The 99903-nt window shown below is 45.7% G+C and carries 93 protein-coding genes and 1 tRNA gene; 38 read left to right on the forward strand and 56 right to left on the reverse strand.

Annotation, left to right across the window (positions count from 1 at the left end):
* Positions 1–215 precede the first annotated feature (215 nt).
* On the reverse strand, positions 216–575 hold the full coding sequence (locus L1076_RS04510) for a DUF3316 domain-containing protein (protein WP_038868241.1): 360 nt from the start codon (positions 573–575) through the stop codon (positions 216–218).
* A 472-nt stretch (positions 576–1047) separates the two neighbouring features.
* Here L1076_RS04510 and L1076_RS04515 point away from each other — a divergent pair, with 472 nt between their 5' ends.
* On the forward strand, positions 1048–1953 hold the full coding sequence (locus L1076_RS04515; RefSeq protein WP_042599931.1) for a VirK/YbjX family protein: 906 nt from the start codon (positions 1048–1050) through the stop codon (positions 1951–1953).
* 36 nt (positions 1954–1989) lie between these two features.
* Positions 1990–2541, forward strand: coding sequence for an outer membrane beta-barrel protein (locus L1076_RS04520; RefSeq protein WP_237303233.1), 552 nt, complete (start codon positions 1990–1992; stop codon positions 2539–2541).
* Positions 2542–2608: 67 nt separating this feature from the next.
* Here L1076_RS04520 and L1076_RS04525 read toward each other — a convergent pair whose 3' ends face one another.
* The 5 genes from L1076_RS04525 to L1076_RS04545 form a co-directional block, all read right to left on the reverse strand.
* On the reverse strand, positions 2609–3514 hold the full coding sequence (locus L1076_RS04525) for an EamA family transporter (RefSeq protein ID WP_045409532.1): 906 nt from the start codon (positions 3512–3514) through the stop codon (positions 2609–2611).
* Between the two features lie 66 nt (positions 3515–3580).
* On the reverse strand, positions 3581–4285 hold the full coding sequence (phnR, locus tag L1076_RS04530) for a phosphonate utilization transcriptional regulator PhnR (RefSeq protein WP_005442366.1): 705 nt from the start codon (positions 4283–4285) through the stop codon (positions 3581–3583).
* 9 nt (positions 4286–4294) lie between these two features.
* Positions 4295–6019, reverse strand: a complete 1725-nt coding sequence (locus L1076_RS04535) for a putative 2-aminoethylphosphonate ABC transporter permease subunit (protein ID WP_237303234.1) — start codon at positions 6017–6019, stop codon at positions 4295–4297.
* An 8-nt stretch (positions 6020–6027) separates the two neighbouring features.
* Complete coding sequence (locus tag L1076_RS04540; protein ID WP_237303235.1) at positions 6028–7134, reverse strand: putative 2-aminoethylphosphonate ABC transporter ATP-binding protein; 1107 nt, start codon at positions 7132–7134, stop codon at positions 6028–6030.
* 1834 nt (positions 7135–8968) lie between these two features.
* Positions 8969–9979: a putative 2-aminoethylphosphonate ABC transporter substrate-binding protein gene (locus tag L1076_RS04545; RefSeq protein WP_005384363.1), complete on the reverse strand. Its 1011-nt coding sequence runs from the start codon at positions 9977–9979 to the stop codon at positions 8969–8971.
* 266 nt (positions 9980–10245) lie between these two features.
* Between L1076_RS04545 and phnW the strand changes: the two genes are divergently transcribed.
* The 3 genes from phnW (at position 10246) to phnX (ending at position 13685) form a co-directional block, all read left to right on the forward strand.
* The gene (phnW, locus tag L1076_RS04550) at positions 10246–11349 is read left to right on the forward strand and encodes a 2-aminoethylphosphonate--pyruvate transaminase (protein WP_130546470.1); all 1104 of its coding nucleotides are present in this window, start codon (positions 10246–10248) and stop codon (positions 11347–11349) included.
* Positions 11350–11375: 26 nt separating this feature from the next.
* The gene (locus L1076_RS04555; RefSeq protein ID WP_237303236.1) at positions 11376–12755 is read left to right on the forward strand and encodes an aspartate aminotransferase family protein; all 1380 of its coding nucleotides are present in this window, start codon (positions 11376–11378) and stop codon (positions 12753–12755) included.
* 90 nt (positions 12756–12845) lie between these two features.
* Positions 12846–13685: a phosphonoacetaldehyde hydrolase gene (gene phnX, locus L1076_RS04560; RefSeq protein WP_237303237.1), complete on the forward strand. Its 840-nt coding sequence runs from the start codon at positions 12846–12848 to the stop codon at positions 13683–13685.
* A gap of 62 nt (positions 13686–13747) precedes the next feature.
* Here the strand turns inward: phnX and L1076_RS04565 are convergent, their stop codons facing one another.
* Complete coding sequence (locus L1076_RS04565; RefSeq protein WP_237303238.1) at positions 13748–14110, reverse strand: ATPase; 363 nt, start codon at positions 14108–14110, stop codon at positions 13748–13750.
* 9 nt (positions 14111–14119) lie between these two features.
* A complete protein-coding gene (locus L1076_RS04570) occupies positions 14120–16495 on the reverse strand; it encodes a S8 family serine peptidase (protein ID WP_237303239.1) in 2376 nt (791 codons plus the stop codon).
* Positions 16496–16928: 433 nt separating this feature from the next.
* On the opposite strand from L1076_RS04570, the gene L1076_RS04575 reads away from it, so the two are divergent.
* Both L1076_RS04575 and L1076_RS04580 read left to right on the forward strand, forming a co-directional pair.
* A complete protein-coding gene (locus L1076_RS04575; RefSeq protein WP_102848055.1) occupies positions 16929–18188 on the forward strand; it encodes an SGNH/GDSL hydrolase family protein in 1260 nt (419 codons plus the stop codon).
* A gap of 127 nt (positions 18189–18315) precedes the next feature.
* Positions 18316–19167 carry a DUF3626 domain-containing protein gene (locus L1076_RS04580; protein ID WP_343231841.1) on the forward strand — a complete coding sequence of 284 codons (852 nt, stop codon included), beginning with the start codon at positions 18316–18318 and terminating at the stop codon, positions 19165–19167.
* Here the strand turns inward: L1076_RS04580 and L1076_RS04585 are convergent.
* Complete coding sequence (locus tag L1076_RS04585; RefSeq protein ID WP_039976025.1) at positions 19164–19667, reverse strand: hypothetical protein; 504 nt, start codon at positions 19665–19667, stop codon at positions 19164–19166. The genes L1076_RS04580 and L1076_RS04585 overlap by 4 nt on opposite strands.
* A gap of 182 nt (positions 19668–19849) precedes the next feature.
* On the opposite strand from L1076_RS04585, the gene L1076_RS04590 reads away from it, so the two are divergent.
* From L1076_RS04590 to L1076_RS04600, 3 genes are read left to right on the forward strand one after another with little or no spacing between them, the layout of a single operon-like run.
* Positions 19850–20188: a hypothetical protein gene (locus tag L1076_RS04590; RefSeq protein ID WP_237303241.1), complete on the forward strand. Its 339-nt coding sequence runs from the start codon at positions 19850–19852 to the stop codon at positions 20186–20188.
* Between the two features lie 18 nt (positions 20189–20206).
* Positions 20207–20527, forward strand: coding sequence for a DUF4377 domain-containing protein (locus L1076_RS04595; RefSeq protein WP_045409502.1), 321 nt, complete (start codon positions 20207–20209; stop codon positions 20525–20527).
* Between the two features lie 35 nt (positions 20528–20562).
* Entirely contained in the window at positions 20563–20985 is a 423-nt protein-coding gene (locus tag L1076_RS04600) for a hypothetical protein (protein ID WP_237303242.1), read from the forward strand.
* 137 nt (positions 20986–21122) lie between these two features.
* On the opposite strand, the gene L1076_RS04605 is transcribed toward L1076_RS04600, so the two are convergent.
* Positions 21123–21662, reverse strand: a complete 540-nt coding sequence (locus tag L1076_RS04605) for an NUDIX hydrolase (RefSeq protein ID WP_005442329.1) — start codon at positions 21660–21662, stop codon at positions 21123–21125.
* Positions 21663–21921: 259 nt separating this feature from the next.
* Here L1076_RS04605 and L1076_RS04610 point away from each other — a divergent pair, with 259 nt between their 5' ends.
* Positions 21922–22413, forward strand: coding sequence for a hypothetical protein (locus L1076_RS04610; protein WP_039976029.1), 492 nt, complete (start codon positions 21922–21924; stop codon positions 22411–22413).
* A gap of 90 nt (positions 22414–22503) precedes the next feature.
* Here the strand turns inward: L1076_RS04610 and yjjG are convergent, their stop codons facing one another.
* A complete protein-coding gene (gene yjjG, locus L1076_RS04615; RefSeq protein ID WP_005438169.1) occupies positions 22504–23178 on the reverse strand; it encodes a pyrimidine 5'-nucleotidase in 675 nt (224 codons plus the stop codon).
* 137 nt (positions 23179–23315) lie between these two features.
* Between yjjG and L1076_RS04620 the strand changes: the two genes are divergently transcribed.
* Positions 23316–24224: a LysR family transcriptional regulator gene (locus L1076_RS04620; protein ID WP_042599946.1), complete on the forward strand. Its 909-nt coding sequence runs from the start codon at positions 23316–23318 to the stop codon at positions 24222–24224.
* 131 nt (positions 24225–24355) lie between these two features.
* Positions 24356–24538 carry a hypothetical protein gene (locus tag L1076_RS04625; RefSeq protein WP_005445428.1) on the forward strand — a complete coding sequence of 61 codons (183 nt, stop codon included), beginning with the start codon at positions 24356–24358 and terminating at the stop codon, positions 24536–24538.
* Between the two features lie 61 nt (positions 24539–24599).
* Here L1076_RS04625 and L1076_RS04630 read toward each other — a convergent pair whose 3' ends face one another.
* From L1076_RS04630 to L1076_RS04640, 3 genes are all read right to left on the reverse strand, one after another.
* Positions 24600–24839, reverse strand: coding sequence for a hypothetical protein (locus L1076_RS04630; protein ID WP_237303243.1), 240 nt, complete (start codon positions 24837–24839; stop codon positions 24600–24602).
* Between the two features lie 149 nt (positions 24840–24988).
* Positions 24989–25543 carry a sugar O-acetyltransferase gene (locus L1076_RS04635; protein ID WP_063345038.1) on the reverse strand — a complete coding sequence of 185 codons (555 nt, stop codon included), beginning with the start codon at positions 25541–25543 and terminating at the stop codon, positions 24989–24991.
* A gap of 111 nt (positions 25544–25654) precedes the next feature.
* On the reverse strand, positions 25655–26053 hold the full coding sequence (locus L1076_RS04640) for an OsmC family protein (RefSeq protein WP_005530136.1): 399 nt from the start codon (positions 26051–26053) through the stop codon (positions 25655–25657).
* A gap of 185 nt (positions 26054–26238) precedes the next feature.
* Between L1076_RS04640 and msrB the strand changes: the two genes are divergently transcribed.
* Both msrB and L1076_RS04650 read left to right on the forward strand, forming a co-directional pair.
* A complete protein-coding gene (msrB, locus tag L1076_RS04645) occupies positions 26239–27381 on the forward strand; it encodes a peptide-methionine (R)-S-oxide reductase MsrB (protein ID WP_237303244.1) in 1143 nt (380 codons plus the stop codon).
* Between the two features lie 37 nt (positions 27382–27418).
* The gene (locus L1076_RS04650; RefSeq protein ID WP_005374142.1) at positions 27419–27565 is read left to right on the forward strand and encodes a DUF2256 domain-containing protein; all 147 of its coding nucleotides are present in this window, start codon (positions 27419–27421) and stop codon (positions 27563–27565) included.
* Between the two features lie 32 nt (positions 27566–27597).
* Here L1076_RS04650 and L1076_RS04655 read toward each other — a convergent pair whose 3' ends face one another.
* Genes L1076_RS04655 through L1076_RS04665 form a run of 3 tightly spaced genes read right to left on the reverse strand, consistent with a single transcriptional unit; the run spans position 27598 to position 31201 of the window.
* Positions 27598–28305, reverse strand: a complete 708-nt coding sequence (locus L1076_RS04655; protein WP_237303245.1) for an SDR family oxidoreductase — start codon at positions 28303–28305, stop codon at positions 27598–27600.
* Positions 28305–29849: a cryptochrome/photolyase family protein gene (locus L1076_RS04660; protein WP_237303246.1), complete on the reverse strand. Its 1545-nt coding sequence runs from the start codon at positions 29847–29849 to the stop codon at positions 28305–28307. The genes L1076_RS04655 and L1076_RS04660 overlap by 1 nt, the downstream gene beginning before the upstream one ends.
* On the reverse strand, positions 29849–31201 hold the full coding sequence (locus L1076_RS04665; RefSeq protein ID WP_237303247.1) for a DASH family cryptochrome: 1353 nt from the start codon (positions 31199–31201) through the stop codon (positions 29849–29851). The genes L1076_RS04660 and L1076_RS04665 overlap by 1 nt, the downstream gene beginning before the upstream one ends.
* Before the next feature lie 298 nt (positions 31202–31499).
* Between L1076_RS04665 and L1076_RS04670 the strand changes: the two genes are divergently transcribed.
* Entirely contained in the window at positions 31500–32513 is a 1014-nt protein-coding gene (locus L1076_RS04670; protein ID WP_038868575.1) for a GGDEF domain-containing protein, read from the forward strand.
* 103 nt (positions 32514–32616) lie between these two features.
* Here L1076_RS04670 and L1076_RS04675 read toward each other — a convergent pair whose 3' ends face one another.
* Positions 32617–33195, reverse strand: a complete 579-nt coding sequence (locus L1076_RS04675; RefSeq protein ID WP_038868558.1) for a malate synthase — start codon at positions 33193–33195, stop codon at positions 32617–32619.
* A 174-nt stretch (positions 33196–33369) separates the two neighbouring features.
* Between L1076_RS04675 and L1076_RS04680 the strand changes: the two genes are divergently transcribed.
* Entirely contained in the window at positions 33370–34926 is a 1557-nt protein-coding gene (locus L1076_RS04680; protein WP_080774276.1) for a DUF3612 domain-containing protein, read from the forward strand.
* A gap of 372 nt (positions 34927–35298) precedes the next feature.
* On the opposite strand, the gene L1076_RS04685 is transcribed toward L1076_RS04680, so the two are convergent.
* The gene (locus L1076_RS04685; RefSeq protein ID WP_237303248.1) at positions 35299–36657 is read right to left on the reverse strand and encodes a diguanylate cyclase; all 1359 of its coding nucleotides are present in this window, start codon (positions 36655–36657) and stop codon (positions 35299–35301) included.
* 140 nt (positions 36658–36797) lie between these two features.
* Here L1076_RS04685 and L1076_RS04690 point away from each other — a divergent pair, with 140 nt between their 5' ends.
* Both L1076_RS04690 and L1076_RS04695 read left to right on the forward strand, forming a co-directional pair.
* Complete coding sequence (locus tag L1076_RS04690) at positions 36798–37406, forward strand: alpha-ketoglutarate-dependent dioxygenase AlkB (protein WP_038875271.1); 609 nt, start codon at positions 36798–36800, stop codon at positions 37404–37406.
* 69 nt (positions 37407–37475) lie between these two features.
* The gene (locus tag L1076_RS04695; RefSeq protein WP_045409487.1) at positions 37476–38561 is read left to right on the forward strand and encodes a DUF3541 domain-containing protein; all 1086 of its coding nucleotides are present in this window, start codon (positions 37476–37478) and stop codon (positions 38559–38561) included.
* Between the two features lie 24 nt (positions 38562–38585).
* On the opposite strand, the gene L1076_RS04700 is transcribed toward L1076_RS04695, so the two are convergent.
* The 3 genes from L1076_RS04700 to L1076_RS04710 form a co-directional block, all read right to left on the reverse strand.
* Positions 38586–39383, reverse strand: coding sequence for a helix-turn-helix transcriptional regulator (locus L1076_RS04700; RefSeq protein ID WP_054755062.1), 798 nt, complete (start codon positions 39381–39383; stop codon positions 38586–38588).
* 110 nt (positions 39384–39493) lie between these two features.
* Positions 39494–40768, reverse strand: a complete 1275-nt coding sequence (locus L1076_RS04705) for a sugar phosphate nucleotidyltransferase (RefSeq protein ID WP_054755061.1) — start codon at positions 40766–40768, stop codon at positions 39494–39496.
* Positions 40769–40975: 207 nt separating this feature from the next.
* On the reverse strand, positions 40976–42184 hold the full coding sequence (locus L1076_RS04710) for a NupC/NupG family nucleoside CNT transporter (protein WP_038875278.1): 1209 nt from the start codon (positions 42182–42184) through the stop codon (positions 40976–40978).
* Positions 42185–42745: 561 nt separating this feature from the next.
* On the opposite strand from L1076_RS04710, the gene L1076_RS04715 reads away from it, so the two are divergent.
* Positions 42746–42829 (forward strand) — tRNA-Leu (locus tag L1076_RS04715).
* 30 nt (positions 42830–42859) lie between these two features.
* Positions 42860–43471, forward strand: coding sequence for a DUF2913 family protein (locus L1076_RS04720; protein WP_038868549.1), 612 nt, complete (start codon positions 42860–42862; stop codon positions 43469–43471).
* A gap of 99 nt (positions 43472–43570) precedes the next feature.
* On the opposite strand, the gene L1076_RS04725 is transcribed toward L1076_RS04720, so the two are convergent.
* Both L1076_RS04725 and L1076_RS04730 read right to left on the reverse strand, forming a co-directional pair.
* Positions 43571–44971: a tryptophanase gene (locus tag L1076_RS04725; protein WP_039976044.1), complete on the reverse strand. Its 1401-nt coding sequence runs from the start codon at positions 44969–44971 to the stop codon at positions 43571–43573.
* A 294-nt stretch (positions 44972–45265) separates the two neighbouring features.
* Positions 45266–46510, reverse strand: coding sequence for an NADH:ubiquinone reductase (Na(+)-transporting) subunit B (locus L1076_RS04730; RefSeq protein WP_237303249.1), 1245 nt, complete (start codon positions 46508–46510; stop codon positions 45266–45268).
* A gap of 170 nt (positions 46511–46680) precedes the next feature.
* Here L1076_RS04730 and L1076_RS04735 point away from each other — a divergent pair, with 170 nt between their 5' ends.
* Positions 46681–47088, forward strand: a complete 408-nt coding sequence (locus L1076_RS04735) for a cystatin (protein ID WP_032802191.1) — start codon at positions 46681–46683, stop codon at positions 47086–47088.
* A 32-nt stretch (positions 47089–47120) separates the two neighbouring features.
* Here L1076_RS04735 and L1076_RS04740 read toward each other — a convergent pair whose 3' ends face one another.
* The 5 genes from L1076_RS04740 to L1076_RS04760 form a co-directional block, all read right to left on the reverse strand.
* The gene (locus L1076_RS04740) at positions 47121–47465 is read right to left on the reverse strand and encodes a hypothetical protein (RefSeq protein ID WP_237303250.1); all 345 of its coding nucleotides are present in this window, start codon (positions 47463–47465) and stop codon (positions 47121–47123) included.
* 127 nt (positions 47466–47592) lie between these two features.
* Positions 47593–48288 carry a hypothetical protein gene (locus tag L1076_RS04745; RefSeq protein ID WP_050568801.1) on the reverse strand — a complete coding sequence of 232 codons (696 nt, stop codon included), beginning with the start codon at positions 48286–48288 and terminating at the stop codon, positions 47593–47595.
* Positions 48289–48591: 303 nt separating this feature from the next.
* Entirely contained in the window at positions 48592–49824 is a 1233-nt protein-coding gene (lhgO, locus tag L1076_RS04750) for an L-2-hydroxyglutarate oxidase (RefSeq protein WP_237303251.1), read from the reverse strand.
* An 8-nt stretch (positions 49825–49832) separates the two neighbouring features.
* Positions 49833–51956, reverse strand: coding sequence for a TRAP transporter permease (locus tag L1076_RS04755; RefSeq protein ID WP_237303252.1), 2124 nt, complete (start codon positions 51954–51956; stop codon positions 49833–49835).
* A gap of 88 nt (positions 51957–52044) precedes the next feature.
* Entirely contained in the window at positions 52045–53055 is a 1011-nt protein-coding gene (locus L1076_RS04760; RefSeq protein WP_005374185.1) for a TAXI family TRAP transporter solute-binding subunit, read from the reverse strand.
* 836 nt (positions 53056–53891) lie between these two features.
* Between L1076_RS04760 and brnQ the strand changes: the two genes are divergently transcribed.
* The gene (gene brnQ, locus L1076_RS04765; protein WP_237303253.1) at positions 53892–55202 is read left to right on the forward strand and encodes a branched-chain amino acid transport system II carrier protein; all 1311 of its coding nucleotides are present in this window, start codon (positions 53892–53894) and stop codon (positions 55200–55202) included.
* Positions 55203–55266: 64 nt separating this feature from the next.
* Here brnQ and L1076_RS04770 read toward each other — a convergent pair whose 3' ends face one another.
* Entirely contained in the window at positions 55267–56616 is a 1350-nt protein-coding gene (locus tag L1076_RS04770; protein WP_171370689.1) for a sigma-54 dependent transcriptional regulator, read from the reverse strand.
* 178 nt (positions 56617–56794) lie between these two features.
* Here L1076_RS04770 and L1076_RS04775 point away from each other — a divergent pair, with 178 nt between their 5' ends.
* Both L1076_RS04775 and L1076_RS04780 read left to right on the forward strand, forming a co-directional pair.
* Entirely contained in the window at positions 56795–58855 is a 2061-nt protein-coding gene (locus L1076_RS04775) for an ATP-binding protein (protein ID WP_237303254.1), read from the forward strand.
* A 147-nt stretch (positions 58856–59002) separates the two neighbouring features.
* A complete protein-coding gene (locus L1076_RS04780) occupies positions 59003–60394 on the forward strand; it encodes a family 1 glycosylhydrolase (protein WP_237303255.1) in 1392 nt (463 codons plus the stop codon).
* 106 nt (positions 60395–60500) lie between these two features.
* Here L1076_RS04780 and L1076_RS04785 read toward each other — a convergent pair whose 3' ends face one another.
* Positions 60501–62537: a PhoX family phosphatase gene (locus L1076_RS04785; protein WP_237303256.1), complete on the reverse strand. Its 2037-nt coding sequence runs from the start codon at positions 62535–62537 to the stop codon at positions 60501–60503.
* 219 nt (positions 62538–62756) lie between these two features.
* On the opposite strand from L1076_RS04785, the gene L1076_RS04790 reads away from it, so the two are divergent.
* The gene (locus tag L1076_RS04790) at positions 62757–63095 is read left to right on the forward strand and encodes a YggL family protein (RefSeq protein WP_005438242.1); all 339 of its coding nucleotides are present in this window, start codon (positions 62757–62759) and stop codon (positions 63093–63095) included.
* Positions 63096–63786: 691 nt separating this feature from the next.
* Here the strand turns inward: L1076_RS04790 and L1076_RS04795 are convergent.
* On the reverse strand, positions 63787–64653 hold the full coding sequence (locus L1076_RS04795) for a helix-turn-helix domain-containing protein (RefSeq protein ID WP_038896564.1): 867 nt from the start codon (positions 64651–64653) through the stop codon (positions 63787–63789).
* Positions 64654–64823: 170 nt separating this feature from the next.
* On the opposite strand from L1076_RS04795, the gene L1076_RS04800 reads away from it, so the two are divergent.
* Together L1076_RS04800 and L1076_RS04805 are read left to right on the forward strand one after the other, a co-directional pair.
* The gene (locus tag L1076_RS04800) at positions 64824–65069 is read left to right on the forward strand and encodes a hypothetical protein (protein WP_186176261.1); all 246 of its coding nucleotides are present in this window, start codon (positions 64824–64826) and stop codon (positions 65067–65069) included.
* A 527-nt stretch (positions 65070–65596) separates the two neighbouring features.
* Positions 65597–66496, forward strand: coding sequence for a LysR family transcriptional regulator (locus tag L1076_RS04805; protein ID WP_104037577.1), 900 nt, complete (start codon positions 65597–65599; stop codon positions 66494–66496).
* Here L1076_RS04805 and L1076_RS04810 read toward each other — a convergent pair.
* Positions 66464–66808 carry a DUF5329 family protein gene (locus tag L1076_RS04810; RefSeq protein WP_104037578.1) on the reverse strand — a complete coding sequence of 115 codons (345 nt, stop codon included), beginning with the start codon at positions 66806–66808 and terminating at the stop codon, positions 66464–66466. The genes L1076_RS04805 and L1076_RS04810 overlap by 33 nt on opposite strands.
* Positions 66809–66918: 110 nt before the next feature.
* Positions 66919–67932, reverse strand: coding sequence for an MBL fold metallo-hydrolase (locus tag L1076_RS04815; protein ID WP_237303279.1), 1014 nt, complete (start codon positions 67930–67932; stop codon positions 66919–66921).
* A 155-nt stretch (positions 67933–68087) separates the two neighbouring features.
* Between L1076_RS04815 and L1076_RS04820 the strand changes: the two genes are divergently transcribed.
* From L1076_RS04820 to L1076_RS04830, 3 genes are all read left to right on the forward strand, one after another.
* Positions 68088–68702: a TetR/AcrR family transcriptional regulator gene (locus L1076_RS04820; RefSeq protein ID WP_039976063.1), complete on the forward strand. Its 615-nt coding sequence runs from the start codon at positions 68088–68090 to the stop codon at positions 68700–68702.
* Positions 68703–69025: 323 nt separating this feature from the next.
* Positions 69026–69931, forward strand: coding sequence for a 30S ribosomal protein S6--L-glutamate ligase (gene rimK, locus L1076_RS04825; RefSeq protein ID WP_005438260.1), 906 nt, complete (start codon positions 69026–69028; stop codon positions 69929–69931).
* 61 nt (positions 69932–69992) lie between these two features.
* On the forward strand, positions 69993–70421 hold the full coding sequence (locus L1076_RS04830; protein WP_005432588.1) for a RimK/LysX family protein: 429 nt from the start codon (positions 69993–69995) through the stop codon (positions 70419–70421).
* A 59-nt stretch (positions 70422–70480) separates the two neighbouring features.
* Here L1076_RS04830 and L1076_RS04835 read toward each other — a convergent pair whose 3' ends face one another.
* On the reverse strand, positions 70481–71230 hold the full coding sequence (locus L1076_RS04835; protein ID WP_045409576.1) for an MBL fold metallo-hydrolase: 750 nt from the start codon (positions 71228–71230) through the stop codon (positions 70481–70483).
* 324 nt (positions 71231–71554) lie between these two features.
* Here L1076_RS04835 and speA point away from each other — a divergent pair, with 324 nt between their 5' ends.
* From speA to L1076_RS04855, 4 genes are all read left to right on the forward strand, one after another.
* Complete coding sequence (gene speA, locus L1076_RS04840) at positions 71555–73477, forward strand: arginine decarboxylase (RefSeq protein WP_156148378.1); 1923 nt, start codon at positions 71555–71557, stop codon at positions 73475–73477.
* A gap of 1 nt (position 73478) precedes the next feature.
* Positions 73479–74399 (forward strand): agmatinase, encoded by a 921-nt coding sequence (gene speB / locus L1076_RS04845; protein ID WP_045409451.1) that lies wholly within the window; start codon positions 73479–73481, stop codon positions 74397–74399.
* A 263-nt stretch (positions 74400–74662) separates the two neighbouring features.
* Positions 74663–75868, forward strand: a complete 1206-nt coding sequence (gene emrD, locus L1076_RS04850) for a multidrug efflux MFS transporter EmrD (protein ID WP_045409448.1) — start codon at positions 74663–74665, stop codon at positions 75866–75868.
* A gap of 266 nt (positions 75869–76134) precedes the next feature.
* On the forward strand, positions 76135–78300 hold the full coding sequence (locus L1076_RS04855; protein WP_237303257.1) for a S9 family peptidase: 2166 nt from the start codon (positions 76135–76137) through the stop codon (positions 78298–78300).
* A gap of 179 nt (positions 78301–78479) precedes the next feature.
* Here L1076_RS04855 and L1076_RS04860 read toward each other — a convergent pair whose 3' ends face one another.
* The 20 genes from L1076_RS04860 to L1076_RS04955 form a co-directional block, all read right to left on the reverse strand.
* Positions 78480–79475, reverse strand: a complete 996-nt coding sequence (locus tag L1076_RS04860; RefSeq protein WP_039976070.1) for a porin — start codon at positions 79473–79475, stop codon at positions 78480–78482.
* A 216-nt stretch (positions 79476–79691) separates the two neighbouring features.
* A complete protein-coding gene (locus L1076_RS04865) occupies positions 79692–80561 on the reverse strand; it encodes a zinc ABC transporter substrate-binding protein (RefSeq protein ID WP_042606124.1) in 870 nt (289 codons plus the stop codon).
* 16 nt (positions 80562–80577) lie between these two features.
* Positions 80578–81453 carry a metal ABC transporter permease gene (locus tag L1076_RS04870; RefSeq protein WP_005432612.1) on the reverse strand — a complete coding sequence of 292 codons (876 nt, stop codon included), beginning with the start codon at positions 81451–81453 and terminating at the stop codon, positions 80578–80580.
* Positions 81453–82187 carry a metal ABC transporter ATP-binding protein gene (locus tag L1076_RS04875; RefSeq protein ID WP_104034125.1) on the reverse strand — a complete coding sequence of 245 codons (735 nt, stop codon included), beginning with the start codon at positions 82185–82187 and terminating at the stop codon, positions 81453–81455. Before L1076_RS04875 ends, L1076_RS04870 begins: the two co-directional genes overlap by 1 nt.
* Entirely contained in the window at positions 82187–83113 is a 927-nt protein-coding gene (locus L1076_RS04880) for a zinc ABC transporter substrate-binding protein (protein WP_237303258.1), read from the reverse strand. Before L1076_RS04880 ends, L1076_RS04875 begins: the two co-directional genes overlap by 1 nt.
* Positions 83114–83136: 23 nt before the next feature.
* A complete protein-coding gene (locus L1076_RS04885; protein ID WP_237303259.1) occupies positions 83137–83691 on the reverse strand; it encodes a hypothetical protein in 555 nt (184 codons plus the stop codon).
* Positions 83688–84008 carry a hypothetical protein gene (locus L1076_RS04890; RefSeq protein ID WP_005438283.1) on the reverse strand — a complete coding sequence of 107 codons (321 nt, stop codon included), beginning with the start codon at positions 84006–84008 and terminating at the stop codon, positions 83688–83690. The genes L1076_RS04885 and L1076_RS04890 overlap by 4 nt, the downstream gene beginning before the upstream one ends.
* A 44-nt stretch (positions 84009–84052) precedes the next feature.
* Complete coding sequence (locus L1076_RS04895) at positions 84053–84883, reverse strand: DUF4198 domain-containing protein (RefSeq protein ID WP_054755052.1); 831 nt, start codon at positions 84881–84883, stop codon at positions 84053–84055.
* 16 nt (positions 84884–84899) lie between these two features.
* Positions 84900–85439: a DUF2271 domain-containing protein gene (locus L1076_RS04900; protein WP_038868515.1), complete on the reverse strand. Its 540-nt coding sequence runs from the start codon at positions 85437–85439 to the stop codon at positions 84900–84902.
* Positions 85440–85462: 23 nt separating this feature from the next.
* Positions 85463–86092, reverse strand: a complete 630-nt coding sequence (locus tag L1076_RS04905; protein WP_237303260.1) for a PepSY-associated TM helix domain-containing protein — start codon at positions 86090–86092, stop codon at positions 85463–85465.
* Positions 86093–86229: 137 nt separating this feature from the next.
* Positions 86230–87087 carry a CPBP family intramembrane glutamic endopeptidase gene (locus L1076_RS04910; RefSeq protein ID WP_237303261.1) on the reverse strand — a complete coding sequence of 286 codons (858 nt, stop codon included), beginning with the start codon at positions 87085–87087 and terminating at the stop codon, positions 86230–86232.
* A 172-nt stretch (positions 87088–87259) separates the two neighbouring features.
* Complete coding sequence (locus L1076_RS04915) at positions 87260–88432, reverse strand: hypothetical protein (protein WP_237303262.1); 1173 nt, start codon at positions 88430–88432, stop codon at positions 87260–87262.
* Positions 88429–89049: an energy transducer TonB gene (locus tag L1076_RS04920; protein ID WP_005438297.1), complete on the reverse strand. Its 621-nt coding sequence runs from the start codon at positions 89047–89049 to the stop codon at positions 88429–88431. Before L1076_RS04920 ends, L1076_RS04915 begins: the two co-directional genes overlap by 4 nt.
* Entirely contained in the window at positions 89049–89453 is a 405-nt protein-coding gene (locus L1076_RS04925) for a biopolymer transporter ExbD (RefSeq protein ID WP_005438299.1), read from the reverse strand. The genes L1076_RS04920 and L1076_RS04925 overlap by 1 nt, the downstream gene beginning before the upstream one ends.
* A complete protein-coding gene (locus tag L1076_RS04930) occupies positions 89450–90004 on the reverse strand; it encodes a MotA/TolQ/ExbB proton channel family protein (RefSeq protein ID WP_038896582.1) in 555 nt (184 codons plus the stop codon). The genes L1076_RS04925 and L1076_RS04930 overlap by 4 nt, the downstream gene beginning before the upstream one ends.
* Entirely contained in the window at positions 90004–91371 is a 1368-nt protein-coding gene (locus L1076_RS04935; protein WP_237303263.1) for a MotA/TolQ/ExbB proton channel family protein, read from the reverse strand. Before L1076_RS04935 ends, L1076_RS04930 begins: the two co-directional genes overlap by 1 nt.
* Positions 91372–92139 carry a DUF3450 domain-containing protein gene (locus L1076_RS04940; protein ID WP_038868508.1) on the reverse strand — a complete coding sequence of 256 codons (768 nt, stop codon included), beginning with the start codon at positions 92137–92139 and terminating at the stop codon, positions 91372–91374.
* A 75-nt stretch (positions 92140–92214) separates the two neighbouring features.
* Positions 92215–94305, reverse strand: coding sequence for a TonB-dependent siderophore receptor (locus L1076_RS04945; protein ID WP_237303280.1), 2091 nt, complete (start codon positions 94303–94305; stop codon positions 92215–92217).
* Positions 94306–94511: 206 nt separating this feature from the next.
* Positions 94512–95885, reverse strand: a complete 1374-nt coding sequence (locus tag L1076_RS04950) for a sensor histidine kinase (RefSeq protein ID WP_042606136.1) — start codon at positions 95883–95885, stop codon at positions 94512–94514.
* Positions 95885–96550 (reverse strand): response regulator transcription factor, encoded by a 666-nt coding sequence (locus L1076_RS04955; RefSeq protein WP_038868505.1) that lies wholly within the window; start codon positions 96548–96550, stop codon positions 95885–95887. The genes L1076_RS04950 and L1076_RS04955 overlap by 1 nt, the downstream gene beginning before the upstream one ends.
* Before the next feature lie 286 nt (positions 96551–96836).
* On the opposite strand from L1076_RS04955, the gene L1076_RS04960 reads away from it, so the two are divergent.
* Positions 96837–97544 carry a glycerophosphodiester phosphodiesterase family protein gene (locus L1076_RS04960; RefSeq protein WP_237303264.1) on the forward strand — a complete coding sequence of 236 codons (708 nt, stop codon included), beginning with the start codon at positions 96837–96839 and terminating at the stop codon, positions 97542–97544.
* Between the two features lie 29 nt (positions 97545–97573).
* Here L1076_RS04960 and L1076_RS04965 read toward each other — a convergent pair whose 3' ends face one another.
* Complete coding sequence (locus L1076_RS04965) at positions 97574–98056, reverse strand: L,D-transpeptidase family protein (protein ID WP_038868568.1); 483 nt, start codon at positions 98054–98056, stop codon at positions 97574–97576.
* Between the two features lie 176 nt (positions 98057–98232).
* On the opposite strand from L1076_RS04965, the gene L1076_RS04970 reads away from it, so the two are divergent.
* Both L1076_RS04970 and L1076_RS04975 read left to right on the forward strand, forming a co-directional pair.
* Positions 98233–99228 (forward strand): 2-hydroxyacid dehydrogenase, encoded by a 996-nt coding sequence (locus L1076_RS04970; RefSeq protein ID WP_237303265.1) that lies wholly within the window; start codon positions 98233–98235, stop codon positions 99226–99228.
* Between the two features lie 85 nt (positions 99229–99313).
* The gene (locus tag L1076_RS04975) at positions 99314–99670 is read left to right on the forward strand and encodes a YibL family ribosome-associated protein (protein ID WP_039976094.1); all 357 of its coding nucleotides are present in this window, start codon (positions 99314–99316) and stop codon (positions 99668–99670) included.
* The last annotated feature ends 233 nt before the right edge of the window (positions 99671–99903 follow it).

Here is a 99903-nt window from a genome sequence, read left to right on the forward strand (position 1 = left end):
GCCACTTTACAAACGATCCAAATCATCAACGAGCTAGAAAAACTGACGCTGAGCGTTAGAAAATATTAAACCTAAATTAGTTATTTATTTCATTCACCATAATTATGTATATTTAAATAATAAAAAAGGGGAGCAAAACTCCCCAAATTCAATAAGAATAAATATATGGCAACGATAATATTGAAAACAAAATATTTTGCTAGCGAGTAGATGTATTAACGATTACCTGGCTCACGCATGCGGTATTCATATTTCACATTCAATATTGGTTGATAGGCAATCTGACCGTTATCTTGAAGAAACTCATCAACGGTAACTTTTGCATTAGTAATGGAAAACGACTGACGGTCTACCATATCAAATGCACTCTTAAACTCATCTCGTAGCTCTTTAGAAGACTTGCTTTGGTAGTTTTTAATCATTTCAAAGCCCATGTCGTAGGCAGCTTGCTTACTATCCACAACATTACCTTGGATCGTTTTGCTGTTATTCGTCCATTGGTAACCACCAGCGAATGCCGCGACAGGAGTGGCAGTTAATACGATAAGACTGACTAGAGAGATTAAACGTTTCATAATATGCTCCTTACTTACCTTTTAAAATATCGAGTTCCAAATACTCGATGAATGTAGGTTACGTATAGAGACCTTTAGCTCGTCAAATTAATTTCAAAAAACATTCAATTATTTTTCAAGTTATTTTTAATTAAACGTAAGGCATAAAACTGCCATTTATTATTCATAATAAAAATATCTTAAAAAGCAGTCACTAAATAGTTATAAAGAAACCTTTATGGCTACTTTGCCACTCAGCCATGACACTCCCTTACCAAGCCATACAATACCTCTTGCCCCTTTTCTCTTAGAATCCTGCAAAAACGAACACCGTTCAAAACGATCGTAATGGCACTGCGTCTGACACCAGAACACCACCTTTTGATGCCTCGGCGTCCTCTTTATCTTTTGGTGTTTTTCGACCATGACCAACAAGGCACTGCACAGATAACGAACTTAGGCTCGCCGAAAAGCCAGTCTGGAGTGAAATGACATGAATAAATCTATCCTTCATCACAGCAAAACCATTTACTCAGACGAGTACGCTGAGATCTATCACCCTATTTGGACATACCGCGCTAAGTTTATCGCGCGTGCACTGTTCTATCGCAAGTCATTCAACTATCTGGCGGACAATATTGAGGCGTCACTTCTAGAGATGCTTTGTTCTCGTACGCATCGTTTCTTAGAAAAGCCGTTTCGTCCTTACATCATCAAAAATAGCCCAGCAATCGATCGCTCTGAACTTGTGGTTGATCACTACAATACGGTGTCGAAGCTGCTCTCTTCAGAGCTGATTGAACAAATCTATACCGATGCTAAAGGCCAAACTCTGATGACATTTGAGATTGATGAGATCCTCTATACGGTTCGACTTGTTTATGAAGCTCGCTACCAAAAAGAAGGTGAGATGAGCTTGGTATTACATAGCGAAGAAGACGGAAACTTTTACACTATCTCTTTTACGCTCGGGCACGAGAATGGCGCTCGTTGCATCATGATTGGCGGCTTACAAGGTCCACGCAGTAATGAAACCAGCAGCGCAAAAATCAAAAAGCTAACACGTAAACTTTACGGTCAACGTCCAAAAAGCCTGATGGTGAGTTTACTGACTATTCTGGCGCAAATCTGGGGTGTAGAAACAATTTTGGCGGTCAAAACCGACTCCCACACTTACGCCGCGCGACGCTACAGCAAAGGACGAATCAAAACCGACTATGACGCACTCTGGCAAGAGTTGGGCGGGATAGAGTTCGACCGGAACTTCTACTCCCTTGCGGTGAATGCCCCAAGACGTGATATCGAAGATATGTCTCGCTCAAAACGCTCGATGTATCGTCGTCGTTATGAATGGCTAGACAACACCAAAGCCACATTCGAACAAGTACTAAGAAACTAAAAGGCTAAAAAGCCAAAGAACTAAGGAGAAAGTCACATGCGTTATTCACTCGTGACGGCTTTGGTGTTGTCGACTTTTTCTTTGTCAGTGCACGCAACAACCAATAAACACATTGTTGGTACAAATTTAGGTTACGGCGTTGTCAATTACGATGCTCCAACAAGCGAAGAGTCCGGCGATATGTTCCTCGGTGAGGTTTACTACCGATACATGCTAACGCAAAACATTGGTATCGAAGCGGGTTTTAAAGGCGCTTTTGACGGTATCGGCTCGATACTTGTCAGCCCAATTTCTGAGGTTACGGATACCAGCTTTTCTGGGCCTAGGCTAAGTGGCTATGCGAGCTATCCACTTGGGGCAGGGTTTGAGTTGTACGGCAAAGCTGGCGTCACCGCCTACACACTAGAGTACACCTATAAAGTAAACGGGCAGAGTCGAAATATCGAAGAGTCGAGCATCGGCGGAGAAGCCGCGGCTGGTATTGGCTGGAGTTACAAACACCTTGGTTTAAATGCGGAATACGCGTATTCCAAAAACCGCGATTTTGATTCTGGCGGCGTGATGTTTGGCGCTCAAGTTCGCTTCTAACACCATCCAAATAAACAAAAAGGCAGCGATGGCCTGAGTCGCTGCCTTTTTCTTTCATCAATATGAGTCAGTTCGTCAGCGCAAGAATGATCCCCGCCACGATAGAAGTAACCCCAAGCCCTCGGGTGAGATACCATTTCTCAGACAGAAACCAAATCCCCATAAACAATCCAAACACGATGCTGATTTGCCTTAGTGCCACCACCAAACTCACGTTGTCTGTCATGGTCATCGCAAACAGCACCAAGCCGTAGGTGGATGCCATCATTACCCCTGCCATGCTGGCGGTTTTGCGGATCTGCCACGCGGTCTTAATCTCATCTGGCTTGCCCGTAACCAAGCACCACACAAGGGTTGGAATACCTATCGCCCAAAACTGTACACCCAAGTAAAAGATCGCACTGTACTGATCATTCAAGATCTCTGATGCTTGTCCTGTGAGTAAACTCAGCGCTTCTTTGTCGACCACCGAGTAACCCGTTGTGCCTATTGCGGCAATCAATGCCCAGAACACACCAACATTCAGATAAGAACCCAATGTCATCTGACGAAAATTCGTCAGTGGTACCAGCATACAACCAAGGGTAATCAACAAGAATCCAAACCACTGCTGACTAGATAATTCATGCCCCAGAGCCACACTGATTGCGCCGACCATCATCACAGGCAGTGCCCGAGCAATCGGATAAACCACACCCACGTCTGCGTGCTTATAAGCGACAATCAAACCGACTAGATAGACCATTTGTGAAATGCCGCTAATGAACAGCAATCCCCAAAATTCACTCGGTAATGATGTCCAGCCAATGGTCGCCAAATACCAAATCAAATAAGGGGTAAGAATGGCACATGCAGAAAAGCTGGACGCCATAGTAAACGCGAGTCCAGAGCCTGAGTTGCTTTTGCCAAGGATATTCCAACCCGCATGGAGAACAGCAGAAAAAACGACGAGACCAATCGCCAACAAATCCATTTCAATGTTCCTGTTTGAATAAAATAAAGGCCCCGAGATGGAGCCTTAGATGATGAGAAAATCCACTTAGCGATTGAGTTCCGCCAGAGATTCAATGCTGATGGCATCGTGTCGCCAATACTCGATATCGCAATCAATCAACTCACCGTGCTGGTTATAGTTGATGCGCTCCACCACCATCGCGGGAGTGCCAGCTGTCGCGCGCAGTGCCTGAGCCATTTCCCCCAACAAAGTGCTGGTTGAAATGCGGTAGCGAATCTTTTGATACGTCACGCCATAATGATCGCGGTAAATGTCCGTCAGTGAATTTGATAAATCGTAGTCCAACAGGTTCGGAAACAGCTCTGGGCGAATGTAGTTTGTTACGAACACCACAGGTCTATCTTCAAGGTATCGCACACGGTCAACTCGATACACATCCGAGAAAGGCTGCAAGTCCAGCAAACGCGCCGCTTGTTTGTTTGCCAACGTCCCTTTTGCTGCAACCAACTCCGTTTTTGGCACACGATTTTGCGCTTTCGCCATGTTCGGGAAGTTTAGCGTTTGGGTTGGGTCGTAACGCAATGGCTCAGGTGAGATAAACCAACCTCGGCGATCTTCGCGATAGATTCGACCTTCCGCTTCTAGCAGTGATAAAGCTTCACGCAGAGTGACGCGTGTAGTATCGAACGACTCCGCCAACTTACGCTCTGCTGGCAGTTTTTGACGCGGCGATAGCATGCCCGCTTCAATCTGTTCAACAATCGAATCTTTAATTTTTACGTATTGCACGAAGTGTCCTTATCTTTTGCGCCAAGCTTGTGTGCGATTTTCTAACAATTTACCCAAAGTCATCTGAACAATCTTCGCAATTGCGGCAGCAATCATGATCATCACAGCCATCGCTGCTGCAGCGCCAGTTTGACCTGCATCGTCCATATTCAGAATTGAGACCGAAGCCGGAATCGTATCAGTTGAGTAAAGGAATACTACCGCAGAAGTGGTGGTCAATGCATTAACAAACAAGTAAGTCGCAATGTCCAAAATCGCAGGTAAACACACAGGTAATGTCACTTTAAAGAACAACTTGTATTGAGGAAGCTTCACCGATGCTGCTGTGGCTTCAATCTCCGATGGCAACTGCTTTAGCGCTGTCAGGGCGGTCATGTGACCCACTGTGTAGTAATGCACTACCGTGTTAATCACCAAGAACGCCATGGTGCCATAAAGCACATTCAGAGGATTGTTCGCATCGTTGAAGTAAAAGATGTAACCCAAGCCAAGCACCATACCCGGTACCGCCATTGGCACCACGCTAAGCATTTGCATCACCTGACGAATTGGACCAAACGCACGCCCTTTCTCAATGCAGTAAGCACCGACAAAGATGATGGCTGTACCAATAACTGCCGTCCAACCAGCCAGTGTTAGTGAGTTGAAGAATGGGCTCCAACCGTAAGTGCTCATTTCGGCAAAGTTGTAGTTATTTAGCGTCAGCGCTTTGTTCCAAGGCCAGAATGTAACTAACGAGCCATACACCGCCATACCCAAAACCGCCAACACTGCGATAGAAATGATGCTGCAGTAAACCAAACAAATGCTGTCGCGCGCTTTGTTGGGTTCTGGCTGATAAGGCACTGAACGTGTGTCGAATAAGCTCTTTTGTTTTTTCTGTACCCAGCGGTCTGCACCGAACGCCATTACCGCAGGGAATAACAACATAATGCTGGTTACCGCACCCATGGCAAAGTTTTGCTGTCCCACCACTTGCTTGAAGATGTCAGTCGCCAGAACGTTATAGCTGCCACCAATCACTTTCGGCACACCAAAGTCCGTGATAACCAGTGTAAAGACGACGATAAGCGTACTGATCAAACCGTATTTCGCCGCAGGTAGCGTCACCATAAAGAAGGTTTTGATGGGCGATGTTTTAAGTGCGCGGGCAGCTTCATACAAACGGGCATCTGAAGTGCGCAGCGAAGTAGTCAAAATCATCAATGCATGAGGGAAGGTCCAGAAAATCAAACCCATCGAGATACCAATCACGCCGTAAATCGAGTTTCCTAACAGCATCTCTCTGGCAATGCCTTGATTACCGAAAAGGAAGATCAAACTGATCGCTGGTAACAGCGAAGGCGCAAGAATTGGCGCAGTGCCTAGGATTTGGAACAAACCTTTAAACGGCATGCATGAACGAGTCAGCGCGTAGGCATAACCGAACGCAAGCACACCCACTACCGAGGTCACAATCACGCCCAAAGTGAAGGTGTTTCCCACCGACACCCACAAGCTTGAAGAAGAAAAGTACGTCGCAAAGTTGGCCAAACCAACGAATTCGCCATTGGCATTTTGCACACTCTTGGTCAACATTGCCCAAAGCGGCATTAAGATGAACAGCACCATCATGGTCGACAAACCAGCGAGCAAACCGAACAACACAAGGTTGTCGCGGCTAACACGTCCGAGTAAGGATTTTGCTTTGTCTTGTGTAGTCAGGCTATTCATCGTCATTGTCTTCGCATCCATGTTTACACCTACGCCGCTAGCGCTTTATCAACCGAGGGCACGGCGTAACCATGCAGCCCTTCTTCAGCAAACTGGATGTAACGTACATCGCCCGCTTTGATATTGAGTTTTTGAACCGTTTCCACGGGCACATCCACGACGATGGTTTTCGTCGAGCTGTCGTTTTGCAATACGCAATCAATGCGGAAAAACGCCCCCAAAAACTCGGTAGCCGTCACTCGCACAGGTAAAGAATTGGTGTAGTTTTCAACGAACTTGATGCTTTCAGGACGCACCGCAAGGTCGAAGCGGTCACCACGTTGGATCTTACGATTAGTCAAGCTTGGCGCTGGCATCAAGGTTTCTGCAATGCGTACTTGGGAGTCCGTTGCGGCTGAGGTTTCAATAAAGTTCATGCTGCCGACAAACTCAGCGACAAAGCGCGTTGCTGGTTGTTGGTAGATTTCTTGAGGTGTGCCAACTTGCTCAATCACGCCATGGTTCATCACCACAATACGATCCGCCATCGATAATGCTTCGTCCTGATCGTGCGTAACCATGATGGTGGTGATGCCCAGCTTACGTTGCAGCTTGCAAATCTCATCACGTAAGTGAACACGTACTTTTGCATCCAGCGCTGACAGCGGCTCATCAAGTAGCAGTAGACCCGGAGATAGCGCCAATGCACGAGCCAAAGCAACACGCTGCTGCTGACCACCAGAAAGTTGGTTAGGGAATTTCTCGCCAGAGGTTGGAAGACCAATGGTTTCTAACCAATGATCTACTTTCTCTAGCGCTTCTTTGGTCGACATACCTTGGTTCTTCAAACCCACCGCAATGTTCTCTTGCACAGTTAGGTTCGGAAACAGCGCGTAAGATTGGAACACGATGCCGAAATCGCGCTTCTCTGGTGGTAGGAATGTGGTCTCTTGACCGTTTTGAAAGATTGCACCAGACGTTGGCAAGTCTAAACCTGCAATGGCACGTAGCAGAGTGGTTTTACCGCAGCCAGAAGGACCAAGAAAACAAACAAACTCGCCCTTCTCAATCGCTAGCGAGATTTTCTTTAATGCAGTGAACTGTCCGAATTGCTTCACTACATTTTCGATATTTAGGTAATGTTGGTTAGTTGACATAACACACGCTCCAAATGGTATATACCAACTTTAATTTTGGAGTGTTACGTTCCAATGACAAATTTATAGCCAGAAGATGACAAATAGATGAAGGGAGATGAGGTTTGTTTCTGCGCTTGCAACCCCCTCCAACTCCCCCTTTTATCAGCATGGTTTGCCAAGCATTTGAATGTGGTTATCAAGGGGGAGAGCTGTTCTTTGCTGTGGTGAGCTCTGTGCTTTCCCGACGTCATTCTGAAGGAGCCTAGGCCAGTATTCAGAATCTACTTGAAGCGCGTTGGATGTTGCATTTTGAATTAAATTATCCGCCAATGCGAACCAGTCCCTCCCCCTTTTCTCGACATGCTTTGCCAAGCATTTGAATGTCATTATCCAGGGGGAGAGCTGTTCTTTGCTGTGGTGAGCTCTGTGCTTTCCCGACGTCATTCTGAAGGAGTCTAGGCCAGTATTCAGAATCTACTTGAAGCGCGTTGGATGTTGCATTTTGAATTAAATTATCCACCAATGCAGAACCAGTCCCTCCCCTTTACCAGCATAACGGTTGTAGTCCCCCGCAGTTAAAGCCAAGGGGAGGTTAGGTGGGGTTGTTTTACGTTGAGTTAGGTGCTTGCAACCCCCTCCAACTCCCCCTTTTCTTGACATGATTTGCCAAGCATTTGAATTCGGTTATCAAGGGGGAAAGCTGTTCTTTGTAACGGTGAGCTCCGTGCTTTCCCAACATCATTCTGAAGGAGCCTGGGCGAGTATTCAGAATCTACTTGAAGCGCGTTGGATGTTGCATTGTGAATTAAATTATCCGCGAATGCAGAACCAGTCCCTCCCCTTTACCAGCATGATTGCTGTAGTCCCCCGAAGTAAAAACCAAAGGGAGGTTAGATGGGGTTGGTGGCTTAACGCTAGGTTCGGTGCCTACACCCCCCTCCAACTCCCCCTTCTCTCGACATGGTTTGCCAAGCATTTGAATGTGATTATCAAGGGGGAGAGCTGTTCTTTACTACGGTAAGCTCAGCGCTTTTCCGACGTCATTCTGAAGGAGCCTAGGCGAGTATTCAGAATCTAATTGAAGCGCGCTAGATATTGCATTGTGAATTAAATTATCTGTGAATGTAGAACCAGTCCCTCCCCTTTACTAGCATGACTGCTGTGGTCCCCCGAAGTTAAAGCCAAGGGGAGGTTAGGTGGGGTTGGTGGTTTAATGCTAGGTTCGGTGCCTACAACCCCCTCCAACTCCCCCTTTTCTCGGCATGGTTTGCCAAGCATTTGAATGCGGTTATCAAGGGGGAGAGCTGCTCTTTGTAGCGGTAAGCTCAGTGCTTTCCCAACGTCATTCTGAAGGAGCCTAGGCGAGTATTCAGAATCTACTCGAAGCGCGTTGGATGTTGCATTGTGAATTAAATTATCCGCGAATACAGAACCAGTCCCTCCCCTTTACCAGCATGACTGTTGTAGTCCCGCGAAGTTAAAGCCAAGGGGAGGTTAGGTGGGGTTGGTGGTTTAATGCTAGGTTCGGTGCTTCCAACCCCCTCCAACTCCCCCTTTTCTTGACACGGTTTGCCAAGCATTTGAGTGTAGTTATCAAGGGGGAGGGTTTTCTTTTTCGTGGTGAGCTTAGTGCCCCCCGTTATACAGACTTTGATGCTTTCCCTATCACAAGCAACAAGTACAGTTAGTCCCTCCCCTTTACCAGCGTGACTGTTGCAGTCCCTCGAAGTTAAAGTCAAGGGGAGGTTAGGTGGGGTTGCTGCTTTAAGGCTTTTGACTTTCGCCTCTTACAAAAACAAAAAATCCACCTCAACCGAGGTGGATTTCAGCATTCAACTCAAAGCAAATTCAATTAAGACTTTGGCTCTGATTTCGCGTCAAACTTCTCAGACCAAGCCGCTAGAATCTCTGCACGCTTGCTGCCCATTTGCGCGAAGTCCATCTTCGCCATGTTCTCTTGAACGTTCGGGAAGTTAGATACTGTCGCTTTCACTTCTTTATGTGCAACCACTGGGTACATTTCTACGTAAAGCTCGTTTGCCGCTTTAGAGATGGACCAGTCGACAACGCGCTTCGCTGCATCAGACTCTTTTACTAGACCAACGGCTTCTGATTCCCAGCCGATGCCTTTAGGTGTGATAACCGCGAGTGGTGCACCTTGTGTTTTCAGCTTCGCGCCGCGGCTTGCCATCGAGATACCGATAGCCACTTCACCCATGCCCGCTTGAACACATGGCTTAGAACCCGAGTGCGTGTAGTGTGCAATGTTCTTGTCTAAGTCACGCATGTAGTTCCATGCCTGATCTTCACCCATGTTTTGTAGCCAAGCAGAAACCTGCATGTAGCCAGTGCCTGAAGAAGCTGGGTTCGGCATTGCAATGTGACCTTTGTAAACCGGCTTTGTTAGGTCTTCCCAGGAAGTTGGTTTAGGCAGGTTAAGTTGTTTCGCTACCGCTTCGTTGAAACAAACTGCGTTAAAGAACGCATCGTTACCAAACCAAGCTTGGTTTGATTGAGGGTCGTTTAGGTTCGCGTGCAGCTCTTCCAAACCTTTTGGTGTGTAAGGCTTAAGAAGACCTTCATCTTTAAGCAGTGCCATTGACGAGCCAGCAAGACCCCAAACCACTTCCGCTTGAGGGTTGTTCTTTTCTGCCAGCAATTTCGCCGTCATGATACCGGTTGAATCGCGAACCCACTTAATCTTGATATCTGGGTTATCTTTCTCAAACGCAGACTTGTATTTCGCAAGAATGTCAGTTTCGAAAGCGGTGTAAACCGTGACTTCCTGTGCTGCCATTGCATTCGTAGCTAGCAGAGAGACAAGTGCAGCCAGCGATCCTTTCATCAAACGGTTTTTCATCATTTTCTCCAGTTAATTTGGCCAAGTTTTCATTTGGTCTGTACCAGTTGACGATATACACCCTACTGAGCCTTTGTGACGAATTCATGACCATTAAATGGCAGTTTTACGAAAATTTGCGCTGAATAATCGTTCAATTGATCCGTCATTTTCTGGATATTAAAGTTTTATGAAATTGGAGATTCGTCTATTTACTGCCCTTTTCTTCCTCGCTAGAGTGAACTTGAAATTTGGTGTAGACCAATTAGCCTATTCTGATGGAAATCGAGATGAAAAACGAATACCTACTACTGACTCCAGGTCCTCTATCTACTTCTGAAACAGTACGTGAAGCCATGCTAAAAGACTGGTGTACTTGGGATGATGAATACAACAAAGACATTGTAGAAGTGATCCGCACTAAGCTTGTAAAACTGGCGACGGAGCAAAACGGCTACACCAGCGTACTAATGCAAGGTAGCGGTACCGCATCAGTAGAAGCGACGATTGGCAGCGCCATTGGCAAAGATGGAAAATTGTTGGTTGTCGACAACGGTGCTTACGGTGCGCGTATCGCTCAGATCGCTGATTACCTAAATATTCCATGCCATGTAGTTTCCCCTGGCGAAACATCACAGCCACACTTGAACGAGGTGGAAACTGCATTGGCATCGGATCCTGCGATCACACACGTGGCGATTGTTCATTGCGAGACAACCACTGGCATGCTCAACCCAATTGAGGCGTTTGCTTCTGCGGCAAAAGCACACGGTAAAGTAGTGATTCTCGATGCCATGTCGAGCTTTGGTGGCATTCCTATCGATATTGCTGAGCTAGGCATCGATTTTATGATCAGCTCTGCAAACAAATGTATTCAAGGCGTTCCGGGCTTTGGCTTTGTGATTGCAAAACAAACTGAGCTTGAAAAGTGCCAAGGTCAGGCACGTTCTTTAAGCCTTGATCTGTACGACCAATGGCAGTGCATGGAAGTGAACCACGGCAAATGGCGTTTCACGTCTCCAACGCACACGGTTCGCGCTTTCTACCAAGCCTTGTTAGAACTGGAACAAGAGGGCGGCATTGAAGCGCGTCATCACCGTTACCAAACTAACCAGAAAACACTGGTTGCAGGAATGCGTTCTCTGGGGTTTGAGCCACTACTGAGTGATGACCTTCATTCGCCAATCATCACTTCTTTCTACTCTCCGACGCACAGTGATTACCAGTTCAAAGCGTTCTACACACGTTTGAAAGAGCAGGGCTTCGTGATCTATCCGGGTAAGGTATCGAATGCAGATTGCTTCCGTATCGGCAACATTGGCGAAGTTTACCCAGCAGATATCGAGCGCTTAATCGGTGCGATTGAAAAAGCAATGTACTGGCAAGTTGCGTAAAGCAGCCTTCTGATTGAGAGCGCATTATGACTCAGAATATCAAACCGACTCATTTCCGCAGCGAAGGTGATGTCAACACGACACCAGCGCGCCAAGCTTGGAATGCATCGATGGACGATGAACGCACGCAAGCCTTGTTGAAGCGTGATTCGCAGGTCTTTCTTCATCAAGCCATGTCGACGCCTTGCTTAGATACCTTGGAAGCAGCAGAAGGCATCTATATCCAAGATGCTACCGGCAAAAAGTACATGGACTTTCATGGCAATAACGTCCACCAGCTAGGCTATGGTCATCCACATGTGATTAAACGTGTGCAAGAGCAAATTGCCAAACTGCCGTTTTCGCCACGTCGTTTTACCAACGAGACCGCGATTGAATGTGCTGAAAAGCTCACCCAAATCTGTGGCGGTGAATTGAACCGCGTGTTGTTTGCTCCGGGTGGCACATCTGCGGTTGGCATGGCGCTTAAACTAGCACGCCACATCACAGGCAACTACAAGGTGGTGTCTCTGTGGGATTCCTTCCACGGCGCATCGTTGGATGCCATCTCAGTGGGCGGCGAAGCGTGTTTCCGCCAAGGTATGGGACCATTAATGGCAGGTGTTGAACGCATTCCACCAGCCGTATCTTACCGTGGTGCTTTCCCAGTTGCGGACAGCAGCGATGTGCATTACGCCGATTACCTCGAATACGTGATTGAGAAAGAAGGCGGCGTGGGCGCGTTTATCGCAGAAGCGGTTCGCAACACAGATGTTCAAGTGCCAAGTAAAGCCTACTGGAAACGCATCCGCGAAATCTGTGACAAACACAATGTCATGCTGATCATCGACGACATCCCTAACGGCATGGGTCGCAGCGGTGAATGGTTTACCTACCAAGCCTACGACATCGAGCCAGATATGCTCTGTATCGGTAAAGGCTTGGGCGGAGGCTTAGTGCCTATCGCAGCCATGGTAACTAAAGACAAATACAACACTGCCGAGCAAATCTCCATGGGTCATTACACTCATGAGAAAAGCCCTATCGGTTGTGCTGCAGCACTAGCAACCATGGAAGCTATTGAGCAAGACGGCTTGCTAGATAGAGCCAAAGCCGACAGCCAGTTCATGCGTGAAAAGCTGCTAGAGATGAAAGCCAAGTACCCTGTAATTGGTGATGTACGTGGCATCGGCATGTTGTGGGGCATTGAACTGGTCACTGACCACGAAAGCAAAGCACGCGCGTATGACGAAGCGGAAGCTGTGCTGTACCAATGCCTCAACAACGGCTTGAGCTTCAAGGTATCGCAAGGTAACGTGATTCAGCTCAGCCCACCGCTGATTATCACTCGCGAACAACTGACAGAAGCGTTGGCAATTTTCGAAGAAGCCATCGCCAAAGTGTGCAAAGACTTTAACTACTTTTAGGGTCAATAGACCTCAACAAAAACCAATTTATTCAGAGCGCGGTTCCAACGTGTAGGCAAGCGCTCTAGCAAGCAAGAAAAAGGATTGAACATGAGCAACTCACCAATTCAAGCAGTGATCTTTGACTGGGCTGGCACTATCGTCGATTTCGGCTCTTTTGCACCGACTAGTATCTTTGTGGAAGCGTTCAAACAAGGCTTTGATTTCGATATCGATCTTGAGGAAGCGCGCGAGCCAATGGGACTTGGTAAGTGGGATCACATCCAAGCTGTGGGTCGCATCCCTGCGGTTGATAAGCGTTGGAATGAGAAGTTTGGTCGCTCAATGACCAGCGAAGACATCGACACTATCTACGCAGCATTCATGCCTCTGCAAAAAGCAAAAGTGGCAGACCATGCAGACCCAATCCTTAATGCGATTGAAGTTGTGAACGGCCTGAAAGACAAAGGCATCAAGATCGGTTCTTGTTCTGGTTACCCTCGCGAAGTGATGGACGTATTGATTCCAGTGGCGGCGGATTACGGCTACAAACCGGATTACGTAGTAGCAACGGATGACCTGCCTCAAGGTGGTCGCCCAGCACCATTTATGGCACTGAAGAACGTGATTGAACTGAATGTAACGGACGTTAATGCGTGTATCAAAGTGGATGACGCAGCACCGGGCATCGATGAAGGTCACAACGCCGGTATGTGGACCGTTGGTTTGCTGCTTTCTGGTAACGAAGCGGGTCTAACGTTTGAAGAATACCAAGCTGCGGACGAAGCAACACTTAATGCCGCTCGTGAAAAAGCGCGTGCAAAATTGCTAAAGAGCTCGCCGCATTACCTCATCGACACCATTGCTGACTTCCCAGAAGTGGTGGCAGATATCGAACGTCGCCTAGCAGCAGGTGAGCGTCCGAAATCTTCATCTTCCACCAATAAGTGAAAACAAACGCCCCTCACGTAAGGGGCGTTTTTCTTTTTGGCACTATCTTAAGCAAGTTTGGCTTATTGATGCGTACTTCCGTTAGATAGCAGCTTTCTTGTCGGCTCTTGCTCGGTGTATTCGACCGCATCGTGATCCGCGAGCTTCTCGACTTCCGCCTGTTCACCCACCACAACCAACACGTGTTGTTTCACCAGAGCGTCGACGACTTCAATGTTGTGCTGACGAAGAAGCGCTCTCACTTCGCTCTCCTTTCCTTCATGATACTTAACAAAGTAACGTGCAGGTTGCTGCTCGGCTTGATCTTGGCGTTCATCCACGAGAGGAAATCCTTGATTGTTTGCCAAGCTGCTTGAGCTCAGTCCGATTGCCAATAGTGCGGTAGCGCCTACCGCAGACAGTGAAAGTAAGGTCAACTTCTTCATAGTCACTCCTTATTGAAAGGTCAGAGTCCAACTGTTGATGGTGCCCGTGTCTCTTCTGGCATTGTCCACCGCTTTAAGTTCCCATGTGCCTTGTGATTCAAAACCAGAGAAATCCGCTTGGAAACTGGTTTTAATGTCGTTCGCACTGCCGCCCGCGTTGTCGTGCAGTACCACTTGACCACCATCTGGCGACGTTAATGTGACATAAAGATCACCAATGTAGGTGTGAGTGATATCCAAGTCGATAGTCACTGAACCTGCATCGCCAGAGCGAGCCACATCTAATGAGCTTACAACGCCAGACGCTTTGTTATCAGGAATCGCTACCGCATCCGAGTTGGTGTAGCTAGAAGGTGTAGAGCCGCCACCAGATGAATCACCCGAACCGTTATGCGTCGCGACAAGAGAAACACCAGAGTACGCGCTGTAGCCGTAAACCAATACTTCATATTGTCCTGCGCCAGATACGTTCAAGCTACAGCTTTCACCATTACCGCTCGCCCATGAACGACAGTCGTAAGTGCTGCTGCTTGGTGTGCCATTAAAGCGTACATAAAGGTCAGCATCACCAGAGCCGCCACTCATGTTGAATGTCGCTTGCGTTGCGTCTGCAGGGACGTCAAACACAAATACTTTGCTTGATTTACTGCCGCCAGAAAGCTGTGTTTTCGCCACACCATTTTCTAGAACATTGTCGCTACCAGAGCCGCCGCCATCAGGACCGTTACAGCCTGCATCTAGGTATTGCTTCGCCGCATCGGCATTCACCAGACCGTGACCAGTACGGTTATCACGACCCGTTACGTCGATGTCCGTAGCTGTCTTGATCAGTGCGTTACGTACTTGCTCTGCGGTACAGGTTGGATGGTAGCTCCAAACCAAACCCGCAACACCCGTTACATGCGGCGTCGCCATCGAAGTACCGTTGTAGTACTCGTAGTCTTCACCCTTGGTGGTCGATACAGTGATGTCTTGACCAACATAGCCCAACAGCTCCTGACCAAAAGCGCGATCAACTGTTACTGACACAATACGCGCCGCGTTGTTTTGATCGACAAGGAAAGGATTCTGCAAACCCGGAAGCTCAGAGTTACTGTACACAATCGCCGCACTTGCGCCTGCGTTGTAACACGCTTGAACTGCATCGATTTCTGGGTAGTTGCCTGATGATTGGTTGCCCACACGCTCAGTCAAACAGATCTTGCCCGACATATCGCCACAGCTGAAGCTGCTACCAGATACGTCACAGCTTGCTAGTGTCGCCGTGATAGAGCCGGCTACTGGATCAGGACCGTAACTGCCACCCGATTGGATCAAGCGGTTGTGAGGAACGATGCCACGATCGAACTGGCTAACACCGTTCAAGCGAATGTCTGAAAGCTTACCCTCGCCCACGGTCACCGTAGACAGAATCGCGACACCCGGACCTGCAATTTCAACTTGGTCTGTCGCTTGAGAGAACGCCGCGTGATCACGCTTATCATCCACCGCCGCAACGGACATAACTGAGTCGTAAGACGCTGGGTAGCTGTGCGCAGTATTACCATCGTTACCCGCAGCAGCAATCAGCAGCACGCCTTGGTCGTAAATGGTTTGCAACGCGTTTTTCTCCGTCACACTCGATTGGCTACCACCAAGACTCATGTTGACCACGTTCGCGCCGTTGTCAGCACAAGTTTGTACCGCTTTCACCAAGCTAGATGAGTAACCCCAACCCGCTTCATTGAACACCTTAACGATATGCAAATTCACATTTTGGTTTGGCATAACGCCTTTGATGCCTTCCGTGTTGGCAATCGCAGCAATCGTACCCGCTACGTGTGTACCGTGGGCGTTGTTATTTCCCGGAACACTCCAAGAGCCTGTACCGCTATCGTTTGTACCCGACACTCGGTTGCCACTCAGATCGTTGTGCGCCAAATCGTAACCCGAGTCGATGATACACACGGTGCGATTACCTGCATTTGAGTCATCCAGAAGCTGAGCGTTAACCGCCTCGTAGCCCCATGGGATAGTCTCACTTAACAGATAACGCGGTGGGTCAATCTCCACGTATTCCACATCACTGCGGTTGCGCAGTTGCCCCAGTTCCGAGTCTTCCATCTCCACACTGTAGATTGCGCGGTTTCCTAGCTTTTCCACTTTACGCGCTTTGAGCTGATCTAAAACCGACTCTTGCGCGATGCGTGGCCCCCAGAATGAGTTTCCACCTAATGCTGAAGGACTGGACGTATCTTCTTTAAATTTGACGATGTATTTAGTCGGCAAGTTAGATTCGTCGAACCCCGTCAGAGGAGCCGCATGCGCTGACATCGAAAATGTCAGTGCCACTGCAACGGCAGACAATGAAAACAAGCCATTTAATTTAGTTGTTGTGTGATGCATTTGCTCTATTCCTTTTTGAGCTGTTTTTATTCACTTTATGCTCATGAAAAGTCATTAAAACCTCATTAACATGAGTTATTCAGCTATAGATTATTTGTTAAAAAATCCAAACAATTCATTTTATGAATACATAATTGTTAATAAAAGATCATTTAATAAACAGAAATAGTGAACATTCAAAATCAACCAATTTACTTATAAAGCAATTACTTATTAACAAGAAAAGTGCATGTTAAATTAATGTTAGTGAGTAATTATTCTAGATTTTATAAAATTATTCTATTTACCAAATCTATTGAAATACGATTGCGGTACCAAAATTGACAATTTGAATAATTAGATATTTGACTGAATAGCGTATTTACCCAGAATGAGGAGAGTTGATGAGATAACTTCTCATCTAAATCATGACGATAATCATTATAGAGAGTGAATCATGAACAAAACCATTACGTTACTTAGTGCATTATTACTACCACTCAATCTTGCTCACGCTGCTGAATCAACACTGTCTCCGGAGATGATCAGTGCTTCACAAGTAAGAAGCACACAAGACAAGCAAACTTACACATACGTTCGCTGCTGGTATCGAACTAGTTATTCACACGATGATCCAGCAACTGATTGGGAATGGGCAGAAAACCCAGATGGCAGCTACTTCACTATTAACGGTTATTGGTGGAACGCACTCTCATTCAAAAACATGTTCTATACCGATACGCCACAAAATGTTATCAAACAACGTTGTGAAGAAACGCTCGATCTAGCGAATGAAAACGCCGATATCACTTTCTTTGCCGCTGATAATCGTTGGTCATACAATCATTCGATCTGGAGTAACGATCCTGTAATGCAGCCAGATCAGATCAACAAAGTGGTCGCGTTGGGCGATAGCTTATCGGACACGGGCAACATCTTTAACGCATCACAATGGCGCTTCCCGAATCCAAATAGCTGGTTCTTAGGGCATTTCTCTAACGGGTTTGTATGGACAGAGTACATTGCTCAAGCCAAGAACCTACCGCTCTACAACTGGGCTGTAGGTGGCGCTGCGGGTGAAAACCAATACATCGCTCTGACAGGAGTGGGTGAACAAGTTTCCTCTTACTTAGCGTATGCGAAACTGGCAAAAAACTATAAACCAGCCAATACCTTATTTACCCTTGAATTCGGTTTGAATGATTTTATGAACTATAACCGCAGCGTTCCAGAGGTAAAATCAGACTACGCTGAAGCTTTGATCAAGCTGACGGATGCAGGCGCAGAAAACTTTCTCCTGATGACGCTACCCGATGCCACGTATGCGCCTCAGTTTAAGTATTCCACTCAAGAAGAGATCGCAACTATTCGAGCAAAAATTCTTGAGATGAACGAATTTATCAAAGCACAAGCTGATTACTACTCAGCGCAAGGTTTAAACATCACATTGCACGATACTCATGCACTGTTTGAAGGCCTAACAGCAAACCCTGAGCAACATGGGTTTGTAAATGCAAGCCAAGCCTGCCAAGACATCAATCGCTCATCGGCAGCAGACTACTTGTACAAACATTCGCTACGTTCTGAGTGTGCCTCTTCGGGCTCAGACAAGTTTGTATTCTGGGATGTGACTCACCCAACCACGGCCACGCATCACTACGTAGCAGAGAAGATGTTAGAAAGCAGTGATCAGCTATCAAACCACCCTTTCTAAGCGGTCTATTAGAACCTCTCAAATGTTGAGAGGTTCTGTCCTCTAAATGTCTCTTTACATTCATAGTCTGAGATTGAATTAGCAGGCTGAACTCGGTAAGTTGAAAGAAAAACCAGAGGTCAATGTCGTGCTCGATCATCCATTTACTCAACGCGCTCTTAATGTGATTCGCTCAAAATCCGCAGGAGTACCGCAGTCACATCCTTTCGCAGTGACCATCAACTTTCATCCCGATCGAACCACTTCTAAGGGCGAACCGCTGCTTAAAGCAATAGCCCAAGATGGCAAGCTCAAATCCCAATTTGAAACAGGTACAAGCAATGGCGGACTGACGGCTTACGAAGGTGGGGAGCGTTGGCGTTGGGAGCAACGCGTGTTTGATAGTGTTTACGACAATAGCCAACCAAATCAACGCCCAAAGTATGGCGCGTTAAACTTCTCAGGTTCAGAAGTTGGCGCTTCACCAAGATTTGGTTCGAGCTACTTCTTATTGATACCAGAGATCAGCAAACGAGCAACATTCTGTTATCCAGATAGCTTCTTCGAGCCAGAGCACTTTGCCACCATTGAACGCATTCAACCCTTGTTGGATGAGTTAAACGCACAAGCGCCAGACAGGTTGGACGCCTATATCGAAACTCAAATCCACGGCGATTTGCGCTTAGAGGAAGATATTCAAGTCTTGGTGCTCGATCCTTCATTTAAAGGCACTGAGGTAGAAGGTTACGCTCGTGAGTTACCAGTTGAAATTCGTTGGCACAGTGGTTTTTGTGTCTCAATAGAAGACATCAATCTTTATCCAGATTATCGAGGACAAGCCATTTTAGACATCGCAAATCAGGTTGCAGAAAATGGCATGCTAACGCCACGCATTATTGGTGAAGCAGTAAAAGCAAAAGCGTTTGACGAGCAAGATTTGAAAAAAGTCTGGCACTACTTAGCGCGATTTGGGTTTGATTATCGACAGACTGGGGATTAAAAGCCACCAGCCCATTTGTCGAAATCATCGATCACATTCAGCTCTTGTTGAGTACGAGGACGCGGATAATACGGCAGAGCAAGTAACTTCTCTGATGGCATTAACAGCCAATCTGGTGACATTTTCATACGCACCAACTCTTGCTCATCATCACGACGAACAAACATGTAATAGCCGTCTGCATGGGTATTGGCGTAACTGGCGATTTGCACAATCTCGCCGCTTGGCAGTTTTATTTTGCGTCCCAAAGGATACAAACGATGCAGCGCAAAACTTACATGCGCATCTTCAAGATATCCCTTTTTAAAACGCGATAAACCAATCGCAGTGGATGTCGTGCGATGAGACCACCCAGCTAGCTTCAGCCCTTTGAGAGAGTCTTTGAATGGTTGTCCTTTTGGCTCGCCTTCGTTGGAGATAAATTGCACCGTTAACGCGTCAGCTTGCTCATCTAAAATTTGCAAAAATTGCTCGCCCGTTTTATCTGCCAATAATTTCACGTTACTGCTCCGCCAAGATATGTGAATGGAATACTATAAAGACCTTAACGCAAAGTTCAAGGTCATCTTTTTAATCGTTTTTGCTTGTGATTTACACCCTCTAAAACAAGAATACAAAGCGACAGATTTTATAAATCATGTCAATGTATTGCTTCATAAAACAATGATAACTAGGGATCAGTTTGCTTAGATTATTACAAATAGTCGTACTGATAAATGCGGTCGCGGCAGTGATCGTACTTGGACTTTCTCACTTTGTGCCTCAATTTCAATCGACCCAATTGAGTGACTTTTTGTTTTTTGTCCTCGTCGTCATCTGGGTATTAGCAAAACTGACTTGGGAGGGCGGTATGTATTCTCGTCATTCGCTCCTCGATGATGAATTCACGGATAAAGTGCACTCAATGGTCGACCGTCAGCATTTCGAGACAGACACAAGCAAAAACTATCAGCTTGGGTTTATCTTTTTTATCGCGGGTTTACCATCACTTTTCGTCAATCTTGCTATGATGACTTGGTAACCCTTTAAGGAGCAAAGAATGAATCTAAAACGCTATGTTGTGTTGCCTATGATGGCTGCAGCGCTATTTGGCTGTGCTCAACACGAATCCGATGACACCGCAAAAATCATGACCGTTAATGTAGGTTCAGAACTGGTGGATTGTGTGGGCGTCGGGCCAATGAAATGCATGGTGGTCGATGGTAACTACTTCTATGATCAAATCGACGGTTTTGAATTTGAATCAGGTTCCGAGTACACGTTAAAAATCAAACGCACTCAGCGATTTACCCCAGAGAATGCACCAGCCGATGCGAGCTTGTATCGATATGAGCTGATTGAAGTGTTAGAGAAGCGATAGCCATAACATTCACCACCCATAGAAAAGGAAGTTTTATGTTTGGAAGTTGGAAACGAAACCGCCAAATTCGCGAGGTCGCAAAGGACATCACGCCAAAATTAGCACTCAAGTATGGTGAGAAAGCAGATTACTCGAAGGAAGAGATCGATTGGGCGCTGAAAGAAAATGGTAAGACAGATGATGCCTTTGCCCTGATCGCATACGGCATGTTGATTAGCCAAGCCGCTTACGTGCCGATGGGCCTAAGCCAAGAGCTAGGGGAACATGCTGAATTTCAATCAGAAGTCTCACTTGCTTTGTTTGACCAAGCGACGGATCTGGTGAGCGTCGGTGCCTTACTGACTTACGCAGAAATTCAAGACAGCCACAAACAACAGCCCGCTACCGATTCGGATGATTTCGATGCAGATGGAGGAGACTTTGGAGGAGACGGCGGTGGGGATGGTGGCGGTGAGTAGCATCACGCCAGCATCTGTGGCGATAATCATCTGAGGCAACAAAAAGCGGCGCTAAGTCATCTCAATATTAACCACCAAAAGGCTCATTGCGAGCCTTTTAGTTAACCACCTTAGGTAACTTAAAAGCTTTGTTTTGCTTACACCAAGCCTTTCAATTTCGCCAAACCATAAGCCGCGATAGTCACGCAGTCTTTGATTTCACCATCTATCATCATTTGCTCGAACGCTTCGACTGAGAAAGAGCGTGTGATCAAGTCTTCTTCTTCACTGTCTAGCTGATTGCCTACTTCAGACAACTCACTCGCGAAATACACATGGCAAGTCTGGTTTAAGAACCCATAGGCGATGAACTGCGCACCAACGTACTCCATCTTATTGGCTTGCATACCCGTCTCTTCTCGAAGCTCACCTTTTGCTAGCTCAAGATGATCCGCATCTGGATTGGATTCCCAAGCACCTTGTGGGATTTCCCAACAACGTTGCCCTACGGTGTAACGAAACTGCTGTACTAAGTGAATCACACCCTTATCGATCGCCAGAATCGCTGCACAGTCTGGCTTGTCGACCACACCGTAGATGCCCTCTGCTCCACTAGGGCGTTGGATTTTATCTTCACGTACCGTCATCCATTTGTTTTGATACACCACTTTGCTGTCGAGCTGCTTGATGTCTGCCATGAGAGTCCTTACTGCTTGATTCTTCGAAATTAGTTATTGGATTAGAAGCCATTCTAACGCTGTTTGCGTGTCAGTTTGTAGACGGTTTTCAAAATCAACGCGCTTATTGGTATTCAATATATCCAATCAAAACAATCATTCATCGCAATGATTAGGATGGCGCGAAATGGCAAGTTTTCAATTCGAGGAACTCATATAGTTAACCCATCGACGCAAGGCATGGCTTTGCAAACTTGTTCATTATTGATTGAGGGTTCTTATGAGCGCATCGGATAAAGTCTACGGTTTCAACACTCCACAACGTCTGTTTGTTGGTTATACCTTGGCGGTATTGGTAGACCTTACGGTACTGAACTTCTATGACGAATATTGGGATTTCGTAACCATTGATTCATTTACGATTTCTTTCGCCGCGGCATTGCTGCTTCAGTTGCTCTTGAAGCTGTCTATCAAAGCGGAACACAAAATCGCAGAGTACTTTAAATCGAAGCCGGGTACGGCACCTAAGATTTACCGTGGTATCTCGACTTACGTTATCTTGGTCGGTTCGAAGTTCGTGATGCTAGAAGCCATTAACATTCTGTTCGGTGACAAGGTTGACTTTAGTGGTCCTTGGAACGGTGTCGTCGCCTTCTTTGCGGTGGTGTTTACCATCCTGATTTCAGAAGTCATCGTCGGTAAGATTTACTTCAAACTTGGTGAGAAAGAACAACAAGCACAACGTGAATTGGCGGAAACTAACGCTAGCTAATATGCAAAATCGATGAATACAAAACAGCATCGATAGAAACAAAAAGCGCTGAGAAATCAGCGCTTTTTTCGTTTGCTTGTTCACTTAAGCTTAAGCGACGAGGATGCTCTTAAGCTCGTTCAATGATTCCACCGTATAGCTTGGTGCAATACGCTCATCCACACTCGCACCTGTGGTGTTCAACCAACACGTTTCAATGCCAAAGTTGTTACCGCCCAAGATATCGGAATGCAGGTTGTCACCCACCATCAAGACGCGCGTCTTACATGGGTTGCCCATTTGCGTCATCGCGTATTCAAAGATACCCAGATCCGGCTTAGCAATACCAACTTGCTCAGAAATCACCACGTGCTCGAAGTAATCGCTCATACCTGTACGCTCTAGGCGAATCGCTTGCAGTTCAGTAAAACCATTGGTGATGATGCCCATCTTCGCTTTACCTTGCAGCGCTTCCATCAACTCTTTCGCACCCGGCAACAAAGTACAGATGTCTGCCATTGCTTCTAGGAATGCGCTGTTGAGATCCGCTGTAGTGGTGTTGAGCTTTTCCGCCCATTCAGTAAAGCGTTTGTGCTTGAGCTCATCTGCCGTCACTTTGCCATCTTGGTAATCTACCCAAAGTGGCTTGTTGACTGTTTGGTAGTGGGCAAAATCTTGCTCGGTGAAATCTACGCCTTTGCGAGAAAACATCAGCTGTAAACCTTTGAAGGCATCAAAGTGAAACAAGGTTTCGTCAGCGTCAAACAAGATCCAATCGTATTTCATTTTCTTCTTTCCAATATCCAGGTCGTTTTCTGCCGCATAGTCTAATTGTTTTCTTCTTGAAGATAATCTCTATAATCGGAAAATGATTGTATCGTTTTTCTCAACAATAGATAACCCCAATAACCTAGGAGCACGCCGTGAATGCCATTGCGTCACTGCCAGTATTTGTCGCTGTCGTCGAATGCGGCAGCTTTTCCCTTGCCGCCAAGCAGTTAAACCTCACCAAATCGGCGATCAGTAAACGCATCAATCAACTCGAAGATGACCTCGGTATTCGCTTGCTTAATCGCACCACAAGAAAGCTCAGCCTAACCGAAGCTGGACGTCGATACTTCGAGTACGCTTCACAGGCAGTCAACTTAGCTCAACAAGGTGTCGATGCCGTTTCTGAGCTGCAAGGCTCCCCCCAAGGTCGGCTCAAAATCACCGCACCGATGTCTTTTGGCGTTTTACACGTTGCACCACTTATCAGCGAATTTCTTGCACGTTACCCGAAAATTGAGGTCGACTTACAGCTAGAAGACGCCATGGTGGATTTAGTTGAACAAGGTTTTGACCTCGGAATTCGTATTGGCGAACTTGCGACTTCTAACCTTATAGCTAAGCGTCTTGCTCCATGTAAAAGCGTGCTGTGCGCCTCTCCAGAATACTTAGAAGAGTTTGGCGTACCAACCAAACCAAGCGATTTGGTGACACACAACTGTTTGCGTTATTCGTATTTCCGAGGCGGGGTCGAGTGGATGTTTATCAACAGCGGTAACGAATATAAGGTGCTGCCGAAGGGCAACTTTGTGGTCAACAACAGCGAAGCAATTCGCCAATTGCTATTAAGAGGCTCTGGCATCGCCCAATTACCGACTTTCATCGCCGCGAAAGACTTTGCAGCCGGCAACTTAAAACCGCTAATGGAAGAGTTCTCCCTTCCTGAGCATGCCATCTATGCAGTGTTTCCAGAACGCAAACACATGCCATTGAAAGTACGTGTGTTTATTGACTTCATCAGCGAAAAGCTCGGCACCGATACACCGTACTGGGATCGCTATTGATAGGTTCTAATGCTCCATCACATTTGATGCAATAACATTTGGTTAATCTAATGTTTCATTTTTAACAGGTGCGCAACCAGTATTGGAGCGCTAACTTAAGTAGCACGTCAACCACACCGGAGTGTGAAGCTATGAAAGTACTGATTCAATACACCCAAGCGGGTAAATATCGTGACCAAGCGTGGGAATCGCTGACGCTAAAAGCAAAAGGCGAGATTCAAGCCGTAACGCCCTCTTACGCAGCTCAGCTTATCGAGCAAAACAAAGCGACGCTTGTAATGACAGAAGACGAGCAAGTGATCTTCCATTCTTAAAAAACATCGATAAAAATGAGCTCTACACCCGAGCTCATTTTTTTGATTAGTAGGAGATTTACTATGCGCAATCTTGAATGATTTTATTTCCGCAGTTTTCGCAGATCAGATGACGAGAGAAGTCATCCATAGAAGCAAGGAAAGCACCAAATACTGTGCTTTTTAGAAAGCCAGAAATGAACTCCTTCTTACTGCGATTCTTATCTCCCTCAAAAGCACTTTTCTTTCTGACCAACACCACGACATGATGCGTTTCCACACCACACGAAGGACACATAATAACTTCCGTCTTATTTGACATATCAACCCCTAAGCTTCAAACGGGTGAATTCATTCTCGTTAAAAACGTCATAGCTTTCGATATAAGCACTTGAGATTTATAAATTAATGAAACCGATATGTAAACAAGCGCTTATTGATTATGGGAATAAGCGCCGTGAGTATGTGTGATTACTCGTCCTCGTTTAAGCGACGAATCAATTTGGCAGGCGTACCGCCATATAGACAATCTGGTGGAACATCGCTGTTTACCACTGAGTTAGCGGCAATGACTGAGCGAGCACCAATGGTTACCCCTTGGTTGATCACCGAGTTGCCACCAATCCAAACACTATCTTCAATGGTGATTGGTTTACAAAACGTTTCCCACTTAAGTCGGCTACGGTAATCCAACGAATGTGATGCCGTGTAAAGTTGCACACTAGGGCCGATAAGTACGTGGCTACCAATGGTGATTTTGGCCCCATCAAGCATGACGACATTCATATTGATGAAGGTCTCTTCACCGATTTCAATCGTCTTACCAAACTCACAATGGAATGGAGCTCGGATCATACTCATCCCAACTTTACCAAACAGATCCTTTTGCAAAGCATCACGTTGAGATTCATCGGTATTGTTATTGAAGGCCTTCAACGCATGAGTTGCGTGAGTACGGATCGCTTCGATCTCTTCGTCTGTACCGTTAAACACTTGGCCAGACATCATTTTTTCTAATTCGGTCACTGGATCATTCCTACAACTTTTGACCACGATAGATTAGCGTAAAAGAGGAATAAAAAAAGAGAAAAGCACGGGCTTTTCTCTTTCCTATTTTGTCGTTGTATCACGTCGGGGTTATACGATTTCCCAGCTGTGAGTCATCTCAACGCCTTCGCCCAACATCAGACATACTGAGCAGTATTTTTCTAATGAGTCCGCCGCTACTTTAGCTACGATTTCTGGGTCCAGTGCTTCACCAGAGACTTCAAAGTGAATGTTCACCTGAGTGAAGATACGTGGAGCCGTTTCACGGCGTTCCGTGGTGAGTTTCGCGTTGACAGAAGCCACTTTCTGACCTGCTGTTTTTAGACCATCAACAACGTCCACAGAGCTACAACCACCAGCAGCCATCAATACCATTTCCATTGGGCTTGGTGCCGTTGCACCGCCATTGCCATCCATCACGACTGAGTGACCAGATTGAGATTGACCGAGGAATTTAAAGTCTTCGACCCATTTTACTTCTGCTTGCATGGTTTCCCTCATTATTGCTTTTGCCTCATCGGAAACCTTCTACCAATGAGCGCTTGTTTCGTGCCGTTACTGTAGCCCTGTTGTGAGAAAGGGCAAAGAATTTTTCGTAATCACTGCAATTTTTTCGCTCTTACTTCTGTCTTCTTACGTAACATTCATTGAGAAAAATGACGTTTGAGGAAGTTATGAAGAAAGTATCTAAGCTATTGGTGGGATTCTCATTCACACTCCCTGTACTGTTCATCTTGCTAAGTAAAACAGGTACGGCTGATACCATGGATAAGATGAACGCATCTGGTAAAACTGACATCGCAACACTTGCAGGTGGCTGCTTCTGGTGTACGGAATCAGATTTAGAACGATTGCCCGGCGTGTTAGACGTTGTCTCTGGTTACTCAGGTGGTGATTTAGAAAACCCAACTTATCGACAAGTCTCTTCTGGTAAATCAGGCCATATTGAAGTGATTGAGGTGAAGTACGATCCTGCTGTCGTGAACTACGAACAAGTGCTGGACTACTTCTTCCGCCATATCGACCCGACTGACGACAAAGGCTCATTCGTCGACCGTGGTCCTCAATATCGCCCGGCGATCTTCTATCATAATGCGGAGCAAAAGCAGATAGCTGAGCAGTTTATTATGGAAATCGACAAGGCGATGATCTATCCAAAACCGTTGAAAACAGAACTGATCGAGTTTGAAAAGTTCTACCCTGCGGAGTCGTACCATCAGGATTACTACAAGAAGAGTAGCCTGAAGTACAAATACTACCGCTACGCATCAGGTCGCGATAAGTACCTCGACGAAGTGTTTGGTGAAGATCGTAAAGACAACCCAAAAACACTGCGTGAACTTATCAACGAAAAAGAGTTGGTGACGAAAGTGAAGGTATACGAGAAACCTTCAGACAAAGAAATCAAAGCTAAATTGACTGAGCTTCAATACTACGTGACACAAGAAGAAGGTACAGAGCGCCCTTTCAACAACAAGTATTGGGACAACAAAGAAGCAGGAATTTACGTTGATATCGTCACTGGTGAGCCATTGTTCTCGTCAACGGATAAGTACAAATCGGGTACAGGTTGGCCAAGCTTTACCAGACCAATTAACCCAGGCTACATCGTAGAGAAAACCGACTTTAAACTGGTTTATCCACGCACAGAGATCCGCAGTAAGTTTGGTGATTCGCATATTGGCCATGTATTTAAAGATGGTCCTAAGCCAACAGGATTACGTTATTGCATGAACTCAGCCGCAATGGAGTTTGTACCAGCGAACAAGATGGCGAGTTTAGGCTACGGCGATTATCTGTACCTATTTGATAAGTAGCTAGTTTTAACCAAATTAGGAGTGAACATTCAGCGCAATGAAAGGTTTTAAATCCAACCTTCCCATGAAAGTCTGTCCGGTCTGTCAGCGCCCATTTTCTTGGAGAAAAAAGTGGGCGCGAAATTGGGAGGAAATCGTTTATTGTTCTGAGCGTTGCCGAAGAAATAAATCAACGAAAACGTAGGTCACTCCGACCCTCTTTGGATTCGCGTTCTCTTACCAAGGCAATAACGTGCCATCATAAACCCAAAATGCCCCGCTATCTTGCGGGGTCGCTTTTTCTATCAAGCCTAATAAATCCTTTGCGACTCGCTCTGGTGTAAACAGCTTTCCCTCTGGCACATTGGTTTGAAAAGGTGCCGACAAAGCAGTATCCGTAGTACCTGGATGAAGTGACAGCACCGTGCCATGTTTGACCATTCTTTGCCATTCGATCGACATGGTTTTGAGGAACATGTTTAATGCGGCTTTCGATGCACGATAGCTGTACCAACCACCGAGCTGGTTATCGCTAATGCTGCCAACTTTGGCCGAAATGGTCGCAAATTTAGGTGCAGTACTGCGTTTTAGTTTGGGCGTGAAGTATTTCGCCAACAGCAAACTTGGCAAAGTATTAACCGTGATGGTTTGCTGAAAAAAGTCTGCGTCGAGCGAATTAAGATTCTTCTCAGGGCCTTTCTCTTGGGTGTGCAACATACCAACGCAGTTCACCAACCAATCGACGTGTTCAATCTGCTCGCTGAACGCTTTTACCTGCTCGTCTTGCGATACATCCACTTGATACCAAATTACATTTGGGTGTTGCCAATCTGGTTGCAGCTTACGATAAGTGGCATGCACACGAGCTTGAGGGAACCGAACTGCGGCTTCTTGTACCATCGCCAAACCAATGCCACCGTTGCCACCAACAATCAGGATGTCCATCACAAGCTCTCCAAGTTTTTCATATAATGCTCTGCGGTTTGTAATATCGCATTCCGCTTTTCTTCTTCCATATTGTCCCAAGAACGAAAAATCATCCCGATTCGTGGATTGGTTGCGAGACGCTTGTCGTGCTTGTTCATAAAGCGCCAATACAAGCTGTTAAACGGACACGATCTTTCCCCGCACCTCGCCTTATTGTCGTAATGGCAGCCCTTACAGTAATCGCTCATTTTGTTGATGTAAGAACCACTCGCCGCGTAAGGTTTGGTGCCAACAATGCCGCCATCCGCAAACAATGCCATGCCGCGTGTGTTAGGCATTTCGACCCATTCAATCGCATCAACATAGATACCGAGATACCACTCATCCACTTGGTCTGGGTCGATTTCGGTTAGCAAACAAAAATTGCCAGTGACCATCAAGCGTTGGATGTGGTGTGCGTAGGCGTAATCGAGGGACTGACCAATCGCATTGCGCATACAGGCCATTTTGGTTTCACCATTCCAAAAGAAGTCTGGCAGTTTTCTTTCTGCACCCAACTCGTTCTTTTTCTGGTAGTGAGGCATATTCGCCCAGTAGACGCCTCGGATGTATTCTCGCCATCCCAATATTTGGCGAATAAACCCTTCGACTTGAGAAATGTCGATATCTGCGTTGGAGTGAAATGCCTTGAGTGAAGCATCAATGACTTCTCTCGGGTGCAGCAATTTGCTGTTAAGCGAGAATGAAATACGGCTGTGATACAAGCTCCACTTAGCATCGTGCTGGCCTGTCATGGCGTCTTGAAAACGGCCGAACAACGGTAGACAGACTTGGCAGAAATGCGCGAGTAAAGACAAGCTTTGCGCGCGATTAATCGGCCACAACAAGTCCCCTTCGAGATTTCCGATGGTTTTGATGTCATGTTCTGCCAACCGCTCAAGAATGCCGCGGACGTCGGTACTGAACATCAAAGGTTGTGGCAGTTGTTCAATGTCTTTGGCTTTGAGCTTATTACGGTTGTTGGCATCGTAATTCCATTTTCCGCCGACGGGTTTTCCGTCTTGCATTAAGATGTCGAAGCGCTTTCGCATCCGGCGGTAGAAGTGCTCCATCATAATGTGTTTGCCTTGAGGAAACTGTGATTCTATTTCTTCAAACGGCAACAAAAAGTGTTCCGAATCGACACAACGCGTCACAACCCCATCAAGCTTTAGTTTGGCTAACTGCTCTAGTAAACGGTATTCATCGGGGCGCTGATATTCAAACTTGCTTGCACCAACCTCGCTCACGTAGTGTTGCAAGACTTGCTCAAGATCGTCGAAGGATTGTGTGTCATCCAACGTGAGGTGCAAAACTTGATGCCCCTCGCTCTGACGCTCTTTCGCAAACTGTTCCATTGCAGAAAAGAACGCACAAACTTTCTGAATATGGTGCGTGACGTAAGTATTCTCTTGCTTGAGCTCCGCAATCAGGTAAAGCACTTGCTCATCCGGTTGCTGAAACCAAGAGTGCTCACTGTTGAGTTGATCGCCCAAGATCAATCGTACGGTTTCAAATTGCATTACGGTTTCTCCGATGACGAAGCTTTGTCACTGCTGCCCATCACAATCGGCCAATCGACCATGTCTACACTATCCAAATGCGCGCCAGCGCAACGACCTTGCCACCTATCGATGAACTCCATGTGCGGATCGTACATTTCGGTTTGCTTTTCGAGGTTGAATTGTCGTGAACCACTCGGATCCGCACCGACACCCGCTAGGTATTGCCAATTTCCCCAGTTTGATGCCACATCGTAATCGACCAGTTGTGACTCAAAGTACGCCGCGCCATAACGCCAATCAAGGCCAAGCTCATGCACTAAACAGCTGGCGACTAACTGTCTACCACGATTCGACATATAACCGGTTTCATTAAGCTGATGCATACACGCGTTCACGATAGGAAATGGCGTTTCACCTTTCTTCCATTGTTGAAAACGGTGCGCGTAAAAGCTGGTGAGTGGTGCTTGATTTTGGATGCCACCGAATCGGAAGAGCTGCCGCTTGTATCGACGGGCATACCAATAAAAGTATTCACGCCAAAGCAGTTCGAAGTAAATCCAATAGGTTGAATCATTTGCGCCATTCGCGGCTTCATAACGTTTCAACATGGCATAAATGGTTTTCGGAGAAAGACACCCATGAGCTAACCAAGGAGAGAACTTGGTGGAGTAATCCATGCCATCTAAACCGTTACGCGTTTGTTTATATTCGCTTGCTAGTGTTGAAGCAAAATACTGACGACAATGTTCAAGCCCTGCTCGCTCACCGCCGGTAAACAGGCTTGGCTGGACATCGCGGGTCAAACTCAACGTCGGCAGTGCGAGTTCGTCTGGCAGCGTAGGCAACGTTGTTACTGCTTCTACAGGTTCAGCTAGAGCGAGTTTCTCAACCTTTTTTCGGAACTTGGTGAAGGTGTCTGGAAGCGCCTCAAGCTCAAACGGTAAATCTTCGACACAGAACAAGCTGCGATCTTCACATTGGACAACAGCCAAATGCGGCGCTTGTGCTTGAATCTTATCGACCACATCTTGCTCATCTGATCCAGAGACCGCATCTACAAAGAGATGGGTCACATCAAGCTTGTCAGTAACATATTTGATTGCTTGGTACGGAGGTAAGTCAACGACCTGTAGACGTTGATTAAGTGCATTCAACGACAAGCTGAGGCAATGCAGTGACTCGTCCAAAAACTGTTGTTTGGCGGACCCAAATTCCGGAGTTTGTGCGTATTGCTTTAGGTAGGACGACATTTTTGGATAGCAGTATATACAAATGAGCTCTTCGACCTCAGCAGAGGTTCGGAGCAGGAGCGGATTGTCATGCAATCTCAAATCGTTGGTAAACCAATACAATCCTATAGTCTTGTTCAAGTGACGCTCCTTACTACTCTATTCTGTTATGTGCATGCCAAGTTTTACGCATCACCATTGGTCACGATCATCGCATCATTTAGATTGCTGAAATCTTCATCAAACAAACTTCTTTAGTAAACAAAATGTTATGGATAAATTTATAAGTTATGAAAGATTAAGTAAGAATTCATGAAACCGTTTGATTATTCGCTCAAGTTTTTTAAAAAAACCGTACAAAAATGACAAAAATTAAAGCGATATTGTTTTATATCCGTTACCCTTAGCCCAATTGCATTTTGCTTGTAACACCGCAGAAATGACCGACGAATTTAAAAAATCGACCGCTAATTTAAAAAAAGCGGTGCCCTTAATGATCAAAAACCACGTAGCGGCAACACCAGCCAACTACGCGCTTTGGTATACCTACGTAGATAAGACCATTCCAGAGTTGAACCAAGAAATGGATATGGTTCTGGAAAATTACGACGTATGCCCTCCTGCTATGCACAAACTGCTCTACAACAACTATGTAGCAAGCAAAGCAGAGACCAGCATAGAAGATCTTAAAACCAACGTAGAAGTGCTGTTGGGTGAGGTCTCCAGCTCTATGACAGACACCATCACTGATACGTCCTCCTTTTCTGACATGGTCGACAAAAGCTTTAATAAGCTAGAGAAAGTCGAAGACAGCAGCCTCAGCATTGAAGAAGTCATGAATGTTGTACGACAGCTTGTTGTTGAGTCTCGTGAAATTCGCCATTCAACCAAGTTTCTCAACAGCCAACTGACCAATGCGAGCGAAGAAATTTCTCGTCTCAAAAATCAGCTTGCTGAAGTACAGAAAGACGCCTTATTTGACGGCCTCTCCAAGCTGTATAATCGTCGTGCCTTCGATAACGACCTACGTATGCTGATTGACAGCAAACAGGCAATGACACTGATTATGCTTGATATCGACCATTTCAAAGCATTTAACGACAATTATGGTCACTTATTCGGTGATACGGTGATCAAAGCGATTGCGCGTCGCTTACAACAAAGCTGTCGAGATGGCATCAGTGCCTACCGTTTTGGTGGCGAAGAGTTTGCGGTGATTGTGCCAAACAAATCATTGAGAATCTCTCGTCAATACGCGGATACGTTGAGACGAATGATTGAGAAGCTGCGTGTCCGCGACAAACGCTCAGGTAGCCAAGTGCACAGTATTACTGCCTCGTTTGGAGTTGCGGAATTTGAAATCGGCGACACGCCAGAAAGCTTGGTCAACAAAGCCGACAAACAACTTTATGAAGCAAAGCAACTCGGCCGCAACCGTGTCATGCCGCTGTAAGACTGATTTCCCGGTAAATAAAACACTCAAACAAAACCCCAAGCACGTGCTTGGGGTTTTGCTTTCTTGGGCTGGATCGTTATTTTTTTCGCTTCTTAAAGCATCAGTCAATGCTGTAGCAGTAACTTAAGAAGTAATCTTCACCGTTTTTCGCGGTAAATTCTTTATCTTCACTGCACGCCATTGGTTTGCCTTTTTTGTCGCCTTTGATCAAGCTGATCCAATGACGCATGGCTGTTGGTGCATTGCCGGTTAGTTCAGGGCTAAAGGTGGTGCGTGTCTCCAATTGGATATCGTCGATGTCCATCAACTCAACACAACCTGTGCCTTTGTGACAACCAAACAGCACTTCAGCGTGGCTTCCAGATTCGTCTTTAAACAGAATCGATTTCGGATCTTCTTTCTCACCAGTGTACGCTACGAAGTGCTTTGGACTTTTAAGGCCACTGTGCGTACCGTCTTTGAAGTAAGCCATTACATGTCGGTAGTCGATAACGTAACTGGATACATCTTGGTGTGATCCATTCTCTAGTGGAAACATTCGGTCTAGTAGTTGCTTCGCCTTAATTTGCTTTTCGCTTTGCTGCTCAGCACTTACCGCCTCGACGGCAAATACGGCTTCAGCGATAATTGGTCGTTGTTGTTCTTGGATGTCTTTTTTATCGAAGTTCAGCATATTCATCGTCGTTTCCTCTCACTTAAACACTCTTCCTAGAGTAAAAACTTAAAACCTCTGTTTAAGTTTCAGGCAAATTTGTGAAGTTGATGGTTAATTTCCTTGCCTGCTCAGTATGTAGACTAGCGAAATATTGACTACAATTTCACAACAAAAATTTTACAATGTGAATTTTACAAAATGTCTGTGTCAAAAAGTCTTATCCGCCAATCTCATTTCTTGGGTACGAAAATTCGCAACCTAAGGAAAAACAACCATTTAACGATGGAGGATTTGTCTGCGCGTTGTGTAAGGATAAATCCAGAGTACGCGCCTTCCGTTTCTTACCTATCGATGATCGAACGTGGAAAACGCGTACCGAGCATCGATATGTTGGAAGTGATCGCCGAAGTTTTCCAAAAAGAACCCGCTTGGTTTTTGGACGATGAGCCAGAGCTCGAAGCCATCACGCCCAATAAAGGCAACCGTGGCGGCATTAACGGGATGGCGCTCGAACCCAGCTTCTTGTTCTCTAACGATATCCTGCAAATCGCGATACCAGAGATGCTCTCCCAAACGGGGATCACAGGGCGTCAGTTTGCTCATCTTTTGATTCGTGCTCACCAAGAAAATCATCAAAACCACTTTCCAGACTTAGAAAGAGCGGCAGAAGAAGTCGGCTTAAAACGTTTGAATCTATCGGTTGAAGACTTAATCGACATTGCCAAAAGCTTGGGATTGGACATTCGTTGGATTGATCGCGCCCCTCAAGATGTGGTTGATGAACTGGGGGTCAGCGCCAAACAACTCGTGACTTCTTTTATGGAAGCCCCTGGCACGATTTACCTGAATAAACGAATGCGTGATTACCCCACTCGCTTAAAGTACGACTTGGCTGTGTATATTGGTCACAGGGTGCTACACAGCAGTGATGGTATGAGCAATGTGCTCTCTATTGGTCACCAGAACAATTGGGAACAGACAGACAGCCCGGTGTCGAACTCAGAGCTAAACTCTCAAGATATCCTCCAGGCATGGCGCGATTTTGAGTCGAGTTTCTTTGCCGGTGCATTACTCTGTCCAAAAGTGCCATTTCGCCAATTACTCGATCGCTCAGGTTATGAAATCGATGTTCACAAAAAAGCGGGCGTCTCCCCTTCTGTCGCAATGCGCCGCATGACGGTGGTATCGCCGTACCCACATTGGCATTACTTTGATGCTTATGGACCAGGTAAGCTCAAAGCGGTTTATCGTGGTAATGGTATTCCACTCCCTTGGGGGAACATGCGCAAAGTGAATGACCCTTGTCAACACTGGGCAGTCTTCCGTCGTCTGTCACAGCCGCTAGATACCAGCTCAGCACAGATCTCGATTCTCAATGTTGGTAATGAACCACGCATCTACTGTTGTGAATCAGTCAATGTATTTGATCCAGCAGGAAACAATCGCGTGCTTTGTGCTGGCATAGACCTCAACCCGGCTATTTCTGCACAGGGTGGGGATGCGATTGCAATTGCAGAAGAGCTAAAATCGCTGTGTGTCTCTTCAGGGGGCAGCACGGTGATTCCACAGCACATCAAAAAGGATCTGACGACGATAGCTAAGATCCTCAATATCAATTGGATTGAACGAGGAATTCAAACTCAAGCAAGATTGATTTGTTCAAGAGGCGCGGTATGTCCAAGACAACCGAGTTGCTATAACAAGTGTGGTGATTCAGGAGATACTGGAGACGAGGTGCAAGTTCTTGACCTATAGAAAGAAAAAACGCCAATCACAATAAAGGTGATTGGCGGTATATACTTGTGAACAATGTGTATTCACTAACAACGTCAGTTGGCTAGGTGACCCTCGGCTTAATAAGGGTCAATCTGTATAAAGCACGATGCGTGCCAACTTTTAAAACACCATTTTTTCTTCGATCTTGATGCATATTGATGATTTATTGAGCACACATTTTGCAAATCGCATTTGCAAAATGCAAAGAACTGCAAAATATGCTACAGATCGCATTGCTACTAATCCCTTTATCAGCAATAGGCTCGTTGATGAGTACACCCCTTTAAAATGAAAATCAGTCAAAAGCGGGAAGACACTGACTGCGCTTAAAGCACTATCAACGTTTAAGTATTAACCGCCATAATGCTTTTGCTGATACATCCGCTCATCTGCAATTTTCATCATTTGTTCTGGCGATGTCATGACAGGATCAAACATCGCGTAACCCATGCTAGTGCGCAGATAAATCAGTTCTCCGTCATAGATAACTGGTGTGGAGCACAATGCCGTTCTTAACTTTTTCAAAAGTGTTTGGATATTTTCTTCTGTTTTCGGGTTATGGACCACTACCAAAAACTCGTCCCCGCCCATACGTGCGACAATATCAGAGCGACGCAAGCTGCTTTTGATTCGCTCTGCACAGGCAACAAGTACTTTGTCTCCAGCATCATGTCCATGAGTGTCATTGATGTGCTTGAAATGATCTAAATCGATGTTCACAAGAGCGAAGCAATAACGTTTTTTATAACGCTTTGCGATTTCAAACTGATGCTTGTACGACTGCATAAAGTAACGTCGATTTGGCAACTGAGTCAGCTCGTCATGCAGCGCACGGCTATCTGCCACAATGTACAAGCGATAAATCACTATCAATGCGATGCTCATCGCTAGTACAATGGGATAACCGACGAGTCGTGCAATATGAAGTCGGTGCCAAGACACTTGTTTTTCCAACTCTCCGTTGGCATAGACCGTAATACTCCAACCGCCATAAGGGAAATGCACTTGCTCTTTGGCATACACTTGGCCGTTTTCGCTTGTTTGACCAAAGAAAACATCGCCAAGTTCGCCACCACTATCATAGCCACGAATCGTCATGTAATAACGATATGAAAACTCGATAACCCCCGTATCTCTCAGCAAACCGTCAAAGTCGATGACGGTACTGATCACGCCCCAATAATCATTGTTTATCGGTGGATCACGAAAGACAGGGACACGCACAATCAACCCTTTCCCACCTTGCACTAGCTCGATAGGGCCAGCGATAAAGATTTCTTCAATTTCCTTAGCTTTTTGAACTTGTACCCATTGTTCTGGCACAGTCCGATAATCCAAGCCAACCACGGCTTCATTCCCTTTTAAGGGAAAGATATGGCTGACCACGTCGTTTTCTGCCATGCCAATCACTGTGATGTGCTTGCTTTTGTTTAGGATTCGATTGGCTGCAAGATTAAGCTTGCGCTCCTCATCTTTAGGCAGCAAAGTAATGAGTGTGGCAAGGGTGCTGGCTTTATAGATATCAGCCATAAGTTCCGCTTCCAAATTGGAACGGAGAATAGAAAGTTGTTCTTTGGCCTCAACTTGAACTCGCTCTTGGTAGAGGCTTTGCTGGTTCCGATGTAACAGCTCAATTACCCCAATACACAAGGCAAAAAAAGTGAGAAAGAACAATGCAAAATAGCCCTGCTTTCTGGGTGAATAGCGCATTTGTTCCTCACTATCTCGTCCTGACTACAACGAGACTTATTCATTATTGTTAAAATGCTTATTTACCTTAAGAATAACCAATAGCTATCGTAAAGGTAATAAATATCGACCATTTTTATAAATGAGAAAGGTAAAGTGAGATGCAAGTACAAGGTGATTTATTTAAAAGCTCATTTTGGCAAGAAGTAGCACAGGGCAGAATTTACTATGACCCTAACTTTCTCAGTAACTTAGAAGCTGATCGTTATTTCTCTAACCTTCGCTCTACTCTCCCATGGCAACAAGAGCGCATCACCATGTTCGGCCGCTCAGTACTGCAACCTCGGTTACAAGCTTGGCATGGCGATGTTGCCTATACATATTCAGGGTTAACCATGTCGCCACACCCTTGGACACCGGATCTCAATGAGCTAAAAGCGCGCTGTGAAGCCATTGCCAAAGTTCAATTCAACTCGGTCTTAGCAAACCTATATCGTCATGGACAGGACTCCATGGGATGGCACCAAGATAATGAGCCAGAGCTTGGAAGAAATCCGGTTATCGCTTCTGTAAACCTTGGCGAAACTCGACGCTTTTTACTGCGGAATTTACATTGTAAAACTCAGCTAGAGTATGAACTTAGCCATGGTGCTTTGTTAATTATGGCAGGAGAACTGCAGCATCATTGGAAACACGCGGTGCCCAAAACGGCAAAACCGAAAGGTGAACGTATCAACCTGACCTTCCGCCATATCGTGACCAACTATTGACTGAGGCATTACATAGCAAAGAAGCATTGATGCTAGGTTTAAATTCTGGGCTTTTTGTGGAATGTAATTATGCGTATCAAACCTCTCAACTTAGCTATCTTGCTCTCTTGTTCGTTGGTCTTTAACGTTCAAGCCGATCAGGACTCACCCGTGTTGAGCTACCCTCAATCTGCACAGTTAATAAAAGATACGTTTGAGTCGCAGCTTTATTCCCTACCAGCATTTAAAGAAGGCCACTTTGGGTTGCGCATGTACCGCCAAACTCTAGATGATAAATACCTTCCTGCGGTGTGGACAGACATGGCTCAAGTCGCCAGCCGTTTGAATCACTTTGCCAGTGATGTGAATACGCCAGAACAAATCATATTGTATTCAGAAGAACGCCTTGCCAATTACCATGACCAAGAAGACGAACGAGGCCAGCGCCGCTATACCGTGACCAAGCATCAACCTGAGTATTTTTATCTAGGGGTCGATTTGCTGGGTGCAATGGCAAGAGCTGACGAATACGGCCTTAAACACAAACACGATAAGACCTTAAGAAGCGTCATTCGACGTTATGATTTCACCAAATACGCGACCGATCCTGAAATGATCGAGGCATGGGCAGCGCAACTGGCCAATCAAGTTTATTGGCTACGCCAACTGGGTGAGCAAGATGTCGTCAATGACTTCACCAAAGCGTTTAAAAGCACCTATCCAGATTCACAGGATAAGAAGTTGTCACCGCAGCAATACAGCAACAAAATCTACGGCATGACACACATTATTTTTGGTGATTCTCAGTACTATCAAAAACAGGTCAATGAATCTGACCATCAATGGATATACGATTACTTCCGCGACAATATCGATACGATTATCTTACGCTCTAAAGAAGATGTGATTGCCGAGGTGGGTATTACGTTTCTTCTTGCGGGGCTAGAGAATGACCCAGTCGTCGAGAAAACACGTCAAGCGATTCAAGGCTCAATCAATCTCGAACAAGGCATGATCCCATCGGTCGATGGCGACTTCGACTTAAAATATGGAGAGCATAGAAACGTCTTGGCTATCATGTTATTGGACTGGAAGGGTGTTCACCAAGCTCCGACGGTTGCCAATCAGCCATTCGCTTTTCAATCGTTACCCTACGGGCTGGTTCCGAAATCGTAATATGGTGCTATTTAAACAATAAGGTTAGACCTTCTGCTTTTTCTGTACTTGTTCATAACGGACTAAACGAAAATCTTGATAGCCTTCCATCACACTGAGAATCATCGGGTTATCAAAAAACTGTTCACTGGTTCCCGCATAAAAGGTGACGCTGCGGCTATAACAGCACTTTTCTAGGAAGCAGTCACTCATAAACTGCTTGAGGCTGCGGTCTCGAATCGGAAAATACACCATCAAACCTCGGCTGATCTCCGCGATATGATTAAGTAATGCGGTTCGAATGGTTTTAGTGAGAAAGACCACACTGATAAGATAAATCGCCCCTTGCTTTAGCTCATACAATACATGACCAACCAACATATTCTTATAGTAAAAACAAAACACTTTAGGCTGGGTCAAACATAAGGCATCAAACGTATCTGTGACTGCATTGCCATTTTGCCTGAAATGAGAATCGAAGATCAGCTGTTTATCGTCCTCGTCCAGCTTATCAAAAGCAACATGACTACGATGCGTGATTTCATAGTCATACACCGTATTCAGATTTTGGAAATTCACAGGATGTTGCAGTGCTTTTTTGACACTTTTTAGCTCTTGTTCATCATAGTGATAAGGCTGCTGAAAGAAATGAGCAATCCCGAGGCGGCGCAATAGAGTGGGTTCAATCTTCCCCCTTTCCCACTGGCTCAATGTAGCTTGGTTTAAACTAGAAAAAACACGATGAGCGGAGGAGAGGAGTTCGGCCAACCCATCCTGCGAGTAGTTTGATTTTTTTCGGTAATGCTTCAATGCATTTGCAAAATGAAGACGATCGAACTTCATCCTCTCTCCTAGCCAACTGGGCTCAATATCAATGTGTTATAAATCTTTTAATTAAAATAGATAAGATTTCAGTATTTCGTAAAATGAAAACACAATAAACCTTACCGGACTTAAATCGTATTCGCTGTAACGTCTTCAGGGTAATTGTCATGCAGTGACGTCAGTGGTTGTTCAAAACCGACTCGACTGCCTTTGGGAATCACGACCAATCCCCCCTCCGTTACGAAAAACCGCTCACTGTCTTTCTCAAGTTTCTCACCAATGACTGTCCCTGGAGCGATATGGACATCCTCTTCAATAATGGCACGTGTAATGCGGCTGTTTGCTCCAATCTTACAGCGCGCCATCAGTACCGCCTCATGCAACATGCTGTTTCTACCTAAATCACAATCAACCCCAATCACAGAGCGGATAGAGCACGCCCCTTCAATTCGGCAGCCTGAAGCGATATAGCTGTCTTTAATGCGAACTTTAATGCCTCCCGCATCATTACATAAGCTCGATCGCTGCGAGACGATTTCTTTACTAAGCAATGGCTCTGAACTTTTCTTTTGCGTATCATTTTGCTCAACCAACATCGCCATTTGCACCGACCAATAGTCATCAACACTATTCAAACCATGCCAATACAAAGGGGCTTGGTCTGAATCAACGGTTCCCAAATCGAATAGTGCCACTTTGACCTTCTGAACCAGTTTACCAATCACATCACAAGTTAAATCATGTCGTCCGTCTAAGTTTTTTGCATTGGTGAACAAGCCTTTGACTAAGGTCGCACGCTTAAGTACATAGTTCTCGGTAAGCACAAGAGAGATGCCTGGCTTATTTGGTATCTCTGCAGGTTGCTGTGGCTGGTGCTGAATGCTTGTTACTTGGTTTTGCTCATCCAGTTCCACAACATGATAAGCAGACGCTCGCTCGGTAGGAACTTGAGCTACAACAAGCGTTAACTCAGACGCTTGGATTCTGTGGTATTGCAGCAATGAAGAAAGGTAGCGCCGATGAATTTGTTCTCCACCAACTAACAGTACATGCTCATCAGTCGGACGGTTAATGGCCTCTAGGTTTTGCAGCAAAGCATCGGTCCAATTGTACTGCAACGCAGGCAAAAACTTATTATGGGGGTATGCCGGCTCAAGAATGTCGATGTTCGCTTCGTACTTGCTCCATGCACGCTTAATGTGTTCATTTAAAGCAGGGCAATGGAATCGACTTAAGACAAGATTACGCTTGATGCCAGATTGAATTAGATTGCTCAACGCAAAGTCAATCAAACGATGGGCACCCGCGAATGGGGTAATAGATTTACAGCACGTTCCTGAGAGCGGCTCTAACCCACCATTCTCCTTATCGGCTAACACGATCGATACTACTTTTGACGTCATGTTTTACTTCCTTGTCTTATTTATAGTTTAGAAAGTAAACGTAAACCGTACGGCAGTACTATTCAATATTGGGGGCAATGTGCTCAAAAAATAATATTACAGAGCAATGTTCTCTTAAATATTTAAGCAATCTCTCATTCAAGCGTTTTATAAACAAAAACCCGCTATGGAAGCGGGTTTTGATTTATTTTTATGTGCGGGCATCCCTTAAAGAGAAATAAAGATACCGGCTAAACAAGCGCTCATTAGGTTTGCTAGGGTACCTGCTGCTACCGCTTTCAGTCCCATATTTGCTACGTCTTTACGACGCTCTGGTGCCATCACACCAATTGAACCAAGTTGAATCGCAATCGAACCGATGTTGGCAAAGCCACACAAAGCAAAAGTAATGATAATTTGCGTGTGCTCAGTCAGTGTCGCTTTATGTTGTACGAAGTCGATAAATGCGACGAATTCGTTCATTACGATTTTCTGACCGATATAAGAGCCCGCTGCAAGTACTTCGTGGCCCGGAACGCCAATCAACCATGCTAGAGGTGCAAATAGGTAACCGAAAATAGCCTGCAGCGTGATGCCAGCAAAACCGAACATTTCACCTAAGTTTTCTAAACCCGTGTTTACCATCGCAATCACACTCACGAAGGCAATAAGCATCGTACCGACCGCAACGGCAACTTTCATACCGCCCATCGCACCGCTTGCTAGCGCATCGATTACGTTGCTTTCTTCTGATTTATCCAGCTCGATGTTGTTGTAATCACTTGGGGTTTGACGCTCAGGCACGATGATTTTTGCCATCAACAAGCTACCTGGTGCTGCCATGAAGCTTGCTGCGATTAGGTATTTCAACTCTACACCAAGACCTGCGTAACCACCCAAAACACTACCTGCGACTGACGCCATACCACCAGCCATTACCGCAAACAGCTCAGAGCGGGTCATGTTTTGTAGAAATGGACGGATAAGAAGTGGTGATTCGCCTTGGGATAGGAAGATGTTACCTGTTGCAACCAATGATTCTGCTTTGCTGGTACCCAAAAACTTTTGGATAGCACCGCCAATAAATTGAATCACTTTTTGCATGATACCCAAGTAGTAAAGGGCTGAGATAAGAGCGCTGAAGAAAATGATGATAGGAAGAACGCGGACAGCAAAGATAAAACCAGTAGAAGCAAGGTCACCAAAGAGGAATTTGATCCCTTCATCAGCAAAACTTAAAAGACCCGCAACGCCACTACTCAAACTGGCCAACGCGGCTTGCCCCCAAGGGAAGTAAAGCACTAGAGCAGCAAAACCCATTTGGAGCAACAAAGCACGAGATACGGTTTTCCAATTGATTGAAGAACGGCTCTCTGACAGTAGGAACGCACAACCTAGTAGTGCAACAATACCAAATAAACTAAATAGAACACTCATGAACCAGACCTACTGAACGTTGAAAAAGAAAGAAACACCAAAGGAATTGGCAAAAGAAAGGGACAACGTGTCGAGTGACAAGGCACCCGTAGATCTAACATGGCGACAGAACGGATAGTTCGACATCTTATTTTTACCTTATACAAGCAATTGAACTTAGCTGGTCCGGTCCGTGGGGTCATTCACTGCTGGAGAGTATTCGACTCATCCCGCTCCATGTGACGGCTTGTATGGGTAAGGGTCCTGAACAACGAACCCTAATTCCCGCTTAAACGGGTCGCAAGTATAGCCATCAAAACGAGAGTTTCATCACATTTATTTACGCAAACGTTCAAGCGTTCATTTTTTGCGCAAGAATGCCAATTTGTGTTCATACTTGTAGTGAAAATAGGGGTATTAAGAGGGGAACGCATGGTGAAACGGCCAAAAACGGACAATAAATGTTCAATCGAACACCAAAGTCCAAAAATGAGTAATTTTGCTCTCGCCAATCTATGGATTTTGGATATACAATTTGAAACGCTTCTTTCCGAAGCCTCTGTGTATTCAGAGCATCATGATGCCGAGATGGTGAAATTGGTAGACACGCTAGCATGAGGTGCTAGTGCCTTAGGTGTGAGGGTTCGAGTCCCTCTCTCGGCACCATTATTCTTCCTATAAGAAATTTAGAGTGTAATGCAAAGTTCTAAGCAGGCAAGACAATCCGCTGATGCTAACCAACTTCTAAGCGAGCTTGCAGTGCACGCCCTATTACACCTGCACTTCAAACTCCATGCGTCCTCGCGACCTATTCCCTTAAAAGAACGTAACGACTTACTGCAAAAATGGCTTAAGCCTAAGCTTAAAAGTAACCGCTACAAACTGATTAAAAAGCCGTTAAAGTCTCTGACTCAACAGGCCAAAGGGGAAAATGGCAACCTTGAAGCTTTGCTTGAACGCTGTGTGGGTGCGAATAAACCGAGCAATCCGCAACCTCACCTCGATAGTTACTTGCTACTGATTAACGAAGTAGAGAAAAAACTCGGTACGACCGTACTGCTCTCGCGTCCTGAAGATGTCGATTTATCACACGACCAGCATGGCTGCTTACTGTGTGTCCTCTCTGACAACTTAAACCAACACTTCGATGATAATAACGCCATGATCGCACCTATTTCGATGCTTTTCCGTGGCCCAATGAGTCAACGTTCATTGTTCTTAGGTAGCATTTATGCCAGCAACACCTTCAATTATGAAGTGCAATATCAAGACGAACAATTTGTACGTATCTCACTCGAGTTAGCGTAAGTTTGATTGATATAAACATACTATTGACGTTGTAAGCCAAATTCTAAAAGGCCGCGAATTTCGCGGCCTTTTGCTTATCGAAACATAACGTTTTCTCGATCAATCCAGCTCGCGAAAGCGTGCCGTAAAGTGACGAAGTACCGGAGGCTCATAATCAAAGGTGAGTCCCTTTAACTCATGCGAGCGGTTCTTCAATTCAATAATGGCATCGGCGATATAATCCATATGGTCGTTGGTGTAGACGCGACGCGGGATGGTCAAGCGCATCAATTCGAGTTCTGATGCTTTCTGTTCACCCGTTTCCGGATCTCGACCAAGCAACAGTGAACCAATCTCTACTGCACGAATCCCTGCTTCTAAGTACAAAGCATTACACAACACTTGTGCTGGAAATTGATCCGCGGGTATATGAGGTAGGATTTTCGCTGCATCAACAAACACGGCATGACCACCCGTTGGATATTGAATTGGAATGCCACCCTCGCGTAGACGCTCACCCAAGTATTGCACTTGGCTGATGCGGTAGTGAAGGTAATCCTCATCCGCACCTTCATACAGACCACGAGCCAAGGCTTCCATATCACGGCCAGCCATACCACCGTAAGTCACAAAGCCTTCCATCGGTACACATCGTGTTTGAACCGCTTGGAACAGCTCTTGATGATCGCGAATACAACACATACCACCAATGTTTACCATTGGGTCCTTCTTCGCTGACATAGTGAGCATGTCGCCGTATTGGTACATCTCGCGGATGATTTCAAGAATCGATTTGGTCTCGTAGCCCGCTTCGCGTTGCTTGATAAAGTAAGCGTTCTCACAGTAACGAGCCGAATCAATCACCACTGGAATGTCGTACTTGGTTGCGATTTCGTACACGCTGCGCATGTTTTCCATCGACACAGGCTGACCGCCTGAACTGTTACACGTAACCGTTGTGATGATCGCACAGATGTTGTGAGAACCATGCTCTTCAATCGTTGCCACCAGCTTATTAAGGTCAAAGTTCCCCTTCCAGTCGTATGGCGTGGTAGTGTCGAATGCTTCTTCTGTTACCACGTTAATCGCTTTACCGCCATTGAGCTCAATGTGACCCGCTGTGGTGTCGAAGTGGTAATTTGATATAAACACTGGTGTCTCACCACCGCGAACCTGACGCATACGTTCAATCAAGGCTGGGAATAAAATTTGCTCCGCCCCACGACCTTGGTGCGCCGGCACTGTCAGCTTGTAACCAAAGAAGTGCTCTACCGCATCACACAAGTTGTAGTAGTTGCGGCTACCCGCGTAGGACTCATCACCCATCATGATCCCCGCCCACTGATTGTCACTCATAGCACCAGTGCCAGAGTCGGTCAGCAGGTCGATATAAACATCATCACTACGAAGAAGAAATGGGTTAAAACCCGCTTGCTTGAGGGCAACTTCTCGGTCAGCCAAGGTCGTCATTTTGATTGGCTCAACCATTTTGATACGGAACGGTTCTGGGATACGTTTCATTGTTAATTTCCTTATACGCATGACCCTACGCACTTAAGCGAAGAGTAAAACAAACAGATAAATTGCTTTTCAATGCGAGAGCATTGAGGAAATTAACGACCAGAAATTTTACTAAGAAGAGACAGGCAGAAGTCTAGGTTGTACCAGAACGACAGCACCAAACGGCTATCAAGAATATTCTTGACTCTCATCGTCTTCGTCCTCCTGATAAAAAGAAAAGCCAGAAACCCCATGTCCCTGACCTTTTCAATATAGTGCAGTTTTCAATCAAATTTCAGTGAAGCTCACCTCATTTCACGAAGGTCTTGCCCTTTTCATTCTGCGCTTAATGCTGCTCTCTTTGACCATGTAGTCGAACAATGGAGCAAACAAGTTGGCAAACAAAATCGCTAACATAATGCCTTCTGGGTAGGCGGGGTTGAGTACACGGATAAATATCGTCATCACACCAATCAAGATACCGTAGGCCCACTTGCCACCGTTGGTGAATGCAGCCGATACGGGGTCTGTCGCCATAAAGAAAGTACCAAACGCAACACCACCAATCACAAAGTGCCAGTAAAACGGCATAGAGAACATAGGATTGGTATTAGAGCCAATTGCATTAAGCAGTAGCGACGTCACGGCTAAGCCAACAAAGACACCCGCAACGATCCGCCACGACGCGATCTTCATAAAGATCAGCACCAGACCTGTAAGCGCGATCAGCAGGGTCGAGACTTCCCCCATAGAACCCGGCAAATTACCAACAAAAGCGTCCATCCAAGAAATAGGCTGGCCTGTCATGTTGTTGGTCAAAGCGCTCTGACCACCTTCATACCATTGGCTCAGCGGTGTAGCGCCAGAATAACCATCTGCCGCAACCCAAACAGCGCCGCCAGACATGTTAGCGGGATAAGCAAAGTACAAGAACGCGCGCCCAGCCAATGCGGGATTCAGGAAGTTACGCCCCGTACCGCCGAAGATTTCTTTCGCCACCACGATACCAAAAGTGATACCTAACGCGGCTTGCCACAACGGAATGGTGGGCGGGAGAATTAACGCAAATAGAATGGAGCTAACAAAGAAGCCTTCATTCACCTCGTGCTTGCGGACAATAGCAAACAACACTTCCCAGAAGCCACCAACCACAAACACAGTCGCGTAGACAGGCAGAAAGTAGGTTGCACCGACCAGCATTTTGCTCGCCCAACCTGCTTGGCTGGCCGCCTCTACTGAACCCCAAACCCAGCTTAGACCCCAAGAGGCATCAATGGCTTGCTGCGCTGCCACTTGGTCAAGACCATAGAGCAAAGCGTCGCTGGATTGTTGCCCTATGTTATACATGCCCCAAAACATCGCGGGGAATACAGCTAACCACACCATGATCATGATGCGCTTCAAATCGATGCTGTCTCGAACATGGGTGACGCCGTGGTTCACTTTACCCGGCGTATAAAAAAGGGTTTCAACAGCTTCGAAGAGTGGGTAGAACTTGTGGTATTGGCCTCCCGGTTCAAACTTTGGTGAGACCTTTTCAAAATAATGCTTCAGACTCATAACGTCTCCTCCTCTAAAGAATGTTACGAGCTGCTATCAAAAGCGATCGTTTTTAGCCTGTTTAACTCCCCCCATTACGTATTTATCTGCTGGCACAGAAGACCTTGCTATTATGTAAACAGTGAAAGGCGTGCTTATACTCAATCAATAACAAAACAATGGAGTGGATTATGAAGTTAAGGATGATGTGGACCGCGATGATGTCGTTGGCCGCTTTTTCATTTGCAGGTAACGCATTGGCCGTGGACAAGCAAATGTCTCCTGGTTTGAAGAAAAAAATGCAAGCGATCTGCGGTTCGAAAGGCGGTGTCCCTGGAGGTTGGCAAGTGGCGAAAGTGACACCAGATGCCGAACGCTCGCTCAGCATGATTCTGCATCAAATGAATGCGACAGATAAGTTAAAGCAAATCAATGATGTCAGAACTCAAATCGTCGGCGGTACACACTATGCGATGGAGTTCGAGCTTAAAGATGGAGAAGTCTGGAACGCGATTGTCCTGCACAGTGCTCGCGGCGATTACATGATCGAGAGACACGCCAAAAAAGGCGAACTCTGCCCGAAAGACGGCAACTCCTAATTCCCAGATTCAAATACAATAAAGGCGACAGTTTAGTCGCCTTTGTTCTTTTCTGGTTTAGCGACGGCTTCAAACGCTCGTGTAAACTGATAACTCATAATCTGGGGGCGAATCAAATCACATACTAAGTCAGACACATCATGCTTGGTGAATGGTAAATGTTCCGATAGAACCTCTTTGGACTCTTTATCAACCGTTTGAAAAGATTCAACAATTCTTAGAGGAACGTGAAACTGATGGTCTCTCACGAGAAAGAAATAGTATTGGAGATGTTCGCCATACGTCGCTGCGTTGTTAATTTCGCTACCAATTTTCACCGCTTCAACACGGCTGCCTTCACAATCAAATTTAAGCACATTGGTAATTTCTGCTTCCATAGAGCCTGGCACGTAGACCCTATAATCTGACTCCAACTCGTGACCTGATAACAGATATGCATCATTAAAACTCAAGATTTGAAAACTTAAAGATGGAGTAGGTACCAACAACATCGTCAAAAAAAAACTACCTAAAAATATCTTTGAATGTACCTTTTTTATACAGCCCTGCAAAAATCTCATGTCGTTGTCCATATGAATCTGTATTTTTATTAACTACCGCTGTAATACTATCCGTGACAGTACGAGAGGCTCCTTTGTCAGCTTTCAAATATAACTTGTTATTTAACCAAAAAATCATCGCAGTCCTTACTGCATATTTTGGTTTAGCCACAAGGTTTGGGGAGGAAACAAAACTCACATCTTCATCCCAGATGTTGGCGTGTACTCCTTCTATTGCAGCATAATTCCCCTTACCTGTAAGCTGTATCATTCCTCTACCGCGGTACTTCCAGCCATCACCAGTGCTTTCACTTCCATTCCCTATTCTCATAGCATACGCATTGTTTGCTATTGCTTGTTGATTGGCTTTTTGATTGATTGCGGCGTTTCTTCCATGTTTTTCTGCTAGCTCTGGATTTTTACGATAGGTTTTGAATGTATTTTTTAATCCCTGAACTGAATAATTGAAATTCTCTTCAAGCGTGATATAAGGACCTACCTCTTTTACCAATTGAGCAATGAAGTGCGATATTCGTAATTCGCTATCTAACTTACACTCAACTAGCTTTGATGAAAGTTCTTCGCTTATAACTAGTAAATATTCATCTGAAACTCTCGCTTCATTCTTCCAAACTTTCCTAAGATGTTGCTTCGTAATCATAACTCCTCCAATAAATACAAATTTAAATAGAAAGAGCTAGAAAACATCTTAAAAATGTAAGTTAAACGCTGCCATACGTCACCTTTAAATCGCTTTATACATATAAATTACGTTATCTTGCGATACAATCCACACTCGAAAAATAGCGCACGATATCAACAAACTCCTGTCGCCATGCAGGCTCATGTTTAACGACGTCTACTTTGTGATTGGCTAAGCCAAACTTCCAGCACACCCGACACTAATAACCTAACAAACAAAGTCATTATTTTTCTGGGGTACTTCTAGTTTGGCTTTTTACTGTTAAACCGTCTCGGTTTTCGCTTCTATCTTCTCATTCACCTTATCGCAAATGTACTCCCCAATTGGCATTGCAGATGTCGCAGCAGGTGAGGGGGCGTTGCAAACATGCAGGCTTCTCGCGCTTTCGGCAAACAAGAAGTCATGAACCAAGGTTCCATCGGATAACACTGCTTGCGCGCGAATACCCGCAGGATATGGTTTGAGGTCTTCGACCTTGATGCTAGGGCAATATTTGTTGACCAATTTCAGATAGCTCGGCTTCCACCACGAGTTCTTAAACTCATCCAATCCGGTTTTTAGATGCTTTTGTGTCACCTTCCAAAAGCCGGAGAAACTGAGCATTTGCATGGTATCTTGCAGGCTGAAGTTAACCTTGTCGTACCCTTCTCGCTTCCAGCCTTGCACCGCATTTGGACCAACGGTCACACTGCCATCAATCATGCGAGTCAGGTGGACGCCCAAGAATGGCAAATCAGGGTCTGGAATTGGATAAATAAGATGATTCACCACTTGGTCGTGTTTGCTATCTAAACGGTAGTATTCGCCGCGATAAGGGATTATTTGGAAATCGGTTGGAATAGACATCATCTTAGTCATGCGATCCGCCATCAAGCCGCTGCAAGTGACCAAGAACTTGGCATTGAGCTGCATAGTTTGACCGTCTGAAATGCAGGTCAATTGAACTTCTTCATCCTTCTCTTCGGCAGCCACCACTTTGGTTCTCAGGCTGATTTGACCTCCGAGCTTTTTGAACTCTTCCGCCATTTGCTCAGTGACCAAACGATAATCGACAATACTGGTGGTTTTGACATAAATCGCGCCCAAGCCAGTGATGTTTGGCTCAGCCAGTTTGAGTTGAACTTCATCGAGTAGCTTTACGTCAATTCCGTTGACATGGCAGCGCTCATAGAGGGCATTCATGCGTTCGACTTCTTGCTCGTTGGTCGCAACCAGCAACTTGCCACAGTTCTCCATCGGAATATCGTGCTCGGCACAGAACGAAATGGTTCGCTCTACCCCACGCTTGCAAAAGTCTGCCTTTAAACTGCCCGGCGCGTAGTACACCCCGGCATGAATCACGCCGCTATTGTGTCCGGTTTGGTGCTTGGCAAAACCGGATTCTTTCTCAACCAATAAAATGGATTTGTCTGGGTGACGTTGCTGCAGTTGCCATGCCGTCGACACACCAACGATACCGCCACCAACAATGATGTAGTCATAGACTGATTTCATACGACCTCTTATAAAACCGATAGTTGAGATTGTTGCAATTTGAACTTGCGACCACTGTAAATGAACACCGCGACAAATACCGCACAGCTTGCCACACGAACCAACATTGGGATGTCGTGCCAAACCAGCAATGTACCCACCACTACCAACAAGAGACGCGTCAGAATGTTTAGAGGACCTTCCAAGTAGCCTTCAATAGCACCAATCAATGCATAGGTACCGATGATGGCAAAGAAACCTACAGTGATCACCGATGTCACATCCCAACTCACCAAGCCTGTGTAAGCAATCAACAGCGGTACAAGATACAAACCTTTGGCGATTTTCCACGCCATCAAACCAGTGCGCATTGGCGGTGTTTTAGCGATGGTTGCTGCTGCAAATGCGGTCAAACACACTGGAGGAGTAACGTTACTGTCTTGCGATAACCAGAAGATGATGAGATGAGCAGCCAGCAATGCCAAACCTACCGCTTCCATACCCAGACTTTGCTCTAGTAGGGTTTCCATAAAGTCCGCAGGCACTAAAGCCACCATTTCTTTCGCGGTTTCCAACGCCATTGGTGTATTAAGCAGTTCCAGGTTTTCTGGCGCCGCCAACATAAAGATGGCTTTTGCTTGTTCAGGCAGTTGACCTGACACCATCAATTCAAGCAATTGGTTTTCCGCAATCAACTTGTAAAGCGCAGGGGCAGACAATGTACCCAATACAATATACGCCGCTGTCACGGGTAAACCCATGCCCAATACCAGAGAAGCGAGCGCAATCAGAACGATCATGATGAACAAGTCGCCATTCGCCCAACCGTCGATCATCAATGAGAACGTATTACCAATGCCCGTGGTGCTGATCACGTTGACCACCAAACCTATACCTACCAGCAATACGGCGGTTGTCGCCATGTTTTTCGCACCTTGTGAAAGTGCTTCGATGATCGCTTTTGGTCCCATCTTATGATCTTTCGAAAACCAAGAAGACACCACCACTGAAATGATCGACAAGCCCGCAGCGTAAGTCGGCGTAAAGCCTTGAACCAACAAAGTGACCAATACCGCCAGTGGAATAAGGTTGTGCCATCCGCTGATCACTACTTTTAGTAGAGACTCATCACTGGTCGTGATCTTTTGAACGCCGCTGCGTTTGGCTTCGATACGCACAAAGAACGCCACAGACAAGAAATAAATAAGAGCAGGAATAAAAGAAACCGCGATGATATCAACATAAGGAATTTGCGTGTAAGACGCCATGATGAAAGCACCCGCCCCCATCACTGGTGGCATCAACTGACCACCTGTTGACGCTGCGGCTTCAACGCCCGCAGCAAAGCGCGAAGGGAAACCTGCTTTCTGCATTAAAGGAATACTGATAACACCGGTGGAAACCGTATTTGCCACACTAGAGCCTGATACTGAGCCCATCAAACCGGAGCCAATCACCGCAATAAAACCGGGACCACCGATGATTTTGCCAGCCGCAGCACGTGCCACATTGATAATGTAATCACCGACACCAGAGCGAACAAGAAAAGCACCAAACAGAATGAACATGAATACGAAAGTCCAACTGATGCGCGAGATAGAACCAAACATGCCCTCGGAAGAATAGAAGCTACGGTAGAGCAAAGTTTCCATGCTCAAACCCGGGAAGTGGAAAATACCTGTCGCCCACTTACCCCAAAACACAACGTAACTCAGACACACCACAATCAGCACAGGGATAAACCAGCCCATGGTGCGTCGGATCAGCTCAATAACAATCAAAATTGCCATGATGGCGAAGACCCAATCGCTGGTCACGAACTTAACGCCACGTTCATACAGCGCGTCTTCGGCATAGGGAATATAGAGCAAACACGCGACCGCGCCCATGGCAATTAACACATCGATACCGAGTGCAATCTTACTCTGCTTGAGAGAGATATGAGCCGGATACCAAAGCGCACAAATCACCGCAAAGCCAGCAAAGTGGGTCGCGGAAATCCATAACTCTGGTAACGTCGATAAGGTATTAAACCAAATGTGCAAAGCAGACAACACCACGCCAAACACTGTGATTGTGGTGGTTACCCACGGAAAATCAGTGCGCGTGGGCAGCTCAAACTTCTGCAATTCCTTTTCTATTGAGTCGCTCATCTCATACTCCAAGCTCTGGCGGCTTTTTCCATCTTAGAAATCGGTAGGGATAAAATGCCCCGAGCCAAAACTCGGGGCGAAGTTGGCGTTATTTCGCCATTAAGTCTGATGGGATTTCGATGCCCATTTCTTTGTAGTAACGCGCCGCACCTGGGTGAAGAGGCACTGGCAAGCCAGCAATCGCTTTCTCAATCGCCATTGCTTTTGTTGCTTTGTGGATGCCTTGTAGGAAAGGCAGGTTCTCGTAAATTGCTTTGGTTAGCTGGTAAACGTCTTCTTCCGAGATATCTTCACGAACTGCCAAGAAGTTTGGCTGTGCAATGGTAGTGATAGGCTTATCTAGACCTGGATACGTGTTCGCAGGAATTTCGTACTTCGTCCATAGGTTGTAGTTACCGTTCGCCTCTTTGATTTGCTCGTCAGTAAACGAAAGAATCGAAATGTCTTTACCCAACGCAGCAAAAGCTTGAGTGACCGCACCAACAGGTACACCTGCAGGCGTGTTCATGCCGTCAATGGTGCCGTTTTGAAGTGCGCTCGCACTGCCGCCGTAACCCATGTAAGCAAGATTGAATTTATCAGGATCTACCTTGAGACCTTTCATGATTTGGCGACCAGAATTCTCAGTACCTGAGTTCTTCTTACCGATAGAAAACTTCTTGCCATCTAGGTTGTTCAGGTCAGTCACTGTGCCCGTTTTTGCTAGGTCAGAACGAACAATAAAGTGCTCAACGTTTTGCCACAGCATAGAGACTGAACGCAGCTGTTCTTGACGACCGCTCTTCTCATAAGGACCTTCACCAGACCAAGCCCATGCACCGTAAAGACCTTGTAGAATCGCGAACTGTGCTTCATTTTCGTTCAGCAGTTTGACGTTTTCACCAGAGCCCGCAGAGCTGATTGCAGAAAGGGAGAAGTGGTGCTTTGGTGCCAATTTCACTTTGCTTAACGTCGCCAACGCTACGCCCACAGGGTAGTAAGTACCACCTGTCGATGCCGTTGCAAGAATGTAGCTACGATCTTCTGCCGCAGCGTTAGCAGCAATACCAAAAGAAGTCACAGCGACAGCCAAAGCTTTTACCAGCTTATTCATTTTCATTATTACTCTCCGTGTAGTCGTTTCACGATTGGGGATTTACATCATGTTAAATCTTTATTAACAACGCATTCCCTAGAGCAATTGAAATGCCAACTTTTAACTCTTTGTATTTATTGAACTAAGTGCTGAAAGACATCAAAAATGAGCAAAATCATGCTGATTTGATAGCAAAGTAATGAGCAAGATCTTGCTCATTGAAGAGAAGAAGGTTGCACGCCTAGATCGCAAAAGGTTAATAAAATGTGATCAAGACAAAATAAATGCACGATTCACTAATAAGCAATATTTTGCCGATGCAATTTTGGATTGAACTGCAACTAATGAGCGTCTTAACAATAAGAAGAAAAAGCGCATCATTCTAAACTGCTCACTTTATCAGCGGAGATTTATAGCCTAAACGACTACAAATAGCACAAAAATACAGCAAAAAAAGCCATGTTACAGAAATGAAAAGTCATTTATTCTAATTTTGAATTTAGAAAGCAGTTCGATCCACCAGTTCAGAAACAAACATTGACCGTATCAACTTATTTTCTACTTCGGGGTTGTGCCAATAGCCCTATGTTCGTTAGGGTAACAACACACCAAGGCAAACGTATTCCTTGGTATTTTTTCGTCATTAAGGATCACCCATGTCAGCAACTGCGCAATTACAATTCGCTTTAAAACGCCCATCTGGCGTTGCTGCTGCGATCCTCCTGCTCTCTCTGAAACTGATTCAGAGCTGACAGGCTATATCTAAACTTTCTGTCAGCTTGAGAAGAAGCTGACGGGAACACCACATACTCCTCCCATTCCTTTCAGTTTCTTCCAAGCGAAACATAAGAGGAATAACAATGTTAAGCGCACGCAATATCGCCGCTTTGGGCTTCATGACTTTCGCCATGTACTTAGGCGCGGGTAACCTGATCTTCCCTCCATTTTTGGGTTATCAAGCAGGTGAAAACTTTCTGAGCGGGATGTCTGGCTTCCTCTTAACGGGCGTAGGTCTGCCTGCAATGGCACTAGTGATGGTCGCTATCGTAAACGGTTCAGACAAATTAACCGCAGCCCTACCTAAACCTTTGGCGACCAGTTTTTGGGTAATGGTATTTATTGTGATTGGCCCTGCGTTCGTGATTCCACGTGCAATTACCGTGGCTTACCAATTCAGCTTTGCGCCAATGTTTGGTGATGCCGCTTTGGTGCCTTTCACTATTGCCTTCTGTGCTATCACCATTCTATTTGCCCTATATCCGGGTAAATTGGTCGACAACCTAGGCAAGATCTTAACGCCTGCCTTGATGGCAATCTTGATCATCATGTCTGTGACGGCTTTGGTTTCTCCTGCAGGAGAGCTAACTGCCGCAACGGGACCATACGTATCTGGCGCATTTGCTGAAGGCTTGACCCAAGGCTACATGACGATGGATGCGCTAGGTTCTATCGGTTTTGGTTGGATTATCTTCCGCGCGATTCGCAGCATGGGTGTGGATTGTCCGAAAGCCACCGCAAAATACACGCTAATCGCAGCTTTGATGTACGCGGTTGCCATGGCGTTTGTTTACATCTCATTGGCTTACATTGGCTCAACAAGCTCATACTTGGGTTCTGAGTTCAGCAATGGTGGCGACATTTTAACGGCGTTCACCTTCAGCCACTTCGGCGCATTTGGCTCACTATTACTAGGTGCCGTGATGGTATTAGCGTGTTTGACTACTGCTATCGGCGTAACCACCGCAGGCAGTGAGTTCTACGACAACACTTTCAGCAAAGTGAACTACAAAGGCTGCGTTATCACGACCATGGTATTGGCTGGTTTGATCGCCAACGTAGGTCTAGAGCAACTATTGGCGATCACATTGCCAGCGGTTGTGGCGCTTCACCCAGTCGCGATTGCGTTGATGATCATGGCACCAGTGCGCAACAAGATGTCGCAAATCATGGTGGTCGCGACGGCGTTCACTGCGCTAACGTTTGGTTGTGTTGATGCGCTGCACATCCTAGGTTACATGCCAGAAGCCGCAAACCAATGGTTAGACAGCAACATGCCGCTGTACCACTACTTTGCAAGCTGGATTGTTCCTACTATTGCGATGGTGATTGTGGGTGTAGTCTTTACCCGCAAGGCAAACCAACAACACTCCGAGTTGGTAAACCAAGCCTAGATTGGCAAGTACCTTAACAAATAAGTACCTCAACAAAAAACGGCTTCCTCAGAAGCCGTTTTTTCTATGTGTAGTCAGAGCGATTCAAACCAAACTTCTGCATCTTTTGGTTGAGGGTTCGGCGCGGTAAATCTAGCTCAACCATCACATCCGTAATCCGTCCTTGGTGTCGAACGAGGGAATCATGCAGCACCTTACGCTCAAAATTATGGAGCTGAATCGCCAATGGAACGCCCGCTTGTGTCTCTTCGGTTGTAGAAGATGGTCGACTGGAGAGAATTTCCATCACGGAGACGGTTTCATCCAGTGCAAAACGCATCGCGACATTCCTGAGCTCACGCACGTTACCGGGCCAAGCGTAAGCAAGAATGGCTTTTCTATCGGCTTCACTCAGCGGACGACTCTCAGGGTTACTTTTCAGAGCAAAGTGTTCGAACAAGATCAACGCATCTTCTTCTCGTTCGCGTAGCGGTGGCAAATAGATCTGCGCCACATTGAGTCGATAATACAAATCCTGACGAAACTCATCATGATCATTGAGATCTTCTTTCGCGGCGGCGATCACTCTCAAATCAACTGAGATCTGTTGATTGCCTCCAACGCGCTCAACTGTATGTTCCTGTAATGAACGCAACACTTTCACCTGCATGGACAGCGGCATACTCTCGATTTCATCAAAGAATAAAGTGCCTTTATCCGCGTATTCCAATTTACCAATGCGCTTTTTACCCGCTCCAGTAAATGCCCCAGCTTCGTGCCCAAACAGCTCACTTTCAAACAGGTTCTCGGGAATCGCGCCACAGTTGATTGGCACAAAATGATGGGTTCTACGTTGGCTTTCATTATGCAAACTGGTCGCTACCAACTCTTTACCACAACCTGTCTCACCGTAAATGATCACGTTGGTATCAATGCGCGCTAACTTGGCTACTTGTTCTCTAAGCTGTTGCATCACTCGGCTTCGCCCAATCAACACTTCTTCTAAGCCACTAACGCTAGATAGGTACTCTTGGCGATCTTGAGTAGACGTTTGTGCGCGATAGCTCTCTACCGCTTCGGTCACTCGTTGGGACAAGCGCTCAGGTTGGAAAGGTTTCTCGATAAAATCGAACGCACCGTTTTGTAATGCGCCTACCGCCATATCGACATCACCATGTCCGGTGATCAAGATAACCGGCGTTGGAATATGATTGGCAATCAGACTTTCTAGTATCGACAAGCCGTCGGTGTCCGGCAGACGAACATCACTGACAATCGCATCAAATTCTTGGCTAAGAATAGCCGCTTTGCCCTCTTCGCCTAAACTGAATGCGGTCACATCGAACCCAGCCAGTTGCAGCCATTGACTGGTAGCCTGACGAACAATGTCATCGTCTTCGATAAGTGCAATTTTAGGGATGTCGTCAAAAGCCATGAGTTACTGCCTGCTTTATGGGGTGGGAAAGAAATCGCTCTTTATTAACGGTAGCAAAAACCACTGAGGAGAAAAGGAGCTAGATCTCACTTCTTGCTTACAAGTCTTTAACATCCAACCAGTTAGGCGCACTCTTTAATGACTGTTGGTGAGAACGCACTAGCTGAATGGAGTCAGTATGCAGCGCAAAAGGAATGGCAAAACATGGCTTGTGGTCGCAATTGCGGCAGTGCTGATGTTGTCTTGCTATAGCGCTAGCAGAGAGGTTGCCCGTCAGTGGTTGAGTGTACAAACTCAAACTGAAGCTCAGCAAAAGCTACTCGACTATATCGGTGAAGTTCGTCGCGCACTTAAACGCTTCTACCACCTGCCTTACCTCGTCACCAATAACCCTGAAACCATCGCGTTTGTGAAAGGGAATCTGACATATTACGAACCGTTGCAAACCCAACTGACTCAACTCGATAAAGCTGCCAATACGGAAGGTTGGCTAATCCTGTCTAACTCTGGCGAAGTATTGGTCTCGAGCTTAATCGAAGAGCGCTTTAGCCTGTCTGACCGAAAAGCGATTGTGGAACAAATTCACAATCAAGCCGGTGGTGTTTCCTTGGTGAACAAAACCAAAGGTTCAAGCCCGTTGTATTATCTGGCAGCCCCTATTTACGACGGTTTAGATATCGCGGGCATTGTGGTGGTGCAAATTAACCTAAGCTTGCTGACCGAACAGACCATTACCAGCCAAGACATCATTACGTTGCAGAATCGTCAGCAGCGCTTTTTCCTATCAAGCAGCTCGCTCTATAACGCAGACTGGTTTAACGAACCGAGCAACACCGTTCAGTTGGAAACGCAGCGCTTATACGACAACACCAACATCAGTGTGTGGACGCTCAACCAACAGCGTTATTTTGCGCACACCGTTAAATTGGATGATTTGAATTGGTACGTAAGCTACCTCACCCCTTCTAAGCCGATTCAACAAACCATCAATGTGATTGGTTGGAGCGTAGCTGCGCTGCTCTTATTGGTTGTATTACTCGTCATCATTGGTCTACAACGTCGCCAAAAGCACATCAACCAACAACGAATTCAAGCTCTGCTGGAAGAGTCCCAACGCCGCTTGAAACAGATGATCAATAAGACCCACGTTGGTTTGCTATTGATTGATGAACAAGGGCAACTGTTCGATCTCAACCCAATGGCGAAGCGTTTATTCTGTTTACCAGAAAGCGTCAATCGACACGCTTTTGCTTGGGAGTTATTCGATGCAGGCAATCCCAATTCCACCACACTTAAGTTGCTCAAGGATTTACCTAAACATAAAGAGCTCGCAGAGATCAGCACGGTCGAAACCATTGCCAGACGCAGTGACGGAAGCGTCTTCCCTGTCTTGTTCTCACTGACCAGTTTCCCTTGGCATGGCGAGCAGTATTTCCTTGCTACGATCATCGACATCAGCAAACGAAAAAAAGCCGAGCAATCGCTGCAACAAATCAACCAAGAACTGGCGTTGCGGGTAGAAGAGCGAACTCAAGCGCTAAAAGAAGCACAAAGCCAGTTGATTGAATCAAGCAAAATGGCCGCCTTGGGTCGCATGTCGAGCGCGATTACTCATGAACTTAATCAGCCACTGACGGGCTTACGCACCCTGCTCACAACAAACGAACTGTTAGCAGAACGTGGCGAAACCGAGATGATGAAAGCCAACAATGTGCTGGTGCAAAAACTGATTGATCGTATGGCGAGCATGACGAGCCAATTGAAGACGTTCGCCTACAACAAACCAGAGCGACTCCAACCTCTCTCCCTTACGGCTGCTTTAGAAGAAACCCTGCGAGTGTATCAAACTCAATTAGCCGATATTGATGTGCGAATTCGTATTCCCCATGATTTGCCCCATATTCTGGGTGAAGAACAAAGGCTGCTTCAAGTCCTTGGCAATTTGGTCTCCAATGCTTTGGATGCAATGAAAGAGACAGAAAATCCACAGCTCAACCTCATCGTCAATCAAACTAAAATGCAAGTTGAGTTAGCCGTCAGTGATAATGGCTGCGGCGTGTCAGATGAGATGCTTGAATCCATGTTCGAGCCATTCCAAACCTCAAAGAAAATTGGGGAAGGATTGGGGCTGGGTTTAGCGATTACGGCCAACAATATGCGTGATATGAACGGACAAATTAGCGTGCATAAGAATGAACAAAATGGGCTGACTTTTACTTTATTGTTCAAATCAGCCTAGGTTGATATTGATTACAAAATCATCATTAGAACTAGGCATCCCCGCTGTTTGAGAAAAACACGATCTCGATACAAGAATCCCTCCTTGACCTACACTATTCTCAAGCAAATAAAACGAATAACTTCCGAACGATAAAGAGTGAGAAACATGATTAAGTTTCCTGAACATTTTCTTTGGGGCGGTGCCATTGCTGCAAACCAAGTAGAAGGGTCGTACAACCTTGGGGGTAAAGGGTTATCGACATCAGACATGCTGCCAAACGGTATTTTGAGTCCGCATCAAACTCGTGAAGAGCGTACGCCGGGTATCAAAGACGTGGCGATCGACTTCTACAATCGCTACCCAGAAGACATTGCGCTATTCAAAGAGATGGGCTTTAACTGTCTGCGCCTATCTTTGGCATGGAGCCGCATCTTCCCGAACGGTGACGAGCTAGAACCTAACGAAGAAGGTTTGGCGTTCTACGATAAAATTTTTGACGAACTTGCCGAGCACGACATCCAACCTTTCGTGACCTTATCTCACTACGAAATGCCTTACGCACTGGTCGAGAACTACGGCGGTTGGGGCGATCGTCGCGTCATCGAATTCTTCGAACGTTATGCTCGCACTGTGCTGGAACGCTACAAAGACAAAGTGAAGCTGTGGTTAACGTTCAACGAAATCAACATGTCACTGCACGCACCATTTACTGGTGTTGGTTTGCAAGAAGACGCCAGTGAACAAGAGATTTATCAAGCGATTCACCACCAACTAGTCGCCAACGCAAAAGCGGTAAAACTGTGTCAGCAAATCGTACCAAACGGCAAGATTGGTAACATGCTGCTTGGCGCCATCAACTACCCATACACCTGTAACCCTGATGACGTGCTGGCTGCAATGCATGAAAACAACAAGTGGTTGTTCTTCGGTGATGTACAAACACGTGGTCAGTACCCTGGCTACATGAAGCGTTACTTCCGTGAAAATGGCATTGAAATTCAGATGGAAGCAGACGACTTAGAAGAGATCGCATCGGCAAGTGTCGATTTCATCTCATTCAGCTACTACGCAAGTGGCTGTGCGAGCGCGGATCCGAAACAGAAAGAAGTGGGTAACATTGTCGATAGCGTACCAAACCCATATCTTGAGAAGAGCCAATGGGGCTGGCTGATCGATCCAAAAGGTCTTCGCGTTCTGCTGAACTTCCTTCACGATCGCTACCAAAAGCCACTGTTCGTCGTAGAAAACGGGCTAGGTGCGCGTGATGAAATCGACGAAAACGGTGAGATTCAAGATGATTACCGCATCGCTTACTTGAACGACCATCTTGTACAAGCACATGAAGCAATTTTGGATGGCGTTGAGCTGATGGGCTTCACCAGTTGGGGACCAATCGATTTGGTCGCGAACTCAACCGCTGAAATGAGCAAACGTTACGGTTACATCTACGTTGATCGCCACAACGATGGTCAAGGTACGTTAGAACGTAAACGTAAGAAGAGCTTCTTCTGGTATCAAGATGTGATTCGCACTGCGGGCGGCTCGCTCAAAAACTAAGTTACTTGTCTAGATATAAAGTGCATGTGTATTTAGATAGAAAAAACAAAGCCCTGCAAACGCAGGGCTTTTCTTACTCCCGATTTTCAGTCGTATGACCTATTGGTTAAACACCAATTTCACCACCGTCTTCACGGCGAATAACCACCGTTGCCGCACGTGGACGCAGTGTCATCCCCGCAGGTGTTTCTTCTGCTGCATTGTCGCTGTAAGGCCAGTTACCCGGGTGCTGGATGTTCACAAACAACGATTTGTAATCTGGGCTGATGGTAAAGCCCGTCACTTCACAGCCGTTAGGGCCAACAAAGAAACGCTTCAGCTCAGCTTGGTTTTCTGCACCAATCACCTCTTGCGTACCGTTTTCATCCGTCAGTTTAGAAGGTACAACCGCAAGCATTTGGTCATTGGTGTAAGACGTCACTTCATCTGCACCGTTGTCCGTTTGAATCCACAGAATGCCGCGAGGGTCAAACGCTAAGCCGTCTGGGCTCGCAAACTGGTTAAGCTCGGTCAAGCTCGAACGGTTAGTGTCCGCATCACCGTTTGCTGGAGAACCAAACACAAAGATATCCCACGTGAAGTCTGTTGCTGCTTCGCCTTCATCCCAACGGATTACGTGACCAAACTTGTTGTTCAAACGTGGGTTTGCAGGGTTAGTTTCCTCTGTACGCTTAGTGTTATTCGTTAGCGTCAGGTAAACCGAGCCTGTGAATGGGTCAACGGTACACCACTCTGGGCGATCCATTGGCGTCGCACCAACAAGGTCAGCTGCACCAGCCGTATTCAGGATAATTTCAGCTAGAGAATTGAAGCTGTCGGCAAGTGTGCCACCAGAAACTGTCGTGCTATCTAGTGTCAGTGGTAACCAAGTACCAGAGCTGTCCTCGTTGAAGCGCGCCACATACAGTGTGCCTTCATCCATGTACTTGTCACCCATCGCCAAGCGGTTATCAGGGTTAGCATCCGCAGGATCCCACGCTGCCGCAGATTCAAATTTGTATAGGTACTCAAAGCGAGAGTCGTGACCAGAGTAGAATACCACTGGTTTGCCTTCTTCAAGCTTGCCGAATGTACAGCCTTCATGACGAAAGCGGCCTAGTGCAGTACGCTTCTTCGCACGTGAGTTTTGCGTGTAAGGGTCAATTTCAACAATGTAACCATGGCCGTTCGCCTCGTTACGGTAATCGTCCAATGCGCTTGCGCCTGTTGGTTCTACATTGAATCGCGTGAATTCGTCCAAACGCTCTTCGGCATTACCCGCTAACGTTTCCCATAGGTAACGAGTGCTTGTGTCATCAACACCAATACGATCTTGCTCTTCAGTGCGAACACCTGCGTTGACGAAGTAACCCGGCCAGTTCTCTTCACACGTTAGGTACGTGCCCCAAGGCGAGAAACCATTACCACAGTTGTTCAGTGTGCCACGTGCTTGGCTGCCATCTTGCGAGAAGCGAGTTACGGTCAATTCTGTATTCGCGACAGGGCCAGAAAGATCCATAACCGTTGCACCAGTGTAGCGTCGGTTTAGTGGATCGGTATCGACTAACTTCCACATATTGTCTTCGAGCTGTATGCGAACCACAGACACGCCGTGTGCATTAATTTCCTTACGAACTTCATCAACGATAGTACGCACACCGCCCACAACTTTTGGGCCACTTGGGTGCAGTGCTGAAGTATCAATGTACTCGTGGTTGATACACAACAAGCCGTCCGTGTCGCTATCGTTTAGCGAGAAAAAGTGCATGCCGTCGTGGTGCATACCAAGTGCATTGATTTGATCGGTGCTTGTATTGCTGCCGTCGTCTTTCCATGCATTACCTTGTGCGTTTAGAGGCGTACCCCATGGCACCAATACTTGTGCGACGTAACCTTGCGGAATCGATACTGCATCCGTTAGTGAGCCTGGAATCGAATCAAAATTCAGGACTGCACTTGAAACGCCAGAGCCGCCACCAGCAGAAGTGCCTGAACTAGAAGAGTTGCACCCTGATAGACCAAATGCGCCAAAAGCGGTCATCGCACTGATACCTAGGCCACCTTTCAGGATACTGCGTCGAGATAGGCTCGCTTCCAGTACTTCTTCAAAAGGCTTGTTATTACTCTGGTTGTAACGCGTCGCGTCGAAGGTTTCCTTACTCATGGTGTTGCTTTCCCAGTGTTAGGTTGAATTATAGGTTTGTAAATCATTGAGCGAGGGGAAGTTTGGAAGAGAAAAGTGACAGAACCAGTCTATCTTTATGAACTTTGTGTTTAGAAAATGTTATAAATCACCCCTCTATTCTACGTACTTTCGATTTTGCTTGGGCTGAGCTAGATTTGGAGGTATAAGGTTTACTCAAATCATCTACGAGAAATAATCATGAAACTAGATAAAATCGATAACAAAAATCGTCGTCTTCGCAAGAAGCTGTTCCTAGGCGAATTCGCAATCCTAGGTTTTGAGATCAGCTGTGAGACTGACATCAACGACTTTGACCGTTACGATGCATTCGTTGATGAGTTTATCGACTACATTGATGGCCTAAACCTTTGCTTCGGTGGCGGTGGTCTAGAGCTGTTTGAAGGCTTCCTATGTTCAACAGAGCGTTACGAAAGCGCAACTGAAGAACAAAAAGCACAAGTTCTAGCTTGGCTACAAGCTCGCCCAGAAGTAAGCAGCGCAAAAGCTGGCGAACTGGTTGACGCAAACTACCTGTAATTACGGAATCACTCTGTAATAAATAGAGTTGAGCAAGTAATGAGAAAGCTGGTCTTCGGACTGGCTTTTTTGCATTTAAGGCTATGGTTTTGTGCTGAAATGTTGAATCTAGAAAGAGTGGAACGTTTGGTTTTTTTTTGGGAAGCTTAGTTTAGGAAAGCTGGAGTCTTGGAAAGTATGGATGCGCTAGATAATTTTAGAGCTGGCATTTTATGGAAGGTTATCCGTCCATTGCCAGCTCAGTGCCATTGAGTATGGTTTACTATGCTTTTTTAGCAGTCTCAGTCTTTGTGTCTTTCCAGTATTGGATACGAACACGGTGTAGCTGAGCTCTTCTCATCTTTTTCATAGCAATCTCCCTCATCTATATAGGTAACGCTCATCTTGAGCTTATTGTCTAAGGTTGTATTCCTCTTCAATCTATCGAGGAACGAATCAATTAACCGTGACTAATTTCACAACATAATGATAAAAGTAGAAGCGTTGCAGTCATTTTTTGACCAGTAAAACTGCTTTTATCTTGTTGATACGGTCAACTTACTCATCACTTATGACAGAAATATGGCAATCAAGTTCCCTATTTAACCTGTCATCGAATCTTAATAACGATTCTTAGATAACCTAGCAAATAATATACCAGTTTCACATAAATTCCAGTTTAGTACACAACAAAAGTACGCACATGCTCAAACTAAGGTTGGATTCGCTGCTGGTAATGTTGTCGGTAATCTCGCGGAGTTAGCCCTTTGTAGGTTTTAAAGTGGCGATTAAACAAAGCTTGATTGCGATAGCCTACTCGTTCAAACACAATTCCTATTGGTAACTCCGTCGATTGCAACAAATCAGCGGCATGGTTGATTCTTAGCTTCATCAAACGTTGGCTAAACGGCTCTTTAAAGTGCTTTTGAAACAATCGTGTGACCGCACTTTCGCTCAACGACAAGTAGTTGGCTAAATCAGCCAATGTCACCTTGTTGGCAAAATGCTGCTCAAGATACGCGTTCACACTTGCGACGCGCTCTCTTTCTTGTTGCTCGTGTTCACTCATCGAAAGATAAGAATGCGTCATCAAGGTTTTTGCCGCTTCGTCATGGGCAACCAAAGATAGGATATGAATGAATCTCGACAATTGTTCCATCGCGGGCACTTTCATCAACTCTTGCAGAAGATCCACGACTTGCTGTGCCGTTCGCTCAGAGAACACCACTCCTTTATTTGCAGCTTTCAATAACGGGTCCAGTTTGCGTAACTCAGTACAATAGAACATTAGGTTCGCGATCCACTCACGCTTAAACCAAATCACATGAGTCTCACAGTTGCTTTCTACCGACGTGGAGTGAATAGAGTGAGGCACACCCGGCGCAATTAACAGCATCTGGTTGTGAGTCACCTCTAGCTCGTGGTGTCCAATGTGCAAAGTCCCCGTAAAGTGGCGGTGGATGACCAACTCAAAAACGTCATCGTGAAAATGGAAATCGTATTCTTTCGCTGGTTCATCAATACGACGGTAGCGCCAAGAAAAACCAGGCCTTTGCGGTACTTTTTCGATGTGCGCCATTTGATACCCCACAAGATAGTATTGTTTCACGCGCAAATAATATCAGTATTACGGACATATTCTTCATCACGCCTCAATAGTATTGATATTGAGCGGCATACTATCAACTAAGCCTCATCACGCTCCTTATTCTTCTCTTGTGAAGACAAGCTAACTAAGGAGCTTTTTTTATGAGTAACTTTAAAACCAAGCTGCGCCAGATCATGCAAAAAACTCGTGATGAGTGGGCTGCGTTTGCGATAAAGGAAATGGGAATTTCATCTAAAGCCATCGCCAAATCTTATGGCTACAAGTCGAGTTGTGATCTTGAGCAAACTCTTAAACAAGACGAAAAAGACGCCGATTCGTACATTCGCTCGTCACCTTGTGCGAGATCTCTCACAAGCGATGTAAGCAAAACGACCATTTTTGACTAAGAACAAATCGAAAAACAAACCTAACTAACTGAAAATTAATAATTATCCTTTTTTAAGCAATATTCGCTGCCAAAGTTTTTTTACCTAGCTGATTGAGAGTAATCAGCAAAACAACAATACTAAGTGTGTCGACAGGATGTTGGCGGGAACAGGAAAAAAGCCTAAAGGATTGGGTATCTTCAGGATGAAGATTTGATAGCTTAGGATGAGTTGTCAGCAAGGATGTAGTTAAGCTCTAGGATAGAGTTCGCCCGTCAGGATGATAGGCAAGAATGGACACCGCTAGGAAGGCGATGAACAAGGAACTCGGTTAAAGGACTTAGCCACAATCAAGGATAGATGCAGGGAGCACCTATTAGTAGCCGGATTGCTGCGAAAAAGAATAAGCCCCGTCTGGGAAACCAGGCGGGGTTTTATTTTGCCTGTCATTTACCATCCTCCTCTGCGTTATTCCACGCATCATGCTATTATTTCTACACTTTCTCTCGAAACGCTTTCTTTAATAAACGCTGAGCAAACAACGTCCTATGCTTAATCCAGTTTGGTTACACACATTCAAAACTCTTGTCGAAGTCGGCCACTTTACTCAGACAGCAGAAAAGCTCTATATGACCCAGCCCGGTGTCAGTCAGCACATCAAAAAGCTAGAGCAAGCTTGTCAGCACCCATTGATTAAGCGCGAGAACAAAAGCTTTGAACTGACAGAGCAAGGCCGAATGGTGTATGCCTACGCGTTAGAGTTGGAAGAGAAAGAGAAAAACTTACTGGAAGATCTGAGCTTCGATGACCCCTTTGCAGGTCATTGCAAGCTGGCTTGTTCCGGAGCACTTGCCTTGATGCTGTTTGATCCACTGCTTGAAAAACAAACCCAGCATCGCGGATTGTCGATTCACTTGGAAGCGGCACCAAACCAGTCGATTCTAAATGGAGTTGCTGACGGCCGTATTGATATGGGCATCGTGACTTACTCTCCCAACAAGAGTGTTTTCCAAAGTGAACAAATTGGCAGAGAAGCGCTGTGTCTGATCTTACCAAAGTCCTATCATGGAAAAACGTTAACGCCTGAACTGCTTCGAAGTTGCGGCGTGATTGGTCACCCTGATGCTGAACATTATATGACGTTGTTTTTCGACCAATGTGCAGAACCTTTACTCAAAGAGATCAAGGTCAGTGACATGCCATTATCAGGCTACGTTAACCAACTCAGTCAGATTCTATTGCCCGTTAGCAAAGGACTGGGTTTTACCGTTTTGCCCTACAGTGCAGTGGAGAGCTTTCCACTAAGAGAAGAGTTGTATGTGGCTGAGTTAAAACAACCGGTATACGAAGATTTGTTTTTGGTGAGAAAACGCAGCCGCACTCTGCCGCTGCGATACCAGACCATCAAAGAAGTATTATTGGATGTGATTGGTGAGGCTCATCAATGATGTTAGCCACTCTTCGCTGGTAATGCGTTTATCTTGGCAATCCACCCAATAGGGTTTGCCAGATAACCAGCTCTTTGATGCGACCTCTTTTATAAACACTTCTACAGAATCAACGTCATCTTTGGCGTAATCCCATTTATTGCGCATGTGTTCTGCCGCTTCTTGATTAGTGTACGCCTTGCCGTTACGGATAAAGGTGCAAGAGGATTGCTCAACTCGCTTTATCAACGTCGAGATATCTTGCTCTACCCCTGCTAGTGCAAAGGTAGGCAGAATGCTTAATGTAAGTAACAGCGTCCACTTTGCTATCATCGCATCTTTATCCTTATCCCTGACCACGTAACTAATAGCAAGTAACTAGTACCAAATAACTACTAATAAGTGACTTAACTATTCTGGTGTTTGGCTGTTTAGCTCAGCCATTATTGCCACCATACCTTAGCAGGCTGAGGCTCCGCAATCGCCAAGCGTTGACCAATCTCAGGGCTAACTAACGTTACACCGCGCTCTTCACTAATGTCTAACGCGCGTTGCATCGGCTCATTCCAATCATGCATCGACAGATCAAACGTACTGTTGTGAATTGGCATCATCACTTTACCCTGCACATCAATGTGTGCTTGAACGCTTTGCTCTGGGAACATGTGAATGTCTGACCAAAGTTCATTGTATGCGCCGGTTTCGATCATAGTGAAATCAAACGGACCGTACTTTTCACCAATCTCTTTAAAGCCATTGAAGTAACCTGAGTCACCACTGAAGAACACTTTGTGTTGCTGTGCATTAATAACCCAACTGCCCCACAGTGTCGTATCACGGTCTGTCAAACCTCGACCAGAGAAATGCTGAGTCGGAGTCAGTGTATATTCAATACCGTCGACAGAATGTGACTCCCACCAATCTAGCTCGATCACTTTCTCCTTAGGCACGCCCCAGTTGACTAGCAACTGACCGACTTTTAACGGCACCAAGAAAGTACCCACTTTGTCGCCTAGCACTTTAATAGAAGCTTTATCTAGGTGATCGTAATGGTCATGGCTGATCACCACCACATCGATGCTTGGTAAATCTTCTAGCGTGATTGGTGTTTGGTGAAAACGTTTTGGCCCTGCCCATTGCACAGGAGACGCGCGATCACTGAATACAGGGTCAGTCATGACCAGTTTGCCATCGAGCTTCATTAACACGCTTGAATGACCTAAACGGTAGATAACGTCATCTTGCTCTTCTAACAGTTGATTCGCAGTCATTGCATGAACCGGAATTTCAATTGTTGGCGTTGGAGTGAGGCGCTCAGTCGTAAAGTAGGCTTTCATGATGCCGAACATGTCACCCAAGCTGCTTTTGTATTCCAACTCTGTGTTTGCAAATTTGTCCGGGTATGTTGGCGCTTTTTCAGTATCAACATTAGAACAAGAAATCATTGATGTACCCATCGCGAACGCTCCTACTGTGGCTAGCAAAGTTTTTTTCATAAAAAGTTAACCCGAACAAAAGTAAACTACACGGTGCAGTTTACATTCTAATTATCAAAAGTAAACTACTTAGTATAAAATAGATCCAGAAATGATCTTCTTAACTCGGCAAGTTTATGAATGTAAAAAGAAAAGGTCGCAGTGAGACCAAAAGAGAAGCCATCCTGTGCGCAGCAAAGCAAGCGTTCCAAGAGTTTGGGGTGCAAAACACCAGCATGGATAAGCTCTCTGCTATCGCGCAAGTCTCTAAACGCACGGTCTACAACCACTTCCCTTCTAAAGAAGCGATCGTGACAGAGTTACTAACCGAACTATGGCGTTCTTCAATGATGGATAGCGACATTGAACGGTTACCAACACTCCCGCTAAAAGATCAACTGGTCGAATTGTTGTACAGCGAAATTATCGTGGTAACCGCACCTGATTATATTGAACTGGCGAAAGTGGCTTTCGGACATTTCTTGTTTAAGCCGGAAGATCTCAAAGAACAAGCGGAACACATGTCGAAGCAAGAAACGGCCTTGTACCGTTGGCTCACGCAGCAATCAGAAAAAAACACATTGAAGGTTGATGATGTGGACGTGGCAAGCATTCAATTGCACAACTTAATTAAAGGCAGCGCATTCTGGCCACAATTGATGGGGATGCGAGCTTCGCTAAACTTGGAAGAATCTAGGGGTTTAGCCACCCAAACGGCTGAACTCTTCTTAAGTCATTACTTAGTTCAATAACAAAAAGCGGCTGAATGGCCGCTTTTTTGTGATTTATGCCATAGTAAATTGATGTAATTTTGACTCATTTTTCTTTTTCATTCCCTTGACAGTCGCATACAGCAAGGCGTGAGAGTTCGATAAATTATTTTTGTCGTATCGACGATATTTTTTCGTTTTCATCTACTGAGAAAACGCCCTAAGGTTCGCACCTCTGACGACGTGGTTGTCCAACCACAATTCTAAGTCGCTGAAGAGAGTGGATTCTGTCACATCAATTACACCCACTCACTATACTCTATACTTACATTTTTAATTTGGTACTGACTTACTAAGGAATTGCCATGCGTATTGCTATTCTTTCTCGTAATGAGAATCTATATTCAACCATGCGCCTAAAGCAGGCGGGTGAAGAGCGCGGACATCAAGTTGATGTTATCGATACTCTGCACTGTTATATGGATATTACGAGTAACAACCCTAAGATCCGTTACATGGGTGAAGAATTGCCAAAGTACGACGCGGTTATTCCACGCATCGGTGCATCTATCACTTTCTACGGTACAGCGGTTGTACGTCAGTTTGAAATGATGGGCACATTCTGTGTGAACGAGTCAGTAGCAATCAGCCGCTCTCGTGACAAGCTTCGCTCTATGCAGCTGCTATCACGCAAAGGCATTGGTCTACCTCGCACAGGTTTTGCTCACCACCCTGATAACATTCAGGACGTGATCAAAAACGTTGGCGGCGCACCATTGGTTATCAAGCTACTTGAAGGTACTCAAGGTATCGGTGTTGTTCTTGCTGAGACTACGAAAGCAGCAGAAAGCGTGATCGAAGCATTCATGGGCCTTAAAGCAAACATCATGGTGCAAGAGTTCATTGAAGAAGCAAACGGCGCAGACATCCGTTGTTTCGTAGTAGGTAACAAAGTTATCGCAGCAATGAAACGCCAAGCAAAAGAAGGCGAGTTCCGCTCTAACCTTCACCGTGGTGGTTCTGCTCAGCTTGTTAAACTAAGCAAAGAAGAGCGCGCAACCGCAATCAACGCAGCGAAAGTGATGGGTCTAAACCTATGTGGTGTTGATATTCTTCAATCGAAGAATGGCCCTGTGGTAATGGAAGTGAACTCTTCTCCAGGCCTTGAAGGTATCGAATCAGCAACTGAAAAAGACGTTGCTGGCATGATCTTCGACTTCATCGAGAAGAACGCAAAACCAAACGCTAACCGTACTCGCGGTAAAGGCTGATAATTGTTTGAGTGAGAGCCTGATAAAGGGCTCTCTTTTGACTCATCGCTAGGATGACACTATGAATCAGAAAATGATCATTGGGAACGCCGAAGCAATTTGCTTACCTGAGTTAGGGATTACTCACCTTGAAGCGCGTATTGATACAGGCGCACAGACTTCTTCTCTGCACGTAGATAACCTAGAGTGCACTGAACAAGACGGTCAGTCATACGTAGAGTTCGATCTACACCCAGATGTTTACCACTTAGAGCAAGTCGTTCGCTGTAAAGCTCCACTGAAGGCGAACCGCAAAGTGAAATCATCAAACGGTACTTTCGAACACCGCTGCGTGATCACAACGATGCTGCGCATGGGCGACCAAGAGTGGCCAATCGACATCACGCTAACTAACCGTGAAAAGATGACTTACATGATGTTGTTAGGTCGTCAGGGTATGGCAGACAAAGTTCTGGTAGACCCGAGCCAATCTCACTTATTGGCTCCATAATCCCCGTAGCTTCAGATGAGCGAACTCCGTGGTCGCTCATCTGGCTCTTCTCTGATTTTCTAGCTGCCCTTCTCCTGTCTATCGTTCTTCCTTTTCAGAACAGAACGCATTAATCCTTTCAGTTTTATCTTCGTTACTCGCCAATGCGTAATGGGTCTAACCGGTGCGGTATTGATGATGTGTTGATACGCGTCTTCATCAAACTCAACCTCTCCCCCATGTGCCGCCAATAAACAGCTTGGTTTCATCTCAAAAACGCGTTTTAACGAACTGCGATATTGGTTGGGATGAAAGATAGGAAATGGCGCTATCAAATGGCTTTTTACCTGTACCATTAAATCCGCTACGTACAACACACTCTGTTCGGCGTGATAAACCGATAAATCCCTGTCGGTATGCCCCGGTGTTTCCAATATCTGCCAATCAGCAAAACCGGGAATCACCTCTCCATCCACCAGCTCAATATCTGGCTTTAGTTTTCGCGAATACCATAAGTTGCGCTTGGGTTTGCGCATTCGGTTCGCCATCCAACGTGCCAAAATCAAATCCGTAAGATGCATTAGCCAACCATCAAAGCCGCCATACCAATGTGTGTCTCGTTTTGCTGCCACTAGCTTGCAGCCCGTCAAATCTCTTAGCTTGTGCGCCGCACCAGCGTGGTCTGGGTGCATGTGGGTAACGACAACTAGTGTTAGGTCTGTGAACGGGCGATTGAGCTGGTGCTCGATAAAATCTTTGAGGTGAGGAATATCCGCTCGACTTGCGCCATCAAGCAGCATCAATTTGTCTGGATACTCGGCAAGATACATGGTTTGGATGTATCCCTGAATTCTGTGCAGCTGCAAAACATGTCCTTGTTTTGTTGAGTCTTTGTTCTTATTTTTAGTCGACCAAATCCTTACTGGTCAGACCAACTATAACAGCAGAATGGACAGTCTGTTAAATAAATGTTTACACCAACCATCAACAACAGTTGTTAATCGAAATCACAAATTTTAATCATTAGACTCTGGTTGGGTTTTATCCGTTAATGCGCGCACACGGAGTTCGTGTCAGGGTATGAGGTTAGCGCCTCATGATTTGCTTTTTTGTATTTTCTCCTCTATTTCCAATGAGGGCTTAAATACATTTTTGTGAGAATCGAGTTGGAAAAAGCAACTAAATTAGACCGCATCCGCGCGGACTACAACGTTCACTACTGGAGCCAAGGCTTCTACGGAATTGATGACCAAGGCGAGGTATACGTATCTCCTCGTAGTGACCGTGCACACCAAATCCCTTTCAGTGCGATTGTAAATGAACTAGAAGCTAAGCAGTTAAATCTGCCTGTGTTAGTGCGCTTCCCACAAATCGTACACCAACGCGTGCATGGCATTTGCCAAGCTTTCAACCAAGCAATTGAAGAATACCAATATCCAAACAAATACCTGCTGGTGTACCCAATTAAAGTAAACCAACAGCGTGAAGTGGTTGATGAGATCTTAGCAAGCCAAGCACAGCTAGAAAATAAACAGCTGGGTCTTGAAGCAGGCAGTAAGCCAGAGCTATTGGCAGTTCTTGCACTGGCTCAACAAGGCAGCTCCGTGATCGTGTGTAATGGCTACAAAGACCGTGAATACGTGCGTCTAGCACTGATCGGTGAAAAGCTAGGTCACAAAGTATTTATCGTACTAGAGAAGCTATCTGAGCTTGATCTAGTACTTGAAGAAGCAAAAAGCTTGGGCGTAACACCACGTCTTGGCTTGCGTATCCGCCTTGCCTCTCAAGGTGCGGGTAAATGGCAAGCAAGCGGCGGTGAGAAATCGAAGTTCGGCCTATCTGCGTCTCAAGTATTGAGCGTGATTGAGCGTCTAAAACGCGAAGACAAACTGGACACCATGCAATTGGTTCACTTCCACCTTGGCTCACAGATGGCGAACATCCGTGACGTGCGTAATGGTGTAAACGAATCAGCACGTTTCTATTGTGAATTACGTGCCATGGGTGCAAACATTGATTACTTCGATGTTGGCGGCGGTTTAGCAGTAGACTACGACGGCACACGTAGCCAATCTTCGAACTCGATGAACTACGGCCTTGCAGAATATGCGCGCAACATCGTAAATACCGTCGGTGATGTGTGTCAGCAGTACGAACAACCGATGCCAGTGATTATCTCTGAATCGGGGCGCTCTTTAACTGCACACCACGCTGTACTTATCTCTAACGTCATTGGTACTGAAACATACCAACCGGAAGAAGTGTTCGAGCCAGCTGCAGACGCTCCATTCTTGCTACAAAACATGTGGCGAAACTGGGAGAACCTGCAAGATGGTACGGATGCGCGTGCATTAATTGAAATTTACAACGATACCCAAAGCGATTTGGTAGAGGTTCACTCACAATTCGCGACTGGCGTACTAAACCTTGAACAACGTGCGTGGGCAGAGCAACTGTCGCTGCGCATTTACTTCGAGCTAAGTCGTCAAATGAGTACTAAGAACCGTTTCCACCGTCCTATTTTGGATGAGTTGAGCGAACGTCTTGCAGACAAGTTCTTCGTGAACTTCTCTCTTTTCCAATCCCTGCCAGATGCATGGGGTATTGATCAGGTCTTCCCTGTTCTGCCGCTTTCTGGTCTCGGTGATGTAGAAGAGCGTCGTGCGGTGATGTTGGACATCACTTGTGACTCCGATGGCGTAATTGACCACTACGTTGATGGCCAAGGCATTGAGAGCACGCTACCAGTACCAGCATGGAGCAAAGACAAACCGTACCTAATGGGCTTCTTCCTAGTAGGCGCATACCAAGAAATCCTTGGCGACATGCACAACCTATTTGGAGATACCCACAGTGCAGTAGTCAACGTTGATGAAGAAGGTCAGTTTGAGATCAGCTACATCAACGAAGGTGATAGCGTAGAAGACATGATGCGCTACGTTCACATCGACGTAGATGCGATTCGTGACAATTACAAACAATTGGTTTCAGCACGTGTTGAAGCCAGTGAACAAGAACAAATCCTAGCTGAACTAGAACAAGGTTTGGCAGGCTACACCTATTTAGAGGACTTCTGATATGAATGATTTGTTTACTAAAACCGATTATTCGCTTTACTCCAACTCTATGTCGTTTCTACGTCGACCGTACATCAAAAATCCAGTATCGGCTGACGCAGACGTTGTAGTGCTAGGGGTTCCTCTGGACATGGCGACTTCTGGTCGTCCTGGTGCGCGTATGGGTCCAGATGCGATCCGTCGTGCGTCAGTAAACCTTGCTTGGGAAGGCAAGAAGTTCCCTTGGGACTTCAACGTATTTGATAAATTGAAAGTGATCGACGCAGGTGACCTTGTGTTCGATTGTGGTGATGCTGAAGATTTCACTTACCGCCTAGAAGCGGCAACAAGTGAGATTCTAAAGAGCGGCAAGACAATGCTAGGTTTGGGTGGTGACCACTTCATCACGCTACCAATCCTACGTGCTTACGCAAAACACCATGGTCAAATGGCACTGATCCACTTCGATGCGCACACTGACACGTACGCAAACGGCAGTTCTTACGACCACGGTACTATGTTCTACCATGCACCAAAAGAAGGTCTGATTTCTGCGAAGAACTCAGTTCAAATTGGTATTCGTACTGAATATGACCAACAAGATCACGGCTTCAATGTGATCAACGCAATGCAAGCGAACGACATGTCGGTAGAAGAGATTCTGGCAGAGGTTCGTCGCACGGTTGCGGATAAGCCTGTGTATGTCACTTTTGACATCGACTGTCTGGATCCGGCGTTTGCACCGGGTACAGGCACACCAGTTTGTGGCGGTCTGAACTCAGATAAAATTCTGAAGATCATTCGTGGTTTCGCTGGCATGAACATCGTAGGTATGGACGTAGTGGAAGTCTCCCCTCCTTACGACCACAGCGATGTAACGGCATTGGCTGGCGCAACTATCGCACTTGAGTTGCTTTACGCCTACGCTTCAGGTCGTGAATAACGAAAGCTGTTCTCAATGAGCACAGAATTTCAAGGGGAGCTTCAGCTCCCTTTTTCGTTTTCAATACCCAACAAAAAATAGATTAGATTTTCTAATCCAAATCATAGATTTTTATCTTGCTCAACTTCACACTTTTTGATTGCTAAGTCAGCACTCAAGCTCTAATATCTCGCGCCTAGATTCCCTAATCACTTTGTTTATTTGGCTCTCCTATATGGAGCGCTAAGGCTTTTTACGTCTTAAATTTCTGGAGAGATACGCAAATGTCCGCCTCGTTTCCATTAGCGAAACTTACCTTTTTAATCGCAATTCTGACTGCCGTAGGTCAAATGACTCAAACGATGTACGTGCCTTCTATCGGTCATATGGCGGGTGAGTTCTTGGTATCAGCGTCTTCACTTCAAGCCGTGATGGCGTGTTACCTGATCCCTTACGGTCTATCGCAATTCATCTATGGTCCGCTTTCTGATCGCCTCGGTCGTAAACCAATTATCGTTGCTGGCTTGATCATCTACATTCTTGGTACTTTGGTGGCGCTATTTGCTCATGAGTACGAATGGTTTCTAGCGGGTAGCTTCATCCAAGGTTTGGGTATCGGCTGTGGTGGAGCTATGTCTCGAACTCTGACTCGTGACTGTTTTGAAGGCGCAGAGCTACACCGTGCAAACAGCTTGATCAGCATGTGTGTGATTTTCTCACCATTGATGGCCCCTGTACTGGGCGGTTACCTAACTGAAGCTTTCGGTTGGCGCTCTAGCTACTTATTCCTCGCACTATTTGGTATCGCGGTGGTCATTACCATGATGACAAGCATGATGGAAACCTTGCCGAAAGAGCGCCGCAAACATGAGTCTGTGGCAAAGAGCTACAAGTTCGTGCTTTCAGACAAACGCTTCCAAGGCTTCTTATTGGTGTTGGTGGCAACTTTCGCGGGCGTTGCAGTATTTGAAGCAGCAGCCGGTGTACTACTGGGCGGCGTACTTGGTTTACCAGCAACCACAGTAAGCTTGTTGTTTGTCTTGCCGATTCCAGGTTACTTAGTCGGTGCTGGCTTATCGAGCTACATCGCACAACGTCGCTCTGAGCGTCGTGCTCTAAACGTTGGTCTAGTGGCTATCTTAGTTGGCTCAGCAGTGGTATTGATTCCGGGTCTGTTTGGTCTCACAACGGCGTTGACTCTAATTGGCGGTGCAACCATTTACTTCTTGGGTGCGGGCATTTTGTTCCCCGCGGCAACAACAGGCGCACTTTCACCGTTCCCATACCATGCGGGCACTGGCGGTGCGATTTTGGGTGGCATGCAAAACCTAGGTGCGGGTATCGCGACGCTGTTGGCTTCGTTCTTCCCGGCACAAGACCAAATGCCGCTAGGTTGCTTGATGATGGCAATGTCGATCATCGCCATGCTTGGTCTGCGTTGGGTTAATCGCAAGCACGACCACTCAAACGAAATGCCATTGGCGATCTAAAATCTGACGCTCATCCCCCAAAAGGGACATGCTGAAAAGTGTGTCCCTTTTTTGTTGCACATATCTTACCCTTCAGCTCTCATCCACCAGCAATTGCATTTAACATCCCATCCAATCTTTGCTAAAAAGAACAGTTGCTTATACAGAAATTATTCGTTTGCCATTCGATATAAAGATATTCACTGGAAGAACACAAACGTACTTTTACTCGCAAGATAAATGAATGGCGAAACAACACGAGAAGAGTACACAATAAGGATACACAGATGCGTTTCACTTTAACCACGTTGGCCGTATCGGTCGCGCTAGTCGCCGGATGCAGCAATCAAGGATTACCAACCATGAACCATTACTCCCAATCGCAACTCGTCGCTCAACAAACCCGAGCTCCCGTTGCTAAAAAAGTCCCTCATGCAATGACGATTCATGGTGATACCCGAATCGATGATTACTACTGGATGCGAGATGACGAGCGCCAAGATCCAGAAATCTTGCAACACCTTGAGCAAGAGAACCTGTACGCTGAAACCGTTTTAAAACACACCGAAGCACTGCAAGAACAGCTTTTTGAAGAGATCAAAGGTCGCATAGCGAAAGATGACAATTCCGTTCCGGTTCGTAAAAGCAGTTATTACTATTCGAACGAAGTCACAGGTGACAATGAATACGAAGTTCATCTACGTTCAAAAGACTTTGCAGGTAAAGATAAGCAAGTCATCTTAGATGTTAATGAGTTAGCGAAAGAACATGAGTTTTTCAGTATTGGCGGCTTAACGATCAGCCCAAATGAAAACTTGTTGGCTTATGGCGAAGATACGCTGAGTCGCCGTATTTACACCATAAAGATCAAAGACCTCACGACGGGTGAATATCTAAAAGATGAAATTGAAGGTGCTTCAAGTGCGATTGCATGGCAAAACGATAACCAAGCTTTCTACTACATCAAGAAAGACCCTCAAACACTGTTAGGTTATCAAGTTTACCGCCATGTATTGGGCACACATCAAACAAGCGATGAGCTGATCTACGAAGAAACCGACAGCGCTTACTACACCTTCTTAAGTAAGAGTAAAGACGGTGAGCAAGTTTACATTTGGCACTCAAGCACAGAGACAAGCGGCGTGTCTGTAATTGATGCTAACAACCCCAACGCCAAAGCCGAAGCTTTCTACCCTAGAGAGACCGGCATTGAGTACAGCATCGCTAAATTGGGTGATTGGTACTACATCTACACCAACTATCAAGCCGTAAACTTCCGTTTAATGAAAGTGAAAGCTGAAGAGATGCATGACCGCTCTAAATGGGTCGATGTCATTCCCGCTAACGACAATTCTCAGCTAGTCGATTTCGACTTGTTTGACGATCACCTTGTTTATGAGCAGCGCACGAATGGCTTGTCGACCGTGAAGGTTCGTCAATTATCAACAGGTAAAGAGTTTCCACTCGAGTTTAATGATACGGCTTTTTCTGCTTACCTAACGGGCAACCTCGAACTAGACAATTCAAAAGTTCGCATCTATTACAGCAGCCTGACGACACCGGGGACTTACTACGATTTCGACCTAAATACAGGTGAGTCTGAAATCATGAAGCAAACTCCAGTACTTGGTGATTTTGATGCTGATAACTATCAATCAGAGCGCATCATGGTTACTGCTCGTGATGGTAAGCAAGTGCCAGTCTCATTGGTTTACCGCAAAGACCTATTCAAGAAAGACGGCACTAACCCAATCTACCAGTACGGTTACGGCTCATACGGTTCCACCATCGAGCCAACATTCCGCTCAACCCGCCTGAGCTTACTTGATCGCGGATTTGTATACGCAATCGCTCACATTCGTGGTTCAGAAATGCTTGGTCGTCCTTGGTATGAAAATGGCAAAAAGCTGACTAAACAAAACACCTTCAATGACTTCATCGACGTAACCAAAGGACTGGTTGAAGAAGGCTACGGTGCCAAAGATAAAGTGTTTGCTGTTGGTGGCTCTGCGGGTGGCCTATTGATGGGCGCTATTATCAACCAAGCACCAGAGCTCTACCGTGGTATTGGCGCGCACGTTCCGTTTGTTGACGTAGTGACGACCATGTTGGATGAGTCGATTCCTCTCACGACCAACGAATACGATGAATGGGGTAACCCGAATGATAAAACCTACTACGACTACATGCTGAGCTACTCACCGTACGACAATGTGAAAGCTCAGAGTTACCCGAACATGCTAGTGACAACAGGGTTGCATGACTCACAAGTTCAGTACTTTGAGCCAATGAAGTGGGTCGCCAAACTTCGTGAAGTGAAGACTGATGATAACGTCTTGCTATTCAAAACCGATATGGAAGCAGGCCACGGTGGCGCTTCTGGTCGATTCAAACGATTAAAAGAAGACGCGCTTGAGTACGCTTTCTTCCTAGATCTGTTGGAGACCAAATAAGCTTTAGTCGTCATTCGCTATGAGTCACCGAAAACAATGCCCGCTTTTAAGCGGGCATTTTCAATCTAGATACTCGGTAACATAACTCAGCAGAGCTAAACAGAGAGAAAAACGCCTACTCACAGCGAGTAGGCGTTAACACAATAAGTGTGTTTAGGCAGTAGAAACTGTCCTATTTATTAGAAGTAGTAACGAGCACCTAGAGTCCAGTAGTCGTTTTCTTCGTTGTTGTAGTCGTTACCTAGATCAAACTGGTAAGCAGCAAACGTGTAGAAAGATGGCGTCACTGCATACTCAGCTTGTAGAGCCGTTTCGCTAGTGATTGTTTTGCTATCTTTATCGTTTTCTACACCTTCGTAGTTAATACTGAATGTCCAGTCGTTAACACCGTAAGCCAATAGACCTTCAAGCTGAGTTGTTTCTTCAAGCATCGAGTAGAAGTAATCGTTCATACCGTAAACAACTGCTGCGTAGATACCAGAGCCGTACTTGCCGTAGTTAGCAGAGAACACGTGTGATTCAGCAGACTTCGTACCAAGAGCCGCGTTCTTAACATCACCACCACTGTATACGTAGCCTAGACCAAAACCAGCAAGCTCAGTACTTAGTGCGATTTGACCACGTTGCTCATAAGTTGTGGCGTTTGAAGTTTGTTCACCCTGCCAGCCTAGACCAACGTTCAGACCAAAGCCTTCACCAAATTCAAAGCCCTTGCGGTAGCTAAGCATTTTGTCCGCACGTGCAGTACCTAGGTTGCCTTGGTTGTCGTATAAGAAGTCATTGGCAAACGCGATTGGTAAATCCGCAACGCCAGCTACGTCGTAGTATGGTGCCCATTGAGTACCTGCAACTACACGTCCGTATTGCTCATGTGTCGCGCCAATGTAACCTAAACGTGTTTTGAATGAAGTGTCGCCACCATTAAGGTAATTAAGTGCCCATTCACCTTTAGCATCGATAGTTACGCCGTTACCGATGTCTTTTTTACCGCCGATGTTAATACGAGGAGATACTTGGTGAACTTTAACTTCTTCTTCAAAGTACTCACCAACGCCCACAGATACGTGGCCGCCGATAGAAAGAGATGTGCCGTCGCTGTTGTAAACTTCTGCTGCGAAGACCTGAGAACCACCTGCTAGTGCCGCCACTGCAACGGCTAGAGTTTTCATTTTCATTGTTAACATCCATATAGTTGTTTGTACTGGTTCGCCCCGACAACAAAAGCAAAAAGCATCAATCGCAACGAACAGATAACAAAGTAGTAATGAAATATAAATGAAACAAATACTTTCTTATGCAACTGGTATTATTTGTGGTTAATTTTTGATCTTGATCCCATAAAAAAAGGGAACTTTTCAGTTCCCTTCATAATTTGTGTGGTGTTTTGCGTGTTACAACTGCCAGCGTGCGAGTGGCTTCTCAGTTTTGATACCTTTACTGCCCCATCGGTCAATAACATCAATTTGCAGTATGCGATCCTGTGAAACTAACGAAGTTAACGTTTTTGACGGGCGTTTATCAGTGATCAGCCACAGAGTTTCATCTTCCTCAAATTGAGCTTTTAAAGATAGTTTCTCTGCCTCTGACCATTCCAATTCTGGTTTGAATTGGCGATCGACCACAAACAGTTGGTTCCCTGATGCAAAATCTTCTAACGATTCACCCAACAATACCACCGAATCGATCTCTTTTTCGAAAATTACTTCTTGTTGTTGATTGATCAGCTCCCGCACGTCTAGCATCAAGGCTTGCTGGTTCTTTTCAATTTGAGCTTGATGTTGAGGGTATACCTTCTGTAGATCTTCACCGACAATCGCCGCCATTCGAATCAAGTTGCTCGGATTCATCCAAGCGTATTTCGACGTCTCACCATTATCCAACGTTAATGCCGCAACACCTTGTGCTCTCGGTGAAATCGCTTGAGAGGCATCAATCTCTATCAAGCTTACATTTCCCTGGCGCGCATACACAAAAGTAGGGTCTTGATGCCAAACAGCACCTAGCGTGATCGCTACCGTTGCGCTCTTTCCTGCAGCGGTAGCTTGTTCATGTCCTTTACTTGCAAACCAATTCACCAAACGCTCAATCCCGTAACGTTTAGGCGGCAAGTAAGTCGTCTCGATATCCGTACCTTGCATCAACTGCTGAGCCAACATGTAGGTCACAGGAGTGCTCGTAACAATGTCTTTGGCAAAAGCAAACGGCGCTGCTGTACTCGCTATTGCCAAGCTCAATCCCATAATTATCTTTTTCGTGTTCATATTCGAATATCCAGATTTAAGCTTTGCGCACAATGCGATACATGGTTGCAGTTAAAAAGAAGATTGCGGAAACAATGATGATCGACGCACCAGATGGAACTGGAAGTTCCAACTCCATCGGTAAGACGGTGCCAACCAAGCACGCGATGGTCGCCAGTAATGATGAGAGCAACACAAAGCTCCCCATTCTCTTCGTAAGAAGGCGGGCTGTTGCACCAGGAATCAGCAGTAATGCCCCAACTAATACGGCGCCAATGATCTTCACCGCAGCAATTGTCACAAGCGTGATCATCATGACGAACAAGTAATCGTAGAAGCTGGTATTGAATCCACGGACACGCGCGATATCCGGGCTGATGCAAGTCAGTAATATGCGGTTAAATGTCGGGATCAAAAGCAATAAAATGATCAAACAACTCACGGCCAGAATCGTAATGTCTCTGTCTGTTACCGTCAGGATTGAACCGAATAGAACATTCTCCAGCATGTGGATGTTGATCTTGCGTGCCACGTACATTAGCAAGGCAGCACCAACGGCCAGTGCCAGTGCTAGAAATACACCAACTAATGTATCGTAAGGAACATTGGTTCGATTTCGCACGAAATGCAGCAAAAGTGCGAAGATCATGCAGAAACTAAATAATCCAATAAATGGATTTTCTGGTGGCTCACCAAGCAGTACACCAATCGCAATACCTGTTAGTGCAGCATGACCGACGGCCTCTGAAAAGAACGCCAAACGCTTCGCGATGACTAGTGTGCCTAACCCCCCTAACAAGGGACCAAGAATGAGTGCAGCCACTATCGCGTTGACCATAAACGCGTAAGCAAAACTATCGCTTAACCAACCCGCTTCGACACCATGCAGAGCAAGCTCTCTTAACCAATCCATTACGCCGCCTCCACTTTTGCTGTGTAGTGCTTAAACAGCGACTCGATACGTTCTGGACTCAATACTTCTGAGTGGTGCCCTGACGCCACGATTTGACGATTCACGACATGGACCTGAGCATCCAAACGACGTACAGCCGTCACATCATGATGCACTGCGAGTACGGTTTTACCTTCAGCAACCACTTCATGAATCAAACCTTCTAAGTAACGAACCCCTTGCTCATCCATGCCAGTCGTTGGCTCATCAAGCACCAACAAACTTGGATCGTCTAAAAGGGCTTGAGCAAACAACACACGTTGTTGCTCACCACCAGAGAGTTGCCCCATACGACGATCGCAACGAGCTGCCATACCGACACGCTCTAGTTGAGCAAGCGCTTGTTGAGTTTGCTTAGATTTACGTCGCCAAAACAGCGGGACACGAGTTTGATTCAGTAAAACAAAATCCATAACCGTAAGCGGTAAGCTGGCTTCAAACATGGCTTTTTGTGGAACATAACCAATATTGCCCGCTTTTTTCGTATGCGCTGGTTCCGGCCAATGAACTGAGATATCGCCAGTAAAAGGCGTTAGCCCCAATACAGAACGCAACAAAGATGTTTTACCACCGCCATTTGGCCCCATGATGACGTGGCATTGGCCAGCTTCAAATTGGGTTTGAATGTCTTGTAGAATCAGGTTGTCGCCATATTGAAGGCTTACCCCGTCGAGAGAGATAGAAGGCCCTAACATCAAGCTTTCTCCTGTTCGTGCTTGCTTGCAACGAACTTCATCGCTTCAATCAGAGTTGCAACGTTCTCACGCATTTCGACTTCAACCTTATTGGCTTCGTATTCGCCATGAGTCATGTGAGAAAAACGGTAAAGCTGTACACCAGTAGCTTCTTCAATCGTATCCACAAAGCGGTTTGGCATGTTTAATTCGTAAAACAGCACATCAATACCAGATTGACGAATCTTCTCTATCGTTTCTTGTAACTGGCTTGCGCTTGGCTCTACACCATGAGCAGGTTCGATAACTGCTGCGACGTCAACACCGAATTCCTGCAAAATATAGCCGTAAGCGTTGTGCGTAGTAGCGACCTTCATACCTGCTGTATCAAGTTGCCCTAAAGACAACATGGCATCACGCTTCAAAAGGCGGAATGTTTTTGCGTAAGAGCGCGCATTCTTGCGGTAATACGCAGCATTGTCTGGGTCGAGTTTGCTTAGCTCACTCGCTATCGTGTAAACCTTTTGAATCGTGGTAGATAAGCCAACAAACGTATGTGGGTTAACTGCGCCTTTTCCCACTGATTGACCCATCGCAGGTAGCAGTGGTACTTCTTTGTTCGCCTCTATCACCACAAGATCGTCACGTTGTGCAGCTTGAATCACTTTCAGAGCAAAATCATCGTGACCGATACCATTGACGACTATCACATCCATTTGCTTCAAGCGCTTTAAGTCATTCGGTTGCGGTAGATAGTTGTGGGGATTAAAGCCAGCATCCACCAAAGGTAGAATTTCGGCTTTGTCACCGACTACAGCTTTTACATAGCTGTAGTAAGGTTGAAGCGTAATACCAATATTGAGCTTATCTGCTGCAAAGCTCGATGAAGCTACAGCCAGCAATGCACTAGCCGTTATAATTCGACGTAGAAAAGATCGTTTCATCATAGTTGTTATCGTTAAAATTGAGCTTAATGGGCGTGAGCATTTGAAGACGTAGCAGGGACAAGAACAATTTGTTGCCAACCTTGCTTCTGCCGTTCACTTATCTCCACAAGAGATAAATCAGACGCCTTTGTTGTAGACTGAATAAACCAAATGTCGGCGTGTGCATTACGACTATCAAGAAGCATTGAAGCCGCCCCTTTTTCATCTTGTCTTATACCAAGGTAGATACCAGCATCTAGCAGCTGCCATTGATGAGAGCCTTTGCGTTGCCAGCTTTGGTCTTGCACAAATGGGGCAACCCAAAACTCTTCCAATTCGCTTACGGCAGGCCACTCACCAACACCTAGATGAAGATCTCGAATCTCTTCATGTGCCAACTTTAGCTCGGCGATCATCGCAAGTTCTTCTTGTTCAAGATCAGTGATGAGCACTTGATGAGACTGCACGTCAGTATGTTCAGTTTCTGTCTGATGATGAGGCAGCAAAATCGTGGAGACAGCAAGAATACCTGCGATGGTTAGAGCAACCCATTTACCTTCTCGACTGCCGTTATCCGGTCTGATCTTCTGGGTAATCATTTCTCTTTTAACTCAACGATATCCACTTCTACTGGGTTTTCATGCCCCGCATCGAAAACCAAATAAAAATCGGTTTGAGGATGTGTGAACTCAGCAATGGAGCGTTTATCTGTCGTTACTTTGGCGATCAAGTTGTCGTCGTAATCGTACATTTCAACGTCATAGTCCACTGCGGTAGAACCGTCTGAATAACCTGCCTCGCAAATCACTTTATCTTGCTCTAAATGGCAACTCATCAATGGAAAGTGCGCGAACGCTTGAGAAGAGATAAAACCAGCAACCAACACTGAGGTTTTGAGAATAGAAACGTTTTTCATGATGCATCCAAATTGGCTCAGCGAAGGGCTGAGCCAAATTTTGATTAGTTAAGTTGAGTTTCAAACGTTAGGTGAACGTTCATGCTTGCTTTGTCTGCAAGTGGATCGTTTTTCAGCTCACCTTTGTAGTTTGCTTTCATTAGGTAGCGACCCGCTACATCTGGAGTGAAGGTGATTTTTCCATCCTTGTCACTGACCACATCGATTTGCTCTTGGTGGTTACGATACAGAGTACCTTCACGCGTAATTTCCGCCGTGACACCTTGCTGAGGCTCGCCGTTAAAGAAGAATTGGAATGTTACGTCTTCACCTTCAATAATGTCTGAAGGGTGCGTAATCGGCTTCATTTCTAACAGCTTACCTTCAATCTCTAGCGCCTTTTCTGTTGGCATACCAACCGTTACATAGCTTTCTGCACGTGTGTAACTAAGTTGGGTAACAACATCACGTGCCTTTTCAGGAATCACACTTGCGCGATCTGCTTTGCTCGCTTTCGCCCACTTAACCGTGTCACGACGGCCTGCTTTGTACTGGGTGTAGTAGCTAGGTTGGTTATTGATAGCCACTTTGTGTGTGCCTTCTTCTTCGAAGTAGAAGTCAAACATCGAACGGCGCTTACCGCGTACCACAAAGTTCGGACGCTCAGAACGACCATCTGGCATGATCACGAACGCTTGCTCGCTACCTGCTGGCTTATCGAATACAAACGTACCGTGAGACGCTGTCACGTCGAACGTTAGCCAATCACCGCCTTCTTTTGATACCGTAAAGTGAGAAGGGAGAACCCAACGAGGGTGCGCTTGTGCTGTTGTCGCGGCCGCTAGCCCCATTGCCATTACACTTGCTAATGCCACCGCTTTCATCTTGGTTTTCATTGTTATTCCTTCTCTATCACTTAATTTGGTAATTGACGGTAATGACACCCGTCTCTTCCGTTGGTTTTATTTGGTAGCGTACTTCACTGTCCGCTAACTGCATTTTTTGACGTAAGTAATTACGGCCACCGTGTTCACGCACGACTTCGACATGTAAGGTGTAATTGCCCTGCTCGAGTCGTTGACCATCATCATTAGTGCCATCCCAAACGAATCGGTATTGGCCTGCAGGTCGAGTAGCTGACGTTACGGCATCAACCAATTCGCGATCGTAACGACCCACTTTGCGCCACCAGCTGCGAAGATCTTTCAACCACTCATCTTTACCAACCCAAAGCTGAATGGTTTTGACTGGTTTACGCTTTTCATCTTCGATCCATACTGCGACATAAGGTCTTGCGTACATCGAGGTATCAATCTTTGGTAACTCAAACTCAAAGTCGACTTTGGCATTATCTGGAAAGGGAGCGGCCATAAGCGGCAAGGGAGATAAAGCCGCGATCAATGCGGCTTTACTAAACGGGTGACGGCGAAAAATTCGGCCTATGTTTAACATTGGTTTTTTCTCTGAATAGGCTGTTATGGCACAGCGAAAAAATAAATAACGAGTGATAACGCAGTCCCAAAACTCATCCACTGCATTGATGTTCTAAAAGTCTTTTTCTTTGGAAGCAGCAAACACACACCGGTCAGCACAAAAAACACCATTAGCATGGCTGTTATGTCGATAAACCATTTCCACGTATCGCCACTGTTGCGACCTTTATGTAGGTCGTTTAGCAGCGCAACCATGCCGTAGTTGGTGGTTTCAACTTCAGCTTCACCCGTCGTCATATCGACGAAAACGGTGGCGTTGTAGCCTGGGCCTTTGAAATCTAAAGAGAGTTCACCAATCATCAATTCACCATCCTCAACCTCGGTATACACATCGAGTGCTGATGGTGTGCCTCGTAGGTCTGTTTCTTGTGTTAAGAAACTTAACAGGGCAGAGCGATTGGGTTGGAAGCTTCCTTCATTCGCAAATAGTTGCTCGGAAGGAACTGTGAGTGTGTGTTGCTGAATGATGGGTTCACTGCGCTCAAACAATTCTGGTCGGTTCAACGTAATACCAGTTACCGCAAAAAACAGCGTCACCAATAAAAGAGCCATAGAAATATAAACGTGCAGACGGCGTGCCCAAGTCTGGACGCCTTTGCTTTTGAGCAACATAGAAAACAATCATCACCAGTAAATGAGGGAGCAATTTAGGTGATAATCATTCGTATTGGCATTTAATTTACATTGTTTACGTTTGGTCAAAAAGCATTGCTCCCGTCGATACTGACGGGAGCAAATAAGAGGGGGCGTTATCGAGCGAGAATGGGATAAGTAAAGAAAACCAAGTGACAGTAATTAAACACGAAGTGAGCGAGCACAGCGCACCATAAACGGCCAGTAAAATGGAAGACCAAACCGTACCCAGCCCCTGCAAGCGCGGCAAATACCATTAATAGTGGGCCACCAGCAAAATGAGCCAAACCAAACAAAAGACTCGCAACTACCAAGCCAACTCGCCAGTCAAAGCGACGGGATAACGCCTGCTGTATAAATCCACGAAATAGCGCTTCTTCTGCCACACAAGTCAGGACTAAGTTGTTTAAAGCAAATAACCACCACCAAGATGGCAAACTCAATTCAGGCTTTAAAGCTCCAAGCACTGACGCAATAGGCAGCAATAAGAGCAAAGGAATCATCACCAGCAATGCCGGTTTGACTCTTACCTTTGACTCACCACCTAACAAAATAGGACAAGCCAATAAGAGCGCAAAGAAGGCAAGCGGCTTGTCTAAGTTAAGGTACATAGAGAACGGAGCGCTCAACGGCCCCGCAGATACCTTGTCGAGCACTTGCAGATTATTGAATCCCGGGATCAGATGGACAAACAACAAGACACACCAAACAATCACGATTCCCCACCCCAAATAGAAAATGGGTTTCGTTTTTGGCTGCGCTTTTAGCCTTGAAGCGAGACTGGGAATTCGGTATGACACGACAAGCACAAACAAAGAGCTGACCAAGGCAATAAGCTCAATACGGCCAAGAATAAAGCCGCCAAACAAGGTGATGCCAAGCAATACGAGTGCGACTCCAGTATGGCGGAGAAAAGCCGCTGCTATCGCCAAAATTAACGGGCACCATAGCCAGATGTCAGAATCGAGAATCATTGTATTATCCTTATAAAAAAGCTGACGTTCCAGTCTTATCGCTAGATAACGGTAATATAACGTTATGATATTTAAAAAGAGATCGAACCAGACTCAATATTTACAAACAAAAAGACCCGAGATATAACCCGGGTCTTTCGATCGTTGATGCATGTTCTATTATCACATGGACTTAGCTGTTCTGGCTCGCTTTCACTTTACGCAACTGAGATAGGTATTTCACCCAACTCTCAGCTTGAGTTGAGGGCTCAATCTCATTGGCGCGTTTTGCGTTGGCAAGAGCGTCTTCAATGCGTTTTAGCTTGTAGTAGGCACGAGTCTTAACCAATGCCACATCCGCTTTGCGACCCGAGACTTTATCCAATGCAATCAGAGCATCTTTGTAGTGCCCTTCTTGGACAAGCAATTGAGACAAGTTCCAATAGTATTGGCGATCTAGCTTCGCGGCTACGCGCCAACTCGCTATCGACTTATCCCATTCTTTCGCCATTTGCCAGTACGTAGCTTGCTGCGCTTTAAGTTTGCTATCTGAGTTAACTTCATTTAACTCACCCAGCACTTTTGCCGCACGCTCTGGAATACCGCGCTTGCCATACAGCTGAGCAAGAAGTTTGAGGTCATCTTGGTTCAACTCTACGCCTTTCAGCTTCGCAAGAGCCAAAGCATCAAGAGCACGCTTATCATCATCCACACGTAGATACAGAGCAACAAGCTGACGCCACCATTCCACACGCTCAGGCTCGATCGCAATCAAACGTTTGATCGTGCCAATCGCAGGCTGCCACTTTTTCAGCTCTAGCTCTGCAGATAGCTTGATGGACAGTGGTGCCATTTCGTCTGGCTGGCCATATTTCTCATAACGAGCCATTGCAGAGAGAACTTTATTCCACTGACTTAACTGGTAATGAGACTGTGCAATACGCAGCCAAATTTCATGCGCCTTTTGGCTCTCAGAAACGGACTTACTCAAGTCGTAATAATGTGGCAAAGCTTTAGAGAACTGTTGTTCATTGAGCAACATATCAGCCAACATTTTGCGCGTTTGCCAAGCTTGCTCATCTTCCAGAAGACCACTGTTTACCGCAATCTCTAGCTGTTTAATTGCAGACTTAACTTGCTCATTCTGCCAGTAGAAAATACCCAGCATTCGCGCCACAAACGCTTGATCGTAACCACGAGATAAATCAAGGCCTTCAAGAGTTGAAATGGCTTCTTGCAGCTTTTCTTCTTGCGCTAGGTTATGAGCGCGTTGAACACGAGTCGCCGTGTATTGACTCAGTTCATTCGCGACGGTGGTAAAAGCACTTAGGCTTAATACCGCACCGATTAAGAATTGCTTCATCATTTGGCTAACTTGAACTCCACTTTAGCGGTTTGTCCGAACTGCTCAATTGAGACACCATCTTCAACTTTCGGTTGATATTTCCATTTCTTCAGCGCTCGAATCGCTTCTTTTTCGAAGATACGTTTTGGCTTAGCGTCAATCACTTCAATGTCTTTAGGGCGGCCTGTCGCGTCAATGGTAAAACGCATCACTACGTAACCTTCCATTTTACGTTTCAGTGCTTTGCTTGGATAACGAGGATCAACGCGGTACAGAGGCAATGCTTGCTGGTTGCCCATGGTGCCTTTTAAGTTAGGTGCACTGATCGCAATGCCATCCAGAGCCGTGTTCAAACCCAATGCGCTGATTGGTGTCACTTGGCTCATCGGTTCTACTTGGGTTTCCGCTTGAGACAAATCCATCGGTTCTGGTGCTTTTGGTGGTTCTGGCTGTTCAGGAACAGAACGTTGACGACGTTGAACATCAGCATCATTCTCGACCATCACCATGTCAAAGCGCACCGCCTCTGACGGTTGAGGTGCGCGTTGATTGCCTTTATCGACCATCCACGCCATAAAGCTAAACAAGCTCACCGCAATCAAAATTGACGCTGGTAGCGCGAGTAGTAGCCTGCCCATTAAGGTTTCTCCGCTGCCAATGCGATGTTCTTCACGCCAGCACCTTTCGCCGCATCCATCACCTTCACCACCGTTCCGTTGTATGCATGTTCATCCGCTTGAATGACAAGTGATGCCTCCGGTTGCTCAAGTAACAAGTGCTCAATGGTCGCTTCTACACGTTCGATATCCACCAAACGTTTATCGATGTACACATCGTTCGCTGCTGTCACCGCAATAAAAATGCCTGCGTCTTTTTGGCTAACCACATTCGATGCTTGTGGTCGGTTAACTTCTACACCTGACTCACGTACAAATGAGCTGGTCACGATGAAGAAGATCAGCATGATGAACACGATATCCAACATCGATGTTAAATCGATCTGGGCTTCATCTTGTTGATTATTTCTACGTCCGAGTCTCACTTCTGACTCCTTAAAGATTGTTCTAACTGGAGGGCTTTACGCTCACACACTTTGCTCAAACGCGCATGAACAAACATGCCTGCAAGTGCCGCAACCATACCTGCCATGGTTGGCAGTGTTGCAAGTGAAATGCCTGAAGCCATCAATTTTGGATTGCTACTGCCTTGTGTGGCCATCACATCAAAAACCGTGATCATGCCAGTCACCGTACCTAGCAAACCTAACATCGGGCAAATCGCCACGAGTACTTTGATGGTTGATAGGTTTTGGCGCAGTTCAATGTGTGCTTTTGCAATCCATCCTTCGCGGATTTGATGCGCGTACCAAGAGTGGTGGTCAGGTCTTGCTAGCCACTGCTCACAAAGCTGTTTCTTCACCTTCGGAAACTCCATTGTCAGGTAAAGAACACGCTCCATAACCAGTAACCAACATACCGCAACAACGGCTGCTAGCCACCATAGGATTTGGCCACCTTGCTGCATAAAGCTCATCAAGGTTGAGGCCCAATCCTCGCTGATCAAACCCAATGTGTTGAGTAGGATCTGCTCCATTACGCTGCGTTCTCCGCTGTCGTGTTAGGGTTGTTTTTGCCTTTTGGCATATCGCGCTCAGCTTGTTCCGCAACAAGACCAATGCCTTGCTTTTCAAGAATATTGCGAATGTTCTCTGCTTGAGAGCTCAAGACGTTATGAGCAAGAAGCAATGGCATTGCCGCAACAAGACCAAGAACAGTTGTAACTAGCGCCATAGAGATACCACCTGCCATGACTTTTGGATCGCCATTACCAAACTGAGTGATCACTTGGAACGTTTCGATCATGCCTGTTACCGTACCTAATAGACCAAGCATCGGTGCTAGAGCAGCAAGCAGTTTCAGCATCGACAACCCCTTCTCAAGGTGAGTCTGCTCGTCAACTACCGCTTCTAATAAGCGAAGTTCTAATGCTTCAACGCTACGATGTTTGTCTTTTTGGTACACAGCAAGAATACGACCAAGCGGGTTATCCTCTGGTTGAGTTGGGTTCTTTAACTGTTTAGCGATTTTTTGACGAGCAATCATCAATGACACACCACGAACCAACGCGATGATCAAACCAACCGCTAACAAGCCAAGAATGATCTGACCTACGACACCACCTGCATTCAGGCGATCCGCCACTGTCGGAGAATTTGCCAATTGCTCAAGCAAGATGCCGCGTGATGGGTCAATCACTAAAGAATCGATTTCACCCGAGTTCAGCGAGCTTGCTGTTGGTCCATTTTCTGGTTGGCGAAGGTAGCTCACTGCATCGCCGCGTTGGCCGTTCCACTTAACGTAACCAGCGTCATCCAACAGCGCCATTGAGCCAAGGCGAACACCGTTGACCGTTTGTTCACGACCTTCACCATCAAGCAGAGTGAATGACACTTTCGCCATTTCACCACTTGCTTTTACTTGTTCTTCCATACTGCGCCACATCGCTTGAAGCTGAGGCAAAGTAGGCAGGGATTTCGCGGCAACGATATTATCGATGTTTTGTTGGAAAGTGTTCGCATCTACACCAGTGACTGAGTGCTTAAGTTCTGCTTCCAGCTCTTTTGCATTTTGACGAACAACACCAAACAACTCACCCAAGCTACCTGTTTCTAAACGTAGTTTTTCTTCTAGTTGCGCCAGTTCAGCTTCGTTTTCACTAAAAGTAACACCAAGCGTGTCAGCTTCTGCTTGTAGCGCCGCACGTTCTGCTACAAGCTTATTCTTCATTGCCTGTAGCTCTTGCTGAGTCTTGTTAAAACCAGATTCACGAGCCACGTTATGGGATTGCTGTTGGCGATTTTCTTGTTGTGCTTTTTGCAGCAGAGTGTCACTTGCAAACGTCGTATGCGGTAAAAGCGCAGCAGTAGAAATCAATGCAACCGATAGCCATTTCTTCATCATTTATTTGCCCTCCGCTACGTTTAGAGACACTGGCAGAGTTAGCATGCTTGGTGCGATCTGTTTATTTGCCATGGCAAACGCTTTATCGAGTTCAGATTTTTGTTCTGAACCAACGGACTGCCATGCGTTCTGTGGTTGTGACCAGCTCCAGAAGTGTTCACCAGATAGGCTACGCGCAACTAGCGACACGCGACCTAAGTAAAGAATATCAGCCTCAACTTGGTCGTTACCTTCCAATGTAATCTTGCCTTGGTAGATACCAATCTTAGTGCCGTAGTCCATTTCGATTTGGTACGCTTCTAGAATACGACGGAACTTCTCAGCATCCGCGACATCTGCTCGAGTCATCATGGCATCAAGCTTAGCAATACGCTCCTCACGCTGCGCTTTGCGGATCGGCTTATCATTCGCAACGATAGTCTTTAGACCATCCAGCATGTGATACATAAGCGGGACCACACCTTGACGAGTTTGAGCGATTTGTTCAATTTGCTCATTCAAACTTGCCACTTCCTCGTTTTGGCTATCAACAAGGTTTGAAAGGTGGTCGCGATAAATCGTCAAGTTGCTGACTTCTTCATTCAACTGTTCAATTTCAGCTTCTAGTGACAGAGACTTCTCGGCACTTGCATCGATACGCTTCTGGCTTACCGCAGACGCTTGGTTAGTTTTACTCTGCACAGCTTGAGCATCGTTAAGATTTTCCGCTTGAACGGGAATCAAAACCGATGTGATCAACAGAGCGATACTTGATTTCATTAGATTCATACGAGTTATATTTTCTGTTTTCCAAAAACGACTAAAGGGGAAGACAACTCTTCCCCTTTAAAAATCAGTTTGTTATCAGTACTTGAACTGAATTGTCGCCATGTAGTTTCGGCCCTCGCCTATCACTACACCGCTAGCTCCTTCTTGTTTACTGTTGGTGCTACCCCCACCTGCTAGGTAGTCAGTATCAAACAAGTTTTCTACATTGAATCGAGCCACAATATCTAAGTTCTCATCATACTTGTGAGTGTACGCAACGCCCATATCAATACGTGCATACCCATCTTTCTTAAATGTGTTCGCTGCGTCACCGTAGCGCTCACCTTCATAAATCAGACCTAGGTTCACATCTGTGTTGTTCTGAACTTTGTAGCTCGACCAAACACTTGCTGAAAACTCAGGAACGTCCGCTGGACGGTTGCCTTTGTAATCCGCACTTTCTGTGATTTCTGCGTCTAAGTACATTGCAGAAGCCGTTAGCGAAAGTTCTTCAGTAACAAAACCTTGAGCTAGGATTTCTGCACCGCGGTGTACTTGCTCACCATCTTGAGTCTTCTTATACATAACGTCACCGCCAACGTTAACGCCATTTTCAACATCAAGCGCAATGTTTTCTAGCGTGATATCGAACACAGCACCAGAGACCAATAGACGCTCGTCAAACAGCTCCCATTTAGTACCCATCTCATAAGAGATCCCGCGTTCTGCATCAAGCTCTTCACCATCGTTGGTGTAATCTGTGCCATTTACCGTACCTTGAGGCATAAAGCTTTCAGAGTACTGAACGTAAATAGAACCATTGCTTGCAGGGTGGAAAATCACACCTAGTTTTGGTGACACCTGACTTTCTGTCAGCTCATCGCTGCGTTTTTCATCGTAACGAACACCCGCAAGTACTTGCCAGTAATCGTTAATCGTCATCATGTTTTGTGCGTAGATACCCCAAGTATCATATTCGCTTGTTGGCCATCTCTTTGAGCTTGTTGGCTCTGGCTTCACAACCGTCTCACCAGCTGGTACATACTCGCCATCATGGAAAGCCATAAAACGGTCGTAGCTGTAATCCAAGTAGTTTGCACCGACTAAGAAAGTGTTATCTGTACCAAACAGAGAAAAGTCAGTCGTCACATCTACATAAGCAGTATCAAATACCCAGTGATCAGAACGCTCGTTACCCTTGTGCTTGATCGTACCGTTTTCTTCGTACATATCGAATTTAGGGTAAGACTCTACATCGAAACGTTTAAAGTCTTGACGGTTGTAACCCGCTTTAACATTCACGTTGTCTGTCACTTGAGCATTGATGTCGATACCATAGTTTTCAACATCGTTGTCAATCTCTGACCACTGTGCATCCCAGATGTACTTGTCACCACGAACGGCTTTGCCATCAACGATGTAAGCACCAGAATCAACGCCGCCGTCATCTTTCGTACGGTCATAGTGTGCTGAAACCATGACGTTTTCTGTGATGTCATATTCCACCACCAAACCACCTACTACGCGGTCAGTTTGTGGCTCTGTACCATCACCGTATTTACGCCATGAGCCGTAGCTTTCTTTTGCAAGAATCGCACGCGCACGTAATGTTTCAGCATCATTCAGCGCACCACTGACATCAAGTACAGTTCGTGAATGATCATTTGAGCCGATATCTTGGCTTAAGCTTGCTTGCGTTTCTGTTGTTGGCTTCTTAGAAACCATGTTCACAAGACCACCTGGTTCTGACTTACCGTAAAGTAGACCTGATGGACCTTTAAGAACTTCAACACGCTCTAAAAGCTCAATTGGTTGACGGTAGTGTGACCAATGCTGACGACCATCACGTAGGAAGCCGTCTGAACTGCTCAGTTCAAAACCACGTAGCGAGAAACGTTCGCGGTTACGGCTTGTACCGCCCGCACTAACACTTGCGTCATTTTGTAGAACTTCACCTAACGTGCTTGCACGCTGCTCATCGATTACCGCTTCATCAATCACAGCAACTTGTCCTGGAGTTTCCAGTTGCGTCATTTCCATGCGCATTGCTGTTGTATTCGTATCCGCTTTGTAACCGAATTCGCGACCTTCTACGACTAGGTGCTCATCCGTATTTTGAACTTCTGCCACTGCAGGTGCTGCTAACACCGCACCGATCACTAATGCCAATTGGCTCTTAGAAAACATACCCATTCACTCCGATTATTGGGTAGCACATAACTGCTATGTGGTTCCCTCTTAGTTATTTCGCGAGTGAATATAAGTGATAACTATTACTATTTGCATTAAATTTACATTCTTTGCATTCATAAAGTTTTGTAAAGCGGTAAAGGGTCATACTCGCCAACAATCGAGATATAGATCACATTAAATCTGCACTTTTGACATGAATTTTACTGTCTAAAAAGTAATGTCACTGCAAGCCCGCCTTCTGAACGATTGCTTGCAACGGCTTTCCCACCCATCATTCGCATGGATTCTTTTACAATGGCCAACCCCAGACCGTAACCACCTAACTTTTTGTCTCGGGAAGCATCTAATCGTGTGAACGGGTCAAAGATATCTGTCAGTTTATCTTGTGGAATGCCAGGTCCATTGTCGGCTATCGTCACGGCTAAGTAGCTGTGCTTGTCCGTTGTTTTGTTCGCCAGAGAAACATCAATCTGGGCTGACTTACCAGCATACTTAATGGCATTGCCAATCAAATTGTTCAAACAACGCACGACGAGCGTATCGTCACATTGCGCTTTTGTTCTTGTCGCCTCAGAAACAAACGTAAGGTTTTGCTGTATTTGCAAATCGATTTTGCAGCGCTCGACTTGAGGCGCCAGTAGCACTTCTAAATCGCTGCGTTTTAATTCCGTATCGTAGCGAGCATTCTCTAAACGGCTGAATTCCAAGATTTCACCAATAAGATGATTCAGTTCATTGGCCTCTTCTTCCATACGCGTCACTAAGGTTTGTTCATTTTCCCCTACTCGCTTGCGCAATAGGTGTAACACTAAATTTTGGCGCGCTAATGGTGTACGTAACTCATGGGAAACATCACGAATCAAGCGACGCTGCTTTTCAGCAAGAGAATGAATCTCTTTTGTCATGTGGTCGAAGTCTTGCGCTAATTCGTTGAATTCGCGGGTGTTCGACTTAAGCTCATCCACCACACTGACGTTAAAGTCACCATTCGATAGCTTTTTACTGGCTTCTCTTAAGCGGTCCAATGGTTGTTGTAAATTCCGTGCCATTAACAAAGAGAACAGCGCCAAGATGACCGCCGCAATCACAACCTTTAATACAGAGAAATAAAGGATGAAATCATGAGCCGGGTGCAAACGATGAGGCAACTGAATCACTAGGCTGTTGTTTCCGACAAGAGGAATATTGAATATCGGACGACTTACTCGGCCTTCCAGTTGTTCGTCCAAACGTCGCTTAAATTTCAACTTGAATTCAAAGTGAGGGTGCATCAAACGGTGTGTAAGAGGGCGCTGATTTTCGTCGAGTACAAACAAGTAAAAGTGCTGTGCATTTGCCCAATCGGCCAGCTCGTCCATGTCACCTTCTTCGATCAACACGTTAGCTTGATGCGCTAAGTCCAACATTTCAGTCTTTACACTAGCAGGTACCTTTAGCATGGCTTTGACTAGGGCTTGTTCGGCAACCGCTTGAACGGCCAAGATGCTAATGACGATAGCCGTCATGTAGCTAAAAAGCTGAAAAGCGAGACTATCTCGACGTTTCGCGAAATAGGATGGACAAACAAACTTCATTAACCCGTCACAGCCTCTAAATAGCTATAGCCTTTACCTCGAAAAGTCTTGATATGTTGCTTCGACAAGCCAGCTTCAACTAACTTGCGACGAATATTACTGATATGCATATCGAGGTTACGGTCAAAAGGACTCAACTCTTTCTTTAGAACTTTGGTCTGCAGTTCCGCCTTAGAGATTACCACGCCTTGGTTTTTTACTAGATAGCACAATAGTTCAGCCTCTGTACCAGTCAAAGGAAGGCTGTTGAGATGATCACTCATGCTCTGTACAGTACAACACATAGCCTGTCGTTGACGCTCTAAGCCAACACGACGAAGAATCGCCTTAATACGCATAAGCAGTTCGGGGACGTTGAATGGCTTACCGATGTATTGGTCAGCGCCAGCTTGGTAGCCATCAAGCATCGAGTTCTCATCGTTTAATGCTGTCAACATCAGTATAGGGGTAGCGAATCGTTGGCAAATACGGCGAGCCACCTGCATACCACTGAGGTTAGGTAACATCACATCGAGTAAGACGAGGTCAACAGGCGTTTTTTCCATGTACTGTAACGCGCTTTCACCACAGTGAACTGACGAGACCGTATACCCTTCTTCTTGTAACACGGCTTCCAATAGTTCACACAACGGAACATCGTCATCTACGACCAAAATTCGTGACATCATCCACCACCAGTTAAATAAAAATGGTTCGCATTCTATTACTCATTTGCAGATTAAACAACTATAGTTTTTAGGGTTTTTGAACATAAAAAATACAAAAAAGCCCTTATCAAAAAGGGCTAAACAAACCAATTAGTTATGTTCTCATCGCCGCTGTTTATAGATGAAATACCTTTCTTTAATATGCATCGATAATTATTGGATACCACAAGAAACAAAACTCGCACTCTATTTTCCATAAAAAAGAGTACAATCCTGTGCAATTTCTTATTGAGCATAGACGTATATGACAACGCTATTGATTGGCCACCGAGGTGTGGCAGGTAAGTTCCCCGAAAATACGAAAGTCAGCGTTCAAGCTGCGATCGATTTAGGGTTAAATTGGGTTGAAGTCGACGTACAACCGACCAAAGACAATGTACTGGTAGTTTGCCATGATCATACCGTGAACCGCTGTAGTAACGGTAAAGGTCGAGTTGACCAAATGACATTATCTGAGCTCAAAGCGTTAGATTTTGGTCGTTGGTTCGACGATGAATTCGCCAATGAATCCATCATGACACTATCTGAGCTCCTAGAGCTTGCTGCAGAAAATGACCTAAATCTTAACATCGAGGTGAAAGTAGATCATCACTCTGCCAATGACGTTGCTCAAATGGCGGCTAAAACTCTTCTAGACGGTCCTTTACCAAAAGAACGCATCCTTTTATCAAGCTTCAGTCATGACGTAATGAGAGCACTGCACAAGCATTGTGAGGGTTATAGACTAGGTGTGCTAAGTGAATTCTTTAGTCGAAAAGACCGATTATTGCTCGAAGAAGTAGATGCCTACAGCTGTAACCTCAATATTAACTGGGTTCGCTCACGCCAAATCAATAAGCTACAAAAAGCAGGCTACAAGGTGATGTGTTACACAGTGAACAATCCCAAAAAACTAAAACATCTGCCAATGTTGGATGGCATCTTTAGTGACCATCCAAGTCGTTTTATGTAGTAGCTGAGATGTCGATATTAGGAACTCCATTACCATTCAATAGTAATTGGGGTTCCCATTTTGACTAGCTTGATAAATTCGTCCATTTCTTCGTTAGTAATGGCAATGCAACCGTTAGTCCAATCGAAGCTTTGAATAAATTGAGGTGATTGAGTCTCACCATTTTTAAGACCGTGAATTTTAATTGCCCCTCCAGGTGCGACACCGCGACGATGCGCTTCCAAACGATCAATCGCATCAGGATAACTGATATGCACAGAACGGTAGAAAGCAGAATCGTTGATCACGTAATCTAACGTGTAATCACCTTCTGGAGTTCTATTGTCACCCTCTTCTTGCTTGTGTCCTTTTGGATTAGCACCCAATGCGATGCGATACTCTTTAACGACCTCGCCATTCTCCATCAGGTACATCCTACGCTTCGACTTATCAACTTTTACCAAATCGACCGCTGCGTGAGCACCGGACATAAACGTACAACACAAGATCAAAGACAACCATTTTACTGACATCGCCAGAACGCCTAACTCATCCACTTAAGGGGAACACGAAAAAGAGCAACCATGCTAGTCAGATGGTCACACTAAAGCAAACTTAATGTGTGCAAATTTAACTACTCATTACACTAAAATTGGCTTACTTTATAAGGATATTACTTTACAAATTCAGCACAAATAGAGAGGGTATTATGCTCAACATTGCTTTTTTCAGTGCAAAATCCTATGACGAAGCCTCTTTCAACAAAATCAAAAACAACCGGGACTTCGAATTTCACTATCATGATTTTAGATTAACGTCTAAAACTGCAAAAATGGCACAGGGTTGCGAGGTTGTTTGCGCCTTCGTAAACGATGACCTGTCTGCTCCAGTTCTAAAACAACTTTCCATTGGCGGCACGAAACTGATCGCGATGCGTTGTGCAGGTTTCGACAAGGTTGATTTGGAAGCGGCGAAAGAACTTGGCCTACAAGTTGTCCGCGTTCCTGCTTATTCACCAGAAGCCGTGGCGGAGCACACTGTCGGTATGATGATGTGCCTGAATCGACGCTTGCATAAAGCTTACCAGCGTACCCGTGACGCAAACTTCAACCTAGAAGGTCTAGTCGGCTTTAACTTTTATAGCAAGACTGTTGGTGTCGTAGGGACAGGTAAGATAGGTATCGCCACCATGCGCATCTTTAAAGGGTTGGGGATGGAAGTCTTATGTTACGACCCATATGAAAACCCTCTTGCGTTGGAGATGGGCGCGCGTTACTGCTCTCTTGAAGATATCTATGCTAACGCTGACGTCATTTCTCTGCACTGTCCAATGAGTGAAGAAAACTACCACCTATTGAATGAAAAAGCCTTCGTTCAAATGAAAGACGGTGTCATGATCATCAATACCAGTCGTGGTGAGTTACTTGATTCTGTAGCTGCCATTGAAGCTCTTAAACAAGGCAAAATTGGCGCGCTCGGCTTAGATGTTTATGACAACGAAAAAGACCTGTTCTTCCAAGATAAATCGAACGATGTCATCGTGGATGACGTATTCCGCCGCTTATCAGCTTGCCACAATGTGCTATTTACTGGGCATCAGGCCTTCTTGACCCATGAGGCTCTAAACAACATCGCTTCTGTTACGCTAAATAACGTCGAAGCGTTCTTTTCAGAACAGGCTTCAGGCAATGAATTGATCAAGTAAAGTGGGGATATCGAGCAGTATAGTAGAGCGTTGAATTTCAGCTATGCTATACTCCTCGACCATAAAAAATTTGAGTCTAATTACCATGAGCATTAAAACTGACATTCAAAAGCTGCACAACCGTTTAGATACTTGCCAACGTAAACTTGATGCGGCGCGTTCTCGTGGTGATCACGAAATGATTACTAAATTCACGAATGAAGTTGAAGATCTAACAAAGAAACTCAACCAACTTAAGCACAAGCAAACTTACGAGTTAAATAAAGAGCGTAAAAGCTTGCTTGATATGCCATTCTCTCGTGAAATTACAAAAGCAGAACAAGCGGATATCGGCAAACTTAAGAAGCGTGTGAAAGGTCTAGTTATCGTTCATCCACTGACTAAAGTTGGTAAAGAACTTCGCCTAGATGCAATGACGGGCTTCGCACCAAAAGAGTTTTAACTAACTCTATCTAAGCCGTTAAATATAAAAAGCCCAAGCAGATCGCTTGGGCTTTTTTATGCCTAAAGTTCAAAAAGTTAAGCTTAGAGCAACCACCACTTTCGAATGCTAAAAATGACGAAAGCCCGCTGATTTTTCAGCGGGCTTTCTATGTGGTGGCCTAGTTCTGGAATGCCTAGCCTAGGGTTGTGACTAACTGGAACTTAATGCAAATCCCGTCTAATTCTCAAACG

The sequence above is a fragment of the Vibrio sp. MMG023 genome (genome assembly GCF_021654215.1).
Taxonomy (GTDB): Bacteria; Pseudomonadota; Gammaproteobacteria; order Enterobacterales; family Vibrionaceae; genus Vibrio; species Vibrio jasicida.

Bases quoted from the DNA above. Each gene is read 5' to 3' on its own strand.
- L1076_RS04510 (WP_038868241.1), bottom strand. From the start codon at position 575: ATGAAACGTTTAATCTCTCTAGTCAGTCTTATCGTATTAACTGCCACT.
- L1076_RS04515 (WP_042599931.1), top strand. From the start codon at position 1,048: ATGAATAAATCTATCCTTCATCACAGCAAAACCATTTACTCAGACGAG.
- L1076_RS04520 (WP_237303233.1), top strand. From the start codon at position 1,990: ATGCGTTATTCACTCGTGACGGCTTTGGTGTTGTCGACTTTTTCTTTG.
- L1076_RS04525 (WP_045409532.1), bottom strand. From the start codon at position 3,514: ATGGATTTGTTGGCGATTGGTCTCGTCGTTTTTTCTGCTGTTCTCCAT.
- L1076_RS04535 (WP_237303234.1), bottom strand. From the start codon at position 6,019: ATGGATGCGAAGACAATGACGATGAATAGCCTGACTACACAAGACAAA.
- L1076_RS04540 (WP_237303235.1), bottom strand. From the start codon at position 7,134: ATGTCAACTAACCAACATTACCTAAATATCGAAAATGTAGTGAAGCAA.
- L1076_RS04545 (WP_005384363.1), bottom strand. From the start codon at position 9,979: ATGATGAAAAACCGTTTGATGAAAGGATCGCTGGCTGCACTTGTCTCT.
- phnW (WP_130546470.1), top strand. From the start codon at position 10,246: ATGAAAAACGAATACCTACTACTGACTCCAGGTCCTCTATCTACTTCT.
- L1076_RS04555 (WP_237303236.1), top strand. From the start codon at position 11,376: ATGACTCAGAATATCAAACCGACTCATTTCCGCAGCGAAGGTGATGTC.
- phnX (WP_237303237.1), top strand. From the start codon at position 12,846: ATGAGCAACTCACCAATTCAAGCAGTGATCTTTGACTGGGCTGGCACT.
- L1076_RS04565 (WP_237303238.1), bottom strand. From the start codon at position 14,110: ATGAAGAAGTTGACCTTACTTTCACTGTCTGCGGTAGGCGCTACCGCA.
- L1076_RS04570 (WP_237303239.1), bottom strand. From the start codon at position 16,495: ATGCATCACACAACAACTAAATTAAATGGCTTGTTTTCATTGTCTGCC.
- L1076_RS04595 (WP_045409502.1), top strand. From the start codon at position 20,207: ATGAATCTAAAACGCTATGTTGTGTTGCCTATGATGGCTGCAGCGCTA.
- L1076_RS04600 (WP_237303242.1), top strand. From the start codon at position 20,563: ATGTTTGGAAGTTGGAAACGAAACCGCCAAATTCGCGAGGTCGCAAAG.
- L1076_RS04605 (WP_005442329.1), bottom strand. From the start codon at position 21,662: ATGGCAGACATCAAGCAGCTCGACAGCAAAGTGGTGTATCAAAACAAA.
- L1076_RS04610 (WP_039976029.1), top strand. From the start codon at position 21,922: ATGAGCGCATCGGATAAAGTCTACGGTTTCAACACTCCACAACGTCTG.
- yjjG (WP_005438169.1), bottom strand. From the start codon at position 23,178: ATGAAATACGATTGGATCTTGTTTGACGCTGACGAAACCTTGTTTCAC.
- L1076_RS04625 (WP_005445428.1), top strand. From the start codon at position 24,356: ATGAAAGTACTGATTCAATACACCCAAGCGGGTAAATATCGTGACCAA.
- L1076_RS04630 (WP_237303243.1), bottom strand. From the start codon at position 24,839: ATGTCAAATAAGACGGAAGTTATTATGTGTCCTTCGTGTGGTGTGGAA.
- L1076_RS04640 (WP_005530136.1), bottom strand. From the start codon at position 26,053: ATGCAAGCAGAAGTAAAATGGGTCGAAGACTTTAAATTCCTCGGTCAA.
- msrB (WP_237303244.1), top strand. From the start codon at position 26,239: ATGAAGAAAGTATCTAAGCTATTGGTGGGATTCTCATTCACACTCCCT.
- L1076_RS04650 (WP_005374142.1), top strand. From the start codon at position 27,419: ATGAAAGGTTTTAAATCCAACCTTCCCATGAAAGTCTGTCCGGTCTGT.
- L1076_RS04655 (WP_237303245.1), bottom strand. From the start codon at position 28,305: ATGGACATCCTGATTGTTGGTGGCAACGGTGGCATTGGTTTGGCGATG.
- L1076_RS04660 (WP_237303246.1), bottom strand. From the start codon at position 29,849: ATGCAATTTGAAACCGTACGATTGATCTTGGGCGATCAACTCAACAGT.
- L1076_RS04670 (WP_038868575.1), top strand. From the start codon at position 31,500: ATGACCGACGAATTTAAAAAATCGACCGCTAATTTAAAAAAAGCGGTG.
- L1076_RS04675 (WP_038868558.1), bottom strand. From the start codon at position 33,195: ATGAATATGCTGAACTTCGATAAAAAAGACATCCAAGAACAACAACGA.
- L1076_RS04680 (WP_080774276.1), top strand. From the start codon at position 33,370: ATGTCTGTGTCAAAAAGTCTTATCCGCCAATCTCATTTCTTGGGTACG.
- L1076_RS04685 (WP_237303248.1), bottom strand. From the start codon at position 36,657: ATGCGCTATTCACCCAGAAAGCAGGGCTATTTTGCATTGTTCTTTCTC.
- L1076_RS04690 (WP_038875271.1), top strand. From the start codon at position 36,798: ATGCAAGTACAAGGTGATTTATTTAAAAGCTCATTTTGGCAAGAAGTA.
- L1076_RS04695 (WP_045409487.1), top strand. From the start codon at position 37,476: ATGCGTATCAAACCTCTCAACTTAGCTATCTTGCTCTCTTGTTCGTTG.
- L1076_RS04700 (WP_054755062.1), bottom strand. From the start codon at position 39,383: ATGAAGTTCGATCGTCTTCATTTTGCAAATGCATTGAAGCATTACCGA.
- L1076_RS04705 (WP_054755061.1), bottom strand. From the start codon at position 40,768: ATGACGTCAAAAGTAGTATCGATCGTGTTAGCCGATAAGGAGAATGGT.
- L1076_RS04710 (WP_038875278.1), bottom strand. From the start codon at position 42,184: ATGAGTGTTCTATTTAGTTTATTTGGTATTGTTGCACTACTAGGTTGT.
- L1076_RS04720 (WP_038868549.1), top strand. From the start codon at position 42,860: ATGCAAAGTTCTAAGCAGGCAAGACAATCCGCTGATGCTAACCAACTT.
- L1076_RS04725 (WP_039976044.1), bottom strand. From the start codon at position 44,971: ATGAAACGTATCCCAGAACCGTTCCGTATCAAAATGGTTGAGCCAATC.
- L1076_RS04730 (WP_237303249.1), bottom strand. From the start codon at position 46,510: ATGAGTCTGAAGCATTATTTTGAAAAGGTCTCACCAAAGTTTGAACCG.
- L1076_RS04735 (WP_032802191.1), top strand. From the start codon at position 46,681: ATGAAGTTAAGGATGATGTGGACCGCGATGATGTCGTTGGCCGCTTTT.
- L1076_RS04740 (WP_237303250.1), bottom strand. From the start codon at position 47,465: ATGGAAGCAGAAATTACCAATGTGCTTAAATTTGATTGTGAAGGCAGC.
- L1076_RS04745 (WP_050568801.1), bottom strand. From the start codon at position 48,288: ATGATTACGAAGCAACATCTTAGGAAAGTTTGGAAGAATGAAGCGAGA.
- lhgO (WP_237303251.1), bottom strand. From the start codon at position 49,824: ATGAAATCAGTCTATGACTACATCATTGTTGGTGGCGGTATCGTTGGT.
- L1076_RS04755 (WP_237303252.1), bottom strand. From the start codon at position 51,956: ATGAGCGACTCAATAGAAAAGGAATTGCAGAAGTTTGAGCTGCCCACG.
- L1076_RS04760 (WP_005374185.1), bottom strand. From the start codon at position 53,055: ATGAAAATGAATAAGCTGGTAAAAGCTTTGGCTGTCGCTGTGACTTCT.
- brnQ (WP_237303253.1), top strand. From the start codon at position 53,892: ATGTTAAGCGCACGCAATATCGCCGCTTTGGGCTTCATGACTTTCGCC.
- L1076_RS04770 (WP_171370689.1), bottom strand. From the start codon at position 56,616: ATGGCTTTTGACGACATCCCTAAAATTGCACTTATCGAAGACGATGAC.
- L1076_RS04775 (WP_237303254.1), top strand. From the start codon at position 56,795: ATGCAGCGCAAAAGGAATGGCAAAACATGGCTTGTGGTCGCAATTGCG.
- L1076_RS04780 (WP_237303255.1), top strand. From the start codon at position 59,003: ATGATTAAGTTTCCTGAACATTTTCTTTGGGGCGGTGCCATTGCTGCA.
- L1076_RS04785 (WP_237303256.1), bottom strand. From the start codon at position 62,537: ATGAGTAAGGAAACCTTCGACGCGACGCGTTACAACCAGAGTAATAAC.
- L1076_RS04790 (WP_005438242.1), top strand. From the start codon at position 62,757: ATGAAACTAGATAAAATCGATAACAAAAATCGTCGTCTTCGCAAGAAG.
- L1076_RS04795 (WP_038896564.1), bottom strand. From the start codon at position 64,653: ATGGCGCACATCGAAAAAGTACCGCAAAGGCCTGGTTTTTCTTGGCGC.
- L1076_RS04800 (WP_186176261.1), top strand. From the start codon at position 64,824: ATGAGTAACTTTAAAACCAAGCTGCGCCAGATCATGCAAAAAACTCGT.
- L1076_RS04805 (WP_104037577.1), top strand. From the start codon at position 65,597: ATGCTTAATCCAGTTTGGTTACACACATTCAAAACTCTTGTCGAAGTC.
- L1076_RS04810 (WP_104037578.1), bottom strand. From the start codon at position 66,808: ATGATAGCAAAGTGGACGCTGTTACTTACATTAAGCATTCTGCCTACC.
- L1076_RS04815 (WP_237303279.1), bottom strand. From the start codon at position 67,932: ATGGGTACATCAATGATTTCTTGTTCTAATGTTGATACTGAAAAAGCG.
- L1076_RS04820 (WP_039976063.1), top strand. From the start codon at position 68,088: ATGAATGTAAAAAGAAAAGGTCGCAGTGAGACCAAAAGAGAAGCCATC.
- rimK (WP_005438260.1), top strand. From the start codon at position 69,026: ATGCGTATTGCTATTCTTTCTCGTAATGAGAATCTATATTCAACCATG.
- L1076_RS04830 (WP_005432588.1), top strand. From the start codon at position 69,993: ATGAATCAGAAAATGATCATTGGGAACGCCGAAGCAATTTGCTTACCT.
- L1076_RS04835 (WP_045409576.1), bottom strand. From the start codon at position 71,230: ATGTATCTTGCCGAGTATCCAGACAAATTGATGCTGCTTGATGGCGCA.
- speB (WP_045409451.1), top strand. From the start codon at position 73,479: ATGAATGATTTGTTTACTAAAACCGATTATTCGCTTTACTCCAACTCT.
- emrD (WP_045409448.1), top strand. From the start codon at position 74,663: ATGTCCGCCTCGTTTCCATTAGCGAAACTTACCTTTTTAATCGCAATT.
- L1076_RS04855 (WP_237303257.1), top strand. From the start codon at position 76,135: ATGCGTTTCACTTTAACCACGTTGGCCGTATCGGTCGCGCTAGTCGCC.
- L1076_RS04860 (WP_039976070.1), bottom strand. From the start codon at position 79,475: ATGAAAATGAAAACTCTAGCCGTTGCAGTGGCGGCACTAGCAGGTGGT.
- L1076_RS04865 (WP_042606124.1), bottom strand. From the start codon at position 80,561: ATGAACACGAAAAAGATAATTATGGGATTGAGCTTGGCAATAGCGAGT.
- L1076_RS04870 (WP_005432612.1), bottom strand. From the start codon at position 81,453: ATGGATTGGTTAAGAGAGCTTGCTCTGCATGGTGTCGAAGCGGGTTGG.
- L1076_RS04875 (WP_104034125.1), bottom strand. From the start codon at position 82,187: ATGTTAGGGCCTTCTATCTCTCTCGACGGGGTAAGCCTTCAATATGGC.
- L1076_RS04880 (WP_237303258.1), bottom strand. From the start codon at position 83,113: ATGATGAAACGATCTTTTCTACGTCGAATTATAACGGCTAGTGCATTG.
- L1076_RS04885 (WP_237303259.1), bottom strand. From the start codon at position 83,691: ATGATTACCCAGAAGATCAGACCGGATAACGGCAGTCGAGAAGGTAAA.
- L1076_RS04890 (WP_005438283.1), bottom strand. From the start codon at position 84,008: ATGAAAAACGTTTCTATTCTCAAAACCTCAGTGTTGGTTGCTGGTTTT.
- L1076_RS04895 (WP_054755052.1), bottom strand. From the start codon at position 84,883: ATGAAAACCAAGATGAAAGCGGTGGCATTAGCAAGTGTAATGGCAATG.
- L1076_RS04900 (WP_038868515.1), bottom strand. From the start codon at position 85,439: ATGTTAAACATAGGCCGAATTTTTCGCCGTCACCCGTTTAGTAAAGCC.
- L1076_RS04905 (WP_237303260.1), bottom strand. From the start codon at position 86,092: ATGTTGCTCAAAAGCAAAGGCGTCCAGACTTGGGCACGCCGTCTGCAC.
- L1076_RS04910 (WP_237303261.1), bottom strand. From the start codon at position 87,087: ATGATTCTCGATTCTGACATCTGGCTATGGTGCCCGTTAATTTTGGCG.
- L1076_RS04915 (WP_237303262.1), bottom strand. From the start codon at position 88,432: ATGATGAAGCAATTCTTAATCGGTGCGGTATTAAGCCTAAGTGCTTTT.
- L1076_RS04920 (WP_005438297.1), bottom strand. From the start codon at position 89,049: ATGGGCAGGCTACTACTCGCGCTACCAGCGTCAATTTTGATTGCGGTG.
- L1076_RS04930 (WP_038896582.1), bottom strand. From the start codon at position 90,004: ATGGAGCAGATCCTACTCAACACATTGGGTTTGATCAGCGAGGATTGG.
- L1076_RS04935 (WP_237303263.1), bottom strand. From the start codon at position 91,371: ATGATGAAGAAATGGCTATCGGTTGCATTGATTTCTACTGCTGCGCTT.
- L1076_RS04940 (WP_038868508.1), bottom strand. From the start codon at position 92,139: ATGAATCTAATGAAATCAAGTATCGCTCTGTTGATCACATCGGTTTTG.
- L1076_RS04945 (WP_237303280.1), bottom strand. From the start codon at position 94,305: ATGTTTTCTAAGAGCCAATTGGCATTAGTGATCGGTGCGGTGTTAGCA.
- L1076_RS04950 (WP_042606136.1), bottom strand. From the start codon at position 95,885: ATGAAGTTTGTTTGTCCATCCTATTTCGCGAAACGTCGAGATAGTCTC.
- L1076_RS04955 (WP_038868505.1), bottom strand. From the start codon at position 96,550: ATGTCACGAATTTTGGTCGTAGATGACGATGTTCCGTTGTGTGAACTA.
- L1076_RS04960 (WP_237303264.1), top strand. From the start codon at position 96,837: ATGACAACGCTATTGATTGGCCACCGAGGTGTGGCAGGTAAGTTCCCC.
- L1076_RS04965 (WP_038868568.1), bottom strand. From the start codon at position 98,056: ATGTCAGTAAAATGGTTGTCTTTGATCTTGTGTTGTACGTTTATGTCC.
- L1076_RS04970 (WP_237303265.1), top strand. From the start codon at position 98,233: ATGCTCAACATTGCTTTTTTCAGTGCAAAATCCTATGACGAAGCCTCT.
- L1076_RS04975 (WP_039976094.1), top strand. From the start codon at position 99,314: ATGAGCATTAAAACTGACATTCAAAAGCTGCACAACCGTTTAGATACT.